The sequence below is a fragment of the Pseudohaliea sp. genome (assembly GCF_054552115.1).
In genome coordinates, this window is record NZ_JBTOLW010000002.1 from 113,273 (window position 1) to 228,615 (window position 115,343).

At 69.3% G+C, this 115,343-nt stretch carries 97 protein-coding genes, 6 tRNA genes, 1 other RNA gene and 1 pseudogene (2 of these 105 running past the window's edge); 25 read left to right on the forward strand and 80 right to left on the reverse strand.

What is annotated here, in order from left to right:
* Positions 1-1,418, forward strand: the 3' portion of a protein-coding gene (locus ACX93N_RS01770) for a sodium/proline symporter (protein ID WP_459426670.1). 4 nt of this gene lie to the left of the window's left edge; 1,418 of the gene's 1,422 nt are visible here — the last part of the coding sequence; its start codon lies beyond the left edge, outside the window; the stop codon is at positions 1,416-1,418.
* A 5-nt stretch (positions 1,419-1,423) separates the two neighbouring features.
* Here ACX93N_RS01770 and ACX93N_RS01775 read toward each other — a convergent pair whose 3' ends face one another.
* On the reverse strand, positions 1,424-1,987 hold the full coding sequence (locus ACX93N_RS01775) for a helix-turn-helix transcriptional regulator (RefSeq protein WP_459426671.1): 564 nt from the start codon (positions 1,985-1,987) through the stop codon (positions 1,424-1,426).
* Positions 1,988-2,144: 157 nt separating this feature from the next.
* Positions 2,145-2,231: transfer RNA gene (locus ACX93N_RS01780), tRNA-Leu, on the reverse strand.
* A gap of 93 nt (positions 2,232-2,324) precedes the next feature.
* Here ACX93N_RS01780 and ACX93N_RS01785 point away from each other — a divergent pair.
* From ACX93N_RS01785 to ACX93N_RS01800, 4 genes are read left to right on the forward strand one after another with little or no spacing between them, the layout of a single operon-like run.
* Positions 2,325-5,309 (forward strand): AsmA family protein, encoded by a 2,985-nt coding sequence (locus ACX93N_RS01785; RefSeq protein WP_459426672.1) that lies wholly within the window; start codon positions 2,325-2,327, stop codon positions 5,307-5,309.
* A gap of 42 nt (positions 5,310-5,351) precedes the next feature.
* Positions 5,352-6,704: a sodium-dependent transporter gene (locus ACX93N_RS01790; protein WP_459426673.1), complete on the forward strand. Its 1,353-nt coding sequence runs from the start codon at positions 5,352-5,354 to the stop codon at positions 6,702-6,704.
* Positions 6,705-6,709: 5 nt separating this feature from the next.
* Complete coding sequence (xrtH, locus tag ACX93N_RS01795; protein ID WP_459426674.1) at positions 6,710-7,201, forward strand: exosortase H; 492 nt, start codon at positions 6,710-6,712, stop codon at positions 7,199-7,201.
* Positions 7,198-7,863, forward strand: a complete 666-nt coding sequence (locus tag ACX93N_RS01800; RefSeq protein WP_459426675.1) for an exosortase H-associated membrane protein — start codon at positions 7,198-7,200, stop codon at positions 7,861-7,863. The genes xrtH and ACX93N_RS01800 overlap by 4 nt, the downstream gene beginning before the upstream one ends.
* A 78-nt stretch (positions 7,864-7,941) precedes the next feature.
* Here the strand turns inward: ACX93N_RS01800 and ACX93N_RS01805 are convergent, their stop codons facing one another.
* Positions 7,942-9,015: a MerR family transcriptional regulator gene (locus ACX93N_RS01805; RefSeq protein ID WP_459426676.1), complete on the reverse strand. Its 1,074-nt coding sequence runs from the start codon at positions 9,013-9,015 to the stop codon at positions 7,942-7,944.
* Positions 9,016-9,208: 193 nt separating this feature from the next.
* On the opposite strand from ACX93N_RS01805, the gene ACX93N_RS01810 reads away from it, so the two are divergent.
* Positions 9,209-10,495, forward strand: coding sequence for a sigma-70 family RNA polymerase sigma factor (locus ACX93N_RS01810; protein ID WP_459426677.1), 1,287 nt, complete (start codon positions 9,209-9,211; stop codon positions 10,493-10,495).
* Here ACX93N_RS01810 and ACX93N_RS01815 read toward each other — a convergent pair.
* On the reverse strand, positions 10,492-11,385 hold the full coding sequence (locus tag ACX93N_RS01815; RefSeq protein WP_459426678.1) for a TIGR01777 family oxidoreductase: 894 nt from the start codon (positions 11,383-11,385) through the stop codon (positions 10,492-10,494). The genes ACX93N_RS01810 and ACX93N_RS01815 overlap by 4 nt on opposite strands.
* Positions 11,386-11,516: 131 nt before the next feature.
* On the opposite strand from ACX93N_RS01815, the gene ACX93N_RS01820 reads away from it, so the two are divergent.
* Positions 11,517-12,380 carry an NAD-dependent protein deacetylase gene (locus ACX93N_RS01820; protein ID WP_459426679.1) on the forward strand — a complete coding sequence of 288 codons (864 nt, stop codon included), beginning with the start codon at positions 11,517-11,519 and terminating at the stop codon, positions 12,378-12,380.
* Entirely contained in the window at positions 12,377-13,825 is a 1,449-nt protein-coding gene (locus ACX93N_RS01825; protein ID WP_459426680.1) for a cryptochrome/photolyase family protein, read from the forward strand. The genes ACX93N_RS01820 and ACX93N_RS01825 overlap by 4 nt, the downstream gene beginning before the upstream one ends.
* A gap of 6 nt (positions 13,826-13,831) precedes the next feature.
* Here ACX93N_RS01825 and ACX93N_RS01830 read toward each other — a convergent pair whose 3' ends face one another.
* The 12 genes from ACX93N_RS01830 to ACX93N_RS01885 form a co-directional block, all read right to left on the reverse strand.
* Complete coding sequence (locus ACX93N_RS01830; RefSeq protein WP_459426681.1) at positions 13,832-15,151, reverse strand: NADH:flavin oxidoreductase/NADH oxidase family protein; 1,320 nt, start codon at positions 15,149-15,151, stop codon at positions 13,832-13,834.
* 395 nt (positions 15,152-15,546) lie between these two features.
* Positions 15,547-15,987, reverse strand: coding sequence for a hypothetical protein (locus ACX93N_RS01835; RefSeq protein WP_459426682.1), 441 nt, complete (start codon positions 15,985-15,987; stop codon positions 15,547-15,549).
* 75 nt (positions 15,988-16,062) lie between these two features.
* Positions 16,063-16,136 (reverse strand) — tRNA-Cys (locus ACX93N_RS01840).
* Between the two features lie 9 nt (positions 16,137-16,145).
* Positions 16,146-16,221: transfer RNA gene (locus ACX93N_RS01845), tRNA-Gly, on the reverse strand.
* A gap of 183 nt (positions 16,222-16,404) precedes the next feature.
* Positions 16,405-16,971, reverse strand: a complete 567-nt coding sequence (gene pgsA, locus ACX93N_RS01850) for a CDP-diacylglycerol--glycerol-3-phosphate 3-phosphatidyltransferase (RefSeq protein ID WP_459426795.1) — start codon at positions 16,969-16,971, stop codon at positions 16,405-16,407.
* 38 nt (positions 16,972-17,009) lie between these two features.
* Entirely contained in the window at positions 17,010-18,836 is a 1,827-nt protein-coding gene (uvrC, locus tag ACX93N_RS01855) for an excinuclease ABC subunit UvrC (RefSeq protein WP_459426683.1), read from the reverse strand.
* Positions 18,833-19,849 carry a UDP-N-acetylmuramate dehydrogenase gene (murB, locus tag ACX93N_RS01860; protein WP_459426684.1) on the reverse strand — a complete coding sequence of 339 codons (1,017 nt, stop codon included), beginning with the start codon at positions 19,847-19,849 and terminating at the stop codon, positions 18,833-18,835. The genes uvrC and murB overlap by 4 nt, the downstream gene beginning before the upstream one ends.
* Entirely contained in the window at positions 19,833-20,318 is a 486-nt protein-coding gene (locus ACX93N_RS01865; protein ID WP_459426685.1) for a low molecular weight protein-tyrosine-phosphatase, read from the reverse strand. Before ACX93N_RS01865 ends, murB begins: the two co-directional genes overlap by 17 nt.
* On the reverse strand, positions 20,315-21,070 hold the full coding sequence (gene kdsB, locus ACX93N_RS01870) for a 3-deoxy-manno-octulosonate cytidylyltransferase (RefSeq protein ID WP_459426686.1): 756 nt from the start codon (positions 21,068-21,070) through the stop codon (positions 20,315-20,317). The genes ACX93N_RS01865 and kdsB overlap by 4 nt, the downstream gene beginning before the upstream one ends.
* A gap of 101 nt (positions 21,071-21,171) precedes the next feature.
* The gene (locus ACX93N_RS01875) at positions 21,172-21,594 is read right to left on the reverse strand and encodes an ExbD/TolR family protein (protein ID WP_459426687.1); all 423 of its coding nucleotides are present in this window, start codon (positions 21,592-21,594) and stop codon (positions 21,172-21,174) included.
* Positions 21,591-22,214, reverse strand: coding sequence for a MotA/TolQ/ExbB proton channel family protein (locus ACX93N_RS01880; RefSeq protein WP_459426688.1), 624 nt, complete (start codon positions 22,212-22,214; stop codon positions 21,591-21,593). The genes ACX93N_RS01875 and ACX93N_RS01880 overlap by 4 nt, the downstream gene beginning before the upstream one ends.
* 3 nt (positions 22,215-22,217) lie before the next feature.
* Positions 22,218-24,614 (reverse strand): DNA internalization-related competence protein ComEC/Rec2, encoded by a 2,397-nt coding sequence (locus tag ACX93N_RS01885; protein ID WP_459426689.1) that lies wholly within the window; start codon positions 24,612-24,614, stop codon positions 22,218-22,220.
* Positions 24,615-24,699: 85 nt separating this feature from the next.
* Here ACX93N_RS01885 and ACX93N_RS01890 point away from each other — a divergent pair, with 85 nt between their 5' ends.
* A complete protein-coding gene (locus ACX93N_RS01890; RefSeq protein ID WP_459426690.1) occupies positions 24,700-25,299 on the forward strand; it encodes a DUF2062 domain-containing protein in 600 nt (199 codons plus the stop codon).
* Here ACX93N_RS01890 and ACX93N_RS01895 read toward each other — a convergent pair.
* From ACX93N_RS01895 to ACX93N_RS01950, 12 genes are all read right to left on the reverse strand, one after another.
* On the reverse strand, positions 25,217-26,431 hold the full coding sequence (locus tag ACX93N_RS01895) for an FtsX-like permease family protein (RefSeq protein ID WP_459426691.1): 1,215 nt from the start codon (positions 26,429-26,431) through the stop codon (positions 25,217-25,219). The two genes, ACX93N_RS01890 and ACX93N_RS01895, sit on opposite strands and share 83 nt — an antisense overlap.
* Complete coding sequence (locus ACX93N_RS01900) at positions 26,418-27,107, reverse strand: ABC transporter ATP-binding protein (RefSeq protein ID WP_459426692.1); 690 nt, start codon at positions 27,105-27,107, stop codon at positions 26,418-26,420. The genes ACX93N_RS01895 and ACX93N_RS01900 overlap by 14 nt, the downstream gene beginning before the upstream one ends.
* Entirely contained in the window at positions 27,100-28,341 is a 1,242-nt protein-coding gene (locus ACX93N_RS01905) for a lipoprotein-releasing ABC transporter permease subunit (RefSeq protein ID WP_459426693.1), read from the reverse strand. Before ACX93N_RS01905 ends, ACX93N_RS01900 begins: the two co-directional genes overlap by 8 nt.
* A 6-nt stretch (positions 28,342-28,347) precedes the next feature.
* Positions 28,348-28,614 carry a (Na+)-NQR maturation NqrM gene (gene nqrM / locus ACX93N_RS01910; protein ID WP_459426694.1) on the reverse strand — a complete coding sequence of 89 codons (267 nt, stop codon included), beginning with the start codon at positions 28,612-28,614 and terminating at the stop codon, positions 28,348-28,350.
* 9 nt (positions 28,615-28,623) lie between these two features.
* A complete protein-coding gene (locus ACX93N_RS01915; RefSeq protein ID WP_459426695.1) occupies positions 28,624-29,703 on the reverse strand; it encodes an FAD:protein FMN transferase in 1,080 nt (359 codons plus the stop codon).
* A 32-nt stretch (positions 29,704-29,735) separates the two neighbouring features.
* Complete coding sequence (nqrF, locus tag ACX93N_RS01920; RefSeq protein WP_459426696.1) at positions 29,736-30,959, reverse strand: NADH:ubiquinone reductase (Na(+)-transporting) subunit F; 1,224 nt, start codon at positions 30,957-30,959, stop codon at positions 29,736-29,738.
* Positions 30,960-30,971: 12 nt separating this feature from the next.
* On the reverse strand, positions 30,972-31,580 hold the full coding sequence (nqrE, locus tag ACX93N_RS01925; protein ID WP_350035624.1) for an NADH:ubiquinone reductase (Na(+)-transporting) subunit E: 609 nt from the start codon (positions 31,578-31,580) through the stop codon (positions 30,972-30,974).
* Entirely contained in the window at positions 31,580-32,242 is a 663-nt protein-coding gene (locus ACX93N_RS01930) for an NADH:ubiquinone reductase (Na(+)-transporting) subunit D (RefSeq protein WP_459426697.1), read from the reverse strand. The genes nqrE and ACX93N_RS01930 overlap by 1 nt, the downstream gene beginning before the upstream one ends.
* A 1-nt stretch (position 32,243) precedes the next feature.
* The gene (locus ACX93N_RS01935) at positions 32,244-33,008 is read right to left on the reverse strand and encodes a Na(+)-translocating NADH-quinone reductase subunit C (protein WP_459426698.1); all 765 of its coding nucleotides are present in this window, start codon (positions 33,006-33,008) and stop codon (positions 32,244-32,246) included.
* Positions 33,001-34,197 carry an NADH:ubiquinone reductase (Na(+)-transporting) subunit B gene (locus ACX93N_RS01940; protein WP_459426699.1) on the reverse strand — a complete coding sequence of 399 codons (1,197 nt, stop codon included), beginning with the start codon at positions 34,195-34,197 and terminating at the stop codon, positions 33,001-33,003. The genes ACX93N_RS01935 and ACX93N_RS01940 overlap by 8 nt, the downstream gene beginning before the upstream one ends.
* A 1-nt stretch (position 34,198) precedes the next feature.
* Complete coding sequence (locus ACX93N_RS01945; RefSeq protein ID WP_459426700.1) at positions 34,199-35,542, reverse strand: Na(+)-translocating NADH-quinone reductase subunit A; 1,344 nt, start codon at positions 35,540-35,542, stop codon at positions 34,199-34,201.
* A gap of 208 nt (positions 35,543-35,750) precedes the next feature.
* Positions 35,751-37,220, reverse strand: coding sequence for a glyceraldehyde-3-phosphate dehydrogenase (locus ACX93N_RS01950; RefSeq protein ID WP_459426701.1), 1,470 nt, complete (start codon positions 37,218-37,220; stop codon positions 35,751-35,753).
* Positions 37,221-37,377: 157 nt separating this feature from the next.
* On the opposite strand from ACX93N_RS01950, the gene mfd reads away from it, so the two are divergent.
* Positions 37,378-40,839: a transcription-repair coupling factor gene (gene mfd, locus ACX93N_RS01955; RefSeq protein ID WP_459426702.1), complete on the forward strand. Its 3,462-nt coding sequence runs from the start codon at positions 37,378-37,380 to the stop codon at positions 40,837-40,839.
* Positions 40,823-42,115 (forward strand): CsiV family protein, encoded by a 1,293-nt coding sequence (locus tag ACX93N_RS01960; protein ID WP_459426703.1) that lies wholly within the window; start codon positions 40,823-40,825, stop codon positions 42,113-42,115. Before mfd ends, ACX93N_RS01960 begins: the two co-directional genes overlap by 17 nt.
* On the opposite strand, the gene ACX93N_RS01965 is transcribed toward ACX93N_RS01960, so the two are convergent.
* Positions 42,093-42,839 carry an S-methyl-5'-thioinosine phosphorylase gene (locus ACX93N_RS01965; RefSeq protein WP_459426704.1) on the reverse strand — a complete coding sequence of 249 codons (747 nt, stop codon included), beginning with the start codon at positions 42,837-42,839 and terminating at the stop codon, positions 42,093-42,095. The two genes, ACX93N_RS01960 and ACX93N_RS01965, sit on opposite strands and share 23 nt — an antisense overlap.
* A gap of 234 nt (positions 42,840-43,073) precedes the next feature.
* Here ACX93N_RS01965 and ACX93N_RS01970 point away from each other — a divergent pair, with 234 nt between their 5' ends.
* Together ACX93N_RS01970 and lexA are read left to right on the forward strand one after the other, a co-directional pair.
* Entirely contained in the window at positions 43,074-43,388 is a 315-nt protein-coding gene (locus ACX93N_RS01970) for a DUF6763 family protein (protein WP_459426705.1), read from the forward strand.
* 82 nt (positions 43,389-43,470) lie between these two features.
* Positions 43,471-44,073, forward strand: coding sequence for a transcriptional repressor LexA (gene lexA, locus ACX93N_RS01975; protein ID WP_459426706.1), 603 nt, complete (start codon positions 43,471-43,473; stop codon positions 44,071-44,073).
* 63 nt (positions 44,074-44,136) lie between these two features.
* Here lexA and ACX93N_RS01980 read toward each other — a convergent pair whose 3' ends face one another.
* From ACX93N_RS01980 to ACX93N_RS01995, 4 genes are all read right to left on the reverse strand, one after another.
* Complete coding sequence (locus ACX93N_RS01980; protein WP_459426707.1) at positions 44,137-44,391, reverse strand: hypothetical protein; 255 nt, start codon at positions 44,389-44,391, stop codon at positions 44,137-44,139.
* A gap of 117 nt (positions 44,392-44,508) precedes the next feature.
* Positions 44,509-44,976, reverse strand: a complete 468-nt coding sequence (locus ACX93N_RS01985) for a hypothetical protein (protein WP_459426708.1) — start codon at positions 44,974-44,976, stop codon at positions 44,509-44,511.
* A 4-nt stretch (positions 44,977-44,980) separates the two neighbouring features.
* The gene (gene topA, locus ACX93N_RS01990; RefSeq protein ID WP_459426709.1) at positions 44,981-47,758 is read right to left on the reverse strand and encodes a type I DNA topoisomerase; all 2,778 of its coding nucleotides are present in this window, start codon (positions 47,756-47,758) and stop codon (positions 44,981-44,983) included.
* 79 nt (positions 47,759-47,837) lie between these two features.
* Complete coding sequence (locus ACX93N_RS01995) at positions 47,838-48,323, reverse strand: hypothetical protein (protein ID WP_459426710.1); 486 nt, start codon at positions 48,321-48,323, stop codon at positions 47,838-47,840.
* A 115-nt stretch (positions 48,324-48,438) separates the two neighbouring features.
* Between ACX93N_RS01995 and ACX93N_RS02000 the strand changes: the two genes are divergently transcribed.
* Positions 48,439-48,885 (forward strand): universal stress protein, encoded by a 447-nt coding sequence (locus ACX93N_RS02000; protein ID WP_459426711.1) that lies wholly within the window; start codon positions 48,439-48,441, stop codon positions 48,883-48,885.
* Here the strand turns inward: ACX93N_RS02000 and ACX93N_RS02005 are convergent.
* Positions 48,882-49,133 carry a glutaredoxin family protein gene (locus ACX93N_RS02005; protein ID WP_459426712.1) on the reverse strand — a complete coding sequence of 84 codons (252 nt, stop codon included), beginning with the start codon at positions 49,131-49,133 and terminating at the stop codon, positions 48,882-48,884. The genes ACX93N_RS02000 and ACX93N_RS02005 overlap by 4 nt on opposite strands.
* Before the next feature lie 53 nt (positions 49,134-49,186).
* Here ACX93N_RS02005 and ACX93N_RS02010 point away from each other — a divergent pair, with 53 nt between their 5' ends.
* Complete coding sequence (locus ACX93N_RS02010; protein WP_459426713.1) at positions 49,187-49,972, forward strand: TrmH family RNA methyltransferase; 786 nt, start codon at positions 49,187-49,189, stop codon at positions 49,970-49,972.
* A 1-nt stretch (position 49,973) separates the two neighbouring features.
* Here the strand turns inward: ACX93N_RS02010 and ACX93N_RS02015 are convergent, their stop codons facing one another.
* The 10 genes from ACX93N_RS02015 to ffs form a co-directional block, all read right to left on the reverse strand.
* Positions 49,974-51,149 carry a vWA domain-containing protein gene (locus tag ACX93N_RS02015; protein WP_459426714.1) on the reverse strand — a complete coding sequence of 392 codons (1,176 nt, stop codon included), beginning with the start codon at positions 51,147-51,149 and terminating at the stop codon, positions 49,974-49,976.
* A gap of 17 nt (positions 51,150-51,166) precedes the next feature.
* Positions 51,167-52,012 carry an AAA family ATPase gene (locus ACX93N_RS02020; protein WP_459426715.1) on the reverse strand — a complete coding sequence of 282 codons (846 nt, stop codon included), beginning with the start codon at positions 52,010-52,012 and terminating at the stop codon, positions 51,167-51,169.
* A gap of 55 nt (positions 52,013-52,067) precedes the next feature.
* Entirely contained in the window at positions 52,068-52,415 is a 348-nt protein-coding gene (locus ACX93N_RS02025) for a hypothetical protein (RefSeq protein ID WP_459426716.1), read from the reverse strand.
* Positions 52,399-52,872: a YcgN family cysteine cluster protein gene (locus ACX93N_RS02030; protein WP_459426717.1), complete on the reverse strand. Its 474-nt coding sequence runs from the start codon at positions 52,870-52,872 to the stop codon at positions 52,399-52,401. The genes ACX93N_RS02025 and ACX93N_RS02030 overlap by 17 nt, the downstream gene beginning before the upstream one ends.
* Positions 52,869-53,132, reverse strand: coding sequence for a YcgL domain-containing protein (locus ACX93N_RS02035; protein ID WP_459426718.1), 264 nt, complete (start codon positions 53,130-53,132; stop codon positions 52,869-52,871). Before ACX93N_RS02035 ends, ACX93N_RS02030 begins: the two co-directional genes overlap by 4 nt.
* On the reverse strand, positions 53,129-54,244 hold the full coding sequence (gene rnd, locus ACX93N_RS02040; protein ID WP_459426719.1) for a ribonuclease D: 1,116 nt from the start codon (positions 54,242-54,244) through the stop codon (positions 53,129-53,131). Before rnd ends, ACX93N_RS02035 begins: the two co-directional genes overlap by 4 nt.
* Positions 54,244-54,843, reverse strand: a complete 600-nt coding sequence (recR, locus tag ACX93N_RS02045) for a recombination mediator RecR (RefSeq protein ID WP_459426720.1) — start codon at positions 54,841-54,843, stop codon at positions 54,244-54,246. Before recR ends, rnd begins: the two co-directional genes overlap by 1 nt.
* A gap of 4 nt (positions 54,844-54,847) precedes the next feature.
* Positions 54,848-55,174 carry a YbaB/EbfC family nucleoid-associated protein gene (locus tag ACX93N_RS02050; protein ID WP_459426721.1) on the reverse strand — a complete coding sequence of 109 codons (327 nt, stop codon included), beginning with the start codon at positions 55,172-55,174 and terminating at the stop codon, positions 54,848-54,850.
* On the reverse strand, positions 55,174-56,991 hold the full coding sequence (gene dnaX / locus ACX93N_RS02055) for a DNA polymerase III subunit gamma/tau (protein ID WP_459426722.1): 1,818 nt from the start codon (positions 56,989-56,991) through the stop codon (positions 55,174-55,176). Before dnaX ends, ACX93N_RS02050 begins: the two co-directional genes overlap by 1 nt.
* Before the next feature lie 105 nt (positions 56,992-57,096).
* Positions 57,097-57,193: signal recognition particle sRNA small type (gene ffs, locus ACX93N_RS02060), an RNA gene on the reverse strand.
* Between the two features lie 165 nt (positions 57,194-57,358).
* On the opposite strand from ffs, the gene ACX93N_RS02065 reads away from it, so the two are divergent.
* The gene (locus ACX93N_RS02065; protein ID WP_459426723.1) at positions 57,359-60,700 is read left to right on the forward strand and encodes a mechanosensitive ion channel domain-containing protein; all 3,342 of its coding nucleotides are present in this window, start codon (positions 57,359-57,361) and stop codon (positions 60,698-60,700) included.
* 22 nt (positions 60,701-60,722) lie between these two features.
* Positions 60,723-61,265, forward strand: coding sequence for a peptide-methionine (R)-S-oxide reductase MsrB (gene msrB, locus ACX93N_RS02070; RefSeq protein ID WP_459426724.1), 543 nt, complete (start codon positions 60,723-60,725; stop codon positions 61,263-61,265).
* Positions 61,266-61,409: 144 nt separating this feature from the next.
* Here the strand turns inward: msrB and ACX93N_RS02075 are convergent, their stop codons facing one another.
* The 9 genes from ACX93N_RS02075 to ACX93N_RS02115 all read right to left on the reverse strand — a co-directional run bounded on the left by ACX93N_RS02075 (position 61,410) and on the right by ACX93N_RS02115 (position 69,650).
* Positions 61,410-64,148, reverse strand: coding sequence for a phosphoenolpyruvate carboxylase (locus ACX93N_RS02075; protein ID WP_459426725.1), 2,739 nt, complete (start codon positions 64,146-64,148; stop codon positions 61,410-61,412).
* Between the two features lie 92 nt (positions 64,149-64,240).
* Positions 64,241-64,843, reverse strand: a complete 603-nt coding sequence (locus tag ACX93N_RS02080; protein WP_459426726.1) for a hypothetical protein — start codon at positions 64,841-64,843, stop codon at positions 64,241-64,243.
* A gap of 327 nt (positions 64,844-65,170) precedes the next feature.
* Positions 65,171-65,743, reverse strand: a complete 573-nt coding sequence (locus ACX93N_RS02085; RefSeq protein WP_459426727.1) for a gamma-glutamylcyclotransferase — start codon at positions 65,741-65,743, stop codon at positions 65,171-65,173.
* A gap of 8 nt (positions 65,744-65,751) precedes the next feature.
* A complete protein-coding gene (locus tag ACX93N_RS02090) occupies positions 65,752-66,039 on the reverse strand; it encodes a sll1863 family stress response protein (protein WP_459426728.1) in 288 nt (95 codons plus the stop codon).
* Positions 66,040-66,097: 58 nt separating this feature from the next.
* Positions 66,098-66,174: transfer RNA gene (locus tag ACX93N_RS02095), tRNA-Arg, on the reverse strand.
* 76 nt (positions 66,175-66,250) lie between these two features.
* Positions 66,251-66,326, reverse strand: a tRNA-His gene (locus ACX93N_RS02100).
* Between the two features lie 59 nt (positions 66,327-66,385).
* Positions 66,386-66,462, reverse strand: a tRNA-Pro gene (locus ACX93N_RS02105).
* Positions 66,463-66,600: 138 nt separating this feature from the next.
* On the reverse strand, positions 66,601-67,980 hold the full coding sequence (gene cysS / locus ACX93N_RS02110; RefSeq protein WP_459426729.1) for a cysteine--tRNA ligase: 1,380 nt from the start codon (positions 67,978-67,980) through the stop codon (positions 66,601-66,603).
* Positions 67,977-69,650, reverse strand: coding sequence for a glutamine--tRNA ligase/YqeY domain fusion protein (locus ACX93N_RS02115; protein ID WP_459426730.1), 1,674 nt, complete (start codon positions 69,648-69,650; stop codon positions 67,977-67,979). The genes cysS and ACX93N_RS02115 overlap by 4 nt, the downstream gene beginning before the upstream one ends.
* Before the next feature lie 195 nt (positions 69,651-69,845).
* Between ACX93N_RS02115 and ACX93N_RS02120 the strand changes: the two genes are divergently transcribed.
* Positions 69,846-70,346: a peptidylprolyl isomerase gene (locus ACX93N_RS02120; RefSeq protein ID WP_459426731.1), complete on the forward strand. Its 501-nt coding sequence runs from the start codon at positions 69,846-69,848 to the stop codon at positions 70,344-70,346.
* Positions 70,347-70,372: 26 nt separating this feature from the next.
* Here ACX93N_RS02120 and ACX93N_RS02125 read toward each other — a convergent pair whose 3' ends face one another.
* Positions 70,373-71,038: a MiaE family protein gene (locus ACX93N_RS02125; RefSeq protein ID WP_459426732.1), complete on the reverse strand. Its 666-nt coding sequence runs from the start codon at positions 71,036-71,038 to the stop codon at positions 70,373-70,375.
* 228 nt (positions 71,039-71,266) lie between these two features.
* On the opposite strand from ACX93N_RS02125, the gene acnB reads away from it, so the two are divergent.
* The 5 genes from acnB to ACX93N_RS02150 all read left to right on the forward strand — a co-directional run bounded on the left by acnB (position 71,267) and on the right by ACX93N_RS02150 (position 79,980).
* Positions 71,267-73,879 carry a bifunctional aconitate hydratase 2/2-methylisocitrate dehydratase gene (gene acnB, locus ACX93N_RS02130; RefSeq protein ID WP_459426733.1) on the forward strand — a complete coding sequence of 871 codons (2,613 nt, stop codon included), beginning with the start codon at positions 71,267-71,269 and terminating at the stop codon, positions 73,877-73,879.
* Positions 73,880-73,995: 116 nt separating this feature from the next.
* Positions 73,996-76,734, forward strand: a complete 2,739-nt coding sequence (locus ACX93N_RS02135; protein WP_459426796.1) for a cation-translocating P-type ATPase — start codon at positions 73,996-73,998, stop codon at positions 76,732-76,734.
* Entirely contained in the window at positions 76,731-77,705 is a 975-nt protein-coding gene (locus ACX93N_RS02140) for a universal stress protein (protein ID WP_459426734.1), read from the forward strand. Before ACX93N_RS02135 ends, ACX93N_RS02140 begins: the two co-directional genes overlap by 4 nt.
* Complete coding sequence (locus tag ACX93N_RS02145) at positions 77,698-79,422, forward strand: cation:proton antiporter (RefSeq protein ID WP_459426735.1); 1,725 nt, start codon at positions 77,698-77,700, stop codon at positions 79,420-79,422. Before ACX93N_RS02140 ends, ACX93N_RS02145 begins: the two co-directional genes overlap by 8 nt.
* A gap of 123 nt (positions 79,423-79,545) precedes the next feature.
* Complete coding sequence (locus tag ACX93N_RS02150) at positions 79,546-79,980, forward strand: hypothetical protein (protein WP_459426736.1); 435 nt, start codon at positions 79,546-79,548, stop codon at positions 79,978-79,980.
* A 15-nt stretch (positions 79,981-79,995) separates the two neighbouring features.
* Here ACX93N_RS02150 and ACX93N_RS02155 read toward each other — a convergent pair whose 3' ends face one another.
* From ACX93N_RS02155 to ACX93N_RS02270, 24 genes and pseudogenes are all read right to left on the reverse strand, one after another.
* The gene (locus ACX93N_RS02155; RefSeq protein WP_459426737.1) at positions 79,996-81,981 is read right to left on the reverse strand and encodes a transglutaminase family protein; all 1,986 of its coding nucleotides are present in this window, start codon (positions 81,979-81,981) and stop codon (positions 79,996-79,998) included.
* Entirely contained in the window at positions 81,978-82,997 is a 1,020-nt protein-coding gene (locus ACX93N_RS02160) for a DUF58 domain-containing protein (protein WP_459426738.1), read from the reverse strand. Before ACX93N_RS02160 ends, ACX93N_RS02155 begins: the two co-directional genes overlap by 4 nt.
* On the reverse strand, positions 82,981-83,916 hold the full coding sequence (locus tag ACX93N_RS02165; RefSeq protein WP_459426739.1) for an AAA family ATPase: 936 nt from the start codon (positions 83,914-83,916) through the stop codon (positions 82,981-82,983). The genes ACX93N_RS02160 and ACX93N_RS02165 overlap by 17 nt, the downstream gene beginning before the upstream one ends.
* Entirely contained in the window at positions 83,913-85,118 is a 1,206-nt protein-coding gene (locus ACX93N_RS02170) for an O-succinylhomoserine sulfhydrylase (protein WP_459426740.1), read from the reverse strand. The genes ACX93N_RS02165 and ACX93N_RS02170 overlap by 4 nt, the downstream gene beginning before the upstream one ends.
* A gap of 13 nt (positions 85,119-85,131) precedes the next feature.
* Positions 85,132-86,658 (reverse strand): amidophosphoribosyltransferase, encoded by a 1,527-nt coding sequence (gene purF / locus ACX93N_RS02175; RefSeq protein ID WP_459426741.1) that lies wholly within the window; start codon positions 86,656-86,658, stop codon positions 85,132-85,134.
* Positions 86,659-86,679: 21 nt separating this feature from the next.
* A complete protein-coding gene (locus tag ACX93N_RS02180) occupies positions 86,680-87,210 on the reverse strand; it encodes a CvpA family protein (RefSeq protein ID WP_459426742.1) in 531 nt (176 codons plus the stop codon).
* Between the two features lie 117 nt (positions 87,211-87,327).
* The gene (locus tag ACX93N_RS02185; protein WP_459426743.1) at positions 87,328-87,945 is read right to left on the reverse strand and encodes an SPOR domain-containing protein; all 618 of its coding nucleotides are present in this window, start codon (positions 87,943-87,945) and stop codon (positions 87,328-87,330) included.
* A 1-nt stretch (position 87,946) separates the two neighbouring features.
* The gene (locus tag ACX93N_RS02190) at positions 87,947-89,230 is read right to left on the reverse strand and encodes a bifunctional folylpolyglutamate synthase/dihydrofolate synthase (RefSeq protein WP_459426744.1); all 1,284 of its coding nucleotides are present in this window, start codon (positions 89,228-89,230) and stop codon (positions 87,947-87,949) included.
* 262 nt (positions 89,231-89,492) lie between these two features.
* A pseudogene (gene accD / locus ACX93N_RS02195) lies at positions 89,493-90,338 on the reverse strand (acetyl-CoA carboxylase, carboxyltransferase subunit beta); the annotation flags it as partial.
* 43 nt (positions 90,339-90,381) lie between these two features.
* Complete coding sequence (trpA, locus tag ACX93N_RS02200) at positions 90,382-91,206, reverse strand: tryptophan synthase subunit alpha (RefSeq protein ID WP_459426745.1); 825 nt, start codon at positions 91,204-91,206, stop codon at positions 90,382-90,384.
* A gap of 8 nt (positions 91,207-91,214) precedes the next feature.
* On the reverse strand, positions 91,215-92,435 hold the full coding sequence (gene trpB, locus ACX93N_RS02205) for a tryptophan synthase subunit beta (RefSeq protein ID WP_459426746.1): 1,221 nt from the start codon (positions 92,433-92,435) through the stop codon (positions 91,215-91,217).
* Positions 92,432-93,187: a phosphoribosylanthranilate isomerase gene (locus tag ACX93N_RS02210; RefSeq protein ID WP_459426747.1), complete on the reverse strand. Its 756-nt coding sequence runs from the start codon at positions 93,185-93,187 to the stop codon at positions 92,432-92,434. The genes trpB and ACX93N_RS02210 overlap by 4 nt, the downstream gene beginning before the upstream one ends.
* On the reverse strand, positions 93,184-93,960 hold the full coding sequence (gene truA / locus ACX93N_RS02215; RefSeq protein WP_459426748.1) for a tRNA pseudouridine(38-40) synthase TruA: 777 nt from the start codon (positions 93,958-93,960) through the stop codon (positions 93,184-93,186). The genes ACX93N_RS02210 and truA overlap by 4 nt, the downstream gene beginning before the upstream one ends.
* A 55-nt stretch (positions 93,961-94,015) precedes the next feature.
* Positions 94,016-96,544, reverse strand: a complete 2,529-nt coding sequence (locus tag ACX93N_RS02220; protein WP_459426749.1) for a FimV/HubP family polar landmark protein — start codon at positions 96,542-96,544, stop codon at positions 94,016-94,018.
* Between the two features lie 277 nt (positions 96,545-96,821).
* Positions 96,822-97,847 carry an aspartate-semialdehyde dehydrogenase gene (locus ACX93N_RS02225; RefSeq protein ID WP_459426750.1) on the reverse strand — a complete coding sequence of 342 codons (1,026 nt, stop codon included), beginning with the start codon at positions 97,845-97,847 and terminating at the stop codon, positions 96,822-96,824.
* A 45-nt stretch (positions 97,848-97,892) separates the two neighbouring features.
* A complete protein-coding gene (gene leuB / locus ACX93N_RS02230) occupies positions 97,893-98,990 on the reverse strand; it encodes a 3-isopropylmalate dehydrogenase (protein WP_459426751.1) in 1,098 nt (365 codons plus the stop codon).
* A gap of 1 nt (position 98,991) precedes the next feature.
* The gene (gene leuD / locus ACX93N_RS02235; protein WP_459426797.1) at positions 98,992-99,651 is read right to left on the reverse strand and encodes a 3-isopropylmalate dehydratase small subunit; all 660 of its coding nucleotides are present in this window, start codon (positions 99,649-99,651) and stop codon (positions 98,992-98,994) included.
* A gap of 7 nt (positions 99,652-99,658) precedes the next feature.
* Positions 99,659-101,086, reverse strand: a complete 1,428-nt coding sequence (gene leuC, locus ACX93N_RS02240; protein ID WP_459426752.1) for a 3-isopropylmalate dehydratase large subunit — start codon at positions 101,084-101,086, stop codon at positions 99,659-99,661.
* 103 nt (positions 101,087-101,189) lie between these two features.
* Positions 101,190-101,669 (reverse strand): PaaI family thioesterase, encoded by a 480-nt coding sequence (locus ACX93N_RS02245; protein ID WP_459426753.1) that lies wholly within the window; start codon positions 101,667-101,669, stop codon positions 101,190-101,192.
* Between the two features lie 70 nt (positions 101,670-101,739).
* On the reverse strand, positions 101,740-102,204 hold the full coding sequence (locus tag ACX93N_RS02250) for a flavodoxin (protein ID WP_459426754.1): 465 nt from the start codon (positions 102,202-102,204) through the stop codon (positions 101,740-101,742).
* A gap of 254 nt (positions 102,205-102,458) precedes the next feature.
* Positions 102,459-104,663 (reverse strand): bifunctional 23S rRNA (guanine(2069)-N(7))-methyltransferase RlmK/23S rRNA (guanine(2445)-N(2))-methyltransferase RlmL, encoded by a 2,205-nt coding sequence (rlmKL, locus tag ACX93N_RS02255; RefSeq protein WP_459426755.1) that lies wholly within the window; start codon positions 104,661-104,663, stop codon positions 102,459-102,461.
* An 8-nt stretch (positions 104,664-104,671) separates the two neighbouring features.
* Positions 104,672-105,379 (reverse strand): helix-turn-helix domain-containing protein, encoded by a 708-nt coding sequence (locus tag ACX93N_RS02260; protein ID WP_459426756.1) that lies wholly within the window; start codon positions 105,377-105,379, stop codon positions 104,672-104,674.
* A 59-nt stretch (positions 105,380-105,438) separates the two neighbouring features.
* Positions 105,439-106,566: a hypothetical protein gene (locus tag ACX93N_RS02265; RefSeq protein WP_459426757.1), complete on the reverse strand. Its 1,128-nt coding sequence runs from the start codon at positions 106,564-106,566 to the stop codon at positions 105,439-105,441.
* On the reverse strand, positions 106,566-107,252 hold the full coding sequence (locus ACX93N_RS02270) for a hypothetical protein (protein WP_459426758.1): 687 nt from the start codon (positions 107,250-107,252) through the stop codon (positions 106,566-106,568). Before ACX93N_RS02270 ends, ACX93N_RS02265 begins: the two co-directional genes overlap by 1 nt.
* A 138-nt stretch (positions 107,253-107,390) precedes the next feature.
* Between ACX93N_RS02270 and ppdK the strand changes: the two genes are divergently transcribed.
* Together ppdK and ACX93N_RS02280 are read left to right on the forward strand one after the other, a co-directional pair.
* Positions 107,391-109,991 carry a pyruvate, phosphate dikinase gene (gene ppdK, locus ACX93N_RS02275; RefSeq protein WP_459426759.1) on the forward strand — a complete coding sequence of 867 codons (2,601 nt, stop codon included), beginning with the start codon at positions 107,391-107,393 and terminating at the stop codon, positions 109,989-109,991.
* A gap of 28 nt (positions 109,992-110,019) precedes the next feature.
* On the forward strand, positions 110,020-111,198 hold the full coding sequence (locus ACX93N_RS02280) for a pyridoxal-phosphate-dependent aminotransferase family protein (RefSeq protein ID WP_459426760.1): 1,179 nt from the start codon (positions 110,020-110,022) through the stop codon (positions 111,196-111,198).
* Between the two features lie 22 nt (positions 111,199-111,220).
* On the opposite strand, the gene ACX93N_RS02285 is transcribed toward ACX93N_RS02280, so the two are convergent.
* Both ACX93N_RS02285 and ACX93N_RS02290 read right to left on the reverse strand, forming a co-directional pair.
* Positions 111,221-114,430 (reverse strand): translocation/assembly module TamB domain-containing protein, encoded by a 3,210-nt coding sequence (locus ACX93N_RS02285; RefSeq protein WP_459426761.1) that lies wholly within the window; start codon positions 114,428-114,430, stop codon positions 111,221-111,223.
* A protein-coding gene (locus ACX93N_RS02290) for an autotransporter assembly complex protein TamA (protein ID WP_459426762.1) crosses the window boundary here: on the reverse strand, positions 114,427-115,343 show its 3' portion. Its footprint extends 889 nt past the window's final position; only the last 917 of its 1,806 coding nucleotides appear in the window; the start codon falls outside the window, past its right edge; its stop codon occupies positions 114,427-114,429. Before ACX93N_RS02290 ends, ACX93N_RS02285 begins: the two co-directional genes overlap by 4 nt.

Below are 115,343 nucleotides of genomic sequence, written 5' to 3' on the forward strand. Positions count from 1 at the left end.
TCGCGACCTTCATCCTGTGCCTCCTCGGCTTCACCCTCATCGGCATTTCGTCGGCGCGGGCCAGCCGGGGTACGCGGCACGACTACTACCTGGCCGACGGCACCGTGCCCCCCTGGCTGGTGGGGCTTTCGGCAGTCGCCACCAACAACTCCGGCTATATGTTCATCGGGGTGATCGGCTACACCTACGCCACCGGGTTCCCGGCCATCTGGCTGATGCTCGGCTGGCTGCTCGGTGACTACCTCGGCTCGACCTTCATCCACGCGAAACTCCGCGCCGCCACCCAGAACTGTGACGAGGTGTCTTATGCGGGCGTCCTCGCCCGCTGGCACGGCGAGCGCAATACGGCCCTGCAGCGCACCATCGGTGCCATTTCCCTGCTCTTCCTGATCAGCTACGCCGGTGCTCAGCTGCTCGCCGGCAGCAAGGCGCTGCACGTGCTCTTCGAGTGGCCGCTCTGGGCCGGCGCCGTGCTCGGCTCGGTGCTGGTTGTGGCCTACTGCTTCGCCGGCGGCATCCGCGCCTCGATCTGGACCGACGCGGCCCAGTCCATGGTCATGATTGTTGCCATGACGCTGCTACTGGTTGTCGCGGTGGTCGAGCTCGGCGGCTTCGGCGCGGCCTGGGAGGAGTGGAAGACGATCCCCGAGTTCACCCGCTGGACGCCCCAGGCACCGGCCTTCCTGGGCTGGACCGGCGGGCCGCTGTTCGTGCTCGGCTGGATGGCGGCCGGGCTCTCGGTGATCGGCCAGCCCCACGTCATGGTGCGCTTCATGACCCTGTCCGAAGGGCCCACGGGCATGCGCCGGGCGCGAACCTGGTACTACCTCTGGTTCACGGCGTTCTATTTCGCCGCCACCGCCGTCGGCCTGCTCTCCCGCCTCTATCTCGCCGACAGCGGTGATTTTGACGCCGAGCTCGCCCTGCCGACCATGGCCCTGGAGCTGCTGCCCGGCGTACTCGTGGGCGTGATCCTGGCCGGTATCTTCGCGGCCACCATGTCCACGGCCGACTCGCTGATCCTGTCCTGCTCCGCCGCTCTCACCCACGACCTGCTGCCCCACCGCATCGAGCGGCCGGTGCTAATCAAGGCGTCGACGGTCCTTATGACCGCCGGCGCCCTGTTTCTCGCCCTCTCCGGCAGTGACAGCGTGTTTGCGCTGGTCATCCTGTCCTGGTCGGCGCTGGCCAGCGCCTTCGCCCCGCTGCTCATCGCCCTGGCCCTCGGCGCCCGGCCCTCGCAGGCGCGCGCCCTGACCGCCCTGGCGGTCGGCCTGGGCGTCTCGCTCCTGTGGCGTCAGCTGGGGTGGGAGTCAGTGGTCTATGAAGGGCTGCCGGGTATCGCCGCCGGCCTGCTGGTGCACGCGGTTCCCGCCGCCGGCCGCAAGGTGCTCCGCGCCGCGGAATCCTCCGCCTGACGCAATCAGGCCCCGGGGCGCTCCGCCGCCATGGGTAACAACAGGTCCTCGAGGAAAAAAGCCGACAGGGCGGCGCGCCCGCTTACCCCGGCCTTGCGATAGACCGCCCTCGCCTGCTCCCGCGCGGTGCGCTCGCTCGTTGACCGCAGCGCGGCGATTTCCTTGTGCCCGAGGCCCTTGAGGAGCAGCAGGGCCACTTCCTGCTCCGCACCGGTCAGCTCCCAGCGCCGGAACTGCGCCTCGATCGCGGCACCCAGCCCCCGCAGCACCTGCTCGTTCTCGCTGCGCCAGCTGCTGGCCTCGGCCTGCGCGGCGGAAAGGTCGGACCGCAGGCTGGATACCGCGGCCCGCGCCGCCTGCAGGCGGCGCCAGAGCAGCACCGCACCGCTCAAGGCCAGGAGCAGGACGAAGCCCTCGGCAACGAGGTGCGCCATACCGCTGCCCTCGCCATAGTCCGCGACCAGATCCGAGGCGACGAGGCAGGCAATGACGACGAAGAGTATGAGCGACGCCAGCGACAGCCTGCCCTCCCCTGCGTCATCCGACTTAAAGCTCGACAAATCAATCACCTGCGACCACCTGCATCATGCGGCGCATTGTAGCATCAGGCGCACCCGCCACCGCGTTCTCAGGCCGCCGCGGTGTCAGGCTGGTGCCCGGAGCCGGACTCGATGGTCCGGCATCCCGGCCGGCACGCGTGCCGGTTCGGCTGCCGCGTTTTCGGGTTGGTGCCCGGAGCCGGACTCGAACCGGCACGGCCTTTCGGCCTGGAGATTTTAAGTCTCCTGTGTCTACCTGTTTCACCATCCGGGCGCGCCGCGGAGCATAGCATAGCGGGGGGGCGCGCCGCCTTGCGGCGCGAGCGCTCGTGCTAGACTGCGACGGAGGCACTGGCTCCCGGACCCCATGGCGACCCTACGCACGCTCCTTATCGCCGCCCTCGCCCTTGTCGGCGTTGTCCTGGCCGGCGGGGTTGCGCTCTTCCTGTCCGACCGGGCGCTGTTCTCGGCGGCGCTCTACGCGGTCGATGCACTGACACCCTACCGGCTGGAGCTCGAGGCGCCCGTTCTCGAGCGGCGCGCACGCCGTTTCCGCGCGGCGGGCGTGCGCCTATACCAGCAGGGGCACGACGGTCCTCCGCTACTGGCGGTGCAGGATCTCGAGCTGCGTCGCCTCCTCGCCATCCTGCGCCGTGGTGATCTCCGGGAGACCCCCGTTTCCGCGGCAAGCGTGCAGGCCTACGTGGACTCCACGGACAGCACGGAAGACCCGAAACCGGCGGACTGGCTGCGCCAGACACGCTGGCTGCCGGCATCGCTCGAATTGGGCTCGCTGCACGTGATCACCCGGGGCCGGGAACTGCGCATCGTTCCGCTGCGCAACAATCGCGGACACTGGAACGAGGCGGGACGCTTTACCCTCGACAGCACAGCGCAGCTGCCCGACAAGACGCTGGTGCTTGCGCTGGCGCTGGAAGCGCCCGCCCCGGACGCGCTGGAAGTTTCGACCACCATCACCTCCCCGGCGGACGAAAGCGTGGTGAAGCTGAACGGAGCGGTCACTGCGACTGATGATGACCTCAACTATCGCCTCGCCCTCGACGGCGACTACCGCCGGGTGGAAAGCCTGCTGTCCCTCCTCGATGAGGATGCCTGGGGCTTTGCGGGAAGCCTCAGGCTCCAGGGCGAGCTTACCGGCGACCTTGCCCACGCAGAGCTCCTGGTGAGCAGGCTCTCCCTGGACAACAGCCCCAGCTACGATTTCAGTGCACGCGGCAAGCTGCGCTGGCGCAGGGGCGAGCCGGTCAGCGCCGACCTCGAGGCGCGGGGCACGATGGCGGACCTCGGGCCTTTCGCCGCTCTCCTCGGCACGGACCTGTCCGGGCTTGGCAGCGTCGATGCAGAGCTGGCACTCGACGGCAGCCTGAGCCGCCCGAGGGTCAGGCACTTCGAGTTCACCAGCCGCAGCGAGCGTGGCCTCGCGCTCACCATCGCACCGACGGGGGGCGAGCTGTTCCTCGACGACCAGCTGGCAGCGGACCTCGCGCTCGCACTCCGCGTTGAGGCGCCCTCCGCAGAGGCACTGGCGCCGTGGGTAACGCTGCCGGTGCCTACCGGCCCCTGGTCATTGACGGGTATCGCGCGCCGCAGCAACAACACCCTGGCGGTGAAAGACATCGAACTGGCAATCGACGGCGTGGCCGGCGGTCGTCTTGACGCCAACGGCGCCGTGGACGGCATCGCGAGCGCAGCCGGTAACGGTCCCCGGTTCCGGGGACTGAGCCTGACCATCGACGCGGAAGACCTCGACCTGGCAACGCTGGCCAGCGCGGGGGAACTGTCGCCTCCCGTGCCCCTCGAGGGCCGCCTGTCCGTGAAAGGCAAACTCCAGGGCGATGACAGCGCGCTCGCCGCCCGGGGCATCGATGCCACCGTCGCCGCCTTCGGCGGCACCACCCGCATCCGCGGCAGTATCGCCAACGCTGTCAGCCTGGCGGGCGTGGACCTGCAGGTCGCCCCCGAGGACATCGACCCAACGGCCCTGGGCGACTACCTCCCCGCGCCGCTGCGACGAGCGCTCGCCGGCGGCCGCACCGGTGGCACCTTTCAGCTCGTGCGAGACGTGGAGGACTGGCGCATCGATCACCTCGATCTCAGCCTCGAGGGTGCCGAGCGTCTCGATGTCGCTGTCACCGGTAGCGTGGCGCAGCTGACCGGCATGCCACGCGCCCGGCTCGAGGCCAGCTACCGCATCCGCCGGCCCGCTGACGACCCGGGTATCGGTCTGCCGCCGGGCGACGGCACCGCGGTGCTGGACCTCGCCGCGGAGCGACAGCTCGTCGGCCTGCACGCGTTCCTCGGCGCGACCGACCTTACGACGATTGTCGATATCACGCGTGACGAGGCGGGCATCACCGGTCTGCGGGCAGAGGTGAATGCCCCGCGGCTGCACCTGCCCGACCTGGCCCGGATGCGCGCCGGGCAGTCGCTGGTTACCGAACAGACGGAAACCACCAGCGAGGCGGCGGACGCCGGGAAGCCCCACCGCTTCGCCCGCGTCCCCGCCTATCCCCTCACGCTGCGCCTGGACATCGGCGACATCACCGGCAGCAATACCCGGCTTCGCGATTTTGCCATCTCGGTGCGGGGCGCGGAGCGACGCTTCACCCTCGACCGCTTCGACGTGGACTACGCCGGCGGCGCGGTCCACCTCCGTGGCGTGGCGGATTTCAGCGCTGACGAAGCGGCAATCAGCGTCGCCGGCGAAGCCCTCAGCGTGCCGGTGACGGCCCTGGCGGCGGACCTGGGCTATGGCGGCGAAATCGAGGGCAAGCTGAGCGTCCGCGGGGGGCTCACCACCCGGGGAGCGAACCGGGAGGATCTCGTCACCCACACCACGGGCTCCATCGCCGGTGCCGTCGCCGAGGGCTATGTGGAAGGGGCCGCCTTCGACCTCCTGATGACGGATCTCCTGTCCTGGCTGCTGCTCGGCGGCCTGCTCCAGGACAACACGAACTTCGAGTGCGGCATGGCCCGGTTCCTCGTCGAGGACGGCGTCGCCCGCAGCGAAGACCTCTACCTTGCCACGAAGCACATGATCGCCCAGGGCAGGGCCACGCTGGACTTCCCGCAGGGCGAGCTCGACGTGCGCATCGACCCGCGCGCCCGTTCCCGGACCGTGCAGATCCCCTCCTCGGTACGCATCCGCGGGTCCATGAACGACCCGGCGATCATCCCCTCGCCCATCGCTGCAACCTTCGATGCCTCGGCCAAGCTGCTGTTCCTCATCCCCGAGCTCGGCATGAAGCTCTTCGGTATCGAGCCGGGGAAAGGCGACGCCACCGCCCCCTGCGCAGCGATGCTGGCCGACCCGGACGGCGGCGCTCGCTAGCGTGCTACACTCGCGCCGGTTCCAATAAGTACAGGAAAATCCATGGCCTCCGCGCGCGGCGAGTTCAGTTCACGCTTCGGGTTCATCATGGCCGCCGCGGGCAGTGCCGTCGGCCTGGGCAACATCTGGGGCTTCCCGACCCAGGCGGCGAGCAACGGTGGCGCCGCCTTCCTGCTCGTCTACCTGCTGCTGGCCTTCCTTCTCGCCTATCCCGCGCTCATGGCCGAAATCATCATTGGCCGCCACGCCCACGCCAACGCAGTGAACGCCCTCAAGCGCATCGCCATCGGTCCCATCACCCGACGGGCCGGGGCCACGACCGGGCTCCTGGGCCTGGTGGTGGCGAGCTTCATCCTGAGCTTCTACGCCATCGTCGCCGGGTGGATGATCGCCCACTGCCTCGGCTCCCTCGCTGCCCTCGTCGGCGCGAACGGGATAGCTGACTGGCTGACGTCCTTTTCCTTCGGTCGCAACGCGAGTTTCGTGATCGTTTTCATGCTGCTCACCATCGGGATCATCGCCGAAGGGGTTCACGACGGCATCGAGCGCTGGTCGAGCCGGCTCATGCCCATCCTCCTGGTGACCCTCGGCTGCCTCGTGCTCTATGTGCTGACCCTGGACGGCGCCATGGAGGGACTCAAGGTCTACCTGCTCCCGGACTTCTCCGCCGCCCTGTCCCCGCAGCTGATCATCAACGCTCTCGGCTCGGCGTTCTTTTCCCTGTCGCTCGGCGTCGGCACCATGCTGATCTACGGCTCCTACATCAACGACCGGGAAAACCTGCCCGTGGTTGGCGGCCTGGTCACCACCGTGGATATCGGCATCGCCGTGCTCGCCGGCTTCCTGGTGCTGCCCGCCATGTACGTGGCCCTGCATAACGGCGTGGAGATCTTCGACGCCGCCGGCGGGCTCATCTCCGAAGACACGCTCATCTTCACGGTGCTGCCCGAGCTGTTCACCAGCATGGGCGCCGCGGGCGCCTTCGTATCCCTGCTTTTTTTCTTTCTCATGAGCATCGCCGCCCTTACCTCTTCCATCTCCATGCTGGAGGTCCCGGTGGCCTACACGATCGAGGAACACGGGGCCAGCCGGCGCGGTGCCGTGCTGCTCATCGGCGGCATCATTGCCGCCGTCAGCCTGCTCATCCTGCTCAACTTCGAAACGCTCTTCGGCCTGGTGATCACCGCGACCACTCGCTACAGCCAGCCCCTGCTCGGCTTCGTGTTCTGCATCTACGCGGGGTGGGTCTGGCGCCGGGACCAGCTGCTCGCCGAGCTGCGCAAGGGCTCCCCGGAGATTGCCGGCACCCTGTTCTGGCGCATCTGGCCCTGGCACGTGCGCCTGGTGTGCCCCGTGATCATCCTTGGTATCTTCGCGCAGAACCTGTTCGGCTGACCGCCATGGCCCGTTTTCTCGTCATCTTTCTCGCCCTGCTCGCGGTGCTGTTCACCGTCGAGATGCTCGAGCCGGTGCAACGGCACCTGGTGCAACCCTTCACGGCCTCCCTGGCCGACATCAGCGCGGCGCTCATCATGCCCTTCGATGAGCAGGTCACGACCAGCGGGCGCGTGCTCAGGCACACGGGCAATCACTTTGCCGTTTCCATCGAGGCGGGCTGCAACGGGGTGGAAGCGGCCATCGTCCTCATCGCCGCGGTCATCGCCTTTCCGGCCCGCTGGCTGCAGAAGCTCGGCGCCATCGCGATCGGCTTCCTCGCCATCCAGGTCATGAACATCCTGCGGATCATCAGCCTCTTCTACCTCGGCATGTGGAACACGGAGGTGTTCACCTGGACCCATCTCTATCTCTGGCCCGTGCTGATCATGCTCGACGTACTGGTGGTGTTCCTGCTGTACCTGCGCGTGGTGAACCGCGAGGCGGTGCCCGCGTGACACCTCTTCGCTTCTTTGGGCGCGTGCTCCTGCTCATGGTCCCGGCCTTCGCGGCCTGGTACCTGCTCGGCGCCGTGCTCGCGGCCCCGGCCGTCTGGCTGGCGGCGGAAATACTGCCTGCCTGGCTGCCGGAACTGGTCGACACCGTCTACCTCGAAGGCACGACCATGACGGTGGTATCGACCCTCGGCGAGGCCGGCGGCGCCTACCTGCCCGCAGCGCAGACGGACGGCGCCCTCGGCTTCCGTATCGATTCGCGCGTGCTCAGCTACTCCGTGCCCTTCTTCGCGGCGCTGCACTTCGCTACGCCGCTGCCCGGGCGCTGGGAGCGCTTTGCCCGCGGCCTCTTCGTCCTCTGGCTGCTGCTCGTGCCGGGGCTGATCAGCACAGCGCTGAAGGATCTCATGCTCACCCTGGGCAACAGCTTCCTCGCCGTGCCGGGCACGCCCCCGGCGGATGCCGTGGCCCTTGCCTACCAGTTCAACACGCTGATGGTGCCGCCGCTCGCGCCGGTGCTGCTCTGGGGCTGGGAGGCCAGGCACTCACCCGCCATTCAGGCTTTGTTTCCCGCGCTGTTCCCGGCGACGCCCGAAGACGACGCCACGGACGAGGACGACGACACGCCCGGCCCCTCCCCGGGCCGTTCACCGCTGGAGCGGTAGCGCCAGGGGCGACCATCGCAGGTAGCGTAGTTCGCACAGCCCACCGTGCAGCCGCGGCAAGGCAGCCGCTTTCCGGACTCAGGCGGCATCGTCGACCCTCCGCGCACGCTCCTCGCGCAGCAACGCCTGGAAATCCTCACCGCGCTCCTCGAGCACCGCATGCAGCGCCTTCTCCATCAGGTGCCGGGCCTGGCCGGTGTAGGCGAAGATGCAGGCATGGACGGCGGCATCGTGCCAGTTGTCCACGGAGCAGGACGCCGAGTACTCCTCGAAGTTCACCAGGGCACGAATCAGGTCTGTGATGTGCCGCGGGCACTCGCAGTCCAGGCGGCTGCGCAGGCGGCGCGCTGCCGAGAGTTCGAGCTCATTGAAATCCCGCGGCCGCGACGCGACCAGTTCGCCGAGGTCGGACTCGCCAAGGCGCACGGCCTTCTCGGCGCTGCTCCGGGTGATCTCGAAGGCGAGGTAGGCCGGGTCCGGCGGCAACGATGTCACGACCAGGCCCCGGCTTTCGAGCTCTTCGAGCCAGCGCTCGTTGCCGAACTGGTAGCAGACGATGGTGCGCCCGGGCTGCAGCTGGTCCACGACCGCCTGGAGCCGCGCCACGCTGGCATTGGCGAGATTCGGACACTCCACTACCAGCGTGTCGAGACTGCCAAGCTCCGCGATCAGGCCGTCACCGATCTCCGCGAGACCGAGGCGGGCCAGGCGCGCGTCGACGCCGGTGATACAGCCCTGGTGCCCATCGAGCCACTCGCAGAGCTGTTTGCCGACGAACGCCACGCGCGGCTTGCTGTCGGCGAGAAGCTCGCGGCTGCTGCGGCCGCGCTGGCGCAGGAGCATTTCCAGCGTCTTGCGTTCCGAGGCCGCAATCTCTCCGATCCGGGCGCCATCACGCACGAGCGCGGCGATCAGCTGCAGGTGTTCCAGGTCCGCCTGCGTGTACTGGCGCCGCCCGGTCGCTGACTTGTGGCTGGCGCCGAGGCCGTAGCGCCGCTCCCAGACACGAAGTGTGTCGGGTTTTAATCCTGTGAGCCGCGCGACCGTACCAATACCATAGAGCGGCCGCGTTTCGAGGTGGGCCCCTTCGCCGGCGCCCGTGCCTTCCTCAAGGTCTTCCGCCGGCGTGGAGCTGTCGAGTGACTGTGCCATGATCGGGTTCTCGCTGGGGTTTCGGGACAGGTTACGCGACAAAACCTGGGCCAGATCGGATTTTTCGGCGCTCTGTTCAGATTATGTCGCGTTTATACCGGGACAAATCAGCAAAACTCCTGTCCAAAACGCTACATTCGACCGTATTCCTGGACAAGACGAGCCAGAAGAGAGGTATCCCGTGGACCCAGTCTTGGCAGACACCGAAGAGAAAGATCTCGAGCGGCTTTTCGCCGAGGCGAGGCGCTACCCGCTCCTCACCGCGGAACAGGAGCGCGAAATCGACACGCGCAAGTGGGCGGCGGTGCACGGCCTGCAGGCGCTCTTCGCCCGCGACGCGGCCGCCCGCCACTATCTTCTCGAATGGTCGGGAAACTGCGGCCTTGCGCCCCTGGATATCGGCCGCTTCGACAACCGGGAGCATCATTTCATCCTGCGCCGTGAGGTGGCCGATTATCTCCCCGGCGGCAAGGCCCAGGATCCCATGCAGGCACTGGCCGCCGGCCTGCGCAAGGGCCGGACGGAAAGGCACCTCGGGAAACTCATCAGCGACCTGAAGCTTCCCGCGAGCCTGACCGTGGGCCTCGCAGGGGTGATCCTGCGCCTCGACGGCCGGGAAGTACCCTGCAGCGTGGCCAACGCCCTGCAGGACTGGCAGCAGAGCTGGCAGCGCATCAGCCGTCGCGCACGGCCGGCGCTGGACGAAACCTCCCGCATGACGCTCGAGTCCCTCATCGAGGAATACACGGATGCACGGGACACCCTGACCATGCACAACCTGCGCCTGGTCTACTCCATCGCCGGGCGCCACCGCGGCAAGGGTGTCAATTTCCTGGATCTCATCCAGGAAGGGACCCTGGGCCTGATCCGCGCCGCGGAGAAGTTCGAGTACGACAAGGGCTTCCGGTTCAGCACCTACTGCTTCAACTGGATTACCCAGGCGGTCCGCCGCTTCGTCGGGGACACGGGCGGCCTGGTCCGCTACCCCACCCACGTGCAGGAGCAGGTCGGCAAGCTCTACCGGATCAAGCTGAACCTCGTGAACAAGACCGGCAATGAACCCGGCGACGAGGAACTGGCCGAAGCCGCCGGCCTCAGCGTCGAGAAAACCCGGCAGCTCCTGCAGCTGCGCAATCTCGGGGTCTCCCTGGATACGCCGCAGTACGAGGACGACGACACCACCCTGCTGGACACGCTTTCCGGCGGACCTTTCCAGCATACCGAGGCGCGGGCCGAGACCGATTCGCTGCACGACCGGCTGCTCTCGGAGATCACCGGCCTGGAACCGGCGGAGCGGCAGGTGGTCATCGCCCGCTGGGGCCTGCACGAGGGCCCGCCGCTGTCCCGGGCGGAGATTGCCGACAAGATGGCCGTATCCCGGGAGTGGGTGCGGCAGCTGGAACGCTCTGCGCTGAACAAGCTCAGCCGCAGCGAAACGGTGCGCACCGCCTACGAGGATTACGGCGCCGTCAGTTCCTAGGGCTTGCCGAGAAGCTGGCCCAGGGCGCTGTCGATAGCGGGGTAGTGGAACCTGAACCCCGCGGCTTCAAGGCGCTTCGGCAGGACTTTCTGGCCGGCGAGCAACAGTTCGTCGGCCACCTCCCCGAGCAGCGCACGCATCACGAAGCCCGGAACCGGCACCCCGGGCAGCGTGGTCAGCTTTTGCCGCAGGGCGGCACAAAGTTCTCTGTGCGTCACCGGCGCCGGCGCTGTGATATTGACCGGGCCGTCGATGTCTTCCTGCTCCAGCAGGAAAGCAAAGGCCGCGATGACATCGGCCCGGTGCACCCAGCTCAGGTACTGGCGGCCGCTGCCCAGCCAATTGGCGATACCGAAGCGGAACGGGCGGGAGAGCTCTGCGAAAGCGCCGCCCTCCCGGTCGAAGACCACGCCGAGACGCGCGAGGCAGACCCGCACCCCCAGCGCCTCCGCCTCCCGGGCCGCGCCTTCCCAGTCCCGGCACAGCTCGGCGGAAAACCCCTCGCCCATGCTGCTCTGCTCATCGAGGGGCTCGTCGCCACGGTCGCCGTAGTAGCCGATGGCGCTGGCGCTCACGAGCACCGACGGCGGCCGCGCCAGGCGGCGGCACAGCTCGACCACCGCAGCGGTCGTGTCGAGGCGGCTCTCGACCATCTCCCGCTTGTAGGCCCCGGTCCAGCGCCTGCCGTTCAGGGAGGCGCCGGCAAGGTTGATCACCGCGTCGACCGTCGCATCGTCAGCAATCTCATCAAGGGTCCGCACATAGCGGATGCCGCCGCCGTCGGCGTGCCTGCCGCGGGACAGCACAGTGATCTCGTGGCCATCCCCGCGCAGCCGGGGCAATAGCGCGGAGCCGATGAAACCCGTCCCGCCGGTAACCAGCACATACATCGTCGTGCCTCTCCTTCTGCTCTCGGCCCGGTTCTCTGGCCTCCGGGCTCCTCATCCGCTCCACCACCGCGCGGGGGAGCAAAACCTGGACAGGGCGCGCAGGCGCCGCGCCCACCCCGTATAGTAACGGGATGAGCCCCAGCCTACAGTCAGACCTCGACCGACTGCTCGCGTTCCGGGCGGCGAACCCGCGGCTACTGGTGCTCACCGGCGCCGGTATCAGCGCCGGCTCGGGCATTCCGACCTACCGGGACGCCGACGGGACCTGGCTCCGCGCCGCGCCGATCACCCACCAGGAATTCCTCCGCGACCCGGCGCGGCGGCGGCGCTACTGGGGCCGGTCGACCGTGGGCTGGCCCGGCGTGCGCGATGCGCGCCCGAACGACGCCCACCGCGCCCTCGCCCGGCTGGAGCGCGGCGGCGCGCTGTGGCACCTGGTGACCCAGAACGTGGACCGCCTGCACCAGCGTGCGGGCAGTGCCAGGGTCATCGACCTCCATGGGCGTCTCGACCGCGTGGCCTGCCTGCACTGCGGCCGGCACGGCGACCGGGAAACCCTGCAGCAGCGCCTGCTGCGGGACAACCCCTTCCTTCGCGAAGGACGCGGCGATGCGCGCCCGGACGGCGACGCCGAGTTGCCGGAGGCGGACATCACCCGGCTGCGCGTGCCCGACTGCGACCGCTGCGGCGGCGTGCTCATGCCAGACGTGGTGTTCTTCGGCGGCAGCATTCCCGCAGCGCGCGTGACGGCCTGCCGCGAAGCGCTGGCGGCGGCTGATGCGCTGCTGGTCGTCGGCAGCTCGCTGCAGGTCTACTCGGGCTTCCGCTTCTGCCGGGACGCCGCAGCAGCGGGCAAGCCGATCGCCCTGCTCAACCCCGGGCGCACACGGGCCGACGACCTGGCCGGGCTGCGGCTGCGCTCCCCGGCCGAGGTGCTGCTGCCGGCCCTGGCCGACGCACTCGCCAACGATACCGCGAAGGCGGCCAGCGCATGAGCGATGCACCGGTCATTTACTGGTTCCGCCAGGACCTGCGCCTCGACGACCTGCCCGGCCTCTGCGCTGCAGCCGCCACCGGCAGGCCGGTGCTCCCGATCTACCTGCTGGACGATGAAGCCGCCGGTGAACGCGCGCCCGGCGGCGCCAGCCGCTGGTGGCTGCACGGCAGCCTCGCGGCGCTCGCCGGCGAAATCGACGAGGCAGGCGGGCAGCTCTACCTGCGCCGCGGTGACACGCTGGCACTGCTGGAGGAGCTCTGCGAGCGGAGCGGCGCGACCGCCGTTTACTGTTCCCGCCAGTACGAGCCCTGGGCCGTCGCGCTCGAGGAGCGCCTGCACGAAAAGCTCGGCGAGAAGGGCATCACCGTACGCCGCTACCCGGGCACGCTGCTGTTCGAACCCGGCAGCGTGCTCACGAAGAACGGCGACCCGTACAAGGTCTTCACGCCCTTCTGGCGCGCCTGTCGCGCGGCGACGCCGCCGAAGGCGCCGCTGGAACGGCCGGCATCCGTCACCTGGCAGTCACCCCCTGATGCCGGCGACGCGCTGAACGACTGGCAGCTGCGGCCGAGCAGGCCGGACTGGGCTGCCGGCTGGGAAGACTACTGGGAGCCCGGCAGCGCCGGTGCGCTGCGGCGCCTCAGGCACTTTCTCGAGGAGGCCGTGGATCGCTACGCCGAGGACCGCGACCGGCCGGACCGGGACGGCACCAGCCGCCTTTCGCCGCACCTGCACGCCGGCGATATCTCACCGCGCAGAGTCTGGGACGCGGCACAGCGGGTCGCCGGTGGCCACGGGGCGGCGGCGAAGGCGGTGGACACGTTCCTGGCCGAGCTCGGCTGGCGCGAGTTTTCCTACCAGCTGCTGAGCTTCTTCCCGACCCTCGGCGAAAAAAACTTCAAGGCCGACTTCGATGCTTTCCCCTGGGCCGATGACGCGGAGGGCCTCACCGCCTGGCAACGCGGGCGCACCGGCTACCCGCTGGTCGACGCCGGCCTGCGCGAGCTGTGGGCCACCGGCTACATGCACAACCGCGTGCGCATGGTCACGGCCTCCTTCCTCACCAAGCACCTACGCGTGCACTGGCGCGAGGGCGAGGCCTGGTTCTGGGACACGCTGGTGGATGCCGACATGGCCAACAACTGCGCCGGCTGGCAGTGGGTCGCCGGCTCCGGCGCCGACGCGGCGCCCTACTTCCGCATCTTCAACCCCGTCGCGCAGGGCGAGAAGTTCGACCCGGACGGCGCCTACGTGCGCCACTGGGTGCCAGAGCTGGCGCAGCTGCCCGACAAATACCTGAACAAGCCCTGGGAAGCGCCGGACCACCTGCTCGAGGCCGCGGGCGTAAAGCTCGGTGATAACTATCCGGCGCCGATCGTCGAGCACAAGGCCGCCCGCCAGGCGGCCCTTGATGCCTACGGCGAGATCACCGGGAAGAAGTAAGCCGGCCTAGCCGCGGCGCGCCGCCAGCAGTGCCTTCTGCAGCCCCTCGATGCGCCGCGAGGCGGCGAAGGGCGACAGCCCGGTCTCGGTGCGTCCCTCCTTGCCCAGCAGGTCCAGCTGCGCGTAGAACCAGTACATGGTGCCGAAGGTATCGAGGGTGCGCAGGAGCTTCGAGCCACGCAGGAAGCGCAGCGGCTTCGGCAGCAGGCCCAGGTCCGCCTCGTAGCTCGGCAGGCTTTCGGCGCCCGCCAGCAGTCGCGCCGGGCCGTCGGTCTGCACGCACAGGGGGCGGCCGAGGCCGATGAGGTCCACACCCTCGGCCAGGGCCTGCTCCATCGCCGCCCGGCTGCGGAAGCCGCCGGTCACCATCAGCGGTACCTTGACGGATTCGCGCATCGCCAGGGCGAAGTCGACGAAATAGGCCTCCCGCGCGCGGGTGGACGCCGCCACGGCCTGTTCCTCCGCGGGCTCCAGCCCTTCGACCCCCAGGAGCCGCGGCTGCTCGTAGGTACCGCCGGAAATCTCGATCAGGTCCACGCCGGCTTCCTCCAGCCAGCGCGCCACCTGGAGGCTGTCTTCGAACGCGAAACCGCCCTTCTGGAAATCGGCGCTGTTCAGCTTCACGGCCACGGCAAAGCCGGGACCGGTGGCCGCACGCACCGCCGCGATAATCTCCAGCAGCAGGCGCGCCCGCTTCTGCGCGGAACCGCCGTAGCCGTCGTCCCGCCGGTTCGCCCGCGGGCTCAGGAACTCCGACAGCAGGTAGCCGTGGGCGGCGTGCACCTGAACGCCGCCGAAACCCGCCGTCTCGACCGCGCCCGCCGCTGTCGCGAAGCGGCCGGGGAGCTCGCCGATCTCGGCCTCGGTCAGCGCGACCGGCTCGCCGAACTGCCCGCCGGGAAGCCCCAGCTTGATCGCCGACGGTGCTTTCGGGTGCGGGTTGACCTTCTTCATCGTCTGCCGCCCGGCGTGGCTGAGCTGCACCCAGGCCGCGTTACCCGCGCCGGTGGCCGCCTCGGCCCAGCGCGCGAGTGCGGCCTGCTGCTTCTCGCCGGGCACACCGTGGATCACCACGTTCCCCGGGCGCTCGAGATGGTCCCGGTCGACGATCACGTTGCCGGTGATCAGAAGGCCGGCCCCACCCTCGGCCCAGGTGCGGTAGAGCCGGCAGAGCGCCTCCGTGGCAACCCCGTCGGCCGTTGCCAGGCCCTCGGTCATGGCCGCCTTGGCGATCCGGTTTGGCAGCGTGGCGCCGCAGGGCAGCGTGAGCGGCTCGGCGAGCCTGCTGTCGGCCGGACTGTCGGAGCGGGTGGGTGCTGTGGTCATCGGACTCTCTCCCTTGCGAGGGCCATCATGGTAGGCCGGGATGCGAGGGGTGTACACGCCGCGATGGGGCTGGTGCAGCTCCCGGTGTCCGCCGCCAGTGGCGGTCGCTTTACAGGCCGGGACGCGTCTACTACCTTCAGAAGTACACTCATTTTGAGTGTGGTCAATACAACGTCATGGCCGCGCGCCATGGGGAGAAGACCCATGCCTGATATCGCAGTTTGGCTCTGGATTCTTTGTGCACCCGCCATCGTCGTTATGATGATGAGCGCCAAGCGGTGAGCCCAGCGCGGGCCGGGGGAAAGGTGAACCCCCGGACCCGCGTTTCCAATGGAAACGTACCTGGAAGTTACTTGAAGTCTGCTGCCGGCAGGCTGAGCCCGAGCTGTTGAGCGCTAGTCGGCGCCTGCAACAGTCTCGACACGCAGCCAAAGGCTGTCGTCGTCACGACGGGTGCTATAGGTGCGGTGGCCCGTCTCCTGCGCGCCACCGGCCGGCTGCCAGAGAGGCAGCCACTCGCCAGGAGTAGCGAACACTTCACCTTCATAGCGCAGCAGGTCGTCCCCGGCCTTGCGTGCGACCACGAGCTGCACGCGAACCTCGTCTCCCTCGCGGCTCAGCGTCAAGCGCAGCCTCTCGGCGGACGCCGGTACGCTCGCCACCGAAACCCAGCCGAGGGGCCCCACCCCCGCTGCCCGGCTCTCCGCACCCCGGCTTCGGGCCAGCGTGACCGTGGCGCCCTCGGCGGCCTGCACAGAGACCCCCGGCGAGGCCGTGGTCAGCGTTCCGCTGGCGGGCGGCTGCGGAGCCAGGGTAAGCCGGTAGGTCTCGGCCATGGAGGGAAAGGAAAAACCGAGGAGCAAAACCAGTACGACCGAGAGGGATGCGAGTAGTCCGGCTTTGCGGGGAATTGGAGGCTCGGGTCGGAATCGAACCGGCGTAGACGGATTTGCAATCCGCTGCATAACCACTCTGCCACCGAGCCTGGGGATGTTGGAGCGGGAAACCGGGTTCGAACCGGCGACCTCAACCTTGGCAAGGTTGCGCTCTACCAACTGAGCTATTCCCGCGTTGTGCTGTTCGTACCGACCGTGGGTTGGTCGCCGGTACCGGCGAGGCTTGGCGCCCCCCCTGCAACCTTGGCAAGGTTGCGCTCTACCAACTGAGCTATTCCCGCTTCTGACCGGCCCTCGGGCCGTAGGAACGCTCACTTTTCAGTGAGGGCGCCAATTGTAGGCCTTCCCCGGCGCCAGTCAAGACATGTCCGCCCGGGCGCGGATGACGTGGGCGGCGGCGCGGAGGTAGGCGACCATGGACCAGAGCGTGAGCACCGCAGCCGTGTACAGGAGCAGGTAGCAGAGGCCGAGCAGCCAGGTGCTATCGCGCGCCGGGTCGATGGCCAGCAGGCCGATGACCGCCACCATCTGGAAGGCCGTCTTCACCTTGCCGATGTAGGAGACGGCGACCGAGGTCCGCTCCCCGAGCTCGGCCATCCACTCCCTCAGCGCCGAGATCACGATCTCCCGGCCGATGATCACGCAGGCGGCGAGCGTGAACAGCGGCGTGTCGTGGCGCTCTACCAGTAGCACCAGGGCCACCGCGACCATGAGCTTGTCGGCCACCGGGTCGAGGAAGGCGCCGAAAGGCGTCGTCTGGCCGAGGCGCCGGGCCAGGTAGCCGTCGAACCAGTCGGTGACCGCAGCGAGGGTGAAGATGCCCGCCGCGACCAGCAGGTGGCCCTGGAACGGCAGGTAGAACACCACCGCGAGGACCGGGATCAGGAGGATCCGCAGCAGGGTCAGGGCGTTGGGAATGTTGATCGGCAAGGCGCTGTCTCGTGGTTCCTGGAGCGGCCGACCTAGTCCGCCGCGCTGTGCAGGTGGTCGTAGATCTGCTGCGCCATGGTAGCACTGATGCCCTGGGTTTTTTTCAGCTCGTCGACACTCGCGTTGGCGACGCCGCGCGCGCTGCCGAAATGGCGCAGCAGTTCGCGGCGGCGCTTCGCGCCGACCCCCGGGATTTCCTCCAGCCGCGAGCCGCGCCGCGCCTTGTCCCGGCGCGCCCGGTGGCCACTGATGGCGAAGCGGTGGGCTTCGTCCCGCACCTGCTGGATCAGGTGCAGGGCCGGGCTGTTGGCCGGCAGGTTCTGCTCGATGCCCGAGGCGCCGAGCACCAGCGTTTCGAAACCGGCCTTGCGCGTGACGCCCTTGGCCACGCCAGCGACCAGGATACCATCGAGCTCGAGTTCGGCGAGCACATCGAGCGCCTGCTGTACCTGCCCCTTGCCGCCATCGATGAAGAGCACGTCGGGCACGCTGCCCTCCCCCGCCTTCAGGCGCCGGAAGCGCCGGCGCAGGGCCTGCTCCATGGCGGCGTAGTCGTCGCCCGCGGTAATCCCGTCGATGTTGAAGCGCCGGTAATCCGCCTTGCGCGGGCCGTTCTCATCGAAGACCACGCAGGACGCGACCGTCGCCTCGCCGCTGGAGTGGCTGATGTCGAAGCACTCCATGCGCTGCGGGTAGGCCTCGAGTTCGAGTACCTCCTGCAGTGCCTGCAGCCGCTCCTGGGTGCTCTCGCGGCCGGCCAGGTGGGCCGCGAGGTTGGTCGCCGCGGTCTGCTCGGCCATTTGCAGCCAGCGCGCCCGGGCCTCACGCACGCGGTGGCGCAGGCGGACCCGGCGCCCGGCCTGCAGGGTGAAGGCCTCTTCGAGCGTCTTGCTATCCTCCGGGGCCGCATTGAGCACGATCTCCGGGGGCAGGGCACGCCCCTCGCTCAGGTAGAACTGCGCCAGGAAAGCCCCGAGCAGACCCTCGGGCGTCTCCGCGAGCTTGGTGGATGGGTAGAAGGTGCGGCTGCCGAGCACCCGGGCACCGCGCACGAACAGCACCTGCACGCAACTCTGGCCGCCCTCGGTCACCGCCGCCAGCAGGTCGAGGTCGCCGCTGCCGCCCTCTACACCCTGGGTCGCCTGCACGTGCTGGAGCTGGCGCAGCTGGTCCCGGAGCATCGCCGCCTTCTCGTACGCGAGCGCCGCGGCCGCCTGCTCCATGTCGTCCGCCAGGCGCACCATCAGCTCCTGGTTCTTGCCTTCGAGGAACAGGGCCGTGTTCTCGACCTGCTGGGCGTAATCGGCTGCGGAAACGAGGTCCACGCAGGGCGCGGTGCAACGGTCAATCTGGTACTGCAGGCAGGGGCGCGAGCGGTTCCGGAAGTAACTGTCCTCGCACTGGCGTACCTTGAACACCTTCTGCAGGAAGTGCAGGGAGCGGCGCACGGCGCCAGCGCTCGGGTAGGGGCCGAAGTAGCGCCCCTTGCGCCGCTTGGGCCCACGATGCAGGGCCAGGCGCGGAAAGCGGTCCTCGCTCGACAGGAAAATGTAGGGGTAGGACTTGTCGTCCTTGAGCAGGATGTTGAAGGGCGGCCGGTGACTCTTGATCAGGTTGTGCTCGAGGAGCAACGCGTCGACCTCCGTCGCCGTCACGGTTACCTGGATATCGGCGATGCGCGAAACCAGCGCTACGGTCTTGGCGTTCAGCCCCCGGTTGCGGAAATAGGAGGCGACCCGGCTCTTCAGGTTGCGCGCCTTGCCGACGTAGAGCAGGCCGCCGTCGGTGCCGTACATCTGGTAGACCCCGCAGCGGGTCGTCAGCGTCTTGAGAAACGCCTCGGCGTCAAAGCCGCTCATGCCGCCACCCCGTACACGCGCGGCTCGATCTCCAGGTGGCAGCCGAAGGTCTCTGCCACCGATGCCTGGATGCGCCGCGCGAGGGCCAGCAGCGCGCGCCCGTCCCCCCCATGGCTGACCAGCACCAGCGCGTGGCCCGGGTGCACCGCGACGCCCTCGCCTTCCACGCCGCGCCAGCCGCACTGTTCGATGAGCCAGCCGGCGGCGAGCTTGCGGCCACCGGGGGCCTCGAACTGCGGCATGCCGGGGTAGCGGCGCGCGAGCTCGTCTGCGGTCGCGGTATCGACCACGGGGTTCTTGAAAAAACTGCCGGCATTCGGGGTGGTCGCCGGGTCCGGCAGCCGCGCCCGGCGAAGGGCCACCACCGCGTCGAAGACGTCCCGGGGCCCGGGCGCTTGCGCGCGCCCGGCAAGCGCTTCCCGCAGCGTGGGGTAATCGGTAACCGGCGCAGCCGTGCGCTGCAGGCGGAAATCCACGGCGGTGATGACAACCGCGTCACGCAGCGCGCCCTTGAAGACACTGTCGCGGTAGCCGAAGGCACAGTCCGAACGGGAAAGAACCAGGCTCTCGCCATCGGCAATGCGCACCGCGTGCACCGCCTCGACGAAGGGGGCCAGCTCGACGCCATAGGCGCCGATATTCTGGATGGGTGCGGCGCCCACGGTACCGGGAATAAGCGCGAGGTTCTCGAAGCCGTGGTAGCCCTGCTCCAGGCACCAGGCGACCAGCGAGTGCCAGTGCTCCCCGGCGGCAACGCGGAGCGTAACGCTTTCGTCATCCTCGGCGAGGACCGTTCGGCCCGTCGCCGTGTAACGCAGGACGAGTGCCTCCACATCCCCGGCAAACACGACGTTGCTGCCCTCACCGAGCACGATAACGGGTAGGCCCGCCGCGCGCGCGACGTCAAGCGCCTCGCGCAGCGCGGGCAGGTCGGCGACGTCACGGCGGGCCGTGGCCTTTGCCGGCAGCTCCAGGGTCGTCAGCGCGGAGAGGTCTTCAGCCGCGCTCGCCACCGGTCAGCTCCGCCAGCAATGCCTCGCCCGCGCCCTCCACGAGGTCGAGAACCTCCTCGAAGCCGCGCTCACCGCCATAGTACGGGTCCGGCACCTCGCGCCGGCCCAGCGCCGGTGCGAGAGCCAGGAACAGGTCCAGCCGGCCGCGGTACTCGGCCGGTCGCAGGGCTTCGAGGTGGGCGAGGTTGCTCTCGTCCATGGCGAGGATATAGTCGAAGCGCTCGAAATCCACTGGCGCGAACTGCCGCGCGCGCAGGGGGGAGAGGTCGTAGCCACGCCGGGCCGCCGCCGCGGTCGCGCGCGCATCCGGCGGCTCGCCCACGTGGTAGCCGGCGGTGCCGCAGCTGTCGATACGCACCCGGCCGGCGAGCCCCGCCCGCGCGACCTGCTCGCGAAACACCGCGTCCGCCGTGGGCGAGCGGCAGATGTTGCCGAGACAGACGAAGAGAACGCCGTTCTCGCTGCTCATAGCGCGCCCCCCGTCGCCCAGTGCGCGCGCAGCCGCTCCAGGTCCTCGGGGGTATCCACCCCGCCGGGCACCGGACAGCAGGCATCGGCCACGTGGATCGCCTCACCGTGGTACAGGGCACGCAGCTGCTCGAGTTGCTCCAGCGCCTCGGGGGGCGCCACGGGCCAGTCGACGAAGCGCCGGAGAAAGCCAGCGCGGTAGGCATAGAGTCCGATGTGCCGACGCCAGGGCGTACGGCCCTCGGCCGCTTTCGCATCGCGGGGATAGGGTATCGCTGCGCGGCTGAAATAGAGCGCCCGGCCGGCGCCGTCGGCGACGACCTTGACCACGTTCGGATTGTCGAGCTGCTCGCGGCCGGCGAGCGGCTCGCAGAGGGTGGCGACAGCAGCCCAGAGGCGCTGGCGCAGATTCCCGGCGACCTGGTCGATGACCGCTGGCGGGATGAGTGGCTCGTCACCCTGCACATTGACGACGATGGCGTCGTCCTCGAGTTCGAGTCTCGCGGCCACCTCGGCGAGCCGGTCCGTGCCCGAGGGGTGGTCATCCCGGGTCAGGAGCACGTCCGCCCCCCAGCCGGCAGCGGCCGCACGGATGCGCGCATCATCGGTGGCGATGACGACCCGCGCGGCGCCGCTGGCCCCGGCGCGCCCCCACACATGCTGCAGCATCGGCCGGTCGCCGATGCTGGCCAGCGGCTTGCCGGGAAGGCGCGTCGAGGCGTAGCGCGCCGGGATGACGACGGTAAAGGCCATGGTCGAGACTCCTGCTCACGGGGCGCCGCCACGGCACCGGGCCGGTACCGGAGCGCCCCGCAGCGGCGCATTCTACCGCGTCCGCGCGGGGCTTGATAACGCTAGGAATCGGGCCCCGGCCGCAGTGTGGCAATGCTCAGGCGGGAGAACCCCATCTGCCCTGCGGCATCCATGGCCCGCACGACCGCCGCGTGGCTGCTGTCCGCATCGGCGGAGATGAGCAGCGGCAGCGTCGTATCCCCCTGGGAGTACTCATAGAGAGCCGCCTGGATGGTGCGCACGCGGCGGTCGACCAGCGCCTCGCCGTTGACCCGGTACGCGCCCGTCTCGTCCACCAGCAGTTCGATCTGCCGCGGCGCCTGCGTGGCTGGAGCCGCGTCTGCCTCCGGCAGGTCCACGAGGAGCCGCGTCTCCCGGGTAAAAGTGGTGGAAACCATGAAGAAAATGAGCAGCAGGAACACCACGTCGATGAGCGGGGTGAGATTCAGCCCCGGCTCCTCCCGCCGCCGGCGCCGGAATTTCACGGGGTTGTCTCCCCGCTCTCCCGCGCGTGCAGCGCATCAACGAAGCGTATGGACTCCTGTTCGAGACCGACGACGATCTCGTCCACCCGGCCGGTGAGAAAGCGATGCATGGCCAGCGCGGGGATGGCGACGCTCAGCCCCGCCGCGGTCGTGATCAGGGCCTCCGAGATACCACCAGCCAGGGCGCTGGCGTTGCCGGTGCCCTGCACCATGATCTCCGAGAACACCTTGATCATGCCGACCACGGTCCCGAGCAGGCCGAGGAGCGGCGCGATGGCGGCGATGGTGCCGAGCGTGTTCAGGTAGCGCTCGAGCTCGTGGACGACGTGGCCGGCGGCTTCCTCGATGCTGTCCTTCATGACCTCGCGCCCGTGATGCGCGTTGGCGAGACCCGCGGCCAGGATACGGCCCAGGGGCGATGACTCACGGAGCCGGCGCAACTGCTCGCTGCCGAGCCGGCCCCCGCGGAGCTTCTCCCACACGGAGGCGGACAGCTGGGGCGGTGCGATGCGCCGCGGGTTCAGCGCGTACAGGCGCTCGATGCAGATCGCCAGCGCGACGACCGAGCAGAGCAGGATGACGATCATCAACCAACCGCCGGCTACAACCAGTTCCAGCACGCGCTACTCCTCAACCCGGGAATTCGACCGATTATACGCATGGCAACCGAGCGGCGTCAGCGGCGGCGCCCGGCGCCAGTAGCGGGCGCTGCGGTCCCGGTAGCGGGACACGGTGACGGTGCCATCGGCATCGACCTGATAGCGCAGGGCCCCGCCCGCTGCCGTGCCATCGAGACGGCTGCCGCCCCGGCAAAGGCGCTGCACGACCGCTGGTGCAGGGTGCCCGAAGGGGTTTGCGCGGCCGAAGGTGAACGCCGCCCAGCGCGGCGTCACAGCTCGGAGGAAGGCCGCCCCCGTGGAACTCGCCGAGCCGTGGTGGGCCACGAGCAGCCAGTCCGCGCGCAGCGCATCGCGCCAGTAGCGAACGAGACCGCGCTCCCGCCTGCGGCCGATATCGCCGGTGAGCAGGAAGCGGCGGCCGTTCGCAGTGATCCGCAGCACGCAGGAGGCATCGTTGCGCCCGAGCCGCTCGCCCGGCGCGGCGCTGAGGAGGCGGAAGACCGTGCCATCGGGCCAGCGCCAGCTGGCCCCCGCCCGGCAGAGACGCCCCCGGGCAATGCCCGGCAGCGGCTGGCCGAGCAATAGCTCGCCCACCGGGAGCGCTTCGAGGACGGCGCCCACACCGGCACTGTGGTCCCGGTCCGGGTGGCTGACAACCAGCGTCGTGATGCGGCGCACGCCCGCCTGGCGCAGGTAGGGCAGGATGACGCGCCGGGCGGCGTTCGCGCCCGCCGGGTCACCGCCGCCCGTATCATAGACCAGCGTCCGACCGCCGCTGCGGAAGACCACGGCCGTACCCTGCCCCACGTCCAGTACCGTCAGTTCCGGCAGCGCCACGCGCGTTCCGCTGGCCGGCCACAGCAGCGGCAGCAGCCCCAGCGCGCCCACGGCGCGGAGGACGGGCCTGCGGGCGCCGAAGAGGAAGAGAACGCCCAGCAGCGCAAACAGGCATTCGACAGCTCCGCCTCCTGTCTCGAGGTAGATTTTCATCCCCGCTCGCGCCGCGACGGCCGCTGCACCGGCGAGCAGCGGTTCCACCAGCGCGGCCGCGAACTGCCAGCAGCCCTCGGCCACCACGGGCAGCCAGGGCGAAGCGAGCGCGCCGAGCAGCAGCAGGGGCACCAGCACCGCCCCGACCAGCGGCACCAGGATGAGGTTCGCCGGCGCCGAGACCAGGGAGGTCCCGCCGAACCACCAGGCGGTCAACGGCGCCATGGCGACGGCCATGAAACCGTGTACGAGCACAGCGGTGCGCCAGCGCGACAGTCCCCGGTAACGGGTCGCAAACCAGAGCAGCCAGGCGACGGCCAGGAAGCTCAGCCAGAAGCTCGAGCCCACGGCCGCAAGCGGGTTGGCGGCGAGGACCAGCGCCGCGGCGAGCAGGAGATTGCGGCCGCTGCGGGCCGAGCGGCCCAGGCACAGCGCCAGGCAGACGCAGGAGAGCATGGCGAGGGCCCGCTGCGTGGGCAGGGTGAACCCCGCGAGACCCGCATAGACCGCGGCAGCCAGGAGCGCGCCCGTCGGCCGCAGCCAGGTCCAGGCGGCGCCCAGGCCCGCCAGCGCGGCAAAGCGGGCGCAGAGGCCGCCGAGGAGCAGGCCCAGGCCCGCCACGAGGGAGACATGAAGTCCGGAAATGACGACCAGGTGAACCACACCGAAGGCGCGAAGGAGCGACCAGTGTTCGCTCGTGAGCTGGCTCTTGTCGCCTACCAGGAGCGCTGTGAGCAGGCCCTGCGCCGGGCTTTCTCCCACCGCCTCACCCAGCGCGGCGGCAAGCCCGGCGCGGGCCCGGTGGAAGGGGGCCCCCAGTCCGGCGGGCGCAAGGCGCTCCCCGTCCCCGGCGCGGACGCTCGCGTTCGCGTGCAGGCCGGCTCGGGCATGGAAATCCTGGCGGTTGAAGCCGCCCGGATTGGCTTCGCCCCAGGGCAGCCGCAGGCGCGCGATAAAGTGCCAGCGCTCACCGGGAGCGAGAGCCTGCTCGCCATACCAGGCCAGCGAAACCCGCTCCGGCCCCCGGCAGGCCGGGTCGTCGATGGCGTCGACCTCGAGCGGCACGCGCTGCTGCCAGGTCCCGTCCGGCAGCAGGCGGCGCTGCGGCAGGCCCGCAATGATCCCCGTCAACCCGCTGAAGTGGCCGTCACAGGCCGGCGGCAGACGCTGGGCGAGCAGGGCTTGCCCGTACAGGGCGGCCCAGGCGACCCCCAGGGCTGCGGCGAGGAGACCCGCGGGGCGCCGCCGCCAGGCAAGCAGGAACAGGCACGGCAGCCATGTCCAGCGGGGATCTGCCGGCAAAAGCGGCAGCAGGGAAACGAGGAGTACCCCGCCGGTGAAGGCGACCAGGCGACCATCCGCCCCCGTTATCGGTACGGCGGAGCGGTGGAGCGGAGGCAGAAAAGGCACAGCGGCCGCAGTCGGTTACCGTTAGAATAAGGACTGCATCACAATCACCGGGCCCGCGGCCACGTCCGCAGCGGCCAGGCCGGAAATGCCCAAGAAGACCCTGAAACAGCTCGCCCCCTCCCCCGCCCGGCTCAAGCGCTGGGGTGCCCTCGACCGTTTCGGGGAAGGGATCTACAGCGGCAACCTTTGGCACATCAACCGCTATTCGGCTTCCATGGCTTTCTTCGTCGGCCCCTTCGTGGCTTTCCTGCCCGTGCCCGGGCAGATGCTGATCGCGGCCCTCGCCGCCATCCGCCTGCGCTGTAACCTCCCCCTGAGCGTGGGCCTGGTATGGATCACCAACCCGCTCACGGCCCCGGCGATCATCTACCTCGCCTACCGCGTGGGTGCACTGGTACTCGGGGTGCCGCCGGGCATGCCGGCGTTCAGCCTGAGCTGGGGCTGGCTATCCGGCGAGCTGGGGTCGATCTGGCAGCCCCTGTTGCTCGGCTGCCTGCTCCTCGGCCTGTTCTCGGGCAGCCTCGGCTACTTCGTCATCAATAACCTCTGGCGCTGGCGCGTGGGCCTGCAGTGGCGGCGCCGAAAGCTGGCACGCTCGCTTCCTAGTGGTCGGCCTGGAGCACCGCAGCCGGCGCAAGGCGGGCCGCGCGAAGGGCCGGATAGCAGGCAGCGCACAGGCACATGAGCAGCGCCGCCGCGGCGACCAGCGCGAAATCCGAGGCGCGCGCATCCGAGGGGATGAACGACACCGGGTAGACATCCGTGGCCAGCAAGCGAACGCCGAGGAGCCGCTCCACGGCGGCCACCGCCTTCGGCACGCCGAGGCTCGCCAGGAAACCGATAGCGCTGCCCAGGGCCACCCCGGTCACCCCGATCATGCCGCCCTGCATCAGGAACAGCGCCCCGACCTGCCCCGGCGTCGCGCCGAGCGTGCGCAGGATGGCGATGCTGCCGCGCTTGTCCATGACCACAAGGACCAGCGAAGAGACGACGTTGAACGCCGCCACGGCGATGATCGACAGGAGCAGCACCGTGATCAGCCGGCGCGAAAGCTGGATCGCCTCGTAGAGGTTGCCGTGCGTCAGCGTCCAGTCCGTGAGGTAGAAGCCCGGGGGCAGGAGTGGCAGCAGGTCACGGCGGATCCGCGCGACGTCGAAAAGGTCCGTGGTATGCAGCCTGAGGCCGCTGGCGCCGCCGTCCAGGCCCGCGAGCGACGACGCTGCCGCCAGCGGCAGCACCGCGAGCGCCTCGTCCAGTTCCGTGCCCGTTTCGATGATCCCGGCGAGGGGGTAGGCGCCTGTCTCCGCTACACCCCGGCCGTCGCGGGCGGGCACGAGCAGCGTCATAGTGTCCCCTGCGACGGCCCCCAGGCGCCGCGCGACGGCCGCGCCCAGGTAGAGCCCGTCGCCGCCGACCGGTGCACCGTTCAAGCCGAGGTCGGCGAACTCGGCGAGGGCGACGGGTTCGAGGCCGAGGCCGGCCACCGCCTCGACCTGTCCGCCGGCGATGGCGAGCCCTTCGAAAGCTGCAAAGGGCGTCGCCTCCACAACCGTCGGCTGCGCCAGCAGGGTCTCGGCCAGGGCGCCGGGATCCCGGTCCCCCAGGGCGGCGTGCACGGTGATGTGCGGAACGAGCGAGAGGATGCGCTCGCGCATCTCCCGGTCGAAGCCGTTCATCACCGAGAGCACGGTCAACAGGAGTGCGATCGCCAGTACCAGGCCGATCATCGCCAGCGTGGACATGAACACCGAGAGGTGGCCACGCCGGGCCGCGAAAGTGTGCCGGAGCGCGATGCGCGCCAGCTCAGCGCTGCGCATCGGCCGCTACCAGGTGACCGTCCTCCAGCACCAGCGTGCGATGCATGCGAGCAGCGATGGCCGGATCATGGGTCACGATGATGAACGCCGCCCGTTCCCGGCCCAGGTCGTCGATCAGCGCGAGCACACGCTCGGCAGAAGCCGGATCGAGGTTGCCGGTCGGCTCGTCCATCAGCACGCAGCCGGGCGCGGCAACCAGCGCCCGGGCGATGGCAACACGCTGGCGTTCACCCCCGGAAAGTGCGCCGGGACGATGGTCGACCCGGCTCCCGAGCCCCACCCGCTCGAGCATCGCCCGGGCGCGCTCGAGGGCCTCGGACCGCGCCAATCCCCCGATGAGCAGGGGCATCGCCACATTTTCGGCCGCATCGAACTCGGCGAGCAGGTGATGGAACTGGTAGACAAAGCCCAGGTGCCGGTTGCGCCACCGGCAGCGGGCCTTTTCCGGCAGGCGGTCGAGGGCCTGCCCGGCGACTTCGACGCTGCCGCTGCTCGGCGGGTCGAGGCCGCCTAACAGGTTGAGGAGCGTCGACTTGCCGCTGCCGCTGGCGCCGACAATGGCGAGCCGCTCCCCCGCCGCCAGCGAGAGCTCGACCCCGCGCAGGACTTCCACCTCCCGGCTGCCGTCCCGGTAGACCTTGCCGAGGTCACTGCAGCGCAGCACCGGCTCAGCCACGGCGGAGCGCCTCCGCCGGCGCCACCCGGGACGCACGCCAGGCCGGGTACAGCGTGGCCAAGACCCCCAGGCCCAGGGACGCGGCGACCACTGTCACCACGTCGGACCAGCGCAGTTCCGCGGGCAGGCCGGTGATGAAGTAGACGGCCGGGTCGAAGAGGCGCGCCTGCAGCAGGCCCTCGAGGACAGCGGCGATGCGGTCGACAGACAGCGCCAGCAGGACGCCGAGCACGGCGCCCAGGGCTACCCCGAGGACGGCAAGCGCAGCCCCGTGGACCACGAAGAGCCGCAAAATCGCCGGCGGGTCCGCTCCAAGGGTACGCAGCACGGCAATGTCCTCCCGTTTTTCCGCTACGGACATGACCAGGGTAGCGACAATGTTGAAAGCGGCGACGGCAACCACGCTCAGCAGCAGCAGGCTCACGGTCAGTTTTTCCATGCGCACGGCCCGGAACAGCGAACCCTGGGTGTCACTCCAGGGCAGCGCTCGGACGCCGTGCGGGAGCCCGGCGGCCAACCGCTCGAGGGTCGCCGGCGCCTCGAAGAGATCGGCGGTGCGCAGCTTCAGGCCCGTCGGCGCCCCGGTGCCACCGAGGAGGCGGTTGGCCGTATCCAGCGACACGTAGGCGAGCTTAGCGTCCTGCTCCGCACCGACCCGGAACAGGCCCACCACCTCGAGCCGCCGGCTACGGGGAAACAGGCCCAGGGGGGTAGCGGTAAAGCGCGGCAGGGTCACGCGCACCGAATCGCCGATACTGACGCCGAGCATGCGGGCGAGAGAGGCCCCGAGAACCACGCGGAACGGCGCTTCGTCGAGGGCGTCGAGGCGTCCGGCGACAAGCGTGCCGGGCATGCGCGACACCTCCCCTTCCCGCGCGGTGTCGATACCGGTCAGTTGCACCCCGCGCTGCCCTCGGCCGGCGCCAAGCAGCGCCTTTTCCTCTCGGTAGGGAGCGACTCCGAGCACCGCCGGGTCGCTGGCGACGCGGTCCGCCAGGCTCTGCCAGTCCTCTGCCAGCGCCGGGCTGTCGAACAGGAGGTACCCGTGCGGAACGAGGGCGAGGATCCGCCCCCGGAGTTCGCCGGCAAAGCCATTCATCACGGACAGCACGACGATCAGGCTGGCCACACCGATGACCATGCCCAGCATGGAAACCAGGCTGACGAGGGTGGTGAAGCGGTTGCGCTGGCGGCTGAAACTGTAGCGAAGCCCGATGAAGGCGGGATAACCCACCGGCGGTCAGCGACTGCTGATGTCGCGGGAGGCGGTGTCGTGGGACGCGGCGTCGTAGGAGGCGGCGTCATAGAAAGACGCCTCGCCGGCCTCGCCTTTCTCCTCGTCACAGCGGGCGGGGTCACCGCCGCAGATCTCGCAGGACTGGTTGATGCCGATCGCGCCGAGACCGCCGCAGGAGCCCTTGATCGGCTCGCGGCCGGCCAGCACGCCAACGGCCATGGCGGTGACGACCAGGCCCATGATGATTACCGTCAGCACGAAAACGAGCATTGCAGTCTCCTATTCCTCGCTGCTGCCGGCGAGGTACGGTGCGAAGGCGGGCGAACTGTATTCCTTGAAGCCATCGCCTTCGCGGGCGAGCAAATATACCGCAAGGCCCGCCTCGTCGGCCACTTCGAGCGCGGCCTCGCGCCCGAGCACGGCGAGCGCCGTGGCCCAGCCGTCCGCGACCATGCAGGACTTGTGAATCACCGTAACAGACACGACATCATGGGTCACGGGCGCGCCGGTGCGCGGGTCGATCATGTGCGAATAGCGCACCTCGCCCACAGTGAAAAAGTTGCGGTAATCGCCCGAGGTGGCTATCGCGCCGTCGCTCAGGGCGATGCCCCGGGCCACGGCGCGGGCCCCGGCCTGGGGGCGCTCCACGGCCACGCGCCAGGCGTCGCTGCGCGGGCTCCGGCCGGCCACGCGCATCTCGCCGCCGATCTCGACCAGGTAATTCGCCAGGCCGCGCGCCTCCAGGAGGCCGGCAACCCGGTCCACCGCATAGCCCTTGGCGATGGAAGAAAAGTCGAGGGAGACCGGGGCGCGCTTGCCAAGGCGACGGCTGTCCGGGTTCCAGTCCAGCTTGCTCTGCCCCACGCGGTAGCGTGTTTCCGCCACGGCCGCACTGTCCGGGATGCCGTCCCGGGGCCCTTCCGGGCCGAAACCCCACAGGTCGACCAGCGGGGCGACGGTCACGTCGTAGGCACCACCGCTGGTCCTGCCGATGGCGAGCGCTGCCTCGAGCACTGCCGCAAAGCTCGGCGACACGGTCATGGTTGCGCCCGCCGGCAGGCGGTTGAAGCGGCTGATCTCCGAGTCCTCAAGCCAGGTCGACATGCTGGCGTTGACGGCCTCGAGCTCGGCATCGATCGCGGCTTGCAGCGCTTCCCCGGCCGCGGCGCCGCCCGGCACCGTGAGGTGCCAGCGCGTGCCCATGGTGCGGCCTTCCAGGCGCAGATCCTGCGGCTCGCCCCCGCAGGCGGCCAGGAGCGCCAGCAGCGCCCCCAGGCAAAGGTTCTTCGCATCCTTACGGGGCCACCCGCCACCATCCGTGCCGAGGATCCGCGCAACCCCAAAAAAAAGCGACCGCACAGGGCGGTGGCTCTTCGCGAGCCCCGGCTGCATCAGCCGCCGAAGTCGTCCAGCATAATATTCTCGGGCTCGACGCCGAGGTCCGTGAGCATCTGGATGCAGGCCGCGTTCATCATCGGCGGGCCGCACATGTAGTATTCGCAGTCCTCGGGTGCCGGGTGGTCCTTGAGGTACTCCTCGTAGAGAACATTGTGGATGAAGCCGGTGAGGCCCTCCCAGTTGTCCTCGGGCTGCGGGTCCGACAGGGCCACATGCCAGTCGAAGTTGTCGTTCTCCGCGGCCAGGCCGTCGAAATCCTCGACGTAGAACATCTCGCGCAGGGACCGGGCGCCGTACCAGAAGCTGATCTTGCGCTTGCTGTTCAGGCGCTTGAGCTGGTCGAAGATGTGCGAGCGCATGGGGGCCATGCCGGCACCGCCGCCGATGAAGACCATCTCGGCGTCCGTGTCCTTCGCGAAGAACTCGCCGAAAGGCCCGTACACCTTGACCTTGTCGCCGGGCTTCAGGTTGAAGACCCAGGACGACATGATGCCGGGCGGGATGCCCTCGCTGCCCGGGGGCGGCGTCGCGATGCGGATATTGAACTTCACCACGCCCTTCTCTTCCGGGTAGTTCGCCATGGAGTAGGCGCGGATCGTGGTCTCGTCGCACTTCGACTCGAGGTTGAAGAAGCCGAAGCGCTCCCAGTCGCCGCGGTACTCCTCGTCGACGTCGAAGTCGCTGAACTTGACGTGGTGCGGCGGGCACTCGAGCTGCACATAGCCACCGGCGCGGAAGTCGACGTTCTCGCCCTCCGGCAGCTTCAGGGTCAGCTCCTTGATGAAGGTCGCAACGTTCGGGTTGCTCTCGACCGTGCACTCCCACTGCTTGACCCCGAAGACCTCCTCCGGGACCTGGATCTTCATGTCCTGCTTGACCGCGGTCTGGCAGGACAGGCGCCAGCCCTCGTTGGCCTCGCGGCGCGTGAAGTGGGATTCCTCGGTGGGCAGCATGGCGCCGCCGCCCTCCTTGATGATGCACTTGCATTGCGCGCAGGTACCGCCGCCACCGCAGGCGGAGGCGAGGAAAAGGTCCTGATCGGCGAGCGTCTGCAGCAGCTTGCCCCCGGCCGGGACCGTGATGGTCTTCTCGCCGTTGATCTCGATGTTGACGTTGCCGGAGCTCACCAGGCGCGCCCGGGCAAAGAGAATCACCATGACCAGCGCGAGCACGATGGCCGTGAACATCCCGACGCCGTAGACGATAGTCAAATCCATGTCGCTAGTTCCCTAGATGTCGATACCGCCAAAGGACATGAAGCCGAGGGACATGAGCCCGACGGTGATGAACGTGATGCCGAGACCCTGCAGGCCGTCCGGGACATCGCTGTATTTGAGCTTCTCGCGGATACCCGCAAGGGCCACGATGGCCAGGGCCCAGCCGACGCCGGCGCCGGCGCCGAAGACCACGCTCTCGCCGAAATTGTAGTCTCTTTCCACCATGAACAACGACGCGCCGAGGATGGCGCAGTTCACGGTGATCAGCGGCAGGAACACGCCGAGGGCGTTGTAGAGTGCCGGCACGTACTTGTCGAGGAACATCTCGAGGATCTGCACGATGGCGGCGATCACGCCGATGTAGGACAGCAGGCCGAGGAAGGACAGGTCCATCTCCGGGAGCCCCGCCCAGGCGAGGGCGCCGTCGGCGAGGAGGTAGTTGTAGATGAGGTTGTTCACCGGCACGGTGATCGTCAGCACCACGATCACGGCGATGCCGAGGCCGAGAGCCGCCTGCACTTTCTTGGACACGGCGAGGAAGGTGCACATGCCCAGGAAGAAGGCCAGCGCCATGTTCTCGATGAAGATCGAGCGGACAAAGAGGCTCAGGTAGTATTCCATTACGCGGTCTCCTCAGCGGGCGTGTGGGGCGCCAGGCGGAAATCGGGCTCCTCCACCTGCTTGGCGTCCCAGCTGCGCAGCGCCCAGATAAACAGGCCGATGAGGAAGAAGGCGCTCGGCGGCAGCAGCAGCAGGCCGTTGGGGACGTACCAGCCGCCCTCGGTGGCCAGCGGCAGGATCTCGATGCCCATGAGCTTGCCGGCGCCGAACAGCTCGCGCACCACCGCGACGGCAATCAGCACTACCGAGTAGCCAAGGCCGTTGCCGACACCATCGAAGAAGCTCGGCAGCGGCGGGTTTTTCATGGCGAAGGCTTCCGCCCGCCCCATGACGATGCAGTTGGTGATGATCAGCCCCACGAACACAGACAGCTGCTTGCTGATGTCGTAGGCGACCGCCTTGAGCACCTCGTCCACGAGAATCACCAGCGAGGCGATGATCGTCATCTGCACGATGATGCGGATGCTGCCGGGGATGTGGTGGCGGATGGCGGCGATGAAAAGGTTCGAAAACGCCACCACGAAGGTCAGCGCCACACACATGACAAGGGTCACCTGTAGCGACGAGGTCACGGCCAGTGCGCTGCAGATACCGAGGATCTGCAACGCAATGGGATTGTTCCTGAAAATCGGTGTGGTCAGTGCTTCCTTGACGTTCTGCATGTCAGGCGTCTCCCGTCTTCAGGTTGTCGAGGAAGGGCTTGAAGCCCTGCTCGCCCAGCCAGAACTGGACGAGGTTGGTTACGCCGCGCGCCGTGAGCGTGGCACCGGAGAGCCCGTCGACGCGCCAGGGCGCGTTCGGGCTCTCCTTGTCGACAGCGCCCTTCGCGAGCGCAATCGCGGCCTCGCCGTCGCGGTAGACCTGCTTGCCCGGCCACTGGGACTTCCAGCGCGGGTTGTCCACCTCGCCGCCCAGGCCCGGGGTCTCACCGTGCTCGTAGAAGCCGAGGCCGGCGACGGTGTTGACGTCGGACTCGAGGGCGATGAACCCGTATAGCGTAGACCACAGGCCGTAACCGTGAATCGGCAGGATGACCTTGTCCAGCCCGCCGCCGGTCCCCTGCACGAGATACACCTCCGCGTAGTCGGCGCGCCGGCCGATTTTTGCCGGGTCCTCCTCGAGATCCGTAGAGAGGTTGGGCGACTTGCTCGCGGCGCGCTGGTTGTAGCCGTCCGGCACCTCCGCGGCGAATTCGCCCGTGCGCAGGTCGACATAGCGCGCCTCGATGCGCTGGAACAGTTCGTCGACGGTCTTGCCCTCTTCCAGCATGCCGGCAGCAGCGAGAATGTTGCGCTTGCGGTCGAGGTCCTTGTTGGCCTCCTGCGCCGGCTTGAGGATCACGGCCGCCGTGGAGACCACGATGGAGCAGACGATGCAGAGCGCGAACGCGACCGTGACGATCTTCTTGATGGAGTCATTGCTAGACACGGGCAAGCCTCCGCTTGATATTGGCCTGGATGACGAAGTGATCCATGATCGGCGCGAACAGGTTGGCGAACAGGATCGCCAGCATGATGCCCTCCGGGAAGGCCGGATTGATCACCCGGATCAGCACGGTCATGAAGCCGATGAGCAGACCGAAGCACCAGCGGCCGGTGTTGGTCATGGCGGCGGAAACCGGGTCGGTCGCCATGAAGAACATGCCGAAGGCGAAGCCGCCGACCACCAGGTGCCAGTACCAGGGCATGGAGAACGCGGGGTTGCTGTCGGAGCCCACCAGGTTCAGGAAGCTCGAGAACAGGAACATGCCCAGGAACACGCCGGCGACGATGCGCCAGGAGGCGATCCGCGTCGCCAGCAGCCAGGCACCGCCGATGAGGATGGCCAGCGTGGAAGTCTCGCCGATGGAGCCGGGGATCGCGCCGACGAAAGCCTGCATCCAGCTGTAGCTGTCCTGGAGCCCCGTCATGCCCTGGGCAGCGACCACGCCCAGCGGGGTCGCGCCGGTGTAGCCGTCCACGGCCGTCCACACGGCGTCGCCGGACAGCTGGGCGGGGTAGGCAAAGTAGAGAAAGGCGCGGCCGGTGAGCGCCGGGTTGAGGAAGTTCTTGCCGGTGCCGCCGAACACCTCCTTGCCGATGACGACGCCGAAGCTGATGCCCATGGCCGCCTGCCAGAGCGGCAGGTCCGGCGGGCAGATCAGGGCAAAAAGAATTGAGGTGACGAAGAAGCCCTCGTTGACCTCGTGGCCCCGCTTGATGGCGAAGAGCACCTCCCAGAACCCGCCCACGAGGAAGGTCACCGCATAGATAGGCAGGAAATACAGGGCGCCGAACAGGAAGCAGTCCCACACGCTGGCCGGGTCGTAGCCGCCCAGGGCACCGATGACCGCACCGCGCCAGCCGTCCACGGTGCCGCCGGTCTGGGCAAGGATGTCGTTGGCCTGGTAGCCGAGGTTGTACATGCCCCAGAGCATGGCCGGGAACACCGCCAGCCAGACCGTAATCATGATGCGCTTCAGGTCGATGCCGTCGCGGACGTGGGCCGTGGTGCGGGTAACGGAGGACGGTGAGTACAGGAAGGTGTCCACCGCCTCGAAGAGCGGATAGAACTTCTCGAAGCGCCCCCCCTCCTGGAAGTGGTGCTCGTAGTTGTCGAGGATCTTGCGCAGGCTCACGTCAGCCCTCCTTCTCGATGCGCGTCAGGTTATCCCGAAGGATCGGCCCGTACTCGTACTTGCCGGGACACACGTAAGTGCACAGCGCCACGTCTTCCTCGTCCAGTTCCAGGGCCCCGAGGAGTTGGGCCGTTTCCGTATCGCCGACGATCAGTGAACGCAGCAACTGCGTCGGCAGCATGTCCATGGGAACGACGGTCTCGTAGCTGCCCACCGGCACCATCGCGCGCTCGCTGCCATTGGTGGTGGTCGTCATGGGCAGCGGCCGCGTGCCCAGCAGGCTGCTCAGGTAGATGCGCAGGTTGGAGTGCCGGTCGCGCCCGGGGCTCAGCCAGCCGAGCAGTTCCCGGTCCCGCCCCTCGGCGAGGACGGAGACCTGGTTGTGGTAGCGCCCGAGGTAACTCGTGGCACTGCGGACGCGACGGCCACCGAGGACAGAGCCGGATACGACCCGGTTGTCGCCACCCTTCACCTCACCGGCGACCAGCGCTTCGAGGTCGGCGCCGATGCGGGTGCGCACGAGCCTCGGGCTCTCCACCTGCGGGCCGGCCAGGGCAATGACCCGGTCCGTGTAGAGACGGCCGTCGAGGAACAGGCGGCCAATGGCAATGACATCCTGGTATCCGATATGCCAGGCAGTGCGCTCGGCGGTCACCCCGAGGAGGAAGTGAATGTGCGTGCCTGGCAGGCCGGCCGGGTGCGGTCCGTCGAACTCGGCGCGCTCGATGGTCGCCGCCGTGCCCGCAGGAATGTCCGCGCCGGGCGCTGTGCACAGCCAGGTCTTCCCACCCGTGAGACCTGCGAGCAGGTCGAGGCCCAGGGCAAAGGCGTCGGACTGTTCAGCGATGATAACGGCGGGGTCCGCGGCCAGCGGATGCGTATCGATGGCGGTGACGAAGATCGCGGCGGGCTCCGCATCCAGGGCCGGCACCTTGCTGAAGGGCCGGGTGCGCAGCGCGGTCCAGAGGCCGGATTTTACCAGCGTGTCGCGCACCGCCGGGCCGTCGAGGCTGCGCGCAGCGTCGGCGCTGTGGGCGCCGAAATCCACCGCGTCTTCACCGTCCACCTCGATGACGACCGACTGCAGCACGCGCCTGGCACCGCGGTTGATCGCGCTCACCGTCCCCGCAGCGGGGGCCGTGTAGGTGACACCCGGGGTTTTCTTGTCGGTGAACAGGACATCGCCGAGCCTGACCCGGTCGCCCTCGCTCACTTCCATGGTCGGCTTCATGCCGGGGTAGTCGAAGCCGATGACGGCGACCGCGCGGGCCGGCGGCACATCGTGGATGACCTGCTGGGGTGCGCCCTGGATAGGGATATCCAGGCCCCTCTTGATTTTGATCATGCAAACTGCCTGCGGTTCAAAAAACCAGTGACGTAGGACGCAAACCAAACCGGAAGGGCGCGCCGGGCGTACCCTTACTTGCGGGAGTCCGACCCGCGGGAGGCCGGGAGACGGCAGCGACGCCGCTTCGGGCGCGCGCATTATAGCGAAACGTGCACAGCATGTGCCACTGTCGCGGGGCGCAAATATACCCCGCGGCGCGCCGGTGTCAGTGCTCCTTCGGATAGACCCGGTAGTGAATGCCGGCCATCTGCTCGAGGATACGGTGCACCTGGCAGCTGTAGCCGAACTCGTTGTCGTACCAGAGATAGACCACCACGTGACTGCCGTTGACGATCGTCGCCTGGGCGTCGTAAACGCACGCGGTACGCGAGCCCACGAAGTCCGAGGACACAACCTCCGGGGAGTTGGAGTAGTCGATCTGCTTGCGCATGTCCGAGTGCAGCGCCACACCGCGCATGTACTCGTTCAGCTCCTCCACCGTCGTCTCCCGCCCAAGGGTCAGGTTCAGGATCGCCATCGACACGTTGGGCGTCGGCACCCGGATCGCGTTGCCGGTGAGCCTGCCATGCAACTGCGGCAGGACCTTGGCCACGGCCTTGGCGGCGCCGGTCTCCGTCAGCACCATGTTCAGGGGGGCGCTGCGGCCGCGCCGGTCCGCCTTGTGGTAGTTGTCGATGAGGTTCTGGTCGTTGGTGTAGGCGTGCACCGTCTCCACGTGTCCGGTCACGATGCCGAACCTGTCATCGAGGGCCTTCAGCGGCGGCACGATGGCGTTGGTCGTGCAGGACGCCGCGGAGATGATCCGGTCCGTCGGCTCGATGGCGTCGCTGTTGATGCCGGCGACGATGTTCTTCAGGTCGCCCTTGCCCGGTGCCGTGAGGATCACCTTGGCAACACCCGTTGACTTCAGGTGCTGGCTGAGGCCCTCCTCGTCGCGCCAGACGCCGGTGTTGTCCACGACAATGGCGTTGTTGATGCCGTGGGCGGTGTAGTCGATGCTGTCCGGCGAGTCGGCGTAGATCACCTTCACCTCGTTGCCGTTGGCAACAAAGGACTGGCGCTCCTCATCGACGCGGATGGTGCCGTCAAAGGCGCCATGGACCGAGTCCCGGCGCAGGAGACTCGCGCGCTTGACCAGGTCGTTCGGCGCCTTGCCCTTGCGCACGACCACGGCGCGCAGGCGCAGGCCGTCGCCGCCATCGGTCTTGTCGATGAGAATGCGGGCCATGAGCCGGCCGATCCGGCCGAAGCCGTAGAGCACCACGTCGACGGGCCCGTCCACGGGCTTCTCGGTGCTGCCGATGAGGTCCGCGACCTCGTCGCGCACGTAGTCCTCAAGGCTGCGGCCCTCGCCGCGGTGCTTGTCGAAGTAATCGACGCTGAGACGCCCGACATCGATGTGCGCCGGACCGAGCTCCAGCTTGCCGAGAATATCGAGCACCCGGGAGGTCTCGAACTCCGACAGCTCGTTGCCCTCGACCTGGCGCACGTAGCGGTGTGCCTTCATGATCTCCAGCACGGAGCGGTTGACCATGGCGCGGCCGTAGATGTAGCACTTGACGCTGTTCTCCCGGGCGAGCCGGCCGACCGTGGGGATCATGGCTTCGGCGAGCGCCTCGCGCTCTTTCCAGTCGCGGAAGTAGTCGTCCGGGCGGGGTCTCTTGCGGTCGTTCACGGCTTTTTTCTCCGGGGGTCTCGGCGCGAAGCGCGCATTATCTATTTCCGGCACGGGCGCCGCAAGGAAGGCCCGGCGGGCGCCGGGCGTCCACTCGCTGGAGCGACTGCGGTGAAGCCCTTACAATACTGCGCCCTTTCGGCGCAGCACGTCCCTCATGTTCAAAGACAGGCTCCTCGCAACGCCCTGGCCCGCCCGGGCCGGCTCCCGTACCGCCGCCGGTCCCTTCCCGGGTAGCGCGGGGAGTGCCTGCATCGCCGAGCTCGCCGGCGACGGCCGGCTGCTGCTGGTCATCGCCGAGGACACGCAGGCCGCCCTGGCCCTCGAGCGCGAACTGCCTTTCTTCGTCGAAGCGGGCACGGAAGTGCTGGCGCTGCCAGACTGGGAGACCCTGCCCTACGACCACTTCTCGCCGCACCAGGACATCGTTTCCGAGCGTCTGCAGACACTCTATCGCCTGCCGGCCCTGGACGCGGGCATTCTCATCGTGCCGGTGTCGACGCTCATGCACCGGCTGCCGCCTCGCGACTACGTGCTCGGTGCCAGCCTGATGCTGGAGACCGGCAGCGCCCTCGATATCGACCGCTTCCGCCGGCGCCTCGAGCGCAGCGGCTACCGCCACGTGGAAACGGTCTATGAGCACGGCGAGTTCGCGCTCCGCGGTGCCCTCATCGACATTTTCCCCATGGGCTCACCCCTGCCCTACCGCATCGACCTCCTCGACGATGAGGTGGACACGCTGCGCACCTTCGACCCGGAAACGCAGCGCACAGTGGCGCGCATGGACGCGGTGCGCCTGCTGCCGGCACGGGAGTTCCCCCTGACCAGGGACGCCATCGCACGCTTCCAGCAGAACTGGTTCGAACAGTTCGAGGGCGACCCGGACCAGAGCACGGTGTTCACGGAAGTGAGCGCGGGCCGTGTCCCCGGCGGCTGCGAGTACTACCTGCCGCTGTTTTTCGACCACTGCGAGACCCTCTTCGAGTACCTGCCCGATGACGCCGCCGTGGTCACCGTGGGTCGCCACTACGAGGCGTCGCAGCGGTTCTGGGGCGAGATCGCGGAGCGGCACAGCGAGTACGGCATCGACCCGAGGCGCCCCCTACTGCCGCCCGCCGTGGGCTTCCTGCCGGTCGAGGAACTCTACAGCCGGCTCAGGGGGCACGCAGTACTGGAACTGCGCCTGGACAGCGACGCGCCGGTCCATGTGGCAAGCGGCGCCATGGAGCCGCCGCGCAGTGACGGCAGCAACCGCAGCGAACTGCCGGCGCGGTTGGCCGCGCTCACCGAGAGCCATGACGGCCCTGTGCTGCTCTGCGCCGAATCCGCGGGGCGCCGGGAGGTGCTGCGCGAATCCCTCGCCGCCACCGGCATCGACCCCGTCCCCGTGAACAGCTGGCCGGCCTTCCTCGCCGACCCCGCGCCCCTCGCGATTGCCGTCGCCCCCATCGACCGGGGCCTCTATTTCGGCCCCGGCGAGCCCATGCTGCTGTGCGAGGCCCAGCTCTACGGGACGCGGGTTGCACAGCGACGGCGACGCAAGCGGGAAGCGACCGCCGACACGGACGCCGTCTTCCGCGACCTCAACGAGCTCCGCCCGGGCGCACCAGTGGTCCACCTCGAGCATGGCGTGGGCCGCTATGTCGGCCTCACCAACCTGGCCGTCGATGGTGCCGATGCGGAGTTCCTGACCCTCGAATACGCCGATGGGGCACGACTCTACGTGCCCGTGGCGTCGTTGCACCTGATCAGCCGCTACTCCGGCAGCGAGCCGGAGCTGGCGCCACTGCACCGGCTCGGTTCCGGCCAATGGGAACGGGCGCGCCGCAAGGCGAGCGAAAAAGCCTCGGACGTGGCGGCGCAGCTGCTCGAGGTCTATGCCCGGCGGGAGGCCCGCACGGGCTTCGCGTTCGAACTGCCGCAGGACGACTATGCCCGCTTCGCCGCGGCCTTCCCCTTCGAGGAAACCCCGGACCAGGAAGCGGCGATCGCCGCCGTGCTCGACGACATGCAGAGCGAGCGGGTGATGGACCGGCTGGTCTGCGGCGACGTGGGCTTCGGCAAGACCGAGGTGGCCATGCGCGCCGCCTTCGTCGCCGTGACCAGCGGCAAACAGGTCGCGATGCTGGTGCCCACCACGCTTCTTGCGCAGCAGCATCACAGCTCGCTCTCGGACCGCTTCGCCGACTGGCCCTGGAAGGTGGAGGTGCTGTCGCGCTTCCGCACGGCGGCCGAGGTACGGCGGATCAGTGAACGCATGGCCGCCGGCGAGATCGACATCCTCGTGGGCACGCACAAGCTGCTGCAGAGCGACTTCCGCTTCAAGGACCTGGGTCTCCTGGTCATCGACGAGGAACACCGCTTCGGCGTCAAGCAGAAAGACGCGATCAAGGCGCTGCGGGCGCAGGTCGACATCCTCACGCTCACGGCGACGCCGATCCCGCGCACGCTGAACATGGCCCTCGGCGGCATGCGCGACCTCTCCATCATCGCCACGCCCCCCGCGCGGCGCCTGTCCATCAAGACCTTCGTCCGGGAGCAGAGCGCCGCCCTGGTCAAGGAGGCCGTGCTCCGCGAGACCCTGCGCGGCGGCCAGGTGTTCTACCTGCACAACGAGGTGCGCACCATCGAAGAGACGGCGCGCAAGCTGCGGGAGCTGCTGCCGGGTCTCTCCGTCGCCGTCGCCCACGGCCAGCTGCGCGAGACGGAGCTCGAGCGGGTGATGGCGGACTTCTATCACAAGCGCGCCCACGTGCTCGTGTGCACGACCATCATCGAGACCGGGATCGATATCCCCAATGCCAATACCATCATCCTCGAGCGCGCAGACCGCTTCGGCCTCGCCCAGCTGCACCAGCTCCGGGGCCGCGTCGGCCGGTCGCACCACCAGGCCTATGCCTACCTGCTCTGCCCGCCCCGCTCGGCGATGACCGCCGACGCCGCCAAGCGCCTCGACGCCATCGAGGCCGCGGGCGACCTCGGCGCCGGCTACCAGCTGGCCACCCACGACCTCGAAATCCGCGGCGCCGGCGAACTGCTCGGCGACGAGCAGAGCGGGCAGATCCAGAGCGTGGGCTTCGGCATGTACCTCGACATGCTCCAGCGCGCGGTGGCCGCGCTGCGCCGCGGCGAGCTGCCCGACGTCGACGCCCCCCTCGCGGCGGGCACGGAGATCAACCTCCACGTGCCGGCGCTGATTCCCGAGGACTACCTCCCGGATACCAACACACGCCTCGTGCTGTACAAGCGCATCGCCGCGGCCGGGAGCGACAGCGCCCTCCGCGAGCTGCAGGTGGAGATGATCGACCGCTTCGGGCTGCTGCCGGATCCGGTGAAACAGCTGTTCACCATCGGCCGCCTGCGCGTGGCCGCAGAACCCCTGGGCATCAGCAACCTTGAGCTCGGCCCGGAGGGTGGTACCATCGATTTTCGGGAATCCACTGCTGTCGATCCCATGACTCTCGTCACTCTCGTACAGGGCGACCCCGCCGGCTACCAGCTCGCCGGCGCCACGCGTCTCCGCATCCGCGCCCGGCTGCCGGAGCCCGCGCAACGCGTCGCCCTGGCGGAGAAGCTCCTCGACCGCTTTGCCGCCGGCGTCAATGCGCCTGCTGCCTGAGCGCCTCCCGGCCCTCGCCCTGGCCGCCGCCCTCGCGACGCTGCCCGCCCTGGGCGAGGAGGACGCCCAGGCACCCCCCTGGTATCGCGTGGAACTGCTGGTCTTCCGCTACCTGGACGCGGCCGCGCTGGAGGCCGAGGCCTGGCCCGTCTATCCGGAGACCGCCTACCCGGAGCGCTTCCGCTTCCTGGTCGACCGCGCCCTCGCCGACCGGCGCCTCGCCGCTCACCCCGGCGCCGAAAGCCGCATCGACGACCGCGGCCGGCAGCGGCTGCGCCTCGCGCCGCCGGCCGTCGCACCGGACCCGAACGGGCCACCGCCGGTCGTGCCGGACCTGCTCACCCTGCTGCCCCTCGAGCCCGAGCGGCCCGACGGTCACGTCGGCGCCGCACAGCCGGGGGATCCGAACGACCCCGGGACCGCGCCCGATCCGAACACCCCGCCCCCGCTGCCGCCCGCCTTCACCGCCCTTGATACAAGGGCACTGCCCGCCGCACGCCTGGCCCGCGACGACGGTTACGAGGTGCTCTGGCACCAAGCCTGGCTGCAGCCGCTCACCGCCGAGGCCGACGCGATCCCCCTGCTCCTCGATCGCTCCGGGGATCCTGACCAGGCGCCCTGGCCGCGGCTCCAGGGCAGCGTGCGTCTCTACCTCTCCCGCTACCTGCACCTGGAAACGGCCCTCTGGCTCAATACCGAAGGCAGCTACCTGCCTGAAGGCTGGCAGGCCGATGCGCCGCCCCTCGCCCCGGCCTCCCTGGCCCTGGAGCCGGCGCCTCTCCCGCGCCGGGACCCGGCAGAAGCGCTGCTGGCCGGCGAGCCGCCGCGCCCGGACGCGCACCTGGCGGAGGGCACTCCGACGCGGGATGGCCCGCCGCGGCCGGGCCCGGAAGGGGAGGAAACCGCAGACGCTCAGCGGAAGGGGCTCCTGCCCGGGGAACCAGGGCTGGCGGCACGCGCGGCAGGAAGCGCGGAACCGGGCGCGGGGGGCGATACACCAGGAGCGGAGCCGGGTGCGAAGAGCCAGCGCCTCCCGGAAGACCCGAACGCCGCCGGCGGCTGGCCCTGGCGTCACAGCATCGTGCTAGAGGCCGAGCGGCGCATGCGCAGCGAAGAAACGCATTACCTGGACCATCCGCTCTTCGGCGTGGTCGTGCGCCTCGAACCGCTGGCGCCCGCGGAACTCGAGGCCCTGGGCGAGCAACTCGCGGACCCGGCCTGGGCCGAACGCCACGGCCGCGAAGGGGCCCTGCCTAGACCCGACGACGCGCCGTGAGGAAGGCGCGCAAGAGCGCCGCCACAGCACCCGCCTCCCGGGCCAGCACCTCGCCCATCGCCGCCAGCGTGAGCGGCTGATCGTCCAGCCCGGGGGCCGCATTCACGACCATGCAAATGGATGCATAGGGCAGCTCGAGCTCCCGGGCCAGTGATGCTTCCGGCATACCGGTCATGCCCACCAGATCGCAGCCGTCCCCCCGGAGCCGACGGATTTCTGCAGCCGTCTCCAGCCGCGGCCCCTGCGTGACGCCGAGAACGCCGCCGTCGCGACAGGCAATCCCCGCTTCCTGCGCGGCCATGAGCAGTGCCCGGCGCAGTGCCGGGTCGTAGGGCTCGGTGAAATCGCAGTGGCGCACGGGGCTGTCACCCCCGTCGTCTACCGTGTGCTCTCGACCCCAGGTGTAATCGATGAGCTGGTCCGGCAGCACCAGCCGCCCCGGGGTGCAGGCCTCGTGGATACCGCCCACGGCATTGACGGCGACCACGGCGGCCGCTCCCAGTTCGCGCAGCGCCCAGAGGTTGGCGCGATAATTGATGCGGTGCGGTGGCAGGGCGCGCGGCTTGCCGTGGCGCTGCAGGAACAGGACCGGCACGCCTTCGACAGCCCCCTTCTCGACCGGTCCGGAGGGTGGCCCGTAGGGCGTCTCGGGCGTCTCGCCGCCGGTGGGCTCGAAGCCGGCCAGCTGGTCGATGCCCGTCCCGCCGATGATCGCGACGCTCACCGCACCACCCGGGCAGGCTTAGACATTTTTAGCATGACACTGGGACAGACCACGGAGCTTCTCCTATAAGCGGGTGCCGCCGCCTGTCCGAGGCGACGCACAGGTTCCTGATTGTAAAAGGAAAAGGGCCGCTCCGGGCGCACCATCGGCGCCGGTCGGCACGCCTCGGGTGCCGTGCGTTGTTCGTGGACAGCGGCCCCCCACCTGCTAACTTTCTGAGAGGAGGACGATAGCATGACTCTTCACAGGCCGGCCATCGGCCAGTGGTACAAGGAAGCAGAGAGCGCCGCCCTGTTCGAGGTCGTCGCCATCGACGAGCACAGCGGCGGCATCGAGGTGCAGTACCTCGACGGTGAGATCGCCGAGTTCGATAGCGAAAGCTGGGGGGAGCTGGTTCTCATCCAGGCAGTGGAGCCGGAGGACTGGCGCGCCCCCTTCGAGCTCAGCGACGAGGACGGCATCGACCCGGACGAACCGCTTCACCTCGGCTGGGGCAACCCGGTCAACAGTATCGAGCCCGAGGGTACCTGGGAACTCGAGGACTACTGACGAGCGGGGCCCGACGGGTGCCTTGCAGGTTGCACGCTACTGTATATAATTCCAGTGGTGTACGCATGCACAGGACAGCCCCATGGCCAAGCTTACCGCCCGCCAGCAACAGGTCCTGGACCTGATCCGGCGCCACATCGACGACACGGGCTACCCGCCCACCCGCGCGGACATCGCCCGGGAACTCGGCTTCCGTTCCGCCAACGCCGCGGAGGAACACCTCAAGGCGCTCGCCCGCAAGGGCGCGATCGAAATCATTCCCGGCGCCTCCCGGGGGATCCGTCTGCCGGAGGAGCGCGGGCTGCCCATCGTCGGTCGCGTCGCGGCGGGCAGCCCGGTGCTCGCGGAGGAACACATCGAGGATTACTGCGAGCTGCCGGCGGATTTCTTTCGCCCCGCCGCCGACTATTTTCTTCGCGTTACCGGCGACAGCATGGTGGGGATCGGGATCCGTGACGGCGACCTCCTCGCCGTGCACAGCACCAGGGTGGCCAGCGATGGCGACGTGGTCGTCGCACGCCTCGATGACGAGGTGACGGTGAAGCGCCTGCGCCGCGGGCGGGAGCGGCACCGCCTGCAATTACTGCCAGAAAACCCGGATTACACGCCCATCGAGGTGGACCTGCGGGAACAGGCATGCGTGATAGAGGGGCTGAGCGTGGGGGTTGTGCGCCGCGGCACCTGAAGCGCCGGGCCGGGTGGGGAAGGGGGGGAAGGTGGCGCGGCACTTCCGTGCAGCGCCGCTGCGTCAGTGCAGGACCCTGGGGGTTTCCTGCTCGACTTCCTCCTCGATTTCGACCTCGGCCTGGTCCGTGAGTTGGGCCGTGGCCTGGATACCCGCCTGGATCATGGCCTTGGCCACCTCCAGGCAGTGATCCATGACATACATGCGCGATTCATCGGAAAACTGGATGCGCAGGAGCGGCGGGGCATCTTCCCCGGCCCGTTGCAGCACGACTTCCCCGTTCCCCAGATCGACGATCTCCAGCAGGGATGTGGACACTCGGCAGACCTCGTTTGCGCAATGTGTACGTCAATGGTAACAGTGTCCCGGAGGTGGGCCAACACGCCCCTCCCTCGCCGTTCCCTGCCGCCTTCGCTGCCCGAGCCCGCGCCCGTGTCAGCTTTCTTCCAGCGAATCGTTCATCCGCGCCAGGGTCTCTGACAGCGCCCGGTGCCAGGCCCGCGCCTGCGCCGGGTCCGGCATGCCCCGCTCGGCGGCGAGGAGATTCCCCGGCATCCGCGACCGCACCGGCAGCGTCGCCGGAAGCGGCGCCAGCAGCGCGGCGAGCCAGCCCTCCCGCTCGAGTTGAGCGAACTCGCGCAGCTCTGCGGGCAGGGCCTTGCCCGCCGCCGGCTCCGGGAGTTCATCACAACAGCGGGGGGGCGGACCGTCCGCCTCACCGGTGGGGTCCAGCACCGCCAGCAGGTACCAGCCGTAGGCCGCCAGCAGCTGCTCGCGCACCCCCGGCGCATGCGCCGCATCGAGGAGATCGGCCGGCGCGGCGCCCGTCGCGCGCTGCGCCTCCCAGCCGTCGATGAGCAGGCGCGCCAGGTACAGGTGGTGGTTGGCACGGCCCCGGGACACGGCGTCAGCGGCTCCCGGAACCGGTTTTGGCTTTTGTCTTTGCTTTTGTCTTTGCTGCTGTCCGGGCTTTGCTGCCGGTCCCGGCTTTGGCCTTTGCCTTTGCCTTTGCACCGGGCTTGCGCTTCGCTGCCGCTTTCCTGCCGCCGGCCCCGCTGCCCTCCTCGCCCTGCCAGCGGCCGTCGCGATAAAGCGCCTTCCAGCCCGTCGCCTTGCCGTCCACTTCGGTCATTACATACTGCTCACGATTCTTGCGGCTGTAGCGAACCTGGGTGCGGTTGCCGGCGTCATCCTGCGTCGGCGCCTCGAGGATGTAGGCGTACTTCGGGTCGATCTCGCTGCCGTGGGGGAGCAGCTCGTCGACGAAGGGCGCCCGGGTTTCGCGGTTGCGGGGGAACTGGCTCGCGGCGAGGAACAGGCCCGCGGCGCCATCACGCAGCACGTAGTGATCCTCGACCTTCTCGCAGGGCAGCTCGGGCATGGGTACCGGGTCCATCTTCGGCGGCGCAACTTCGCCGTTGCGCAGCAGCTTGCGCGTGTTCTTGCAGCCCTCCGCAGTGCAGCCGAAGTACTTGCCGAAGCGCCCCGTCTTGAGCTGCATCTCGGCACCGCACTTGTCGCACTCGATCACGGGGCCGTCATAGCCCTTGATCTTGAAGCGGCCCTCCTCCACCTCGAAGCCCGGGCAGTCGGGGTTGTTGCCGCAGACGTGCAGCTTGCGCTTTTCGTCGATGAGGTAGCTGTCCATGGCGGCATTGCAGAGCTTGCAGCGGTGCTTGCTGCGCAGCAGCCGGGACTCGGCCTCCTCGTCCGCATCCTCGCGGATGGCCTCGTCCCCGGGGATGAGATTGATCGTGTTCTTGCAGCGCTCCTTGGGCGGCAGCGCGTAACCGGAGCAGCCGAGAAAGACACCGGTGCTCGCCGTACGGATCTGCATGGGCCGCCCGCATTTGTCGCAGCCGATATCCGTCATGGTCGGCTCATTCGGCTGCATGCCCTCCGGCTGCGCCTGCTCGGCACGCTCCAGGCGGGAACGGAAGTCGGCATAGAAGCGGTCGAGCAGTTCGCGCCAGTCCAGCTCGCCCTCGGCGATCTCGTCGAGGTGCTCCTCCATGGTCGCGGTGAAGTTGTAGTCCAGGAGGTCGCTGAAGCTCTGCTGCAGCCGGTGAGTGACGATATCACCCATCTTCTCGGCGTAGAAGCGCTTGTTCTCGAGGCGAACGTAGCCGCGGTCCTGGATCGTCGAGATGATCGAGGCATAGGTCGACGGGCGCCCGATACCGCGCTTTTCCAGTTCCCGCACGAGGCTCGCCTCGCCGTAGCGCGGCGGCGGCGTGGTGAAGTGCTGCGAGGGTTCCAGCTTGAGCAGTTTCAGTTCGTCACCTTCGTCGACATCGGGGAGCACCGTGTCCTCGCCCTTGCGGCCCGTGGGCGGCAGCACCCGGGTGTAGCCGTCGAAGCGGATGATGCGGCCCCGGGCGGCGAGCTCGTAGTCGCCCGCGGCGACGGTGATCGTGGTAGAGGTGTATTCCGCCGCCGTCATCTGGCTGGCCACGAACTGCCGCCAGATCAGCTCGTAGAGACGCTCCGCGTCACGCTCCATGCCCGACAGCATGGCCTGGGTGACGTTGACATCCGAGGGGCGGATCGCCTCGTGAGCCTCCTGCGCACCCTCCTTGGAGGCATACTCGCGCGGCTGCTCGGGCAGATACCGGGCCGGGAAATTCGCACCCAGGTAGTCCCGGCAGCTGGCGACGGCCTCCTTGCTCAGATTGGTGGAGTCCGTCCGCATGTAGGTGATGTAGCCGGCCTCGTAGAGACGCTGGGCCAGGGTCATGGTCTTCTTCACGCTGAAACCCAGCCGTGTGCTCGCGGACTGCTGGAGCGTGGAGGTAATGAAGGGCGCCGGCGGGTTCGAGCGGGTCGGCTTGTCCTCCCGGGCCTTCACCCGGTACCCCGCCTCCGCGAGGGCGTCCCGGGCGGCCATGGCGGCCGCCTCGTTGGCCGGGCGGAACTTCTCGCCCCGGCAGCGGCGCACCTCGAACCGGGCGGGGTCAGCGTCCCGCGCCTCGAGATCCGCGTGGATTTCCCAGAACTCCTCGGGCACGAAGGCGCGGATCTCGCGCTCGCGCTCGACGATCAGGCGCACGGCCACGGACTGCACGCGGCCGGCGGAGAGCCCCCGGGCCACCTTGGCCCAGAGGAGCGGCGAGACCATGTAACCCACAACGCGATCGAGGAAGCGGCGGGCCTGCTGGGCATTCACCCGGTTCGTATCCAGCTGCGAGGGGTGCTCGAAGGCCTCCCGGATCGCATTCCTGGTGATCTCGTTGAAGACCACGCGCTGGTAGCGGTCGTCGCCGCCGCCGATGGCTTCGCGCAGGTGCCAGGCGATGGCCTCACCCTCCCGGTCGAGGTCAGTGGCGAGGTAGATGGCATCGGCTTTCTCGGCCAGCTTCTTCAGCTCGCTCACGACCTTTTCCTTGCCCGGCAGGATCTCGTAGCGGGCCTTCCAGCCGTGCTCCGGGTCGATACCCATGCGCCGCACCAGCTGCTCCCGGTTCTTCTTCTTTTTATAGGCTTCCTTTTCATCCGGCGACATCTTGCGGGTTCGCGCCGCCTGCGCTGCGCGCTCCTTGGGGTCGACGGACTGCTTGCCGCTCCCGGAGGTCGGCAGGTCGCGGATGTGGCCCACGCTGGACTTCACCACGAAATCCGGCCCGAGGTACTTGTTGATGGTCTTGGCCTTGGCAGGCGACTCGACGATGACGAGAGACTTTCCCATGGTGGTCCGGTGTTACCTCAGCGTGGGCGGCCGACCGGTGGGGACGGCGCAAAGGGGGGCATATATAAAGGCCAGTGCTTCAGGGGTCAAGGGAAGCACCCCGCGGCGAACCGGCCTCAGCGTCCCGCCAGGCGGCAAGGGCATCGGCGATCGCGTCCACCCCCTCGGGGCCCCCGGACTCGTGCCAGTAGACCCCGCAGCTTGCCTCGTCGATGCTCGCGGCCAGCGCCCACTCGGGCAGCGAGGCCACGGCCGCCGGCGGCCCATCCCGGCCTTCGCTGGCGCGCCAGCCGCCGCGCTCACGCCACCAGGCGCGGGCCCTGCGCGCGGCGCCGCGGGACGGTGGCAGGCGCAACCCGTAGTACAGTACCTGCCGCTCACTCGCCGGCAGACGCTCCCGCCGCGATCGCGGCAGCGGCAGGTCCCGGAACTCCACGTACAGGCCGGCGAGCGCGGCGCGCTCACGCAGGGCGGCCTGGCTGCGCTGCCGCGGTGAAGGCCGGAAATGCCACAGCGGCGCGAGCGCGAGGACGACCACCAGCAGGATCAGCAGCGTTGCCTTCACGGGCGATGATTCAGGTCAAGGGCCACGGGGAAACTTTCCTACTCGCATTGCCGGGCGCCCACGGTATGGTATAAAGCCGGTCAAGCGCCAGCAGCCCGCGACAGGAGATAACGCCATGGCCAACTATACCCGCATCCTCACGGCAGTGGATCTCAGCGAAGACTCGGACGAGGTGGCCGAGCGGGCCCGGGCCATCGCGACGAACAACGGCGCCGAATTGCACCTCATCCACGTCATCGAGCCGCTGTCCTTCGCCTACGGCGGCGATATCCCCATGGATTTCTCCGGGATCCAGGACGAGATCCACCAGCAGGCCAGCGCGCAGCTCGAGAAATTCGGTGAGAAGCACGCCATCCCGCAGTCTTCCCGCCACGTCGTGCTCGGCCAGCCCGAGGTGGAGATCCACGCCATGGCCGAAGAGCTCGACGCCGACCTCATCGTGGTCGGCAGCCATGGCCGCTACGGCCTCGCCCTGCTGATGGGCTCCACGGCCAACGGCGTGCTTCACGGCGCCAGCTGCGATGTACTTGCCGTGCGAGTGGGGCAGCAGAAGAAGCGCTAGGCGAGCCCCTCCCGGCACAGCACCCGGTGCAGGTCGTCGGCCGTGAAAGGCCAGCCGAGTTCCTCGCCGCTGGCGAAGCGCAGCACGGGGATCCGCTCGCCATAGCGCTCGAAGAGCGCGTCATCATCGCTGATATCCACCACCTCCCAGGCGAGCCCGGGGGCGATCGCCCGGACCTCCTCGAGCAGGCCCTCCGCGAGCTCGCAGAGATGGCAGGCGGCCGTGCTGTAGAGAACGGGCTGGACCATGGGTGCGTTTCCACCGGGCGCAATCGGCGGCGCAGCATAGCACGGCCGGCCCCGTGAGCGCTTACCGGGAAAAGCGCCGCCACTACCGCGGTGTGCTGACGGTCTACGGGCGCAAACCGGTGCTCGAGGCGCTGGCAGACCCGGGGCTCGCCTGCGAGCGCCTGCACGTGGCGACGAGCAACCGCCGCGAGCCGACCCTGGAACGCATTCTCGACCTCGCTGCCGGGAGGCAGCTGGAGACCCGTGAACACAGCCGCGAGGCCCTCGCCCGCATTTCCCGCAACGGCCGCCAGGACCAGGGGGTCGCCCTCGATATCCGCTGCCCGCGCTTTGCCGAGCTTGGCGAGGGCCTCGCAGCGCTGGCGCCGCAGCCAGCGGTGCGGCTCCTCGCGCTGGACGGGGTCACCAACCCGCAGAATGCCGGCATGGCCATCCGCAGTGCCCGCGCCGGGGGCATCGACGGCATCCTCTATGCCGACAGGGGCAATCCCGCCCTCGGTCCGCTGGTCATCAAGGGTAGCGCCGGCACGCTCTACGGCGCGCCGCTGCTGCGCTGCGCCACGGTTGCCGAGGGCGCCATGGCGTGTCGCGAGGCCGGCTACGCCGTCTACACGCTGCAGGCCGGCGCGGCGCGGGATCTGTTCAGCGCGGCGCTCGCACCGCGGGCACTCTTCGTGCTGGGGGGCGAAAGCGAGGGCATCTCGGCATCCGTGGAGGCCCTGGCCAGCGAGGCCCTCGCCGTCCCCATGGCCGAGGGGGTGGAGTCACTGAACGTGGCAGTGACCGCAGCGCTGGTGGCCTATGCGCCGCGCCTCGACCGGGGCGTGCCGGGGCACTGAATCAGCGCGACAGGAAGCTCATGCCCTCTTCCAGCCCGTGCAGCGTGAGCGGGTACATGTGCCCCTCCATGAGCTGGTGCGTCATGGCGATGGACTGGGTGTACTCCCACTCGGCCTCGGGTACCGGGTTGATCCAGATGCACTTCTCGTAGGTCTCGCGGAGCCGGCGAAGCCAGACCTCGCCCGCCTCCTCGTTCCAGTGCTCGACGGAGCCGCCGGGCTGGACAATTTCGTAGGGAGACATCGAGGCGTCGCCCACGATGACGACCTTGTAGTCGTGACCGTACTTGTGGAGCACGTCCGGCAGCGGCGTGCGCTCGTGGTGCCGGCGTATGTTGTTCTTCCACACGCTCTCGTAGAGGAAGTTGTGAAAGTAGAAGTTCTCCATGTGCTTGAACTCGGTGCGGGCCGCGGAGAACAGCTCTTCGCAGACCTTCACGTGCGGGTCCATGGAGCCGCCGACGTCAAAGAAGAGCAGCACCTTCACCGCGTTGTGCCGCTCCGGCACCATGCGGATGTCCAGCAGCCCGGCATTGCGCGCCGTGGAGCGGATCGTATCATCGAGGTCCAGTTCTTCCGCGGAGCCGGTGCGCGCGAACTTGCGCAGCCGGCGCAGGGCCAGCTTGATATTGCGCGTGCCCAGCTCGACGGAATCGTCGAGGTTGCGGAAGTCCCGCTTGTCCCAGACCTTGACCGCGCGCCGGTTGCCGCCGTTCGGCCCCACGCGGATGCCCTCCGGATGATAGCCCTGCTGCCCGAAGGGCGAGGTGCCGCCGGTGCCGATCCACTTGTTGCCGCCCTCGTGGCGCTCCTTCTGCTCCTCAAGGCGTTTCTTGAACTCCTCAATGAGCTTCTCGAGACCGCCGAGGGACTCGATCTTCGCCTTGTCTTCCTCGGAGAGCTGCTTCATGAACTCATTGCGCAGCCAATCGTCCGGTATCATGGCCTCGATAACGTCGTCGAGCCCCTCGAGGTCACGGAAATGCGCGCCGAAGGCCTTGTCGAAGCGATCGAAGTACTTCTCGTCCTTCACCAGGCAGGCGCGGCTGAAGTAGTAGAACTGGTCGACGCTGCCCACCACCAGGTGACGCCTGAGCCCCTCGAGGAGGTCGAGAAGCTCGCGCGTGGTCACCGGGATGCCCGCGTCGCGCAGGCCGTGGAAGAAGTTGATCAGCATCGGGCCGGCCTCTCGGGCTAGCGGGATTCCCGCCGGTGCATGAAGGCGAGACGCTCGAGGAGGTGCACGTCCTGCTCGTTCTTGAGCAGGGCGCCGTAGAGCGGCGGAATCGCCTTCGAGTGGTCCCGCTCGCGCAGGATCTCGTCGGGAATATCGTCGGCCATGAGCAGCTTCAGCCAGTCGATGAGCTCCGAGGTGGACGGCTTCTTCTTCAGACCCGGCACGGCCCGCAGGTCGAAGAAGATCTCCAGCGCTTCCTGCACCAGCGTCCTGGCGATACCCGGGTAGTGCACATCGATGATCTCGCGCATCGTGTCCCGGTCAGGGAAATTGATGAAATGGAAGAAGCAGCGGCGAAGGAAGGCATCCGGCAGCTCCTTCTCGTTGTTGCTGGTGATGATGATGATCGGCCGGTGCTTCGCCTTCACCGTCTCGCCGGTCTCGTAGACGAAGAACTCCATCCGGTCGAGTTCCTGCAGCAGGTCGTTCGGGAACTCGATGTCCGCCTTGTCGATCTCGTCGATGAGCAGTACCGCCTGTTCCTCGGAGACGAAAGCGTCCCAGAGCTTGCCGCGCTTGATGTAGTTGGCGATATCGTAGACTTTCTCGTCGCCGAGTTGGGAATCGCGCAGCCGGGAGACGGCATCGTACTCGTAAAGGCCCTGCTGGGCCTTAGTGGTCGACTTGATGTGCCACTGGATAAGCGGCTTGCCGAGCCCCTGGGCGACCTCCTCCGCGAGCATGGTCTTGCCGGTGCCGGGCTCGCCCTTGATGAGGAGCGGGCGCTGCAGCTCGACGGCGGCGTTCACCGCCATGCGCAGGTCGTCGGTAGCGACGTAGCGATCCGTGCCTTCGAATTTCATCGGCTGTTGTCCTGGTGGGGAAAGCGGTGAAGGGTAACGACAGCCCCCGGGCGAATCAAGGCGCCGCGGCGGCCCCGGCGCGCCGTCGACGCAGAAGCAGGCCGAGGCCTAGCCCGGGCACCTGCGCGACCAGGAGCGCCAGGGCAAGGGGTCTGAGCGCGTGCATGGCGGCCTCCACGCCGGCAGTGCCAAGCTGAAAGGCAGCGACCACCAGCGCCGGGGCCAGCGTTTCCATGCCCGGCTCCGGGTAGGCCGGCAGGAGCAGCAGGGCGGCCCCGCTGCAGCAGAGCCAGCTGGCCAGCAGCGGCCGGCTCCGCAACCAGCAGGCGAGGAGCAACAGCGCCAGCCCCCCGGCGGCCAGGTAGCTGGCCATGGCCAGCAGGTAGCTACCGGTAGTCAGCATGGGAGCAGTCCTCATCGACCCAGGTCACGATGTGTTCCTCGTAGTCATCCTCCGCTACGGCGGTTTCGCAGAGTACCCGCCCGCGCACGGAGACACCGGCGCGGTGCACGCTCTCCGGGTCCCCGGTGCGCAGCGGGTGCCAGGCGGGCAGCGGCAGGCCGCGGGCCCGGCGCCGGTAGGCGCAGCTCGGCGGCAGCCAGTCCCAGGCCACGGCCCTCGCGGCGTCCAGGGTGGCGCAGTCGGGCACCCGGGCATGGCGCTGCGCGTAGTCCCGGCAGCGGCAGCGCTCCGCGTCAAGCAGGCGGCAGTGGACCCGGGTGGCAAACTGCTCACCCGTTTCTTCCTCTTCCAGCCGGTGCAGGCAGCAGCGGCCGCAACCGTCGCAGAGCTGCTCCCATTGCGCCGCATCGAGGGCCTCCAGGGGCAGCCGGTCCCACCAGGGCAGTTGGGCGGTCACGGCGAGGGCTCCGGCGCCACGCCCGGCCGGGGCGGCAGCTGCAGGTAGTAGCCCTGCGCGTCCAGCGCCGCGAGCACCGTGGCAGCATCGGCGCGGGCCAGGCGGCGCTCCGGAGTGAGCACCAGGTTCAGGGCGAGCTCGGGCGTGCCGAAACCGGCAAGGAGCCCCTCCGGGAGTTCCTCGAGGGGGCGGTCGCGATCGACGAACAGGTACATGCCCTCCCTCCTCGGGCTGCGGTAGACGGCGCAGAGGCGCTTCACAGCGCGCCCTCCGCGAGCGCCGCGCGCAGCGGCTCGATCGCCAGCGCCCGGCGCCAGCCCTGCCAGCTCGCCGGTTCGCTGATCCTGTCCCCCCGCGCCTCGCGCAACAGCAGTTCCAGGTCCCGGCCGGCCAGCAGCATTTCCGGAGCCACCGCGGCGGCCGCGGCAATGGTGCGCACGCGGGCTTTCAGCGCCTTGAGCCGCCGGCGCTCCTCGCTGTCGAGGGGCGGCGGCAACGGCGGCGGCAGGGCCTCCTCGGGCAGGGACCGGGCCCCGGCGACGCAGTCGAGCAGAGCGGCACCGCAGCGCCGGCGTACGGCCGGCGGAATCTCCCCCGCCGCGGCCAGTGCCGGGGGGTTCGACGGCATCGCCCGGGCAATGGCCAGGCAGAGCTTGTCATCCAGGATCCAGCTCCGCGGCTTGTCCCGGCTCGCGGCCTCCTCCTCCCGCCACGCGCAGAGACGCTCGAGCGCGGCGAGCTGCCGCCGGTCGAGCTTCCAGGCGGACTTCACCCGCAGGTGGTAGGCGGGATTGCGGCTGCCGGCGCCGGCACAGGCGACCTCTCCCTCCTCCAGGATCCACGGCAGCTTGCCTGCCACCTCCGCGTCAGCGTGCAGCCGCGCGTAGAGCGGCAGCAGATACGCCACGTCGAGCGCGGCGTAGCGGCACTGGGACTCGCTGAGGGGGCGTCGCAGCCAGTCCGAGCGGGTCTCCCCCTTGTCGAGCGTAATACCGAAAGCCTGTTCCACGACGCCGCGGTAGCCGAGGCCGAAACCCTGGTCGAGGAGGCCTGCGGCGCGCTGCGTATCGAAGAGCGGCCGCGGCAATGCGCCCAGCCAGTGATCGAAGACCTCGAGATCCTCGCTCGCCGAGTGCAGGACCTTGGTGATGGCCGGATTCTCGAACAGCGCCACGAGCGGGGCGGTATCCTCGAGTGCCAGCGGATCCACGAGCCAGGCGTGGTCCGTGAAGCACAGCTGGAGCAGGGCCACCTGCGGAAAGAAGGTGTTGCGCCGCATGAATTCCGTGTCCACGGCCACCGCAGGGGCGTCCCGGTGCTCTGCGAGGAGCACCTCGAAGGCCTCCTGGCTGGCGACGAGGGTCCATTCCATCAGCGGCTCGCCGGCTGGCGTCCGGAAAAAGCGTGCGAAAGCGTGTTGCCATCGACGTACTCGAGTTCACCGCCGAGGGGCACACCGTGAGCGATGCGGGACATGCGCACCCCGTCGGCGGCAAGCAGGTCCGTGAGGTACCAGGCGGTGGCCTCGCCCTCGGCCGTGGGGTTGGTCGCCAGGATCACCTCCTCGATACCCTGCTCCTGCACCAGGGCCTGCAACCGGTCCAGGCCGATGTCCTCCGGTCCGATACCGTCGATCGGCGACAGGTGGCCCATGAGCACGAAATAGCGCCCGCGGTAGCCCCCCGCCTGCTCGATGGCGAGCACGTCCGCCGGGGTTTCCACCACGCACAGGACCGCGGCTTCACGGCGCGGGTCCTCGCAGATCGCGCACACCGCAGCTTCCGTCAGGTTGCGGCAGCGCTGACAGCGGCCGACACGTTCGGCAGCCTCGCCGAGGGCGACGGCGAGGGCATGTGCCCCTTCCCGGTCGCGCTCCAGGAGATGCAGGGCCATGCGCTGCGCCGATTTCGGGCCGACACCCGGCAGACAGCGCAAGGCATCGACAAGGGCCTCGAGGGCGGGACTGAACACGGCGTCAGAAGGGCAGCTTCATGCCCGGGGGCAGGTCCATGCCGCCCGTCACTTCGGCCATGGCCTCGCGATTTGCCGCCTCGACCTTGCGCACCGCATCGTTCACCGCGGCCGCGAGGAGGTCCTCCAGCACCGATTTCTCTTCGCCCAGCACGCTGTCGTCGATGGTCACCCGGCGCACGTCGTGGCGCCCGCTCATGATGACCTGCACGAGGCCGGCCCCGGCCTCGCCGGTGACCTCGCGCTCGGCAGCGGCTTCCTGCGCTTCCTGCATGGCTGCCTGCATCTTCTGCGCCTGTTTCATCAGGTCGCCGATTCCGCCCTTGAACATCAGTGTTCTCCTGTTGCGGCGGCGTCTCGCGCCACCTCTACCGATTCCTCCTCGAGGGTACCAGCAAAGCGCTCGAGAAGGCTGCCGAGCCGGGGGTCTTCCCGCAGCCGCGCCACGGCTTTCGCGTGGGCTTCCCGGCGCAGCCGCACCTCGCGCTGCGCCGGGGTTTCCGCCGAAAGTTCCCCGGGCTCGATGGCGACGGACCAGCCGTCGTCTCCCAGCACGCGGCGCAGGGCCGCGGTGATGCGCTCGCTGTGGCGCGCATTGAACAGGTTGGCCTGCTCACGATCAAGCACCAGGGACACGGCCGTCCCCGCGCAGGCCCGCCACTCGCAGTTGCGGGCAATGACCCGCGTACTGCCGGTGAGCTCGAGCCGCTCGACGAGCTGGTGCCAGGGCGGCAGCGAGGACGGCCCGGTCGCGGCGCCCGGAGCCGGCGGGGAGGCTGGCTCTGGCTCTGGCTCTGGCTCTGGCCCAGGCGCCGGCTCCGCCGGGGACGCCGGCGCGGGGGCCGGCGAGGGAGCGGAGCCGCCGTCGGGACCAGGCGCCGGTGCCGGGGCTGCGGGCCCCGCCGCGCTTACCGGTGCCGCTCGCCCTGCGGGCGCCAGGGCTGAAGCATTGCCCCCCGCGGCGGGCACCGCCGGGGCCCGCCGCCGTTCAGGCTTTTTTCCCGGTGAGCCGACCTCGCCGGCGGCAGCCTGCGGAGCACTTTCCCCGTCCACGGGGAGCGCCGGGGCCGGACGGAACGCGAGCATGCGCAGCAGCACCATGTCGAAGCCCGCCCGCGGGTCCACCGCCAGCGGCAGGTCGCGGCGCCCGTTGAGAGCGATCTGGTAGCAGAGCTGCACGTCCTCTGCGGTGAACCGCGCCGCCAGCCCGCGAAGCCGCTCGACGTCACCCATCTCCGGGTCCAGTGCGTCGGGAACGGCCTGCGCCACGGCGAGCCGGTGCAGCACCGCGAGCAGCGTTTCCAGGGCGGCGGCGAAGTCCAGGGCCTGCGCCTCCATGGCCGCGGCCACGGCAAGCAGGCCCCCTGCGTCGTCGGCGGCGAGGGCGTCGAGAAGCTGGAAGACATGGTCCCGGTCCACGGTGCCCAGCATGTCGCGCACCTCGGCCTCGACGAGACGGCCGCCGCCGAAGGCGATGGCCTGATCCGTAAGGCTCAGGGCATCGCGCATGCTGCCGGCAGCGGCATGGCCGAGCAGCCAGAGTGCGGGCTCCTCGAACGCGACCCCCTCGGCGCCGAGGACGTGACGCAGATGCTCGACTACCTGTCCCGCCGGCATGTTCTTCAGGTTGAATTGCAGGCAGCGGGACAGGACCGTGGCCGGCAACTTCTGCGGGTCCGTCGTGGCGAGCAGGAACTTCACGTGCGGCGGCGGCTCCTCGAGAGTCTTCAGGAGCGCGTTGAAACTGTGCTGGGAGAGCATGTGTACCTCGTCGATGAGGTACACCTTGTAGCGGCTGCGCGTGGGCGCGTACTGGACATTCTCGAGCAGTTCCCGGGTGTCATCCACGCGCGTCCGGGAAGCCGCATCGACCTCGAGCAGGTCGACGCTGCGACCCTCGGCGATCTCCAGGCAGGCGCTGCATTCACCGCAGGGCCGGGAGCTGACCCCCTGCTCGCAGTTCAGGCACTTCGCGAGAATCCGGGCAACGGTGGTCTTGCCCACGCCACGGGTGCCGGTAAACAGGTAGGCGTGGTGCAGCTGGTCACGGTCCAGGGCGTTGCCGAGGGCACGCAGCACATGCTCCTGGCCCACCATCTGATCGAAGCTGGCCGGGCGCCATTTGCGGGCGAGGACCTGGTAAGACATGCCGGCGCGGGACGCTCCTCCGTGGTCAAGAGCCAAGCATACCCCAGCGGGGGCGGCGGCAGAACCGGACCGGCGCGGGGTTGGCGGGGAAGCCAATGGAGGCGGCCCGGACAGCCACACCCCGGCACCCGAATCAGCAGCTACCGTTGCTCCCTTCCAGGCCTGGCGGGGTTCACTGCCTGTCGTTGCGGGGGGACCGCCCGGACCACCACGACCCCTTGGCGGGGGCCGCCATTGTCCCGGAAAGCGGCCCCCGCCGCAAACGATTCCACAGCGCCATCGCCCGTCGCGGGCTGTGCTAACCTCTCAACAAGCCGGCGCCTGCGCAGCGGGCGCCCCCGACACAGCCGACCACAGCGAGACATCCGTGACCCGACCGCGCCCGACGACTCGGCAGGAGCTTCCGGCCTTCCATGCCGTCCCCGGCCGCCCCGCCATGATCCTGGCCCTGCTATTGGCCGCCCTCCTCGCCAGCACCCCGCTCCCTGCCCAGGAGGCGCCGGCCGTCTCCCGCGGCAGCCTGGGCACGCTGGAAACGGCCGTCCGCGAAGATACGGGGCTGACGGACGAGGAGCGCGCGCCGCTACTCCTGGAGATCCAGCAGGCGACCCAGGACCTCACACAGGCCGAGAGCTACCGGCAGCAGGCAGAGACCTACCGCCAGGCCATGGAGAACAGCGCGAGCGAGGTGGACCACTACAATGAGCTCGTGCAGGAGATGGAGGAATCCGCCCCGACGGTGGCGGAGCGGCTCGGCCAGGCGCCGGACCTCGAGGGTATCGAGGCTGAACTGGACGTGGTCGAGGCGCGTCGGCAGAGCCTCGCCGACCAGCGGACGGCTGCGCTGAACGCCCTGGCCGAGCGCACGGCGGGCGACAACGACCAGCAGCAGCGGCTGGCCTCGGTCACTGCGGAGCTTGAGGACGCCGGAACGATGCCTGCCGCCGACGACTCGCTGAAAGCGCAGGTGGCCGCCGCGGCCGGCGCCGCGAGACGCCAGCGGCTGCAGGCCGAGGCAGAGATGCTCAGGCTGCGCCTGCGCGGCGCCCCGGCTCTCAACGCCATCCGCACGGCGAAGGTCGCCTGGCTCGACGCCTCCCTGGCGCACGCCGATGCGCTGCTGGCGGCACTTCGCGAGGCCGCGGCGAGCACCCGCCAGTCCGCCGCCGCCCGGCGCACGGAGGAGCTGCGCCGCCTCGTAGCGCCGATCGCCGGGGAGCGGCCCGGGGTACAGGCATTCCTGGAGGAGACGCTCAAGCTCGTCGGCGACCGGCAGCGCCTGGCGGATGCACAGGCGGAGGCACGGGGCGACAGCGCGACGATCCGGGAATTCGATGAATACATCGAGGAGGACTACAGCCTGACCCAGCGCCGCCTGGAGGTTGCCGGGCTGGAGGGAAAGCTCGGTGAGGTCATGATGAGCCGCCTCGCCAGCCTGCCGGACACGCGGGCCATCCAGGCCGGCATCGTGGCCCGGAACGACGAGCTGGCCGCTGTCTCCGTCAACACCATCGAGACAGACGAGGCGCTGCGCCAGAGCGCCCAGCGCGGCGCCTACCTGCGCGAGCGTTTCCCGGATCTCGAGGCCTGGCCGCGGGAGGAGCGTCGCATCCTCGAACAGCTCTACGAACAGCGCCGCGACCTGCTCCGGGAAAAGCTCGAGGCGCAGAACGGGCTGCTCCGCCTTCTCGTAGACATTAACCAGGCCGCAGCCGAGCTCATCAAGGCAACGGAGAACTACGAGGCCTTCCTGACCGGGAACCTCCTGTGGATCCGCAACTACCGCTTCCTCGATCCCCGGGAACTCCTGGAGCAGACCCTCGCCCTCATAGACCCGGCGCCGGCGGTGGCCCTGGCGGTCCACTGGCAGCGGCTGCTTCGCGACCCGCCGCTGCTCATCGGGCTGGCAGCCCTCGCCCTGCTCCTCGCCAACCGGCGGCGCATCATCGCTGCGCAGCAGGCCCTCCTCGGCGTGCCGATCCGGCCGCGGGAAGAAAGTCCACGCAAGGTTGCCATCGGCATTGCCCTCGGGGTCGCGCGCAGCGCCATGCTGCCCCTCGCCCTGCTACTGCTTGCCTGGGCAACATCCCTGACGACCGCCGGCAGTGCTACCAGCGAAGGTCTTGCCCGCGGACTCGGCGCGACTGCGGCACTGCTGTTCGGGCTCTATCTCGCCCTGAGCGTGACCGCCCGGGTGGGAACGGGGCGCCGTCTGCTCAAGTGGAACAACCAGAAAACCGATGCCCTGCGCCGGGATCTGCCCTGGCTGACAATAGTGCTGCCCATTGCCACCGGTCTCAGCACCTTTGCCCGCACCGGCTGGAGCGAGGAAAGCGGCGGCCCCCTCGCGGCCCTGGCGACCTTCACCATCGCCCTGGCGGGGGTCGCGTACGGCGCCCGGCTCCTCCGCTCCGGCCAGCTCGCCGGCGACGGCCTGGGCAGGTTCCTGCTGCGCCTATCGGTGCTGATCGCCGCAGCCATCGCGATGATGCACCTGACCGGGCAGCTCTTTGCCGCCCACCTCTACCTGCGTGCCCTGGGCTGGTCCGTGGCGGCGGTCGCGCTGATTCTTTTCATTACCAACGTCCTCCAGCGCATCATCCTCATCTACCGCAGCCGCCTCGAACGGCGCCAGCGGGAGGAACTACGCGCCCGGGCCGAGGCCGAAGCGGGCGACGAGGGCGAGCGCGATGCACAGATCTCGGAGCGCGACATCGACGCCGTCGCCTCGCTGTCTGATGCGCAGAGCCGGTTGCTGGGGACGCTGCGACTGGCGGCCCTGGCCACGCTGCTGTGGTTCATCTGGTCACCCGCCCTGCCGGCGATCTCGCTGCTCGAGGAAGTCACCCTCTGGTCGACGGTGGACCCGGGGCTGCCCGCGGGCGAACTGCGCGGCGTCTCCCTGGCCACGATGATCATCGCCGCCCTCGTGGTGGCCATCACCGCTCTGCTCACGAAGCACATTCCACCGCTCGTGCAGGTCCTGCTCATGGAGTACGGCAGCGCCTCTGCCGGAGCGCGCTACGCCATCGGTATGCTGCTGCAATACGTGATCATCGGCCTGGGCGCGTCTGTCAGCCTGGGACTCGTCGGCTTTGCCTGGTCCAAGGTGCAGTGGCTGGTTGCCGCCCTCGGTGTCGGTATCGGGTTCGGCCTGCAGGAAATCGTTGCCAACTTCATCAGCGGCATCATCCTGCTCTTCGAGCGGCCGATCCGGGTCGGTGACATCATCAGCGTCAGTGGCTACGACGGCACCGTGGTCAACATCAGCGCCCGCGCGACGGTCATCGAGACCTTCGAAGGCAAGGAACTGCTCATCCCGAACAAGGACCTGATCACGGGCGTAGTGAACAACTGGTCCCTCACCAGCCCCAAGCTGCGCATCGTCATCCCGGTGGGCGTCGCCTATGGCAGCGACGTCCGCAAGGCCATGCGCATCCTTCTCGATGTCGCCCGGGACGACCCGGCGGTGCTCGCCGATCCGGAGCCCATGGCCACCTTCGAGGACTTCGGCGACAACGCGCTCACGCTGTGGCTGCGCTGCTACGCCGAAAGCGACTACGTCAAACGCTGGACGGAGCTGCGCACGGAGATCTACGACCGGCTCAGCAAGGCGGGAATCGGCATCGCCTTCCCGCAGCGCGACGTGCACCTGGACGCGGCTGAACCGATTCCGGTCCAGCTGGTCGAAAGACCCGTAAGCAGGTGAAGCTGACAGCGGAGGAGCAAAGGTGCAGCGACGAACGATTCTCAAGGCCGCGGGCGCCCTCGCGGCCGTCTCCATCGGCACCAGCGAAGCAAAGGAGCACTCCATGGAACTGGCGACCCTGCACGCCGACTGGCGCAATTACCTGCCGGGGGATTTCGATCCGCCCGGCGCTGACGACAGCCTGGAGCTGGACAGCGCCGCCTGGCGTGAGCGCCTCGAGCCGGCCGCCTTCGACGTGCTGCGCAGGGAGGCGACGGAACGCGCCGGCACGAGCCCGCTCAACGACGAAAAGCGCCGCGGTGTCTTCGTCTGTGCCGGCTGTGACCTGCCGCTGTTCACATCGGCAATGAAGTTCGACTCCGGCACCGGCTGGCCCAGCTTCTTCACGCACATCCCCGGTGCCTTCGAGACGAAAAAGGACTTCAAGCTGATCTGGCCGCGCACGGAGTACCACTGTGCACGCTGCGGCGGGCATCACGGCCACGTGTTCAACGACGGGCCGCCACCGACCGGCGAGCGCTGGTGCAACAACGGGGTCGCGCTCCGCTTCCTGGCGGCGGACTGAGCGGACGCGCTCCCGATCGACGCTGGGGGTCAATGCCGTCCTCGTCATCACCGCGCTGCTGCTCGCCGCAGGCGGCCTGAGACGGCGCGGGGCCGCGGCGACGACAAGAACCCTGCGCTGGGGCCGTGACACTGCGGAGCGGCCCTAGCCGGTAACGCCCAGTCCGGCAGCGATGGCGTTCACGCTCAGGAGCAGTTCCGGCAGCAGCGCCTCCGCGCCGGCCTCGTCACCCGCTTCCCGCAGGCCCCGCCAATGACCGAGCAGACTCACCTGGTGCTCGTGCAAGGGCGCAAGGGCCTCATCGCGCCGGGCAAGCACCCGGTGGATGCGCGGCCGGGCGTCGGCGAGCGACCCGCCGTAGATCCGCTCGAGCATCCTGCCGGTGCGCTCATGCTCCTCCTCGATCACTGACAGCAGCGCCTCGCGACGGTCTTCATCCACCACGAGCGCGGCATAGCGGCGCATCACCGACCGCGAGACCATCATCCAGGCGGTAGCGACGTTGCTGATGAGATAGTGCAGCGGCGGCCAGCGGTCGGCAGTCTCGGCCTTGGCCGCCAGGAACTGCTCGAAGGCAGCCGGGTCTGTCACCGCCAGTTCCTCGAGGGCGCTGCCCAGGCCATACCAGCCCGGCAGCACGAAGCGCGACTGGTTCCAGGCAAACACCCAGGGAATGGCGCGCAGATCCGCCAGCGTGCGCCGGCCGGTGCGCCGGGGCGGGCGGGAGCCGTGGCGGCTGGCCTCGATGATGTCGATGGGGGTGGCTTCACCAAAGAAGTCGATGAAGCCCTCGTGCTCGATGAGGCCGCGATAGGCGCGGCGGCTGCTCGCCGCGAGCCGGTCCATGATCGGGCCGAGCAACGGCGGGTCCTGGCGCCCCCCCAGATCGAAGGCCGTGGCCGCGAGCGCACCGGCCGCCAGCAGCTCGAAATGATGGGAGGCCGTGCCGCGGTTGGCATACTTCTGGGAGATGGTTTCGCCCTGCTCCGTCACCCGCAGCCCGCCGTTGACCGTCCCCGGGGGCAGCGCCCGGATGAACCGGTGCGTCGGCCCGGCACCGCGGCCGATCGTGCCACCACGCCCGTGAAAGAAGCACAGCTGCACACCGTGGCGCGAGCCGACCTCGGCGAGCGCGCGCTGCGCGCGGTAAAGACCCCAGAAGCTGGCGAGGATCCCGCCATCCTTGCCGGAGTCGCTGTAGCCGACCATCACCTGCTGCTGTGGCATGGGCAGGCCGTCACGCTGCTGGCGCAGGCGCAGGCTGCGCCGGACAAGCGGGTGAGCAAGATAATCGTCCAGGATCACCGGGGCCCGCTCGAGGTCATCGATGGTCTCGAACAGCGGCACGACTTCCAGGGGGCACGCCGGCCCGTCCCCGGCCGGCTGCAGCAGTCCGCCATCGCGGGCCAGCAGGTAGACCGCCAGCAGGTCTTCGGCGCTGCGGGTCATACTCACGATCAGCGCCCCGAGGCCATCGGCGCCACGCTGTGTCAGCTCCGCCGCGAGCACTTCGTAGCAGCCCAGCACTGCCTCGGCCTCGCCCGGTGGCGCCTGGCCCACGCGCACGAAAGGACGTGTGGTCCCGAGCTCACGGTCGAGGAGCGCTCGGCGCTGAGCCGGCGGCCAGCTGGCATAGCCGTCGCCATCAGCGACGCCTGCGGCCGCCAGCAGCGCCGCCAGCGCGCGGTCGTGGAAGGCGCTGTTCTGGCGCACGTCGAGCCGCGCCAGGTGAAAGCCGAAACTGCGGACCAGCAGGCGCACCGGCTCCACGTCCGCTGCCACCAGGCGGCCGGCACCCACCATCGCCAGGGCGCCGCCGAGTTCGTCAAGGGCCCGGTCCAGCTCTGCCGCACGTTCGAAGACACCGGCGCCGGGGGCGCCATCGGGCGCGGGGAGGGCCGCGCGCAGCAGGTTGACAAACTGGCGCCAGGGCTCCTGCCGGTTGCGCTCGACCGCGGCGCGGCCTTTCTCACCCAGGGCGCCTGCGCGCTCCTCGATCGCCGCCAGGAGTGCTGGCGGAGGCGCCTGGCGATGCACGGAGAGGCTGAGCCCTGAGGCCAGCCGCGCGAGTGCCGCGTCGACCAGTGCGATCGCCGCCTCGCGGTGCCGGTCCAGCGTATCCCGGGTGATCGCCGCGGTAACCCCGGGGTGGCCATCGCGATCACCCCCGACCCAGCTGCCGAAGGCGAACTGCGGCAGCCCCGCGGGCCCGGCGATCAGCGACCGGTCGAGACCCACCGCGTCCCAGGCCTGGCGCAGGCGCTGGCTGAACGCGGTGAGGGCGTCCGGAAACACGACGGCGAGGAAGTGGAGCACCAGGCGGCGTTCAGCCTCGAGGCGCGGCTTCTCGAGATAGATCTCACCGGTCCGCCACAGCCGCTCGAGCGCGGCGTCCATCGCTGCGTCGAGGTCCGCGCGCTCCGCCGGCGTCCACATGCTGTTCTCCCGCTCCACCAGCAAGCGATAGAGAACGCGGTGGTGCTCCAGTACCGTCTGCCGCTTGGCCTCCGTGGGGTGGGCCGTCAACACCGGTTCCAGCCGGAGGCTGCGCAACTGCGCCGCCAGCTGCTCCGGGCTGACACCGCGGGCCAGCGCCTGGCTGAACGCCTGCTCCCAGGACCCGGACTCGCCGGCCTTCTCTCCGGCCCGGGCCGTGGCCCGGCGCTGCTGCGCCACGGAGTTTTCCTCCGCGTGGTTGAGCAGCTGGAAGGCGATTGAGAAGGCCTGCAGGTCATTCGCCCCGAAGCCTGCCGGCCCGGCGTCTGCATGCTGCCAGGGCAACCGCGCCGCCACCTCTGGTTCGCCGAGGTCGCGCAGTACCCGCGCCAGCGACGCCATCAGCCGGCCGAGGGTGTCGGCACCGAGCTCATTACGTAGGTCCATCGTAGTACCACCGGTAAACAGGGATTCCGCCAACCCGGAAGATAGCAGGCCCGCGACGGTTTGCACGCGGGCACCCGCGGCGGGCGCGCGGGTCAGGAGCGGCGCCGCGAGGCGTGCGAACCGCGACCGCTGCGCGAGTTGCCGCCGCGGGATCGCCCGGAGCCGGTGCTGCTGCCGGAATGGTGCCGGCGCGTCCGACCGGCGCTGCCTGCGGCGCCGCGGCTCCCGGATCCCTGGCGGGCAGCGGCGGAAGGCGCCGCGGACGCGGCGTGCAGCGCACGGGTCGCCTCCAGGACCTTGCGCCGCCGCGAACGCGCGCGCCTGCCGACGATCGGGACGTGCCGCCGGGAACGAGCCGCCCGGGCATAGCGCTTGCGGCGCCGGTACTGCAGCGCGTAGACGCCGAGTAATACGACGAGCACCAGCGAAAAGACGACCGACCTCGCCGATAGCTCGCGGCCCGGGGCAGCGGGGGCGATGTCGATCGGCTCGATCCCTACGCCGCGGTAGACCATGGTGGAATCGAAGGCGTCGCGGAACACCGGCAACGGAGGCAGCGCCGTGCCGGCGCCCGCCAACGGATCCCGGTACGCATCGCTCGGGCCGGCACCGGCGGGGGACTGCCAGCTACCGGCTGCGCCGGGGAAGGGCTGTACGAGGGCGGATACCGGGTCCCGGGCACCGGGCCACAGCACCGAGGTCTCGTACAGCCTCGGGGGCAGCGGCTCCGCGGGCCCCGGGGTATGGATGACCGGCGACCCCGGAGCGAGCGGCACGCAGGCCACGCCGGCGAGCAGTACCGCAACGCGGGCGCCAAACGGGATCCCCTCTCTCTCACCATGCGTCGCGCTCCTGTCGGCCGGCTGGTTCCGGAAGTGTCGGCCAGCCTCGGCGGAAGAACAACCGGGGACGGGGCCAGTCCCGTCCCGGCGTCTACCAACTGGTCCGCTGCGCTGAGCGCGATGCTGGCGATTCATGCCCTGCGCCGGTGCCCGGTGTAGGGCATTCCGCCAGGAGGACGCTCAGCCGTGCTCTGCCGGGCGGCGCGTCGCCCCCAGCACCGCATCGACGCGAAGGGCCAGTTCGTGGACGTGGGGGTCATGGCTACCGAGGGCGCGCAGAGCGCGGGCCAGTTCGAAGAGGTAATCCCGGTTGCTGCCGCTGGGGCCGCGCGCCTGCGCGATGTGGGCCGCGAGTTCCGCCAGCGGCGCAGAACCGAGGAAAGCCGGGTTGTCTGCGGTGGCGACGTAGATGAGCCCGGGAACCGGTTCGGCCGCGCCGTCGAGGGTGATGGCCAGCCGGTGCCGCACGTAGCCGTTCTTCTCGCGATGATCCAGGTGGTCGAAAACGGCGGGATCGACCCGGTAGGCCACACCGCGACACAGGGCTCCGGGGGCCTCGATGAGCGTCACCACCCGTCCGGGCGCCTGTGGCGTCCCGCGGTGGTCGTGGGACCCCTGCCAGAAGCGGCGCTCCCAGCCCTCGATGCTCGCCGGCCGTCGGTCCAGGTAGGGAAAATCCACCTTGTAGATCAACGAACCGTAGCCGAAGACCCAGGCCGACCCATCGCCGGGGGCGACGGGTCCTTCAGCCACCACGCCTTTCAGCGAAAGTGCGAGCGGAAGTAGTGGACGGAATTGCGCAGCGCTTTCAGGGCATGCTCGGCCTCTCCCCTCATGCGCTCCCAGTTGTCCTCACCCGCCTGCTTGAGTGACTCCAAGCGGGCATAGAACTGCTCGCGTTGCTCCTCGACGCGTGCGCGTTGCTTCCCGAGTTCCTCCTCGACCTCGCCGGACGTTTCCCGTGCGCGGGCCTCAAGGTCATCGATTTCGCTGTTCAGCGCGTCGATCTGGTCTTTCAGCTTCTGGACGAATTCATCGCGGGATGTCATGGCAGGCTCCTGTCGTCTGGCGTGCTACGAGCCTAGCACAAAGCGGAGGATGCATGATTGGCGCGCCCACGAGGACTCGAACCCCGGACCGTCGGCTTAGAAGGCCGATGCTCTATCCAGCTGAGCTATAGGCGCGTGGGGAGGATTTTACCGGGAAACACGTTCCCGCGGGAACGTGTCGTGCGGCAGGGAACAACTGCGAAGGTTTAGATGGGGTGGCCGATGGGTCTCGAACCCACTACCTCCGGAGCCACAATCCGGTGCTCTACCTGGTGAGCTACGGCCACCATAGACAGGTTCTCGATAGACGCGGTGACCAACTGAACTGACTGTGGCGTCGATGAGTTGGTCGGGGCAGAGAGATTCGAACTCCCGACTTCCTGCTCCCAAAGCAGGCGCGCTACCAGGCTGCGCTATACCCCGAAAGAGCGTTGACCCTCATGGAGCCTTGCGCGCTGTCGCCCCGGAACCCGTTTTCAGGCCCGCGCATCCTACTCAGCGGCCCCGGGGAAGTCAACGCGATTCGGCCAAGTATACCCCGTTTTGCCGCCGCGCCCAGCGTCAGTCCTCGCGGCGCCAGAGCGTTCCTTCCGGCGTATCCTCGAGCACGACGCCGGCGGCCGCCAGCTCATCGCGAATGGCGTCGGCGCGGGTGAAGTTGCGGTTTTTCTTGGCCTCGCTGCGCTCGGCCACCAGCGCATCGATGGCGTCGCTGTCGAGGCCGCCCACGCCGCCCGAGCCCTTGAGCCACGCCTCCGGTGCCTGGGCGAGAATGCCAAGGAAACGGCCCGCTGCCAGCAGGCGCGCCTTGTGCCGCGGCTGCTCCGCTGCGGGCGCCTTGTGCAACGCCTTGGCGATGGCGTGCATCTCCGCCAGCACCTGCGGCGTGTTGAGGTCGTCGCAGAGCGCGGCGTAGAACGGCTCGTCTTCGATGACAACCTCGGCGTCCGCCGCGTCCCGCACCCCGCGGAGCGTGTTGTAGAACCCGGTCAGCGTGTGCTGCGCCTGCTCGAGCAGCTCGCGCGAGAAGTTGAGCGGCGAGCGGTAGTGCCCGGAGAGCAACGCCAGGCGCAGGGTCTCGCCCGGATACTCGGCGAGCAGCTCGCGCACCGAACGCACGTTGCCGAGGGACTTGGACATCTTCTCCCCGTCGATATCGAGGTAGGCATTGTGCATCCAGAAGCGCACGAATTCGCCGCCGTAGGCACAGCAGCTCTGCGCGATCTCGTTCTCGTGGTGCGGGAAAATGAGATCCCGGCCGCCACCGTGGATATCGATGGTCTCGCCGAGGTGCTCGCGGATCATCGCCGAGCACTCCAGGTGCCAACCCGGCCGGCAGCGGCCCCAGGGCGTGTCCCAGCCCGGGTCCTCTTCGCTGGAGGGCTTCCAGAGCACGAAGTCCCCGGGGTGGCGCTTGTAGTCGGCCACCTCCACCCGGGCGCCGGCCAGCATGTCTTCCAGGCGGCGCCCGGACAGGCGCCCGTAACCCGCCATGGATTCGACCGCAAAGAGCACGTGACCATCCGCCGTGTACGCGTGGCCCTTCTCCACCAGCCGTTCCGTGAGCCGGACCATGGCGTCGATGTTCTCGGTGGCATGGGGCTCGAGCGTCGGCGGCAGGGCGCCGAGCTGTGCCATGTCCTCGCGGTACTTGGCCGTGAACTCGTCCGTCACCTCGCCGATGGAGCGGCCGCCCTCGCGCGCAGCGGCGATGATCTTGTCGTCGATGTCCGTGATGTTGCGGGCATAGGTCACGCTGGCATAGCGGTGCCGCAGGAGCCGGAAGAGCGTGTCGAAGACGACCACCGGGCGCGCATTGCCGATGTGCGCGAGGTTGTAGACCGTGGGACCGCAGACATACATCGTGACGGCGCCGGGCACGCGCGGTTCGAAGCGTTCCTTCCGGCCCGTCGCGGTGTTATAGAGCGCAAGCTGCGTCATGCGCCCTGCCCCTCGCCACCGCCCCAGCTGTCGCGCAGGCCGATGGTCTCATTGAAGAGCGCTGCCCCCGGTACGTGGCCATGACGGTCCGTCACGAAATAGCCGAGGCGCTCGAACTGGAAACGCGCCTCGGGCGCGGCGTCCGCGGCCGCAGGCTCGACCAGCGCTTCCCCGAGCACCACGAGAGACTCGGGGTTCAGGTGCTGCAGGAAATCCTCGTCCCGGTCCGGCGAGGGGTGGGCGAACAGCCGGTCGTAACGGCGCACCGTGGCCCTGCGCGCCGTCGCCGCATGCAGCCACTGGATCACGCCCTTGGGCTTGATGCCGTCCGCCGGGTCCTCTCCGAGGGTGCCCGGGACCAACTCGGCATAGACGGTGCTAATGCGCCCGCCCTCATTCTTGTCGACCCCCGTGGCCTCGATAACGTAGGCACCGCGCAGCCGTACCCGCTTGCCCAGCACCAGCCGCTTGTACTTCTTATTCGCGCTCTCGCGGAAGTCGTCCGCCTCGATGAACAGCTCCCGTCCGAAGGTGAGTTCCCGGCTGCCGAGGTCGACGCGGCTCGGGTGCCGCGGCAGCGTCAGCGTCTCGCTCTGGCCCTCCGGGTAGTTGGTCAGCACCACGCGCAGGGGCTCGAGCACGCAAAAGGCCCGCGGGGCATTCGCATTCAGGTCGTCGCGGATCGCGTGCTCGAGCATGGCCACATCGGCGACGCCGTTGGCCCGGGAGGTACCGACCATCTCGCAGAAACGGCGGATGGCGGCCGGGGTAAAGCCCCGGCGTCGCATGCCTGCGATGGTCGGCATGCGCGGATCATCCCAACCGTCGACGTAGCCGCCGTCGACGAGGAGCTTGAGCTTGCGCTTGCTGGTGACCGTGTAGCTCGTGTTCAGGCGCGCGAACTCGTACTGCCGCGGGCGGCAGTCCACCGGCAGATTGTCGATGAACCAGTCGTAGAGCGGGCGGTGGTCCTCGAACTCCAGGGTGCAGATGGAGTGCGTGACGCCCTCGATGGCGTCTTCCTGGCCGTGCGCGAAGTCATAGGTCGGGTAGATGCACCAGCGGTCGCCGGTCTGGTGATGTGACCGCTTGCGGATCCGGTAGAGGATCGGGTCGCGCAGGTTCATGTTCGGCGCGGCCATGTCGATCTTCGCGCGCAGCACGCGGCTGCCCTCGTCGAACTCGCCGGCGCGCATGCGTTCGAGGAGGTCGAGATTTTCCTCCACAGTCCGCTCCCGGCCGGGGCTGTTGCGCCCGGGCTCCGTGAGCGTGCCCCGGTACTCGCGGGCCTGGTCGGCATCGAGATCGCAGACGTAGGCCTTGCCCTCGCGCACGAGGTGCTGCGCCCAGGCGTAGAGTTGATCGAAGTAGCTGGAGGCAAAGCGCACGTCGCCGGCCCACTCGTAGCCCAGCCAGCGCACGTCCTCGCAGATCGCGTCGATGTACTCCTGGCTCTCCTTCTCCGGGTTGGTATCGTCGAAGCGCAGGTGACAGCGGCCGCCGAACTCCTCGGCGAGGCCGAAGTTCACGCTGATCGACTTGGCGTGGCCGATATGCAGGTAACCGTTCGGCTCCGGGGGGAAGCGGGTCACCACCTCGGCCACCCGGCCCTCGCGGAGGTCCTCCTCGATGATCGTGCGGAGAAAGTTTCTGGGAGCGGGCGTTTCCATGCGCGCGTCGGGTCCGGTCGCGGAAAAGGCGGCGCATTATACCGGCTGCGACCGCCCCCCGATAGCCGCGCTGCCCTGCCCCACGTCTCGCCATCCCTGTGCAAATTCTCACAATCGTCGCCGCCGCTGTTCTCTGTAACGTCCAAAGTCCGTATGATCGCGCGGCTTACAATGGCAGCAGGAGCTGGAAAAGACATGGTCACGATGCGAACCACCTTCGGCGAGATCAAGCTGGCCCTGGACGAGGAGCGTGCGCCGAAAACCGTCGCCAACTTCCTCGCCTACGCGCGGGCCGGCCATTACGACGGCACGATCTTCCACCGGGTGATCGACAACTTCATGGTGCAGGGCGGCGGCTTTGACACCAACATGCAGCAGAAACCCACCGGCGAACCGATCGAGAACGAGGCGGACAACGGCCTCAGCAACGATTACGGCACGATCGCCATGGCGCGCACCATGGAGCCTCACTCGGCGACGGCGCAGTTCTTCATCAACGTCAAGGACAACGACTTCCTCAACCACAGCGGCAAGAGCATGCAGGGCTGGGGCTACTGTGTCTTCGGCAAGGTGGTCGAAGGCAAGGAGGTGCTGGAGAAGATCCGCTCCGTGCCCACGACCTCCCGCGCAGGGCACCAGGACGTCCCGGTCGATACGGTCATCATTGAGTCAGTGACGGTCGAAGAGGACGCCTGACACGCCGTTTTGTCGCCCGGGGCTGGTCAGCCCCGCGGCGGCCCGCTGTGGAAGCGCAGTTCCCCGTCCGGCGCTTCGATGAGGGCCGCCTCGAGCGGCAGCAGCAGCGCCAGCCGCGCTTCGACCTCGCCGTCCTTCGCCAGGGAACGCGCCAGCCCCAGGTAGTCCTCGAAATGCCGCGCCTCGGAGCGCAGCAGCGAACCGTAAAAGGCCTCGAGCTCCGCATCCAGCAACGGCGCCAGCGCCGCGAAGCGCTCGCAGGAGCGCGCCTCGATGACAGCCCCCACCAGCAGCGTATCCACCAGCCGCCCCGGCTCCTCGCTGCGCACGCAGGCGCGCAGCTCCCGCGCGTAGCGCGATGCCGGCAGCGATGGGTAGGCCATGCCGCGCTGCTCCATGATCGCAATCACCTGCTCGAAGTGGCGAAGCTCCTCCCGCGCCAGGCGGGAAAGCTTGTGCAGCAGGGGATAGTGGTCTGTGTAGCGGTAGGCGAGGTTGAGCGCGGTGGCGGCCGCTTTCTTCTCGCAATTGGCGTGGTCCGCCAGCAGCAGCGCCAGGTTTTCCGGCGAGGATGCCGCTTCGAGCCACGCGGCGGGCGTTGCACAGGGCAGGAACCCGCGCAGCGCCACGAGGTCCGAGGCGAGGCGGTCCCCGTCCCGGCGACCTGTCGCGGCTGGCGTTCTCCCGGTCATGGTCGCTGTCGGTGGCGCGGTCATGGCGCAGGAGTGTAGCGGCAACGGCTGCCGGGGGACAGTGCCATTCCGCCGCATGTCCCGCCGCAGTTCCCCGTCGCATTCACTGGGGGAATAACATGCATAAGGGGCATTCGCTTAACCGGACAGGTGCGCTGGGCTATACTCTCGCGCCGGAAACGAGGCCGGTCCGATACCGGCGATGAGCAACCATCCGAGGACTCCACCGTGCTTGAAGCCTATCGCGAACACGTCGCCGAACGCGCCGCCCAGAACATCCCGCCGAAGCCCCTGAATGCGGAGCAGACCGCCGCCCTGGTGGAACTGCTGAAGGCCCCGCCGGCCGGCGAGGAGGAAGCTCTTCTCGAGCTGCTCGCCACGCGGGTTCCGCCGGGCGTCGACGAGGCCGCCTACGTGAAGGCCGGTTTCCTCTCCGCCATCGCCCGCGGCGGGGCCGAGTGCCCGCTCATCGATCGCCCCGGGGCCGTGCGGCTCCTCGGCGCCATGCACGGCGGCTACAACATCGAGACGCTGGTCGGCCTGCTCGAGGACGGTGAGCTGGGCGAGCTTGCCGCAGCCGAACTCAAGCACACGCTGCTCATGTTCGACGCATTCCACGACGTCGACGAACTGGCGAAGGGCGGCAACGCCAACGCCCGCGCCGTGCTCGAGAGCTGGGCCGAGGGCGAGTGGTTCACGTCGCGGGAGGCCGTGGCGGAATCGATCAAGGTGGCCGTCTTCAAGGTGACCGGTGAAACGAACACCGACGACCTCTCGCCGGCCCCCGACGCCTGGTCCCGTCCCGATATCCCCCTGCACGCCCTGGCCATGTACAAGATGGCCCGCGACGGCTTGAGCCCCGATGAACCGGGCAAGGTCGGTCCCATGCAGCAGATCGATGAGATCAAGGCCAAAGGGCTGCCCGTGGCCTTCGTGGGCGACGTGGTCGGCACGGGCTCCTCGCGGAAGTCCGCCACCAACTCCGTGCTCTGGTTCTTCGGCGACGACATCCCCGGCGTACCGAACAAGAAGGGCGGCGGCATCTGCATCGGCGGCAAGGTCGCACCGATCTTCTACAACACCATGGAAGATGCCGGCGCCCTGGTCTTCGAGGCCCCGGTGGACGACCTCGCCATGGGCGATGTCATCGAGATCCGCCCCTATGACGGCAAAATTCTCAGTGAGAATGGTGCCTTGCTGAGCGAATTTGAACTGAAATCGCAGGTCCTGCTCGACGAAGTACGGGCCGGTGGCCGGATCAACCTGATCATCGGCCGCGGTCTGACGACCCGCGCGCGGGAGGCGCTGGGCCTGCCCGAGTCCGACCTGTTCCGCAAGCCGGAACAGCCCGCCGACTCCGGCAAGGGCTATACCCTCGCCCAGAAGATGGTCGGGGCCGCCTGCGGCATGGCCGGCGTCCGCCCGGGCACCTACTGTGAGCCGCGCATGACCACCGTGGGCTCACAGGACACCACCGGCCCCATGACCCGGGACGAGCTCAAGGACCTCGCCTGTCTCGGCTTCTCCGCCGACCTGACCATGCAGTCCTTCTGCCACACGGCGGCCTACCCCAAGCCCGTGGACATCGATACGCAGCACACGCTGCCGGACTTCATCATGACCCGCGGCGGTGTCAGCCTGCGCCCGGGTGACGGCATCATCCACTCCTGGCTGAACCGCATGCTGCTCCCGGATACCGTGGGCACCGGCGGCGATTCGCACACCCGCTTCCCGATCGGCATTTCCTTCCCGGCCGGCTCCGGCCTGGTCGCCTTCGCCGCCGCTACGGGCGTTATGCCCCTGGACATGCCGGAATCGGTGCTGGTGCGCTTCAAGGGCAAACTGCAGCCGGGCATCACGCTGCGCGACCTGGTGCACGCGATCCCCTACTACGCCATCCAGGAAGGGCTCCTCACCGTCGAGAAGAAGGGCAAGAAGAACATCTTCTCCGGCCGTATCCTGGAGATCGAGGGGCTGCCGGAGCTGACCGTGGAGCAGGCCTTCGAGCTGTCCGACGCCTCGGCCGAGCGCTCCGCCGCGGGCTGTACCATCGCCCTCGGCGAAGAGACCATCGCCGAGTACCTGCGCAGCAACATCGTGCTCCTGCGCGCGATGATCGCCGAGGGCTACGGCGACCCGCGCACCCTCGCCCGCCGCGCCGAGAAGATGGAGGAATGGCTGGCGAAGCCGAGCCTGATGAAAGCCGACGCCGACGCCGAGTACGCGGCGGTGATCGAGATCGACCTCGCCGAGGTGAAAGAGCCCATCGTCTGCGCCCCCAACGACCCGGACGACGCGCGCCTGCTTTCCGAGGTGGCCGGCGACAAGGTGGACGAGGTGTTCATCGGCAGCTGCATGACCAACATCGGCCACTTCCGCGCCGCCGGCAAGCTGCTGGATGCGCACAAGGGCAGCCTGGCCACGCGGCTGTGGATCTCACCGCCCACGCGCATGGATCAGCACCAGCTCATGGAAGAAGGCTACTACAACATCTTCGGTGCCGCCGGCGCGCGCACGGAGATGCCCGGCTGCTCCCTGTGCATGGGCAACCAGGCCCGGGTCGCGGCGAACTCCACGGTGCTCTCGACCAGCACCCGCAACTTCCCGAACCGACTGGGCGACGGCGCCAACGTGTACCTGACCAGCGCCGAGCTCGCCGCCGTGGGCGCCGTCCTCGGCCGTCTGCCCGCGCCGGCGGAGTACCTGGACTATGCGAAGGACCTCGACAGCATGTCGAAGGACATCTACCGCTACATGAACTTCGACCAGATCGCCGAGTTCCAGCAGAAGGCGGACGAGGGCAAGCGCATCGCTGCGGTGGAGATCACCCAGGTCGCCTGACGCCACCCTATCCTGCGCCCTGCACGGGCGCAGGGGCCTGCTTCTCCCCCGGGCGGGCCTTGACGACGCCCGCCATTCCGCTAAGCTCGAATGCAAATGAATCTCATCTATTGTTCTTGACCCCCCCGGAGCCAGGCCCGTACATCGCGGATGCCGTTCCTTGGCATTCCGAAAGTGCCGCCCGTGTGGCGGCGTCCCTCGATTGCAATCCCGAAACCGGCCTTGGCACCGCGGACGCAGAAGACCGCCTGCGGCACCACGGTCCCAACGCCATACCGAGGCCCCCTCCCCCCGGTATTCTCGCCCGCCTGCTGCGCCAGTTCGATGACCTGTTGATCTACGTCCTTCTTGGGGCCGCGGGCGTCACCGCGCTGCTCGGGCACTTTGTCGATACGGGTGTCATCCTCGCCGTCGTGCTGGTCAACGCGCTGATCGGCTTCGTTCAGGAAGGCAAGGCAGAAAGCGCCCTGGCAGCCATCGGCGACATGCTTGCCCCCCGCGCCCGCGTGCTGCGCGCCGGCGAACGACGGGACCTGGCGGCCGATGCCGTCGTCCCGGGCGACGTGGTGCTGCTCGAGGCCGGTGACCGGGTGCCCGCCGACCTGCGCCTGGTCGACAGCCGCGGCCTGCGCATCGAGGAGTCCATGCTCACCGGCGAATCCGTCCCGGTGGAGAAAACGCCGGAAGCCGTTGCCGCCGAGGTAGACCTGGGTGATCGCCGCTCCATGGCCTACGCCGGCACACTCGTTCGTGGCGGCACGGGTCGCGGGCTGGTTGTCGCTACCGGCGCGGCCACCGAGCTGGGAAGGATCAGCGACATGCTTGCCGCCGTGCCTTCCACGGACACGCCCCTGGTACGCCAGATGGCGCGCTTCGCCCGGGCTCTCACGGGGTTCATCCTCGGGGTCTGCGCCCTGATCCTGCTGCTCGGCTACCTCGGCGGCCGGCCGCTCGGAGAGCTCTTCATGGCGCTGGTGGGGCTCTCCGTCGCGGCCATTCCCGAGGGCCTGCCAGCGATCCTCACCGTGACCCTTGCCATCGGCGTGCAGGGCATGGCCCAACGCAACACCATCGTGCGAAGGTTGCCGGCTATCGAGGCCCTGGGCACTGTCTCGGTAATCTGTTCCGACAAGACCGGCACGCTGACCCGCAACGAAATGGCCGTGGTGACCGTGGCGACGGCTGAAGACACCATCGAGGTCTCCGGCAGCGGCTACAGCCCTCACGGTATTTTCCGCTGCAACGGCAGAGACCTGGACCCGGTCTGCGCGCCGACGCTGCAGGCGATTGCCGAGGCCGGCGCGCTCTGCAACGAGGCGCATCTGTGGCTCGACGGGGAGCACTGGCAGATCAGCGGCGACCCCATGGAAGGCGCCCTGCTGGCCCTGGCGGGCAAGGCGGGGATCGACAGTGCGCTGGAACGTCGGCGGCAGCGGGAAGTCGACGCCATTCCCTTCGATGCCGACAACCGCTATATGGCAAGCCTCCGCCATGACCATGAAGGCCGCCATGTGATGCTGGTAAAAGGTGCGCCGGAGGTGCTGCTGCCGCGCTGCCGTCGCGTCCTTGCGGCCGACGGCAGCGAGCAGGCGCTGGAGCCCGGGTGCTGGCGGGCGCGCGCCGACGAGATCGCGGACGGAGGCCAGCGTGTGCTCGCCCTGGCGCGGCTGTCCCTGGCCGGGGAAACGACAGAACTGGAGAGCGACGCGATCGACAACCTGACCCTGCTCGGGCTGGTGGGCCTCATCGATCCGCCGCGGGAGGAGGCGATCCAGGCGGTACGGGAATGCCAGCAGGCGGGCATCCGCGTCAAGATGATTACCGGCGACCATTCCGGTACGGCCGTCGCCATCGCCCGCCAGCTGGGCCTCGCCCGCCCGGCCCCAGCCCTCAGCGGCACAGCTATCGACGCCCTCGATGACAAGGCCCTCGCCCGCGAGGCTGCAGCCACCGACGTCTTTGCGCGCACGAGCCCGGCTCACAAGCTGCGCCTGGTCGCGGCCCTGCAGCGCCAGGGCGAGGTTGTGGCCATGACCGGCGACGGCGTCAACGATGCCCCCGCCCTGCAGCGGGCGGATATCGGCATCGCCATGGGGGCCGGTGGCACCGACGCGGCACGGGACGCCGCCGAGATTGTGCTGGCTGACGACAATTTCGCGACCATCGCGGTTGCAGTCAGGGCAGGCCGGACCGTCTATGACAACCTGCGCAAGGCCATCGTGTTCCTGCTTCCTGTCAACGGCGGCGAGTCGCTCAGCCTGCTCGCTGCGCTGCTGCTGGGGCTAACCCTGCCGATCAGCCCCGTGCAGATTCTCTGGGTGAACATGGTTTCCTCGGTGCTGCTGGCCATGACACTGGCCTTCGAGGCCAGCGAGCGCGGCATCATGAGCAGACCCCCGAGACCGCCTTCAGAACCGCTGCTGAACGGGTTCGTACTCTGGCGTATTGCCTTCGTCTCCACGCTGTTCATGGCGGGAATTTTTGGCAAGTTCGCCTTTGCCCGCGCTCAGGGAGCCCCCCTGGAGGAGGCGCGAACGATCGCGGTCAACACGCTCGTGGTGATGGAAATCTTCTACCTTTTCGCCGTGCGCTACCTCGGCGAGGCGTCCCTGACGCTCCGCGGCGCCCTCGGCACCCGCCCGGTGCTGCTGGCCATCACTGCAGTGACATTGCTGCAGTTCCTGTTTACCTATGCGCCGTTCATGGCGCGGTTCTTCAACACGCGGCCGCTGTCTCTCAGCCAGGGAGTCGGCATCGTGCTGGTCGGCCTGGCTACCCTTATAATCCTGGAAGCTGAAAAATTCCTCGTGCGCCGGTTACACCACCGGCGGCCGGGGTCGGAGGACGAGCCATGAAGGAAGTGCGTCGCCTGCTCTGTGTCGTGCGAGAGACCGATGCGCAAGCGGCGGCACTCGTGCGCCATGCCGATACGCTCGCGCGCTCGCTACAGGCCGAGCTGACGCTACTGGATGTACTCCCTGAGCTGGATCCGGCACTGCGCCTGATTCCCCATGCGCCACCCTTTACGAAGCTGGGAGAACACCGCCGCACTGAGCGCCTCGAATCCCTGGACAAGCTGGCCCGTGAGGTCGGCGCGCAGGCGCCGAGGCTCCGCGTACGTGAGGGCATTTTCTTCGTCGAGGTCATTCGGGAGGTCGTGCAGACGTCACAGGATCTTCTCATCACCAATGCGGAAAAGGCGGTGGGGCTGCGCCGGTTCTTCAGCAACGAAGATTTGCGCCTGCTGCGCAAGTGCCCCTGCCCGATCTGGCTCCTCCGCCCGGAGCGGCCACCCCAGCCAAAGCGCATTCTGGTCGCGATGGATTGCGGGGTGGAATATGACGATACGCGCCTTGCCACCAATCGCGACCTCAACCGGACTCTCCTCCGGCATGCGCTTGAGCTCGGCACCGCCAGCCACGCCGACGTTCACCTTGTCCACGCCTGGCGCGCCCTCTCCGAGAGTTACGCCCGGACACTGCTCAGCGATGTCTCTGCGGAAGAGCAGGAGCAGTTCATCGGCGAGCTCCAGCACCTTCACGAGGAGAGCATGCGCAGCGTTCTCGCGGACGCAGCCCGGGAGGGCCTCGAGGAGGCCCTGTCTTTCGTGGGACCAAGCACCCATGTGATTCGCGGCGAGCCCCGGGAGGTGGTACCTGCCCTCGCGCGGGACCTTGATGTCGATCTTGTGGTCATGGGCACCATGGCGCGCACCGGCATCGCCGGTTTCTTCATGGGCAATACCGCCGAGGCGATCATCGACCAACTGCACTGCTCGCTCCTCGCCCTGAAGCCCGAAGGGTACGTGACGCCGATCGATGGCTGAGCTCACTGCCCTTCTCCACGCCTCCCCCTTCTACGAGCTGGCGGCGCTGCTCGCGCTCGCCGCCGCCGTGGCCTGCCTCGGCGGCCTGCTGCGCCAGCCCATCGTGGTCAGCTTCATTGCCGTGGGAATCCTCGCCGGGCCTTCGGGCCTGGACCTCGTGCACTCCCACGAACAGATCGAACTGCTGGCACAGCTCGGTATCGCGGTGCTCCTTTTCCTGGTCGGCCTCAAGCTGGACCTGCAACTGCTAAGGTCCCTTGGAGCCGTATCCCTGGCCACCGGGCTGGGCCAGGTCGCCTTTACCGCTGGCTTCGGTTTCCTGATCGCCATCGGCCTCGGCATGGCGGCCGTGCCCGCACTGTACGTGGCCGTCGCGCTCACTTTTTCGAGCACGATCATTATCGTCAAGCTGCTCTCGGACAAGCGCGAGCTGGACGCGCTCCATGGCCGTATCGCTGTCGGTTTCCTCATCGTCCAGGACGTGGTGGTGGTTTTCGCGATGCTCGCCCTGTCGTCCTTCGGCGTGGGGGCGGCGAGCGGCGCCGAGCCAGGCAGCGCGTTCCTCGGCATTGTCGTCAAGGCTTTCATCATGGGCGGCGCAGTGCTGCTCTTCGCCCGCTACGCGGCCGGGCCGGTGACGAAGCTGGTGGCACAGTCGCAGGAACTGCTGGTGACCTTCGCCATCGCCTGGGCGGTGCTGCTCGCAGCCCTCGGCAGTCACCTGGGCTTCAGCAAGGAGCTCGGCGGCCTGCTCGCGGGCGTGAGCCTGGCCTCAACGCCGGTGCGCGATGCCATGAGCGCGCGGCTGGCCACGTTGCGCGATTTCCTACTCCTGTTCTTCTTTATCGGCCTGGGCAGCCAGCTGCAGTTGGGCCTGCTCGGCGAGCAGCTGCTGCCGGCGCTGGTACTGTCCGTATTCGTGCTAGTCGGCAACCCGCTGATCGTGATGGCCATCCTGGGGCTGCTCGGCTACCGCAGCCGCACCGGCTTTCTCGCCGGGCTCACGGTGGCGCAGATCAGCGAGTTCTCGCTGATCTTCATGGCCATGGGCGTGACCCTCGGCCACGTTAGCCAGGGCGACCTGGGGCTGGTGACGCTGGTGGGGCTGGTGACCATCGCCCTGTCGGTATACATGATTACCTATTCGCACAGCCTCTACCGCTGGCTCGAGCGCTGGCTGCGCATCTTCGAGCGCAGCAACCCTTCCCGGGAAAGGGGCACCGCCCCGGTGGACACGGTGGCTGCCGACACCCTGCTCATCGGCCTCGGCCGCTTCGGCGACGCGATCTTCAAGCGGCTCCGCGAGGGCGGGCGCAACGTGCTTGCCGTGGACTTCAACCCTGCGCTGGTGGCCCGGGCCCGGGCCGCGGGGCTGCCCGTGCGCTACGGCGACGCCACGGACCCGGAGTTCCTCGCCCACCTGCCACTGGACCGGCTGGAGTGGGTGATCGCCGCCCTGCCCCACTACGAGACCGGCCTCACCCACGAGGATCCACGGCAGGTACTGCTGGCAACGCTCAAGGCCCAGGACTACCGCGGCAAGGTGGCCCTGTGCACCTATGACCCGACGGAGGCGGATACCCTGCGCGCATCCGGCGCCACGGTGGTGTTCAGCCCGCATGCGGACGCGGCGGCCTGCGCGGCGACCTTCGTGCTCGGGGAGGATGCGCCGCCGGACGCGGTTACCGCGGTCGAACGCCAGGCCCGGCGGCGTTAGCCCTGGGCTGCGCGGCAGCAGAAGCCCGGCCGCCCCGGCCCGAGGTGGTTCCCCCGAGCCCCGTCGCGCGCCCCCGCGCATACCGCTATACTGGCAACGCGCCCCACGCGGAGGCATCGCCAGATGCGTTACAGCTGTCACAAGGCCACCGCTTTCGCCTTCCTCCTCGCCGCCGGCACGGCCCTCGGGCAGGACGGCCGCGCCCCCACCTGTGATGACCTCGCCTGGTCCTCCGCCGCCCTCGCCGCGAATCCGGACATCGGCCTGCTCTGCCAGGGCGTCTACGTGAAGGGTGACACCTACTATGCCAAGGCGACGATCCGTATCACCCGGGTCGACGGCCAGCGCGTTACCTTCGTGCCCTACCGGCGCGACGGCAGCCTGGGCAAGGCGCGCAGCGTGTCCCTGGGGCGGGACTGGAAGGTCATGATAAACGGCGAGGCGCTCACGGCGAGCAACCTGGTGAAGGGCCAGGAGCTGACCGTCTTTATCCCCCAGGACCGCTTCGCGATCAGCATCGGCGGCCCGGATGCGGGGAAACTGCTGCCGATCGAGTAGCCCCGGGGCAGCGGCTCAGGCCCGACGCCGCAGCCTGAGGCGACGCAGCCGCGCCCGCAGCTGGCGCAGGTCGCCGTCGGTGCCGGGGCGGTAGAGCAGCGTCGTGAAGTCCTCTGCGAGGGCATCGAGTTCCGCTCCCGAGCCGGGGAAAGCCCTGCGTGCTCTCGCCAGCGCCGCCGCCGGGCTGTCCCCGGCGTACACCGGCAGGCCCCGCGCGACCAGCCGTCGCCGCAGCCGTCCCCAGGCCCGGGCCACCGGGTCGCGCCGGGGGCCCGCGCGCACCAGCAGAGACAGCGCCACGGCGGCGAGCACGACCCCGAAGGCACCCAGCAGCACGGCGATGAAGCGCGTGGCGTCGATGCGGCCGAGCCACTCCCCGAGCAGTTCTACCTGCCGCTGTGAATCGAAGCCGACTACCCAGGATTGCCAGCGGTAGGTCAGCGCGTCGTAGCGCAGGCGCAGGGCGTTCACCCAGTTGACGCCGCGGTAGCGCAGCGGCGACAGCGGCGAGTCGGCGAGGAAGCTGCCCTCGGCCTGCACCGCTGTTTCCAGGCCGAACTCCACGCGGGCGGGGGACACCGCCGCGGTCGGGTCGACGCGCACCCAGCCCCGGCCCGCCAGCCACACCTCGTTCCAGGCGTGAGCATCGAACTGGTGAACGATCACCGTGCCGTTCATCGGGTTGATCTCGCCGCCCTGGTACCCGGCGACGACACGCGCCGGCACGCCGGCAGCGCGCATGAGCACGGCAAAGGCATTGGCATAATGCTCGCAGAAACCCGCCCGGGTGGCGAAGAGGAAGTCGTCCACCGGCTCCTCGCCGAGCAGCGGTGGCTGCAGCGTGTAGCGGAAGGGTTGCTCACGGAACAGTTCGAGCACCCGGCCGATATAGGCTTCGTCACTGTCCACCGAGGCACGCAGCTCGGCCGCGAGGGCGCGGCTCTGCGGGTTGCCGCCTTCGGGCAGGCGTGTCTCCAGGCGCCGCCGCCAGGGGTCGAGTTCGAGGCCGATCACCGCCTGCGGCCAGCTGCGCACCGAGTAGCGGCGCTCGCTCTCAAGCACAGCGGGCGAGTAAAGCGTGTAATCCGCGAGCGCCATGACGCCGCCGCCCCGCGGCTGGGCGAAGCGCAGGGCGTAGAGCCAGTTCTGCTGCGTCGGCTCGATGATCACGCTGTAGTCCAGGGCCGCTCCCACGGTCTTCACCGGGCCCGGGCGACGCTGCGACGGCGGCGCCTCGAAGAAGCGCAGGCTGCGCCAGGTGTCGCCCTCGAGAACGCTCATGACCAGGCCGCGCCAGTAGAGCTCGGCGGCGCGCGGCACCTCGCCCTCGAAGCTGGCGCGGAAGGCCACGTCCGTGGACTGGGTCAGCCGCGCCACGTCGCCCGGGCGCAGAAAGTCGCTCATGCCCGTCTGTGCCGCGTGCGCGCGGATCGGCACGTTCCACAGCGGACCGATCCGCGGAAACAGGAAGAACAGCACCAGCATGAGCGGGAAGGCCTGTGCGAGCATCACACCGGCGACCCGCAGCGGCGCGAGCTCGAAGCCTTCACCGGTGCGGTGAAGCGCGACGAGGGCCGTGGTCAGCAGCCAGGCGACGACCGCGGCGTAGAGCACGACGAGCAGGTCCTGGCTGAACAGGAACTCCGTGATCAGCAGGAAGAAACCGAGGAAGATGAGCACATAGGCATCCTTGCGGGACACCGATTCCACCAGCTTCAGCGCGTAGGCCGCGAGCAGCAGCGCCACGGTCGGCTCGAGGCCGATGAGGCTGCCGTAGCTCCAGCCGATGCCCGCCATCGCCGCGCCGATGAGCACCAGCTTCAACCAGCGCGCCGGTGCGGCGAGACGGTCGCGGTACAGCTGTACACGCCAGGCGAAGGCGGCGAGGTAGACCACCAGCAGCCAGGCGGGTACGCGCAGGGCGTGCGGCGCCAGCAGGAGCACCTGGCAGAGGATGATCCAGGCGAGCGCGTTGCGCGGTATCTGCTGGGCCGCCTTCATGAGTCACTCCCCGCCCAGTCACCCCGCAGCGGCGGCGCGAAATGACCGAGGGCCCGGAGCACCCGGTCGCGCTGGCCGTCGCCGGCGCCGGCCGCGAGCTGGTTCCCCGGCAGCCGCAGGCCGAAGCGCCGCCCGCGACGGTGCAGGTCCAGGCACTGCTGGCAGAGGAAGGACAGGCGCCGTTCCGTGTCGGCGCCGGGAAAGGCCTCCCAGTCGAGCCAGTCGAGGGACGCGGCTGCATCCGCGTACTGCTTGCTCTGCAGCGACTGGCCGCGCGCCAGCCCCTTCCAGTACACCTGGCGCAGCCGGTCTCCCGGGCGGTAGTCGCGCAGGCCGAAGAACTCGTCTTCCCCGGGCCGCGGCGAGGGCCGGCCGCGGGGCTGGGCGCTGTCAGCGCCGCGCGGCTCCGGGTACGGCCGGGGCCGCGGGTAGGCCAGCCCGACCAGGTCGAGATCCACCCAGGTCCAGCAGCGCAGCAGGCCGAGCGGGTAGCTGCTTTCCACCCGCAGGCGCCCGGGTCGGAACGGACCCCGCTCCGCCGCTTCCCGGTAGAGCGTGACTGTCGTCGCCCGCTCCGGCGACACGCTCGCACTGGCCGCCTGCGGATCGTCCTCGAAGCCGAGCCAGAGCGCGTGGTGCCCGCGCCGGTTCGCGCAGGCGAGGCCGATGGTGAAGGGCACGGTCTGACCCGGGAAACCCTCGCCGGCGCGAAGTGCGCGCAGCGTGAGTCCGGACAGGTTGGCATAGCTGTGCAGCACGGCCACCACGAACAGGGTGGCGAGCAGGAAGGTGAGCGCATAGCTCATGTTGTTCTGGTAGTTGATCGCCGCGACGAGCATGACCAGCAGGCAGGCAAAGAAGAAGACACCCGCCCGGGAGGGAAAGATGAAAATCCGCCGCTGGTCGAGGGTAACGCTGCGCGCCGGCGGGATACGCCGGGCCAGCCAGCGCCGGAAACGGGCACGGAGCCGCTCGCGCAGACCGGGTGCCCCGGCCCGCTCAGCCAGCGACCACATCGACCTCGCGCTGGAGCAGCGCCACCAGGGCCCGGCCGTCGCCGCCGAAACTGTCTGCGGCGATCACGCGGTGGGCAGCCACCGGCTCGAGCACCGCCTGCAGATCCTCCGGTAGCACGTGGTCGCGGCCGTGCATCACCGCCCAGGTCTTGCCGGCGGCCAGGAGTGCAAGCGCGCCGCGGGGCGACAGGCCCACGACGAATTCGCCGGGCTCGCGGGTTCGCGCCACCAGGCGCTGCAGGTAATCGAGCAGTGCGGGGGAGCAATGCACCGCGTCCACCGCGGCGCGCACCGACGCCAGCTCCGCCGGGCCCATGCGCTGGCGCAGCCCCGCTCCCTCGCGATCGGTGCCGCCGCGACGGAACAGCTCGCGCTCCGCGACCGGGTCCGGATAGCCAAGCTCGATCCGCATGAGGAACCGGTCGAGCTGCGACTCGGGCAGCGGGTAGGTCCCGGACTGCTCAAGGGGGTTCTGCGTGGCGATGACGAAGAACGGCTCCGGCAGCGGGCGCGTCTCCCCTTCCACGGTGACCTGGTGCTCGGCCATGGCCTCGAGCAGCGCGCTCTGCGTGCGCGGCGTACTACGGTTGATCTCGTCGGCGAGCAGCACCTGCGTGAACACGGGGCCGGCGTGGAAGCGGAAGCTGTTGTCCTCGGGCTGATAGATGGCGACGCCGAGGATGTCGGCCGGCAACAGGTCGCTCGTGAACTGCACCCGGTTGTAGGACAGGCCGAGCACGCTGGCGAGGGCGTGGGACAGGGTGGTCTTGCCCATGCCCGGCAGGTCCTCGATGAGCAGGTGACCGCGCGAGAGGAGGCAGCAGAGCGCGAGGCGGACCTGGGGCTCCTTGCCGAGGAGCACCGTGGCAATCTCGTCGACCGCCGCGTCGATGGCCCCCTGGAGCCCGCTCCTGCTCATAGTGCCCCCGCGGCGGCCAGCCCGCGGGCGAGGTCCGCCTCGAGGTCCGCCACGTCCTCGAGGCCAACGGCCACGCGCACCAGGTTCTCGCTGATGCCGGCGCGGGCGCGCTCGTCCGCCGTGAGCCGGCCATGGGTCGTCGTGGCCGGATGCACGATGGTGGTCTTGGCGTCGCCGAGGTTGGCCGTCAGCGACATGACCCGGGTCGCATCGATACAGCGCCAGGCTGCCTCGCGGCCCCCGCGGACGCGGAAGGACAGCACGCCGCCGAAGGCACTCTGCTGGCGGGCCGCCAGCTCGTGGCCGGGGTGATCCGGAAGGCCGGCGTAGAACACCCGCTCCACGGCCGGCTGCGCCTGCAGCCAGCGCGCAAGACGTCCGGCGCTCTCACTGTGGGCCTGCATCCGCAGCGCGAGGGTCTCCAGCCCCTTGAGGAACACCCAGGCGTTGAAGGGGCTCATCGTGGGGCCACAGGTGCGCAGGTAGGCCCGCAGTTCATCCATGTACCCGGCCGCGCCGACGGCGGCACCGCCGAGACAGCGGCCCTGGCCGTCGAGGTACTTGGTGGCACTGTGGATGACGATATCGGCCCCGAGGGCGAGGGGCCGCTGCAGCGCCGGGGTGCAGAAGCAGTTGTCCACCACCAGGAGCGCCCCGGCGTCGCGCGCGAGGGTGGCCATGGCAGCGATATCAGCGACCTCGCACAACGGGTTCGAAGGCGTTTCCAGGTAGAGCAGCCGCGTCGTCGGCCGCAGCGCGCCGCGCCAGGCCGCCGGGTCCGCCAGGGGCACGAAGCTGGTCTCGATGCCGAAGCGCGCGAGGTATTTGCCGAAGAGCCCCGCGGTAGCGCCGAACACGTCGCGGGAGCAGATCACGTGATCGCCGCTTTTCAGGAGCGCGACGCAGACAGCGAAGATCGCCGCCATGCCCGAGGCCGTGGCCACCGCCGCGTCACCCTCTTCCAGCGCCGCCAGCCGTTCCTCGAAGGCGCGCACCGTGGGGTTCGTATAGCGCGAGTAGACGTTGCCGGGGCTGTCACCGGAAAAGCGTGCGGCGGCCTCGGCACAGGAGGCGAAGATGTAGCTGGAGGTGGTGTAGATCGGCTCACCGTGCTCCCCCTCGGGGCCGCGGGCGATACCGGCGCGCACAGCGCGGGTGGCCGGTCCGAGGCCGCGCAGGAACTCGCTGTCGTCGTCAGTCATCGGCGTTTCTGCCCTAGCGGTCGTTGTAGATGCCGACGACGGCACCGTGCGCCCGCTCGCGCGCAGCACCACTGGCCTTGGCAGCGTCGTTGCGGGCGGCACTCAGGTCTTTCAGGTAGCGCTCGTCCACGTCCCCGGTGATGTAGGCGCCGTCGAACACCGAACAATCGAACCCGTCCACGGCGGGGTTTCCCTCCGCGGAGCAGCGAATCAGGTCGTCGAGGTCCTGGTACACCAGGCGGTCAGCGCCGATGGCGGCGCAGATCTCCTCGACGCTGCGGCCGTGGGCGATGAGTTCCTCGGCTGCCGGCATGTCGATGCCGTAGACGTTCGGGTAGCGCACCGGCGGTGCCGCCGAGGCGAGATAGACCTTGGCGGCACCGGCATCGCGGGCCATCTCGATGATCTCCCGGGAGGTGGTGCCGCGAACGATCGAGTCGTCCACCAGCAGGACGTTCTTGCCCTCGAACTCCAGCCGGATCGGGTTCAGCTTCTGGCGCACCGATTTCTTGCGCTGGCTCTGTCCGGGCATGATGAAGGTGCGGCCGATGTAGCGGTTCTTCATGAAGCCCTCGCGGAACTTGAGCCCCAGGTCGTGGGCGAGGGACTGGCCTGCCGTACGGCTCGTATCCGGGATCGGTATGACCACGTCGATGTCATGCTCCGGCCACTCGCGCAGAATCTTCCGCGCCAGCGTCGAGCCGGCGCGCATCCGCGTCTTGTAGACGGAGATCTCGTCCATCATGCTGTCGGGCCGGGCGAAGTACACGTGCTCGAAGATGCAGGGGCGCAGCCGCGGGTTCTCGGCGCATTGCCGGCGGTGCAGCTGGCCGGCCGCATCGATGAACACCGCTTCACCGGGCGCGACATCGCCGGCGAGCGTGTAGCCAAGCACGTCCAGGGCCACACTCTCGGACGCGACCATGTAATCACGGCCCCGGGGGCCGTCGCGGTAGCCGTAGACCAGGGGACGGATGCCATTCGGGTCGCGGAAGGCGAGCAGACCGTGGTTCACAATCACCGCCACCGCCGCGTAGCCGCCGCGGCAGCGGTGGTGCACGGCGGCAACCGCGGCAAAAATGTCCTCGGGCTTCGGCTGCAGCTTGCCGAGGCGCTGGAGTTCGTAGGCCAGCACGTTGAGCAGCACCTCCGAGTCCGAGTCCGTGTTCAGGTGCCGGAGCTCACTGTCGAAGAGCGCCTGGCCCAGCTCCGCCGAATTCGTCAGGTTGCCATTGTGGGCCAGGGCGATGCCGTAGGGTGAGTTCACGTAGAAAGGCTGCGCGAGGGCAGGCCCGGAACTGCCGGCGGTCGGGTAGCGCGTGTGGCCGAGACCGATGGCACCCTCGAGGCGTGCCATGTGCTCCTGGCGGAACACGTCGCGCACCAGCCCTTCGCTCTTGCGCTGGTGGAAGCGGCCACTGCTGCAGGTCATGATGCCCGCGGCGTCCTGGCCGCGGTGCTGCAGCACCGTCAGCGCATCATAGATATCCGGGGCAACATCCACCGTCCCGCTGCCCACGATTCCCACCAGGCCACACATTGCTCAGGCTCCCCTATTCCGTCAGGTGGCCAGCGCGGGGAGGCGCCCCGCTCCGACCTCATCAAAAGCGCGCAGGCTCCAGTCGAGCAGCGGGTCCAGGTAGGGGACCAGCTGGGACCGGTGCAGCCACTGCTGCTCCGCAGGCGGCACGAGCTGTCGCAGCAGGAAAAGCAGCACGATGACGATCAGCAATCCGCGCAGCATACCGAAGACACTGCCCAGGATGCGATCGAGCAGACCCAGCCCCGAGGCGCGCACCAGGCGCGCGAACAGGCGGGCGGCCAGCCCCGCCAGCAGCACCGCCGCCACGAAGACGAGGGTCCAGGCAACGATGTAGCGCCCCGTGGGATTCTCGATAATTCCCGCCAGGACACTGGACAGGCGGGTGGCAAGAAGGTTGGCGAGCACGAAAGCGAGGATCCAGCCCGCGAGAGACAGGGCCTCGCGGGAGAAACCCCGCCAGAGGCTGACCAGGGCGGAGAGCGCGATGATCACGACCACGAGCCAGTCGAAACCGTTGAGGGCGGTGAGGTCGGGCCAGTGGTTCAGCATGTGCCGCCCCCCGGGGGCTTTCCGGTGCTTCGCGCATTCCCGGGGCCGGTACGGCTACGCGCCACCACCCGGCCCGGCAGGCTGCGGTGAGGCGCGGTTTCCCGGGGAGCAGGCCGTTCACGGCACATAGCGCGATACCAGCGATTGCACGCCGTAGCGGGCGTCGACACGCGCCTTGATCGGGCCGAGCTGACCGCGCTCGAACTTGGGACCCACGTACACCCGGTAGAGCGTGACGCCGTCCCGGCGCAGGGGCTCGTAGAAGGCCTTCTCACCGTTCTCGATGAGCTCGTCACGGAGCTTGCGCGCCTTTTCCACGCGGCTCACGGTGGCCACCTGCAGAACCCAGGCGACCGGCAACCCATCCTCATCGAAGGCGGCGATTTCGGGCGCCTGCTCCCGTGTCGGGTAAGGCTCCCCGGTACTCGGCTGCGGCACCGGGGCGGGATCGGCTGCCGCCTCCCCCGCAGCCGCCCCGGCGTCGGATGGCCCGCCGGGCGCGTTCCCGTCCGGCAGCGTCACGTCCGGCTGCGCCGCAAGAGGCTTTCGGGGCGGCGAACCGCGCAGGCCTTCATCGCCGGGGGGCGGCAGAGGGTCACGGTTGACCACCGGCGGCGGCGGCGCCATGACCCCCTCGCGCAGCCGCGCCTCCTCCGGCGCGACAAAGATGATCGGCCAGAAGACAATACCCAGCGCAAGCAGGATCAGCGCGCCGACGAGACGCTGTTTGAGCACATTATCCACGGGCGCAGGCAGGCTCCTCGGTGCCGGGATTCGCGAGCTGCGGCATTATACCTGCTACGGTAAAAAAGGACCCGAAGACCACGCCCCGCGCGCCCCCGGCCACGGGGGGCGCGAGTAGCCGCCAGCCGGCGTCGAGGTCCGGGGCGCGGTGCACGGCGGCGATCCCTGCCGCGCTCGCCAGCGCCGCAAGACGGTCCACCGGGGCGGCCCGGGCATTACCGGGCAGGCCGCAAACAACCAGGCTGTCGAGCTGGCGGGCAAGGGCGGCGAAGATACCGGCGAGATCCTTGTCGTCCATGATCGCGCAAAGGCCGTGAGTCGTCGCGGCGGGCGCGTGGCCGAGGGCGGCGGCCAGGCCATCGGCCGCGTCCGGGTTGTGGGCGACATCGAGCCATAACTCGCCACTCCCGAACCACCGCCGCTCGCGGCGACCGGGCACGACGAGGTCACGCAGCGCCCTCTCCACGGCACCGGGAGCGAGGGGCAGCAACTGGTCCATGGCGCAGATGGCTGCGGCGACGTTGGCGGGCTCCAGCGCGTCCGGCAGCGGGAGGGCGAAGCGTCGCGCACTCGCGCCGGTCACGGTCAGCTCCCCGGCCGTGGACGCCCACGTCCACTCGCGGCCGGCGCGCAGCGGACGGGCCCCCGCGGCGGCAAGGGCCGTTTCCAGCGTTGCAGGATAGGCACGCTCGGCAAGCACGACGGCCTGGCCGCGGCGGGCAATACCTGCCTTCTCGATGGCGATCGCCTCCACCGTGTCGCCGAGCCACTCGCGATGGTCGAGGCCGATGCGCGTCACCACCGCAACATCGGCGTCGAGGATATTGGTGGCATCGAGGCGTCCGCCCAGGCCGACCTCGAGCACGGCGAGGTCGACCCGCGCCTCCCGGAACAGCCAGAGGGCCGCGAGCGTGGCGGTCTCGAAATAGCTCAGGCTGATAGCGCCGCGCGCAACCTCGATCGCCTCGAACGCGCGGACGATGGCGCCATCGGCCGCCGGCGTGCCATCGAGGGTGATGCGTTCGTTGAAGCGCAGGAGGTGCGGCGAGGTGTAGGCACCCACGCGGCGTCCCGAAGCCACCGCGAGTGAAGCAGCGCAACAGGTGACCGTGCCTTTGCCGTTGGTGCCTGCCACGGTGAGCACCGGGGCGGGAAAGGGCCGCAGCCCCAGGCGGTCGGCGACGGCACCCACGCGGCGGAGGCCGAGGTCGATCTCCCGCGGGTGACGCCGCTCGAGGCGCGCGAGCCAGCCGGCGAGGTCCGACGGCTCAGCCATCACCGCGCCGGGGTGCCTCCTCGTCCTCGTCTTCCCGCAGGTCAGCGGCGTCCGCGGAGCTGTCCGTATCGTCGTCGGCGCTGGAGGCTTCGGGGGCCTGCTCACCGGCACTCTCGCTGCCGTCGTCGGCGGCACCGGTATCATCGCCGGCGTCGGCGTCGGCGTCGCCGGCCTCACCCGGCGGGACAGCACCGACGGCTTCCCCCGGCGCTTCCGCCATGGGGCCCTGTTCCTCGTCCTGCCCGGGCTGCGGCTCGCCGAGGAACTTCGCCAGCAGCCGGGCAATGGTGTCACGCAAATCGGCGCGGTCGACGATCATGTCGATGGCACCATGCTCGAGGAGGAACTCGCTGCGCTGGAAGCCCTTGGGCAGTTTCTGCCGAATGGTCTGCTCGATGATGTTCGGACCGGCGAAGCCGGCACGCGCATCGGGCTCGGCGATATTGAGGTCACCGAGCAGCGCCAGCGACGCGGAGACTCCGCCGTAGATCGGATCCGTGAGCACGGAAATGTAGGGCACGCCCGAGCCATGGAGCCGCTCGATGACCGCGCTGGTCTTGGCCATCTGCATGAGGGAGATGAGCGCCTCCTGCATGCGCGCGCCGCCGGAGGCGGAGAAACACACGAGGGGAATCCGTTCCTCCAGGGCCTGCTGGGCGGCGCGGGTGAATTTCTCGCCGACCGCATAGCCCATGGAGCCTCCGTGGAAGTTGAACTCGAAGGCCAGGGCGATCACCGGCTGGCCATGGAGAGCGCCCTTCATGGCCACCAGGGCATCGCGCTCACCGGTGGACTTCTGCGCACCGGCCAGGCGGTCCCGGTAGCGCTTCTTGTCGCGGAACTTGAGCCGGTCCACGGGCTCGATGTCGCCGAAGATCTCTTCCCGGCCATCCTCGTCGAGAAAGAGGTCGAGGCGCCGGCGCGCACCGATGCGCATGTGGTGGCCACACTTCGGGCACACCTGCTGATTGCGCTCAAGGTCCGGAATGTAGAGCACGGAGTCGCACTTGATACACTTCTTCCACAGCCCTTCGGGCACCGTTGCGCGGCGCGTTCCCCCGGTGCTGCTCTTCACGCCGGAAGGCAGAATCTTGTCAATCCAGCTCATGGCTCCCCCTGTTTTCGGCGGGCATTATACGTTCCGCGCCCGGTCAGGCCGCAACCGCGGCATCGATGCCGCTGCGGATCTCCGCCACGAGCGCGACGACCCGCTCCCGCGCGGCATCTGCACTGAGCCCGGCGTCCACCGCCTGTGCATAGCAGTCGACGAGCGCCGAACCGACCACGACGCCGTCGGCACTCCCCGCGACCGCGGCCGCGGATGCCGCATCCTTGATGCCGAAGCCGACACACACCGGCAGTCCCGAATGCCGGCGGATGGCCGCCAGGTGGTTGCCGACATCCGCCACATCAAGGTTGCCGGCACCGGTGACGCCCTTGAGGGAAACGTAGTAGACAAAACCGCTGGCTTCCCGGGTGATGAGGTCGATGCGCGCCTCCGGTGTGGTGGGCGCCACCAGGAAGATGTTGTCCATGCCCACGCGCTTGAGCTCACGGTTCACCCGCGCCACCTCCTCCGGGGGAATGTCGACAGTCAGCAGCCCGTCGACCCCGGCCCCGGACGCGGCGTCGGCAAACGCGTCATAGCCCATGTGCTCGACGGGGTTGGCGTAGCCCATGAGCAACAGCGGGGTGTCCGGATCGCCGCGGCGGAACTCGCGAACCATGTCCAGGACCGCGCGCAGGCGGGTGCCGCACGCGAGGGAGCGCTCGTGGGCGCGCTGGATCACCGGCCCTTCGGCCATGGGGTCCGAGAACGGCACGCCGAGCTCGAGAATGTCGGCACCGGCATCAACCAGGGCGTGGAGCAGCGGGACAGTCGCTGCGGGCTCCGGATCACCGGCGACCACATAGGGCACCAGGGCCTTGCGACCGGCGGCCGCAAGCTGCCGGAAACGCTCGGCAATACGACTCATGAAACCTCCTAGAGCTCGATCCCGTCGAGGCGGGCGACCGTGAGAATATCCTTGTCACCCCGGCCGGAGAGATTGACGACGATGTGCTGGTCCGGGCGCATGGTCGCCGCGAGTTTCTCCGCGTAGGCAAGCGCGTGGGCTGTCTCCAGCGCCGGCATGATGCCCTCGGTGCGGGTCACGCGGTGGAAACTCGCCAGCGCCTCGTCGTCGTCGACGGCCACGTAGTTCACCCGGCCGATGTCCTTCAGCCAGGCGTGCTCCGGGCCGACGCCCGGATAGTCGAGGCCCGCCGAGATGGAATGGGTCTCGGTGATCTGCCCGTCGTCGTCCTGCATGAGGTAGGTGCGGTTGCCATGCAGCACTCCCGGCGTCCCGGCAGAGAGCGGCGCCGCGTGACGGCCGGTGGCGAGGCCCTCCCCACCGGCCTCGACGCCGTACATGGCCACGCCCTCATCGCGCAGGAAGGGGTGGAACAGGCCGATAGCGTTGGAACCGCCGCCCACGCAGGCCACCAGCGCATCCGGTAGCCGCCCGGCCTGGGCGAGGCACTGGGCCCGGGCCTCGCGGCCGATAACGCTCTGGAAATCCCGTACCAGCATCGGGTAAGGATGCGGGCCGGCAACGGTGCCGATGATGTAGAACGTATCATCGACGTTGGTCACCCAGTCACGCATGGCTTCGTTCATCGCGTCCTTGAGGGTCCGGGAGCCGGAGGTCACCGGCACTACCGTCGCCCCGAGGAGCTTCATGCGGTAGACGTTGAGCGACTGGCGTTCGACGTCCTCGGCGCCCATGAATACGTGGCATTCGAGACCGAGGCGCGCCGCGATCGTCGCGCTGGCCACGCCGTGCTGGCCGGCGCCGGTCTCGGCGATCACCCGGGGCTTGCCCATGTGCTTGGCAAGAAGCGCCTGGCCCACGGTGTTGTTCACCTTGTGCGCGCCGGTGTGGTTGAGGTCCTCGCGCTTGAAACAGATGCGCGCACCGCCGATCTCGTCGGAGAGGCGCCGCGCCTCGTAGAGGGGCGAGGGCCGGCCGACATAGTGGGCGAGATCGTCATCCAGCTCGCGCTGGAAGGCCGGGTCCGCAGACAGCTCCCGGTAGACGCGGTCCAGGTCCGCCAGTGCGGACATCAGCGTCTCGGAGACAAAGCGGCCGCCGTAGTCGCCGAAGCGACCGTCGGCATCCGGCACCGTGTTCATGAGTTGGGGGTCGAGCTTGATGGTCATGGATTGCTGCTCCCGCTTTGCCGCTTGTTTCCACGCTTGCTTTCACGCTGGCTTGTACGCCTGCTGTCCGCCTCTCGCACCGCTGCCACGAAGGCAGCAATACGCGCGGCATCCTTGACACCGGGCGACACCTCCACGCCCCCGCTGACGTCCACCGCCGCGGGGCCGACCCGGGTGATCGCCTCGCCGACGTTCTCCGGCCTCAGCCCGCCGGCCAGCACCAGCCGGGACCGAAGCGCCGCCGGCGTCCGGTGCCAGTCGAAGGTCTCCCCGGTACCGCCGGGCACACCCGGCCGGTAGCTGTCCAGGAGAATGCCGCTGGCCGCGGCATAACGGGCCGCCACTTCCTCTACCGGCAGGCCGGGCGCCATGCGCAACGCCTTGAGGAACGGGCGCTCGAAGCAGGCGCAGGTGCCCGGGTCCTCGTTCCCGTGAAACTGGAGCAGCCCCACCGGCACCGCCGCCAGTACCTCGCGGACCCGTTCCTGGGGCGCATCGACGAAGAGTGCCACCACCGTCACCAGCGGCCCCGCGGCGCGAGCGACCGCGGCCGCCTGCGCCGGCGTCACGGCTCGCGGGCTCGCAGGGTGGAAAACGAGACCGATGGCATCCACACCGGCCGCCGTGGCTGCCGCTGCGTCCTCCGGGCGGGTAATGCCGCAGACCTTGATGCGTGTCCTTGTCACCATCGTCCTGCCCGCCTCCTGGCCGAGGCGCGAATGATAGCAGAAGGCGCCGGCGGGTGGCCTCAACCCGGGAACAAAAACGGTCGCGGCGGCGCCGCCAGGGCGAAGCGTCCCGGGTAGCTCACAGCCACGAGATACAGACCGTCGGGGGGTGCCGTCTCGGCACCCTGGCGCCGATCCCGGCAGGCGAGAAGCCGTCCGAGCCATTCCGCATCGCGCTCGCCCGTACCGATGGCAAGCAGCGCGCCCGCGATGTTGCGCACCATGTGATGCAGGAAGGCATTTGCGGTGATATCGACGCAGACGAGCGGCCCCGAGCGGGTCACGCTGATCGTATCCACCCGCCGCCAGGGTGTACTGGACTGGCAACTCGCCGCACGAAAACTGCTGAAGTCCTGCTCACCGATCAGCAACTGCGCCGCGCCATGCATGCGACCGGCGTCGAGGGTCCCCCGGCGCCAGGTGACGAGGCCGCGGTAGAGCGCCGGCGCCACGGCCGTGTCGGTGACGAGATAGCGATAGCGACGCGCGGTCGCACTGTGCCGGGCGTGAAAGTCCTCCGGCACCGCCTGGGCGTGAAGCACTCTCACGGTGTCAGGCAGGTTGGCATTGCTGCCGAGCACCCAGGCCTTGGGACTTCGCCCGGCCGGGTCGTCGAAATGGACCCACTGGCCCGTGGCGTGGACGCCGGTATCGGTGCGCCCGGCGCAGTGGGTGCGCACCGGACCCGCAGCCACGGTCGCGAGGGCTTCCTCGAGCGCATCCTGCACGCTCGCCGCATGGGGCTGGGACTGCCAGCCGCAGAAGGCGCGGCCGTCGTACTCGACCAGCAGCGCCACCCGGGTGCCGGGAGGGTGCGGGGTAGCTGAGAAACGGGCGGCTGGCGCGGGCGCGTCAGCCAAGGCCGGCCAGCAGGGTGTTCGCCTCTTGCCGCTGCTCGGAGTTCCCGCTGCGGGCTACTTCCTCGAGGATCGAGCGAGCGCCCTCCTCGTCGCCCATGTCGAGGTAGGCCCGGGCGAGGTCCAGGCGGGTGGCCATCTGGTCACCCTCTTCTGCGAACACCAGTTCCTCGTCGCCTTCGCTACCGGCACCTTCAGCAGTCGCCCCGGCAGCGCCCCCCTCCACCGGCGGCGGCGCCCCGAAGTCGACCGCTTCCCCGGCCTCTACCGGGTCACTGACCGGCTCTTCGAGCTCGAGATCGAGGTCCAGATCCAGTTCCTCCCCGGCCACATCGGCCGGCGGCTCCTCCTCGATGTACAGGCCCTCGAGGTCGGACAGGGCATCCTCCTCAGCGTCGCCCGCCAGCCCGGCGTCATCGGCGGCATAGTCTGCCGAGGGCCCTGCGGACGATACCGGCCGGGGGCGTTCGGGCTCAGGTTCAGGCTCAGGCTCAGGCTCAGGTTCGGGTTCCGGTTCAGGCTCGGGCTCGGGCTCGGGCTCGGGTTCAGGCTCGGGTTCAGGCTCGGGCTCCGGTTCAGGCTCCGGTTCAGGCTCGGCCGAAGCTGTCGAGACCGGCGCCGCTCCACCGACGATGCGCTCCCCCCGGGCGATGGCCTCGGCGTCGCCCTGCTCGCGCAGCGCCTCGAGTTGCTCCCCCGCCTTGTCGGCCTCGCCCATGTCGGTGTAGAGCTCGAGAAGCTTGAGGCGGAAAGCACTGTTCCCGGGCTCGCTGCGGATGGCCGTGGTCAGAAGTTCCGCGGCCTGAAGGTAGCGCCCGTAGGCAATGTAGATGTCGGCCTCGGCGAGCGCATCCCCGCCATCGGCATCGTCGATGTAGTCGTCATAGCGGCGCTCGCCGTAACCGCGCTCGGCCACGTCGCGGCGCGCAGGCTCGTCGGCTGCCTCGGACGCTTGCGCCGCCGCAGCATCTTCCACGGCCTCCTCGCGCAGGGTGACACCAGCGAACACGTCGTCGGCCGCGCCTGCCGACGCCGGGGCGGATGCCGGCGCCGCCGCGCGGGCCGGCGCGGCGTCGGCCCGGCCCGGAGCCCCCCGCCCGCGGATGCGGCGCAGCCCGAGCACTGCCAGGAGCCCGAGCACGACCGCACCGGCAAGACCATAAAGCCAGGGCATGAAACCACCCGTTTCAGGAGCCGCAGGGGCCGGCGCCGGTGCAGCGGACCGGGCACGGGCGGCCGCCGCCTCGGCCGCGGCGCTTTCGGCACTTTCGGCGCTTTCCCGCGCCTCGCGCAGGGCCGCCTCCAGGCGGGCGATCTCCTGGTCCTTGAGGGAGACGGTGGCCTCGAGGGCATCGAGCCGCTCGGTCATGGCGGCGAGCTGTGCAGCGAGTTCCCCCTCCAGGGCCGGAGGCGCCGCGGCCGGAGCCGCGGGCGCCGGTGTGCTCTCTGCAGGCGGCGTGCTCTCTGCAGGTGGTGTGGCCTCTGCCGGCGCGCGGGCCTCTGCCGCAGGTCCGCCATCGGCCGCCTCCACGTCACCCGCGCCGCGCTCGGGCCCGGCTCCCGACACGGTCGCAGCGTCCGCCGGGGGCGGCGCCCCCCCGGAAGCGTCGCCCGCGGAAATGCGCAGCGTCGCCGCGGCAGTGACACCCGGCGTCTGCCCCCGGGCGGACTGCCACGCACGGTTCTGTGCCTGTACCTCCGCGAGCGCATCGGCCAGGTCTTCGGAACTGATATCGGCGGCGCTCGGCAGGTAAATGATGTAACCCGCCTTGATCTGGTTGATATTGCCACCGATGAAGGCCTCGGGGTTGAGGCGCTGGATGTCCAGCATGGCCTGTTGCACGCTCGCCCCCTCGGGACGTGCGCGGCTGGCAATCTGCCAGAGCGTTTCGTCACGTTTGACCAAGTAGCGGCTGCCCGGCCGGGGGCTGTCGGCCGTCGCTTCGGAGAAAGGGCGCGCCGGCATCTCCCCGGGGGCGAGGTCGCTGTCGCGGACCTGCACCCGGTCGCCGCGCTCCGCGGCCATGTCCCGCTGCGCCGGGGCGGCCTCCCCGGCCGCCTCACTGCCCTCGGTCTCGGCCACGCGCTCGCTCGCCGACACCGTGAGCATCTCGTCGCGAAACGCCGGCGGGTCGACGAGCACCGTGTACTCGCGCAGCAAACGACCCGACGGCCAGCGCGCCTCGATAATGAGGTCGAGGAAAGGCTCCACCACCGGATCCTGCGTGGTCAGGCGAATGGTTCCACGGCCCGTTGCGTCATCGACATTGACGGTGAATTCGATGCTGGTCAGGAAGTAGTCGCGATCCACGCCGAGGCGATCGAAGTCCTCGACAGCCGCCAGGCGGATGCGAATATCGTCGGTCGTGAGGCCGCGGGTGTCGAGGAGCGAGACTTCCGCGTCGAGCGGCTCGTTGAGGAATGAGTTGAGCGACATCTCGCCGAGGCCCAGCGCTGCCGCCTGTCCCGCGTGCAACAGCCCCCCGGCAAGGAGCACAGCCGTTGCCTGAACCCGTTTAGCCATAGCGCTGCCTTGTTATGGTCCTGAACCCCGCGGCGCTGCCGCGCCCCTCTTCTGACATCAAAATGCCATGCATCCCAATGACTTGCAATGCATTATGCATTTTTTACTAAACGTGTTGCCGGCTACCCGCTCCGGCGTCACCGGGCGCACTCACCCGCTGTGCCGGCCGGCTTCGGGGAGCTCGTCCTCCCCCGGCCGCCGGGCTACAAGTATCTGCCAAGGATCACCGCCCGGGCAAGGCGGGCGCGACCTCACCACCGCTCACCCGCCACCTCTGCTAGGCGAGGTAGTCCCGGGCGAGGCACTCGGCGATCTGCACGCTGTTCAACGCAGCGCCCTTGCGCACGTTGTCCGCCACGACCCAGAGGTCCAGGCCGCAGGGGTGCGAGATATCCTTGCGGATGCGGCTCACGAATACCGGGTCGTGGCCCGCCGCCTCGCTCACCGCGGTGGCATAACCGCCGTCCTCGTGCTCGTCGAGCACCGTCACCCCCGGCGCTGCGCGAAGCAGCTCGCGCGCCGCGTCGGCGTCGATGGGCTCGCGCGTCTCGATGTGCACCGCCTCGGAATGGCCGTAAAACACCGGCACCCGCACGCAGGTGGGGTTCACCAGGAGCTCCGGATCGTCGAAGATCTTCTGCGTCTCCCAGACCATCTTCATCTCTTCCCGGGTGTAGCCGTTGTCCTGGAAGCTGTCGATGTGCGGCAGTGCGTTGAAGGCAATCTGCCGCGGGTACACGCTGCACTCGGCGGGCTGGCCGTTGAGCAGCCGCGCCGTCTGGCCGGCCAGTTCCTCGATGGCATTCTTGCCGGTACCGGAAACGGCCTGGTAGGTGGCGACGTTGATGCGCGTGATGCCCACGGCATCGTAGATCGGCTTCAGCGCCACCAGCATCTGGATCGTCGAGCAGTTCGGGTTGGCAATGATGTTGCGGTCGCCGTAGCGGGCCAGCGCCTCGGGGTTCACCTCCGGCACGACCAGGGGGATGTCCGGGTCCCGGCGGAAGTGGGACGTGTTGTCGATGACGACACAGCCGGCCTCGGCGGCCTGCGGCGCGAACTCTGCCGAGATGGAACCGCCGGCGGAAAAGAGACCGATGGCGACCTTGCTGAAATCGAAATCGGCGAGGTTCTGTACGGTCAGGCGGCCGTTGCCGAAGTTCACGGTCTTGCCCGCAGAGCGCTCGCTGGCGAGGGCGTAGACCTCGCCCACGGGAAACTCCCGCTCGGCCAGGATCTCCAGCATCGTCTCGCCCACGGCGCCGGTCGCACCCACCACCGCTACGTCAAACTGTTTCGCCATCGTTCCCTCCTCTCGTTGGTCCTGCCTGTCTGTCGGTCGTCCCCGCTAGCCGCCGGTGAGTGCAGCGACCACGGCGTCCCCCATGGTAGCGGTGGCGACCGGCTCCTGCCCGGCGGGGCAGATGTCCGCCGTGCGCAGTCCGCTGTCGAGCACCTGCCCCACCGCCGCCTCGATCGCCGCCGCCGCCGCCGGTTCGTCCAGCGTGTAGCGCAGCATCATGGCAACCGACAGGATCGTCGCCAGCGGGTTGGCCACGCCCTGCCCGGAAATGTCCGGCGCCGAGCCGTGACAGGGCTCGTAGAGGCCACGACCCGCGGCATCCAGGGATGCCGAGGGCAACATGCCGATGGACCCCGTGAGCATGGCGGCCGCGTCCGAGAGGATGTCGCCGAAGAGGTTGCCGGTCACCATCACGTCGAACTGCTTCGGCGCCATGACCAGTTGCATGGCGGCGTTGTCGACGTAGAGGTGCGTCAGCGTGACCTCCGGGAACTCCCTGCCGACGCGCTCGACGACCTCGCGCCAGAGCACCGTGGCCTCGAGAACGTTGGCCTTGTCCACGGAGCAGAGCCGCCCGCCGCGCCGGGCCGCGAGGCGGAACGCGAGCCGGGCGATGCGCTCGATCTCGGACTCGCGGTAGACATAGGTGTTGAAGCCCTCGCGTTCGCCGGAATCCAGGGTGCGGATGCCGCGGGGCTCGCCGAAATAGATGCCGCCGGTGAGCTCGCGGACGATGAGCAGGTCCAGTCCGGCGACCACTTCCGGCTTCAGGCTGGAGGCCTCGGCAAGCTGCGGATAGAGGAGCGCCGGGCGCAGGTTGCCGAAGAGTTCGAGCTCGGCGCGGATGCGCAGGAGGCCCTTCTCCGGGCGCAGGGTGCGGTCGACCCCGTCCCACTCCGGACCACCCACGGCGCCGAGGAGAATGGCATCGGCCTCCCGGGCGCGGTCCAGGGTCTCGGCCGGCAGCGGGTCGCCACAGGCATCGAACGCGGCGCCGCCGATGAGCGCGTGCTCCAGCGTCAGCCCCAGGGAGAAGCGCCGGTCCACGGCGGCGAGGACTTTCTCGGCCTCGGCCATGATCTCGGGCCCTATATGATCCCCGGGCAGGACCAGGATGCGGCGGCCGGCCGTTTCACCTGCCATGTCAGGACGCGGGGCGGTCGAAGCCGCCAAAGAGCCACGGTGACTGTTCGCGCCAGCGCGCCTCGTAGGCACGGATGGCATCGGCGCTCTTCAGCGTGCTGCCGATGTCGTCCAGCCCCTCGAGGAGCCGCTCCTTGCGGTAGCCGTCGACGTCGAAGGGCCACTCGCTGCCATCCGGGGCGACCACCCGCTGCGCCGGCAGATCCACGGTGAGCGTGTAGCCTTCATTGGCGTAGAGGGCCGCGAACAGCCCGTCGACCACAGCCGCCGGCAGCACCACGGGGAGGATGCCGTTCTTGAAGCAGTTGTTGTAGAAGATGTCGGCGAAACTCGGCGCGATGATGCAGCGGAAGCCGTAATCCGCCAGCGCCCAGGGTGCGTGCTCGCGGCTGGAGCCGCAGCCGAAGTTCTCCCGCGCAAGGAGGATGCTCGCGCCCTGGTACCGGGGGAAATTGAGAGGAAAGTCAGGGTTCAGGGGCCGCTGGCTGCAGTCCTGCCCCGGCTCGCCCTCGTCGAGGTAGCGCAGGTTGTCGAACAGGTTCGGGCCGAAGCCGGTGCGCTTGATGGATTTGAGGAACTGCTTCGGGATGATCAGGTCCGTGTCGACGTTGGCGCGGTCCATGGGCGCGACGAGGCCCTCGTGGACGGTGAGCTTCTGCAGCATGGCGTCAGTCCTCCCTGAGTTCGCGGACGTCGATAAAATGACCGGCGATCGCGGCGGCGGCGGCCATGGCGGGACTGACCAGGTGAGTGCGGCCGCCGGCGCCCTGGCGCCCCTCGAAGTTACGGTTCGAGGTGGACGCGCAGTGCTCGCCCGCGCCGAGCTTGTCAGCGTTCATCGCCAGGCACATGGAGCAGCCGGGCTCGCGCCACTCGAGGCCGGCATCCAGGAAGATGCGGTCCAGGCCCTCGGCCTCCGCCTGCCGCTTCACCTCGCCGGAGCCCGGTACCACGAGGGCCTGCTTGATGCTCCCGGCCACCTGGCGGCCCTTGACCACCGCAGCTGCGGCCCGCAGGTCCTCGATGCGCGAGTTGGTGCAGGAGCCGATGAAGACCCGGTCCGGCCGGATGTCACGGATCGGCGTGCCCGCCGCCAGACCCATGTAGTCGAGGGCCCGGCGCGCCGCCTCGGCGCGGGTGGGGCTGTCCATGCTGTCCGGGTCCGGCACCACGCCGTCCACCGGAGCGACCATTTCCGGGGAGGTGCCCCAGGTCACCTGCGGCTTGACATCCCCGGCGCGCAGTTCCACCACCCGGTCGAAGATCGCGTCCGCATCGGAGTGCAGGTCGCGCCAGGCGGCAACCGCCTTTTCCCAGAGCTCACCGGTGGGGGCGTAGGGACGGCCACGCACGTACTCGATGGTTGTGTCGTCCACCGCGATGAGACCGACCCGGGCGCCCGCCTCGATGGACATGTTGCAGAGGGTCATGCGCCCTTCCATGCTCAGCGCCTCGATCGCCTCGCCGGCGTACTCGATGGCGTAACCGGTGCCGCCGGCGGTGCCGATTTCGCCGATGATGGCCAGCGCGAGATCCTTGGCGGTCACGCCCTCGCCCAGACGCCCGCTCACGCGCACCTGCAGGTTTTTCATTTTCTGCGCCAGCAGGCACTGGGTGGCGAGCACATGCTCCACCTCGGAGGTGCCGATGCCGTGGGCGAGCGCCGCGAGCGCACCGTGCGTCGAGGTGTGCGAATCACCGCAGACGAGGGTCACCCCGGGCAGCGTAATGCCCTGCTCCGGACCGACGACGTGGACGATGCCCTGGCGCACATCGTTGATGGGAATCTCGACGATATCGAACTCCGCGCAGTTCTCGTCCAGGGTCCGCACCTGCAGGCGCGACACCGGGTCTAGGATGCCCGCGACACCACCGCTGCGCTCCGCGCTGTCCGTGGGCACGTTATGGTCCGGCACCGCGATATTGGCGTCGCGGCGCCACGGGCGGCGGCCCGCCAGGCGCAGCCCCTCGAAGGCCTGCGGGGAGGTCACCTCGTGCGTGAGGTGGCGGTCAATGTAGATCAGCGCAGATCCGTCATCCCGCTCCTCGACGAGGTGACTGTCCCAGAGCTTGTCATAGAGCGTCTTTCCAGCCATGGAGTCACCGTTTCAGTCATGGATCCCCGTACCGGGGGAGAGGCGCCGGGACCGAGCCCCGGTTTGGCAGGGCGGGAAGCCTACCGCGACAGCGCCGGGAACGCTACTCCCCGCCGGCCAGGCGGCGCAGGGCGGCATCACCGGCGCCGCCCTTCCACATGCCCGCGTGGTCCGGGAGGTAGAACGTCCCGCTGTAGCGCAGCACGGGCTTGTCGCCGTCTTCGATGACCCCGGCGCAGAAGCCGAAGCGGCGCTTCACTTCCACCAGGTGCGTGCGCGTCTGCAGCCAGTGACCGAAGCGCCCCGGGGACAGGAAATCGAAGCCCAGGTTGATGGTCGGCAGGCCGGCGGGCTTCGGCAGGCGGATGTTGATACTCGTCGCCGCAGCGATGTCGGCGAGCGTCATCAGGCAACCGCCATGACAGATGCCCATGAGGTTGGCGTGCTGCTCGAGCACCACGAGGCCGAAACTCACTTCATCCCCGTCGACGCGGCGGTAGTAGGGCTGCAGGCTGTCGCTGTAGCCGAGCCCCTCCTCCAGCTGTTCGAAGCCTTCCGGTACCGATGCCAGTTCGTCGCTCACGTGTGCTCCTTTAACCAATGCGTGAAGTCAGCCAATGCCTGAAGTCGCCCGGGGTAAAATGCGAGACCCGTTAGAACAGCCCGAGGGCAAGCCCCGTGGCCAGCGCTTCGCCGAGTTCCTCGGCCCGGCCGAGGTCCCGGGGGCCGGGGAAGCCGCGGATTATTAAAGGCTCGGTTGCCGGTGTAAAGGGAATACCCCTGAGCATGCGCTCGATGTCACCCACCGCGTTACGGCCGTCGTTGCCCGCCGAGACGAGCACCGCCGCCGGCAGCACGAGATCACGATCGATACTCGGGTAGAACACCCGGTCGAGGAACTGCTTCGCGCCACCGGCGAGCCGCCCGGCGTTCTCAGCAGCGACCAGCAGGAGACCGCTGGCCGCTGCGACCTCCACAGCGCCGAGGTCTTCGCAGCGCCCCGTCACCGCTTCGGCACCGTCGGCGCGGCCGGCTCCGCGCAGTGCTGCTGCGGCCAGCCGGGCGCAGCTACCGCTCTGGCTGTGCCAGGCAATCAGGAGGCGCGGTACCGCCGTCATTGTGGATAACTCTGGGGGCAGACCGTCTTCACCGGCGCTGAACGCCGGTGGAAGGCGGCGGCGGCGCTCCGCCCCACTGCCACATCAAGGCCATTTTTCTTCATATTAAACAGTTGGTTATGATGCTTTTCGCAGAAAGGCATGCAGGTTGGCAATCGGGCATAAAAGCCCACTGGTGACCCCGGATGGTCTGTGGATAAACAATCTGTCAAGTGAGCAGATCCTTACGCGCCTCATCGCGCGCCGTATAGCGACTAGCTCTCCGCTTGCGGGCGCTCGAAGCGGAAACAGTGGTGCACGGCCGGTCGCCGCGCAAAATCCGGGTCGATGGTCGCGGCGGTGATGTCCTCGCAGCCCGGCAGGCTGGCGAGCGCAGGGTCGAGGCGGAAGCGGCGCCGGTTGTTGGAAAAGTACAACACCCCGCCCGGGCGCAGGCAAGCCAGCGCGGCCTCGACCAGGGCCCGGTGGTCCCGCTGCAGGTCGAAGCTCGATGCCATGGCAGCGCTGTTGGAAAATGATGGCGGATCAAGCAGCACCAGGTCCCAGGCAGGCTCGGCCTTGCCCAGCCAGGCCCGCACGTCGGCCCGCACCACCCGGTGCCGCCCCTCGGCCAGCCCGTTTTCGGCGAGGTTCCGCCGCAACCAGCCGAGGTAGCTATTGGAAAGATCCACGCTGGTCGTGCTCCGGGCCCCGCCGAGAGCGGCATGCACCGTGGCGCTGCCCGTGTAGCAGAACAGGTTCAGGAAATCCCGCCCTTTCGCCTCCCTGCCAAGGCGCAGGCGCAGCGGCCGGTGGTCCAGGAAGAGCCCCGTGTCGAGATAGTCGTGAAGGTTCACGAGCAGGCTCGCCGGGCCCTCGCGGACCGGGAAAAACTCCCCGCGATCTCCCTGGCGACGGTACTGCTCGCTGCCGCGCTGGCGCTGCCGGGTCTTGTAGACGATGTGCCCGGGCGGCACGCCGAGGGCTTCCGGCAGGGCCGCGCGCACGTCCTCGAGGCGCCGCGCCGCGGCTGCCGGGTCCACGCCCTTCGGCGCGGCGTACTCGGCCACCTGCACCCGGTCCCCGTAGCAGTCGACGGCCACGGCGTATTCCGGCATGTCCGCATCGTAGACGCGGTAGGCGACGATACCCTCACGCCGGCGCCAGCTGCGCAGGCGCTTCTCGTTCTTACGCACCCGGTTGGCGAACATCGCGGCGCCCTCCCCGAGGGGCGCCAGCTCCGCGGCGGGCCCTTCCGGGGCGTTTCCCGCGGGGGCCGCCGCCCGCGCCGGGGCCTCGGCGTTCCAGCGGTTATCAGCGCCGAGATCGAACAGCAGCAGCGTCACCGGGAGCGCGCCGTTGAAGAGCGCATACTGCCGGTGGCTGCGCAGGCCGGTCGCCCGGCCGAGTTCACTGTCGCCGGTAAGCACAGCCGCCTGCCAGCCGGCGAATTCCTCGTGCAGCACCTTGCCCAGGCGCCCGTAGAGATGGGGCAGGCTGTCCCGGTCCCCCAGCCGCTCGCCGTAGGGGGGATTGCAGACCACGAGCCCCTCCGGCAGCGGCCGGTGCGTGGGCCGCTTCACCTCGGCGAGAGCCTTGCAGCTCACGCGGACCACCTTGCCGAGGCCGAGGCGGCCAATCGCCTCCTGGGCGACGCGGATCACCCGCGGATCGGCGTCGTAGCCGCGAATCTCCGGCACGGGTCCGTCGGCCGCGCGCTCGGCGCGCAGGCGGGCATCCCCAAGCACCGCGCGCCACTGCGCCTCGTCGTGCCCCCGCCAGCCGCCGAAGCCCCAGTGCCTGCGCTCGAGCCCCGGCGCCCGGTCCAGGGCCATGAGAGCGCCCTCGATGAGCAGGGTGCCCGCGCCGCACATGGGGTCGATGAGCGCCCCGTCGCGTGCCGCCAGCGCCGGCCAGCCCGCGCGCAGGAGCACCGCCGCGGCGAGATTCTCCTTCAATGGCGCGGCGCCGCTGCGCTGGCGGTAGCCGCGCTGGTGCAGGCTGCCGCCGGTGAGGTCGAGCGCCACGGCGGCGTGGTCGCGGCGCAGTTGCACGCTGATGCGCAGGTCCGGGCGCTCCAGGTCCACGGCGGGGCGCGGAAGGCCAGCCTCGCGGCAGCAATCGACGATCGCATCCTTGCTGCGCTGGGCGCCGAAGCGGCTGTGACGTATCGCACTGTTCCGGCCGTGGAAATCAATTGCGATGCTCGCACCGCGGGCGATGAGCTGTGGCCAGTCGATGCCGCGCAGGCTGGCGTAGAGGGCATCGCCGTCCGCCGCGGGAAACTCGCCCAGGGGCAGCAGGACCCGGTTGGCCAGACGGCTCCAGAGGCAGGCCCGGTAGAAAACCGCGCGCGGGCCACGAAAGCTGACCGCACTGCCCTGCTCCCGGGCATCCTCGGCGCCCAGGGCGGTCAGCTCCTCGACGAGCAACGGCGCGACACCGCGCGGGCAGACCGCCAGCCATTGTTCCTGTTCCATGGATGCGCTCAGTCGCTGCCGCGTTTACCGGTGCCCCGGCGCGTGGTCGCAGGGCGCTTCTTTTGCCTCGGGGCCGGCTGTTTCCGCTTCGACTTCCGCTTCGACGCCCAGGCTGCCTTTTCCCGCGCCATGACATCGGCCACGAGGTGCGTCGAGCTGTCCATGTAGTCAATGAAGCGGGCGAACTCGTCGTCGCTGAGTTCGCGCAGGAAATCGTGCTGGCGGTAGAGGTTGATGAAGCGCCGCTCGCGCTCGAACTGCTTCGGCAGCGCCATCACGCCCCAGTCTTCCAGGGCCCGCTCGAGCTGGGGGTTATAGGTCCGCAGGAAGCGGATCAGGAACGGCACCGGGTCGTGCCGGGCGAGCAGTGAGGCGGCCCTAAGCACGTGCTCGATGGGCAGGATCTTCTCGCCCCGCTCCACGTCGGCGAGCAGTTCCGGATCCGCAAGGCCCAGGTCCTCGGACAGCTCGCGCAGCGAGAGGCCGGCGGTCTGCCGCAGGTCGCGCAACAGGTGCCCGGCCTCGGCCATGGCCTCGTGCCGCTCCGGCGACAGGGACAGGGCGAGGGCGTTGCGCAGCCACGTCTCGCCGAACATGGCCCCGAGCGTGCCGGTGGCGACGGCGAGATCCATGGTCCCCCCGGCTACCTGCCCGGTGAGGCGCTTGAGCGCGTCGAGGAGCGATTCCTGGGACGATTTGTCATCCGCTTTGGCCATGACGACAGCATAACCCCTCTGGGCGCTCGCCTGAACGTCTTGCGGGGCCACCGGCGAGTTCAGGGCACGCCCCCGGACTCGAGGGCAAAAATCCGCTGCAGGATCTCGCGCCACTCATCGTACTGCGCAGTGAGGGACCCGCTCAGCCGGTAAACGCGGTCGTCGACATCGATGACCGTCTCCGTCACCTCGTTGTCGAAACCCTCGGCCAGCTCTTCGAGGTCCTGCTCGTGGATCTTCACGCGCCGGAAGCGGCCGTAGGTCTGCTGCATCGCCGCGTACGTGCCGCGCCGCGCATTGATCTCGCGCTCTCCCGCACGGGCGAGGTAGTCGGTCTCATAGAGCGCGAGCTCGTGCGCGTACTGACGCCACAGGTGGTATGTGGGCGCGAAGCGGTCGACCAGGTCGCCATACTGCTCGTCCGCCGCGTCGATGAACAGGTATTCCTGGTTGCGCAGGCGCTGCACGCGCCCCAGCATCGGGTCGCCGGCCGCCGGCATCCGGCGCAGTTCACGGCGCCCGTCCTCACCGGTGACGAGGTAGTCGGCAAAGACCCCCGGGGCCAGCACCCGGGCATAGCGCAGCAGCGCGACGGTGGGCAGTACGGATACGGCGCGGGCGCGCTGCGCGGCGGCCAGGTCGTTGGCCACCTGGCGGTAGAGGTCGCCGAAGGGGTCCGCCCCCCGCTCGACGGGATAGTCCGCCGCCGCGGCGCGGTCGTGGTACTCGCGGTCAAGCCAGACGTCACCACGGGCATCAACGGCACGCACGGCGAGCACCAGGTCCGCGCCGTCGGAGTGAACGATCTCTCCGCTGATCGCCAGGGCCGCCGTTTCACTGGGCCGGGGCGCCACGCGGACGACACCCCAGTGACCACTCTCCACCAGCGCCGCGCGAAGCCTGAGGGGCATGTAGAACGCTTCGGCCTTGCGCACGGCGGCAAAGACCGGCTCGTCCCCGGGGCGGGCTGCGGCTTCCGCGAGCCCCGTGTCGAACACCTCGATGATGACGTCCAGTGCCGTCGCCGGCGGCGCAGCGGCGCGGGCCAGGGTCACGGCACCGACCGCCGGCGGCCAGGCGGCGCTGCCGTCGACCTGCTCCGGCGTCGGCGGCTTCGGGGCGCCGGCGCAGGCAGCCACCAGCAGAGCGGCAACGCCGAGAGCGGCAAACCGGTAAAACAGGCGCATCAGGGGCTCTCCTCCGTGGTACAGACGCGGCCCCGGCTCAGCGTCTCCTCGCAACGGTAGCCGCGGCTGCCCGGCTCGTAGCGGTCATAGATGCGGCGCACCGTAAAGGGCGCGCTGACCTGGTCGGAAAAGACCGTGGTGACGATGCCCAGCTGCTGCCCGGAGCCCGAGAGCGCCACCCGGTGACGGATGGACAGGCCCTCGGGGAGGCTGATGACGAAGACCAGCTGCTGGCCGTCCCAACGGCAGCTCTCCCGGCCGACACCGAGGTCGTCCACGCGGCCCGGGTCGCGCAGGAAGTCGCAGGTCAGCGCGAAGTTGCCCTCGCGATCGATGCGGATCCGCGTCCGGCCCTGGTCCACCTCCAGCAGCTGCGACGAGGTGATGAGCTCCGCCATGCGCGCGAGACCCACGACCGACGGCGCACTGTCGGTGCCGCTCCCGCCGAGCACCAGGCCGCCGCGCTCGCTGCGCAGGTTGGACGCGCGGGCACTGCGCCGCTGCAGGTCCCGCACGAGGGTCGTGAGGCGCGACTGGATATTGTCGCTCTGACCGTAGTTCAGCTCCCAGTGGCCGCTGAAGTCCACCGGGTCCGGCTCCCGCGGCGGTCCCGTCAGGGTCGGGTCCGAGGCACAGGCCAGCAGGCACAGCAGCGGGACGAGGCTGGCGAGAGCTTGGCGGATCACTGCGTGGGCTGCTCCGTTCCTGGGTGGGCGGGCCGCGCCTGATGGCGTTGCCCCGGCGGCAGGTATGACGCGACTGCCACCTTGCCAGTATACTGCGCCACCTCGCCAGCTAGACACCCGAAAGGGGAAGGGGTTCCCATGGCCAAGCGCGTCTACCTGTTCAACGAAGGCAACCGCGAGGATCGCGACCTCCTCGGCGGCAAGGGCGCGAACCTCTGCGAAATGACCAACCTCGGCCTGCCCGTACCCTTCGGCTTCATCATCACCACGCCCACCTGCCGCGAGTTCTTCGAGAACGGCAACAAGCTGCCGAACCTGCTCGAGCAGGAGTACCGGGTGGCCCTCGATCTGGTCGAGAAGAAGATGGATGCCCGCTTCGGCGACCCGGAGAACCCCCTCCTCTTCTCGGTCCGCTCCGGCGCCCCGATCTCCATGCCGGGAATGATGAACACGATCCTCAACCTCGGCCTGAACGACGCCATCGCCGAAGGCCTGGCGCGGAAGACCGACAACCCGCGCTTTGCCTACGACTCCTACCGGCGCTTCATCCAGATGTTCGCGGAGGTGGTCATGAACCACGACGCGCACGCCTTCGAGAAGGAGATCGAGCACTACAAGAAGGAGCGCGGCTACGAGACCGACGTGGACATGACCGCGGCGGACTGGCAGGCCATCGTCGAGCGCTTCAAGGCCATGGCCGATTTCCCGCAGGATCCCTTCGTGCAGCTGCGCATGGCCGTCGAGGCGGTGTTCCTGTCCTGGCACACGCCGCGGGCCAACGTGTACCGGGAGATGAACAACATCCCCGACTCCCTCGGCACCGCGGTCACCGTGCAGTCCATGGTCTACGGCAACTTCGGCGATGACTCCGGCTCCGGAGTCGCCTTCACGCGCAATCCCTCCACCGGGGAGAACCGGTTCTTCGGCGAATTCCTGTTCAACGCCGCCGGCGAGGACGTTGTCGCCGGCACGCGCACGCCGCAGCCGATTTCCGCCCTCAAGGACAGGCTGCCGGCGGTCTACGACCAGCTGAACGAGACCCAGGCCCTCCTCGAGCGCCACTACCGGGATATGCAGGACATCGAGTTCACGGTGCAGGAAGGCCGCTTCTACATGCTGCAGACCCGCAGCGGCAAGCGTACCGGCCGCGCCTCCGTGAAGATCGCCGTGGACATGGTTGGCGAGGGGCTGATCAACGAGAAGGAGGCGCTGTTGCGCGTCTCGCCGGAGCACGTGGAGGCCTTCCTCCATCCTATGGTCGACCCGGAGGCGAAGACCGACATCATCGCCACCGGCCTGCCGGCGAGCCCCGGCGGCGCCACCGGGGCCATCGTGTTCTCCGCCGACGAGGCGGTCGAGGTGGCCCGGGACGGCACCGCGGTGATCCTGGTGCGCCGGGAAACGACGCCGGAGGATATCCACGGCATGAAGGTCGCCGCGGGCATCCTCACCGAGCTCGGCGGCATGACCTCGCACGCGGCGGTGGTCGCCCGCGGCATGGGCGTGTGCGCCATTACCGGCGCAAGCAGCCTGTCGGTGAACGCCGACGCCGGCACCGCGACGACGAAGGACGGCGTGACCCTGAAGCGCGGCGACATCATCACCCTCGACGGTACCGCCGGCGAGGTCATGCTCGGCGACATCCCGAAGACCGAGGCGAGCTCCAGCGACGACTTCCAGACCCTGCTCTCCTGGGCCGACAAGCACCGCCGCCTCAAGGTGCGCGCCAACGCCGAGACGCCCGAGGACGCGATCCGGGCGCGGGAGCTCGGCGCCGAGGGCATCGGCCTGTGCCGCACGGAGCACATGTTCTTCGAGGCCGAGCGCATCGACCTCATGCGCGCCATGATCCTCGCCCCGGACAGGAAGGCCCGGAAGGGCTACCTGAAGAAGCTGCAGGCCTTCCAGCAGGCGGACATGGTCGCGCTGTTCAAGGCCATGGACGGGCTGCCGGTCACCGTGCGGCTTCTCGACCCGCCGCTGCACGAGTTCCTGCCCCACGGCGAGGAGGAGACGCGGGCGCTGGCGAAGCGCCTCGACCTGCACTCCGGGCAGGTGCAGACCGCCGTCGCCGAGCTGTCCGAGGTGAACCCGATGCTCGGCTTCCGCGGCTGCCGCCTGTCCGTGGTCTACCCGGAGATCACCCGCATGCAGGTGCGCGCGATCATTGGCGCGGCGCTTTCGGCCATCGAGGAAGGCTACCAGCCCTACCCGGAAATCATGATTCCGCTCACGGTAAACGTGCGCGAGATCCGCCTCGTCGGCGACATCATCGACGCCAGCATCCGCAAGGTGCTCGGCGAGAAATCCGTGTCTCTGCGCTACAAGGTGGGCACGATGATGGAAACGCCCCGGGCCTGCCTCGGGGCGGACCGCCTCGCCACCGCGGTGGAATTCATGAGCTTCGGCACCAACGACCTCACGCAGATGACCTACGGCTTTTCGCGCGATGATGCCGGCCGCTTCATCCCGCAGTACCTCGACAAGAAGCTCATCGAGCACGACCCCTTCATCAGCCTCGACCAGCGCGCCGTCGGCCGGCTCATGCGCCTCGCCGTCGAGGAATCGCGAGCCGTCGCGAAGGGCATCAAGTACGGTATCTGCGGCGAGCACGGCGGCGACCCGCGCTCGATCCAGTTCTGCCACGAGCTCGGCCTCGACTACGTCTCCTGCAGCCCGTACCGCGTGCCGGTGGCGCGCGTGGCCGCCGCACAGGCCCATGTCCTCGCCGAAGGCTGACCCCTGACCCGCTTCACGGAGACCCCCGATGACCGCCAGCTTCCACCCGCCGCAGCGCACGCTCCTCGGCCCCGGCCCCTCTGACGTACCGGCCCGCGTCCTGGGCGCCCTGGGCCGGCCGACGATCGGCCATCTCGACCCGCTCTTTGTGGATCTCATGGACGACATCAAGCGGCTGCTGCAGTACGCCTTCCGCACGGAGAACGCGCTGACGCTGCCGGTGTCCGCACCGGGCTCGGCGGGCATGGAGGCCTGCTTCGTGAACCTGCTGTCCCCGGGGGACACCGTGATCGTCTGCCAGAACGGCGTCTTCGGCGGGCGCATGCGCGAGAACGTCGAGCGCTGCGGCGCCACCGCCGTGATGGTGGAAGATGCCTGGGGCGACCCGGTCAGCGTGGACAAGGTCCGCGAGGCCTTCGCCGCCCACCCCGAGGCGTCGGTGCTCGCCTTCGTCCACGCGGAAACCTCGACGGGCGCCCGCTCCGACGCCGCCGCGCTCTGTGCGCTGGCGCGGGAGCACGGCGCCCTGTCCATTGTCGACGCAGTCACCGCGTTGGCGGGTATTCCACTGGAAGTGGACGCCTGGGGGGCGGACGCCGTCTACTCCGGCACGCAGAAATGCCTGTCCTGTGTCCCCGGCATCGCACCGGTGACCTTCAGCGAGCGCGCCGTCGAGCGCATCCAGGCCCGCGAGGAGCGCGCCCGGAGCTGGTTCCTCGACATGCAGCTGGTCATGGGCTATTGGGGCGGCGGCAGCAAGCGCGCCTACCACCACACGGCCCCGGTGAACGCCCTCTACGCCCTGCACGAGTCACTGGTGATGCTCGAGGAAGAGGGCCTCGACGCCGCCCATGCGCGGCACCGGCGCAACCACGAGGCCCTGGTCGCGGGCCTCGAGGCCCTGGGCCTGTCCCTCGTGGTGGCCCCCGAGTGGCGCCTGCCGCAGCTGAACGCCGTGCACATCCCCGAGGGCATCGACGATGCCGCGGTGCGCGGTGCCCTGCTGGCCGACTTTGACATCGAGATCGGCGCGGGCCTAGGCGCCCTCGCCGGCAAGGCCTGGCGCATCGGCCTCATGGGCCACTCCAGCCGGGAACGCAACGTTTACGCGCTGCTCACGGCGCTGGCGGCGGTGCTCGGCCAGCAGGGCCACCGCTGCGATGCCGGCGCCGCGGTCGCAGCCGCCCGGGCCAGCTACGGCACCTGAGACGCGGACCCCCGCCGGGGCGCTAGTCGATATCGAAGCGGTAATAGATATCCACGGAGTTCTCGAGCGCGGAAACCATTTCCAGCCATAGGCGGGCGCGCAGGTAAAGGCGCGCGGTCAGCGTGTTCACCGGCTCGTAGAGGCCCATGCCGTAGGACAGGTACAGGCGGTCACCGACATAGCCGCTGATGGTGGCGGCCGTCCCCGCGCTGCCGCTCTCCGTTCCCAGGGACACGTTGCTGAGCCCCGGCAGCCGGTTCAGGGAACGGACCAGCGACGTCTGGTTGAGGGCCGAGGTGCCGACGGACAGAGCGAGCGCGGTGCCGTCCATGCTCGCCCCGGCATCGGGCGGGCGGCCGCGAACCAGCCAGGAGAGCTGTGCCTCGCGGGGCAGCTGCGGCTTAGAGTACAGGTCCAGGCGCGGTTCGCGCAGGCTGCCGCCGACGGTGAAACCCACCCGCAGCGCCTCGGCCGGGAACTGGCGCTCCGCCCGCAGGTCGAGCTGGGGGTTTTCCGGGTCTCCCGTGAAGGCCATGCTGCCCTCGCGCAGTTCCAGCTGCTGCCCGTAGGCACGCAGCTCGCCCCCGACCACGGCGACGCGGCCGAAAAGCTGCGCCGGCCCCGCGGGCGCCTGGCGCAGCCGCAGGTCACCGCCGACGGTGGCATCGACCAGGTCGCCCACGACCCGGAAGCGTTCCTCCACCAGGATCCTGAGGTCGATGCGCGTGCGCAGCAGCGGCTGCCGCCCCTCATCCCCGACGATCTGTGCATCGGGCGACAGCGCGACGCCGCCGGTGCCGACCTGGTCCGGCGCCAGGCGCCCCCCGTGCACGCGCAGCTCACCTTCCAGCGCCGCAGTACCGTCCTGGTAGGCCAGGGCAAGCGTGGGCGAGACCGTCGCGTCCAGGAGCCCGGGCCAGTGCACGGCATTGCGCTGCCCTTCCAGGTCGAGGGCCAGCTGCGGAGCGGCCGGATCGAAGGTGCCCGTGATGCGCACGGGACCGGCGCCATACTCGCCCTTGCCGTCAATCGCGAGGTCACCGCCTTCACCCGGGCGTAGCGTTAGCGACAGCGCCTCCAGCTCGGCGTCGCTGCCGCGGAGGCGCAGGCGCCCGCCCTCGAGCGCGAGCTGCCCCCCGGTCACGAAGGCCGGCCCCGGCGCGGCGAGGGCCAGCTCCCCGCTGACCGTGCCGTCCAGTAGCGAGACCCCTGACAGCAGCGGCTGCAGGTAGGCGAGCGAAGCACCCGCCACCGCCACGTCGCCGCGCCAGCCCGCGCTGCCACGCCTCGCCGAGAGGTTCACCGCCCCGAGCGCGCCCCCGGTGAGTTCGCCCTCCAGCGACAACACGTCACGGAGCGACGCGGCGAGCGCCAGGCGCCCCGGGTCCGCGAGCGGCTCCGCCAGCCCGGCCGGCGTCACGCGAATGCCATCGACGACGAGATCGGCCTCGACCTGCGATGAGCGGCCGCCTCCCCAGCGCGCCTCGAGACCGCCGGCCAGGTCGCCGCGGGCGGCATCCAGCGCCGCGACGGCCCCACCCGGCAATACCAGCTCTCCCTCGAGCTGCGCCGCGATCTCGCCTTCGCTCCCCGCCTCGCCCTCGGCCAGGCAGAGCGAGACGGCGTCGAGCGCCCAGCAGTGCTCTGGAAACACGGCGCGCCAGGGAGCGGGTTGCAGCGCCAGCGACAGCGCCTCGTCGCGGGAGAGCTGCCCGAGCGGGGTCGCCAGTGCCAGGGGCTCGAGCACGAGGTCCCAGCGGCCGCCGTCCCCGGCCGTCGCTGCCAGGGCCAGGTCACCGGCAATGGCGCCGGCCAGGGAAAGCGCCAGCGCGCCGCCGGCCGCGCCGGCCTCGCCCCGGAACCGGACACCCTCGAGCGCCTGCCCGGCGATCAGCACGCCGCCAGCACTGCCGCGGGCAGTTACCGACCAGGCGTCGCCGGGCGTGACCGTTGCATCCAGCTCGAGCCCCGAGGCACTAACGGCGCCCCCGTCGAGCCCTGCGACGCTTCCCCGGGCCTTTACCGCGCTGCCGTCGGCAGCGACTTCACCCGTCGCGGTCAGGCCATCGAGCGTCACGTCGGCGATCGTGAAGGGCCCGCGGCTGGTCAACGCGAAGGCCATCGGCTCACCGCCACCGCCGCGGGCTTCCCACGGAAGCCCGGCAAGTGTCCCGGATAGCGCGAGCCGGGGCAGCGCCATGCCGGGCTCCCAGGCCGCGTCGCCGGCGAGACCGAGCGCCTGGCCCTGCCAGCCGCTGGTGAGCTGCAGTTTCGAGAGCGCGACCCGTGGCCCGTCGTCGAATGCCAGCAGCAGCTGCCCGCTGCCGCTCGCCGGCGCGAGGGGCCAGTCCGCCGCCGTCGGCGCCAGGTTGCTCACGGTCACGGAAAGCCGGGCCCGGCGCGCTCGAAGCGCTGCATCGCCCCGGGCCTGGACGCTGCCCGTCGGACTGTCCAGCGCCAGCGACGCCACCGCGAGCGCCGGCCAGCGCAGCGTACCCTCGCCACGTGCTTGCACCCGGCCGCCGAGCGCCCTCACGTCGACGGCCGCGTCCACCGAGAGCGCCAGTGCCGTCGGCGGCCCCTCGGCATGGACCGCGACCGGCCCGGCCAGGGAGACGGCCTCCGGCAGCCCCGCGACCAGGGCGGCGGCTGGTTCAAAGGTTCCGTCGAGGGCCAGCGGCCAGTCCCGGTCCAGGGCCAGTCGCGCCTGTGCGCGGGCACGGCCGACGCCATCGAGCGCGAGCGCCAGTGCGCGGACGCTGATCCGGCGCTCTGCGGCCCGCAGCCGCTCAGCCTCCACGTCCGCAAAGGCGAGGGCCGTCTCGTCGATCTGCAGCGCCAGCGTCCCGATGGCCAGGCGCCCGGCGCGCACCGGGAACGGCAGCGGTGCCGGGCGTGCGCCATCCCGCCCGCCCTCCTCCATGCGGAGATCGAGATCGAGTGCGGCGGCCTCGAGCAGCTCGAAGCACAGTTCACCGCGAGGCAGGCAGCCGGGTCGCAGCACTGAGTGGAACTGGCGCAGGCGCAACTCGAACCCCGCCAGCGCGAGCGAAACACGCTCTACCCGCAGCGCCCCGAAAAGCCGACCATCGACGCCCGCGACCGTGATCCCGGGCAAACGGTTGACCACAGTCGCCAGCAGCCGTGTTCCCGGTGCCGTCGCGGGAGCCAGCAGCAACCCGAGCAGTGCCAGCAGCACCGTTCCCGCCAGCCAGCGGCGCCAGCGCCTCACAGCTCCGCCCCGATATTGATGTGCACGCGCCAGTCCGGGTTCGCCTCGCTCACGCTGTTGGCCACCTCGAGCTTGAGCGCGCCCACGGGCGTCAGGAAATGTACACCGAAACCTGCGCCGACCTTGAAATCCACGTCGTCATCAACGAAGGCATCACCGGCATCGGCAAACACGGCGACGCGCCAGCGCTCGCTGAGATAGCGCTGGTACTCGATGCTCCCGGTGACAAGGCGCTCGCCGCCAACGGTGACGCTCGCAGCCGATCCCGCCGCCGGCCTGTACAGCACCTCATAGCCGATGGACTGATACTCGTAGCCTCGCACGCTCTGATCGCCGCCCGCGAAGAAGCCCAGGGAGGGGGCGAGGGTTTCCGGGCGCTGCGAGCTGCCGAAGAGCGCGCCGAGCTCCAGGCGGCCCACGAAGCGATGCCCCCCGCCGGAACTGCCGATCCAGCGCCAGTTGCCGTAGAGCCGGACGAGATCGCTGGCGGAACCTGCGCTGTCGGCCGCAGCCTCCAGGCTGTAGAACTGGCTGAAGCCGCCGGCAGGATCGATCACACTGCCGCGGCGGCTGCGCCGGGAGAGCGTCAGGCCCGGCAGCACGTAGTCGGCATCGAACTCCTCCTCGAGCACGGACCAGTCCTCCCGCAGCGCGCGCAGGCCGACGCTCGAGACCCAGTGCTCGCCCGAGTGCTCGTAGCGAACGCCGGCTACGCCCTGGCGACTGTCCAGGTCGCCATAGCGGTTGTCCTCCAGGCTGGCGCGAAGCTGCACGCTGTCGCGCAGCAGGTGCCCCAGCGGAATGCGGTAGACGCTGCTGCCGCCGGGGTTGACCGGCGACCAGCGCAGCCGCGTTTCCTGGCTGTGCCCCGCGCGATTGAGTCGGGGACTGCGCCAGAGGGCCGAGACCCGCC

Bases quoted from the DNA above. Each gene is read 5' to 3' on its own strand.
- ACX93N_RS01785 (WP_459426672.1), top strand. From the start codon at position 2,325: ATGGCGACCCTACGCACGCTCCTTATCGCCGCCCTCGCCCTTGTCGGC.
- ACX93N_RS01790 (WP_459426673.1), top strand. From the start codon at position 5,352: ATGGCCTCCGCGCGCGGCGAGTTCAGTTCACGCTTCGGGTTCATCATG.
- xrtH (WP_459426674.1), top strand. From the start codon at position 6,710: ATGGCCCGTTTTCTCGTCATCTTTCTCGCCCTGCTCGCGGTGCTGTTC.
- ACX93N_RS01805 (WP_459426676.1), bottom strand. From the start codon at position 9,015: ATGGCACAGTCACTCGACAGCTCCACGCCGGCGGAAGACCTTGAGGAA.
- ACX93N_RS01815 (WP_459426678.1), bottom strand. From the start codon at position 11,385: ATGTATGTGCTGGTTACCGGCGGGACGGGTTTCATCGGCTCCGCGCTA.
- ACX93N_RS01820 (WP_459426679.1), top strand. From the start codon at position 11,517: ATGAGCCCCAGCCTACAGTCAGACCTCGACCGACTGCTCGCGTTCCGG.
- ACX93N_RS01825 (WP_459426680.1), top strand. From the start codon at position 12,377: ATGAGCGATGCACCGGTCATTTACTGGTTCCGCCAGGACCTGCGCCTC.
- ACX93N_RS01830 (WP_459426681.1), bottom strand. From the start codon at position 15,151: ATGACCACAGCACCCACCCGCTCCGACAGTCCGGCCGACAGCAGGCTC.
- ACX93N_RS01835 (WP_459426682.1), bottom strand. From the start codon at position 15,987: ATGGCCGAGACCTACCGGCTTACCCTGGCTCCGCAGCCGCCCGCCAGC.
- uvrC (WP_459426683.1), bottom strand. From the start codon at position 18,836: ATGAGCGGCTTTGACGCCGAGGCGTTTCTCAAGACGCTGACGACCCGC.
- ACX93N_RS01865 (WP_459426685.1), bottom strand. From the start codon at position 20,318: ATGAGCAGCGAGAACGGCGTTCTCTTCGTCTGTCTCGGCAACATCTGC.
- kdsB (WP_459426686.1), bottom strand. From the start codon at position 21,070: ATGGCCTTTACCGTCGTCATCCCGGCGCGCTACGCCTCGACGCGCCTT.
- ACX93N_RS01890 (WP_459426690.1), top strand. From the start codon at position 24,700: ATGCCCAAGAAGACCCTGAAACAGCTCGCCCCCTCCCCCGCCCGGCTC.
- ACX93N_RS01895 (WP_459426691.1), bottom strand. From the start codon at position 26,431: ATGCGCAGCGCTGAGCTGGCGCGCATCGCGCTCCGGCACACTTTCGCG.
- nqrM (WP_459426694.1), bottom strand. From the start codon at position 28,614: ATGCTCGTTTTCGTGCTGACGGTAATCATCATGGGCCTGGTCGTCACC.
- nqrF (WP_459426696.1), bottom strand. From the start codon at position 30,959: ATGGATTTGACTATCGTCTACGGCGTCGGGATGTTCACGGCCATCGTG.
- nqrE (WP_350035624.1), bottom strand. From the start codon at position 31,580: ATGGAATACTACCTGAGCCTCTTTGTCCGCTCGATCTTCATCGAGAAC.
- ACX93N_RS01930 (WP_459426697.1), bottom strand. From the start codon at position 32,242: ATGCAGAACGTCAAGGAAGCACTGACCACACCGATTTTCAGGAACAAT.
- ACX93N_RS01945 (WP_459426700.1), bottom strand. From the start codon at position 35,542: ATGATCAAAATCAAGAGGGGCCTGGATATCCCTATCCAGGGCGCACCC.
- mfd (WP_459426702.1), top strand. From the start codon at position 37,378: ATGTTCAAAGACAGGCTCCTCGCAACGCCCTGGCCCGCCCGGGCCGGC.
- ACX93N_RS01960 (WP_459426703.1), top strand. From the start codon at position 40,823: ATGCGCCTGCTGCCTGAGCGCCTCCCGGCCCTCGCCCTGGCCGCCGCC.
- ACX93N_RS01970 (WP_459426705.1), top strand. From the start codon at position 43,074: ATGACTCTTCACAGGCCGGCCATCGGCCAGTGGTACAAGGAAGCAGAG.
- lexA (WP_459426706.1), top strand. From the start codon at position 43,471: ATGGCCAAGCTTACCGCCCGCCAGCAACAGGTCCTGGACCTGATCCGG.
- topA (WP_459426709.1), bottom strand. From the start codon at position 47,758: ATGGGAAAGTCTCTCGTCATCGTCGAGTCGCCTGCCAAGGCCAAGACC.
- ACX93N_RS02000 (WP_459426711.1), top strand. From the start codon at position 48,439: ATGGCCAACTATACCCGCATCCTCACGGCAGTGGATCTCAGCGAAGAC.
- ACX93N_RS02005 (WP_459426712.1), bottom strand. From the start codon at position 49,133: ATGGTCCAGCCCGTTCTCTACAGCACGGCCGCCTGCCATCTCTGCGAG.
- ACX93N_RS02015 (WP_459426714.1), bottom strand. From the start codon at position 51,149: ATGCTGATCAACTTCTTCCACGGCCTGCGCGACGCGGGCATCCCGGTG.
- ACX93N_RS02020 (WP_459426715.1), bottom strand. From the start codon at position 52,012: ATGAAATTCGAAGGCACGGATCGCTACGTCGCTACCGACGACCTGCGC.
- ACX93N_RS02025 (WP_459426716.1), bottom strand. From the start codon at position 52,415: ATGCTGACTACCGGTAGCTACCTGCTGGCCATGGCCAGCTACCTGGCC.
- rnd (WP_459426719.1), bottom strand. From the start codon at position 54,244: ATGGAATGGACCCTCGTCGCCAGCCAGGAGGCCTTCGAGGTGCTCCTC.
- ACX93N_RS02050 (WP_459426721.1), bottom strand. From the start codon at position 55,174: ATGTTCAAGGGCGGAATCGGCGACCTGATGAAACAGGCGCAGAAGATG.
- dnaX (WP_459426722.1), bottom strand. From the start codon at position 56,991: ATGTCTTACCAGGTCCTCGCCCGCAAATGGCGCCCGGCCAGCTTCGAT.
- ACX93N_RS02075 (WP_459426725.1), bottom strand. From the start codon at position 64,148: ATGGACCTACGTAATGAGCTCGGTGCCGACACCCTCGGCCGGCTGATG.
- ACX93N_RS02090 (WP_459426728.1), bottom strand. From the start codon at position 66,039: ATGACATCCCGCGATGAATTCGTCCAGAAGCTGAAAGACCAGATCGAC.
- cysS (WP_459426729.1), bottom strand. From the start codon at position 67,980: ATGACGCAGCTTGCGCTCTATAACACCGCGACGGGCCGGAAGGAACGC.
- ACX93N_RS02115 (WP_459426730.1), bottom strand. From the start codon at position 69,650: ATGGAAACGCCCGCTCCCAGAAACTTTCTCCGCACGATCATCGAGGAG.
- ACX93N_RS02120 (WP_459426731.1), top strand. From the start codon at position 69,846: ATGGTCACGATGCGAACCACCTTCGGCGAGATCAAGCTGGCCCTGGAC.
- ACX93N_RS02125 (WP_459426732.1), bottom strand. From the start codon at position 71,038: ATGACCGGGAGAACGCCAGCCGCGACAGGTCGCCGGGACGGGGACCGC.
- ACX93N_RS02140 (WP_459426734.1), top strand. From the start codon at position 76,731: ATGAAGGAAGTGCGTCGCCTGCTCTGTGTCGTGCGAGAGACCGATGCG.
- ACX93N_RS02145 (WP_459426735.1), top strand. From the start codon at position 77,698: ATGGCTGAGCTCACTGCCCTTCTCCACGCCTCCCCCTTCTACGAGCTG.
- ACX93N_RS02150 (WP_459426736.1), top strand. From the start codon at position 79,546: ATGCGTTACAGCTGTCACAAGGCCACCGCTTTCGCCTTCCTCCTCGCC.
- ACX93N_RS02155 (WP_459426737.1), bottom strand. From the start codon at position 81,981: ATGAAGGCGGCCCAGCAGATACCGCGCAACGCGCTCGCCTGGATCATC.
- ACX93N_RS02160 (WP_459426738.1), bottom strand. From the start codon at position 82,997: ATGTGGTCGCTGGCTGAGCGGGCCGGGGCACCCGGTCTGCGCGAGCGG.
- ACX93N_RS02165 (WP_459426739.1), bottom strand. From the start codon at position 83,916: ATGAGCAGGAGCGGGCTCCAGGGGGCCATCGACGCGGCGGTCGACGAG.
- ACX93N_RS02170 (WP_459426740.1), bottom strand. From the start codon at position 85,118: ATGACTGACGACGACAGCGAGTTCCTGCGCGGCCTCGGACCGGCCACC.
- purF (WP_459426741.1), bottom strand. From the start codon at position 86,658: ATGTGTGGCCTGGTGGGAATCGTGGGCAGCGGGACGGTGGATGTTGCC.
- ACX93N_RS02180 (WP_459426742.1), bottom strand. From the start codon at position 87,210: ATGCTGAACCACTGGCCCGACCTCACCGCCCTCAACGGTTTCGACTGG.
- ACX93N_RS02190 (WP_459426744.1), bottom strand. From the start codon at position 89,230: ATGGCTGAGCCGTCGGACCTCGCCGGCTGGCTCGCGCGCCTCGAGCGG.
- trpA (WP_459426745.1), bottom strand. From the start codon at position 91,206: ATGAGTCGTATTGCCGAGCGTTTCCGGCAGCTTGCGGCCGCCGGTCGC.
- trpB (WP_459426746.1), bottom strand. From the start codon at position 92,435: ATGACCATCAAGCTCGACCCCCAACTCATGAACACGGTGCCGGATGCC.
- ACX93N_RS02220 (WP_459426749.1), bottom strand. From the start codon at position 96,544: ATGGCTAAACGGGTTCAGGCAACGGCTGTGCTCCTTGCCGGGGGGCTG.
- ACX93N_RS02225 (WP_459426750.1), bottom strand. From the start codon at position 97,847: ATGGCGAAACAGTTTGACGTAGCGGTGGTGGGTGCGACCGGCGCCGTG.
- leuB (WP_459426751.1), bottom strand. From the start codon at position 98,990: ATGGCAGGTGAAACGGCCGGCCGCCGCATCCTGGTCCTGCCCGGGGAT.
- leuC (WP_459426752.1), bottom strand. From the start codon at position 101,086: ATGGCTGGAAAGACGCTCTATGACAAGCTCTGGGACAGTCACCTCGTC.
- ACX93N_RS02250 (WP_459426754.1), bottom strand. From the start codon at position 102,204: ATGACGGCGGTACCGCGCCTCCTGATTGCCTGGCACAGCCAGAGCGGT.
- rlmKL (WP_459426755.1), bottom strand. From the start codon at position 104,663: ATGGAACAGGAACAATGGCTGGCGGTCTGCCCGCGCGGTGTCGCGCCG.
- ACX93N_RS02260 (WP_459426756.1), bottom strand. From the start codon at position 105,379: ATGGCCAAAGCGGATGACAAATCGTCCCAGGAATCGCTCCTCGACGCG.
- ACX93N_RS02265 (WP_459426757.1), bottom strand. From the start codon at position 106,566: ATGCGCCTGTTTTACCGGTTTGCCGCTCTCGGCGTTGCCGCTCTGCTG.
- ppdK (WP_459426759.1), top strand. From the start codon at position 107,391: ATGGCCAAGCGCGTCTACCTGTTCAACGAAGGCAACCGCGAGGATCGC.
- ACX93N_RS02280 (WP_459426760.1), top strand. From the start codon at position 110,020: ATGACCGCCAGCTTCCACCCGCCGCAGCGCACGCTCCTCGGCCCCGGC.